Source organism: Arthrobacter sp. J156, assembly GCF_056172865.1.
The window spans coordinates 2155912-2269347 of sequence record NZ_CM149650.1; the positions used below are offsets into that span (position 1 = coordinate 2155912).

At 65.1% G+C, this 113436-nt stretch carries 104 protein-coding genes, 7 pseudogenes and 1 riboswitch (2 of these 112 cut by a window edge); of the genes and pseudogenes, 44 read left to right on the forward strand and 67 right to left on the reverse strand.

What is annotated here, in order from left to right:
• From eutH to fabG, 3 genes are all read left to right on the forward strand, one after another.
• Positions 1-758, forward strand: the 3' portion of a protein-coding gene (gene eutH, locus AC0QR5_RS09820) for an ethanolamine utilization protein EutH (RefSeq protein WP_329864125.1). 538 nt of this gene lie to the left of the window's left edge; the window shows 758 of its 1296 coding nt (coding positions 539-1296); the start codon falls outside the window, past its left edge; the stop codon is at positions 756-758.
• Positions 758-1720, forward strand: a complete 963-nt coding sequence (locus tag AC0QR5_RS09825; RefSeq protein WP_329864127.1) for a choline/ethanolamine kinase family protein — start codon at positions 758-760, stop codon at positions 1718-1720. Before eutH ends, AC0QR5_RS09825 begins: the two co-directional genes overlap by 1 nt.
• Positions 1721-1791: 71 nt before the next feature.
• Positions 1792-2553, forward strand: a complete 762-nt coding sequence (fabG, locus tag AC0QR5_RS09830) for a 3-oxoacyl-ACP reductase FabG (RefSeq protein WP_430970773.1) — start codon at positions 1792-1794, stop codon at positions 2551-2553.
• Positions 2554-2618: 65 nt separating this feature from the next.
• Here the strand turns inward: fabG and AC0QR5_RS09835 are convergent, their stop codons facing one another.
• Both AC0QR5_RS09835 and AC0QR5_RS09840 read right to left on the reverse strand, forming a co-directional pair.
• On the reverse strand, positions 2619-3557 hold the full coding sequence (locus tag AC0QR5_RS09835; RefSeq protein WP_329864131.1) for a LysR family transcriptional regulator: 939 nt from the start codon (positions 3555-3557) through the stop codon (positions 2619-2621).
• A 364-nt stretch (positions 3558-3921) separates the two neighbouring features.
• Positions 3922-4332, reverse strand: coding sequence for a class II fructose-bisphosphate aldolase (locus AC0QR5_RS09840; RefSeq protein ID WP_475372462.1), 411 nt, complete (start codon positions 4330-4332; stop codon positions 3922-3924).
• Positions 4333-4558: 226 nt separating this feature from the next.
• Here AC0QR5_RS09840 and AC0QR5_RS09845 point away from each other — a divergent pair, with 226 nt between their 5' ends.
• Positions 4559-4855, forward strand: coding sequence for a GntR family transcriptional regulator (locus tag AC0QR5_RS09845; protein ID WP_329864134.1), 297 nt, complete (start codon positions 4559-4561; stop codon positions 4853-4855).
• A 61-nt stretch (positions 4856-4916) separates the two neighbouring features.
• Positions 4917-6064, forward strand: a protein-coding gene (locus AC0QR5_RS09850) for an IS3 family transposase (RefSeq protein WP_329863527.1) whose coding sequence is annotated in 2 segments (ribosomal slippage) — positions 4917-5190 and positions 5190-6064 — 1149 coding nt in all. Because the reading frame shifts where the segments join, the coding sequence is not laid out codon by codon here.
• A gap of 683 nt (positions 6065-6747) precedes the next feature.
• Here AC0QR5_RS09850 and AC0QR5_RS09855 read toward each other — a convergent pair.
• Positions 6748-7998: an IS256 family transposase gene (locus AC0QR5_RS09855; RefSeq protein ID WP_329864096.1), complete on the reverse strand. Its 1251-nt coding sequence runs from the start codon at positions 7996-7998 to the stop codon at positions 6748-6750.
• A gap of 329 nt (positions 7999-8327) precedes the next feature.
• Between AC0QR5_RS09855 and AC0QR5_RS09860 the strand changes: the two genes are divergently transcribed.
• The 8 genes and pseudogenes from AC0QR5_RS09860 to AC0QR5_RS09895 all read left to right on the forward strand — a co-directional run bounded on the left by AC0QR5_RS09860 (position 8328) and on the right by AC0QR5_RS09895 (position 15129).
• Entirely contained in the window at positions 8328-9578 is a 1251-nt protein-coding gene (locus AC0QR5_RS09860) for a cytochrome P450 (protein ID WP_329864091.1), read from the forward strand.
• The gene (locus AC0QR5_RS09865; RefSeq protein ID WP_329864090.1) at positions 9575-10573 is read left to right on the forward strand and encodes a PDR/VanB family oxidoreductase; all 999 of its coding nucleotides are present in this window, start codon (positions 9575-9577) and stop codon (positions 10571-10573) included. The genes AC0QR5_RS09860 and AC0QR5_RS09865 overlap by 4 nt, the downstream gene beginning before the upstream one ends.
• A gap of 310 nt (positions 10574-10883) precedes the next feature.
• On the forward strand, positions 10884-12149 hold the full coding sequence (locus AC0QR5_RS09870; RefSeq protein ID WP_329864088.1) for an MFS transporter: 1266 nt from the start codon (positions 10884-10886) through the stop codon (positions 12147-12149).
• Between the two features lie 281 nt (positions 12150-12430).
• Positions 12431-13168 (forward strand): annotated as a pseudogene (locus AC0QR5_RS09875) (hypothetical protein); the annotation flags it as partial.
• Complete coding sequence (locus AC0QR5_RS09880) at positions 13148-13543, forward strand: glycine cleavage T C-terminal barrel domain-containing protein (protein ID WP_475372521.1); 396 nt, start codon at positions 13148-13150, stop codon at positions 13541-13543. The pseudogene AC0QR5_RS09875 and the gene AC0QR5_RS09880, both read left to right, overlap by 21 nt.
• Before the next feature lie 2 nt (positions 13544-13545).
• Positions 13546-14388, forward strand: coding sequence for a formyltetrahydrofolate deformylase (gene purU / locus AC0QR5_RS09885; protein ID WP_329864087.1), 843 nt, complete (start codon positions 13546-13548; stop codon positions 14386-14388).
• Positions 14389-14458: 70 nt separating this feature from the next.
• A complete protein-coding gene (locus AC0QR5_RS09890) occupies positions 14459-14818 on the forward strand; it encodes a DMT family transporter (protein ID WP_329864085.1) in 360 nt (119 codons plus the stop codon).
• Positions 14819-14844: 26 nt separating this feature from the next.
• Entirely contained in the window at positions 14845-15129 is a 285-nt protein-coding gene (locus tag AC0QR5_RS09895; RefSeq protein ID WP_329864084.1) for a DMT family transporter, read from the forward strand.
• 122 nt (positions 15130-15251) lie between these two features.
• Here the strand turns inward: AC0QR5_RS09895 and AC0QR5_RS09900 are convergent.
• From AC0QR5_RS09900 to istA (AC0QR5_RS09915), 4 genes and pseudogenes are all read right to left on the reverse strand, one after another.
• Positions 15252-15521, reverse strand: a pseudogene (locus AC0QR5_RS09900) (IS30 family transposase); the annotation flags it as partial.
• Between the two features lie 82 nt (positions 15522-15603).
• Complete coding sequence (locus AC0QR5_RS09905; protein ID WP_329864093.1) at positions 15604-15960, reverse strand: ATP-binding protein; 357 nt, start codon at positions 15958-15960, stop codon at positions 15604-15606.
• Positions 15842-16336, reverse strand: a complete 495-nt coding sequence (locus AC0QR5_RS09910; RefSeq protein WP_329864083.1) for an ATP-binding protein — start codon at positions 16334-16336, stop codon at positions 15842-15844. The genes AC0QR5_RS09905 and AC0QR5_RS09910 overlap by 119 nt, the downstream gene beginning before the upstream one ends.
• Positions 16333-17641, reverse strand: a pseudogene (gene istA, locus AC0QR5_RS09915) (IS21 family transposase); the annotation flags it as partial. The pseudogene istA (AC0QR5_RS09915) and the gene AC0QR5_RS09910, both read right to left, overlap by 4 nt.
• Before the next feature lie 137 nt (positions 17642-17778).
• On the opposite strand from istA (AC0QR5_RS09915), the gene AC0QR5_RS09920 reads away from it, so the two are divergent.
• Positions 17779-19071 (forward strand): IS256 family transposase, encoded by a 1293-nt coding sequence (locus AC0QR5_RS09920; protein WP_400588025.1) that lies wholly within the window; start codon positions 17779-17781, stop codon positions 19069-19071.
• A gap of 258 nt (positions 19072-19329) precedes the next feature.
• On the opposite strand, the gene AC0QR5_RS09925 is transcribed toward AC0QR5_RS09920, so the two are convergent.
• Positions 19330-19647: a universal stress protein gene (locus tag AC0QR5_RS09925; protein WP_329864137.1), complete on the reverse strand. Its 318-nt coding sequence runs from the start codon at positions 19645-19647 to the stop codon at positions 19330-19332.
• A 151-nt stretch (positions 19648-19798) separates the two neighbouring features.
• The gene (locus AC0QR5_RS09930) at positions 19799-21670 is read right to left on the reverse strand and encodes a hybrid sensor histidine kinase/response regulator (protein ID WP_329864139.1); all 1872 of its coding nucleotides are present in this window, start codon (positions 21668-21670) and stop codon (positions 19799-19801) included.
• Positions 21671-21859: 189 nt separating this feature from the next.
• On the opposite strand from AC0QR5_RS09930, the gene AC0QR5_RS09935 reads away from it, so the two are divergent.
• Positions 21860-22888, forward strand: a complete 1029-nt coding sequence (locus AC0QR5_RS09935) for an ATP-dependent 6-phosphofructokinase (RefSeq protein WP_329864141.1) — start codon at positions 21860-21862, stop codon at positions 22886-22888.
• Between the two features lie 183 nt (positions 22889-23071).
• Here AC0QR5_RS09935 and AC0QR5_RS09940 read toward each other — a convergent pair whose 3' ends face one another.
• On the reverse strand, positions 23072-23278 hold the full coding sequence (locus AC0QR5_RS09940; protein WP_430633904.1) for a heme-binding protein: 207 nt from the start codon (positions 23276-23278) through the stop codon (positions 23072-23074).
• 260 nt (positions 23279-23538) lie between these two features.
• Between AC0QR5_RS09940 and AC0QR5_RS09945 the strand changes: the two genes are divergently transcribed.
• The 4 genes from AC0QR5_RS09945 to dhaK all read left to right on the forward strand — a co-directional run bounded on the left by AC0QR5_RS09945 (position 23539) and on the right by dhaK (position 26911).
• Positions 23539-24402, forward strand: coding sequence for a class II fructose-bisphosphate aldolase (locus AC0QR5_RS09945; RefSeq protein ID WP_329864143.1), 864 nt, complete (start codon positions 23539-23541; stop codon positions 24400-24402).
• 1 nt (position 24403) lies between these two features.
• Entirely contained in the window at positions 24404-25216 is an 813-nt protein-coding gene (locus AC0QR5_RS09950) for an HAD-IA family hydrolase (RefSeq protein ID WP_329864145.1), read from the forward strand.
• Positions 25213-25851, forward strand: a complete 639-nt coding sequence (gene dhaL, locus AC0QR5_RS09955) for a dihydroxyacetone kinase subunit DhaL (protein ID WP_329864147.1) — start codon at positions 25213-25215, stop codon at positions 25849-25851. Before AC0QR5_RS09950 ends, dhaL begins: the two co-directional genes overlap by 4 nt.
• Positions 25852-25915: 64 nt before the next feature.
• Complete coding sequence (dhaK, locus tag AC0QR5_RS09960) at positions 25916-26911, forward strand: dihydroxyacetone kinase subunit DhaK (RefSeq protein ID WP_329864149.1); 996 nt, start codon at positions 25916-25918, stop codon at positions 26909-26911.
• Between the two features lie 994 nt (positions 26912-27905).
• Here the strand turns inward: dhaK and AC0QR5_RS09965 are convergent.
• The 9 genes from AC0QR5_RS09965 to AC0QR5_RS10005 form a co-directional block, all read right to left on the reverse strand.
• Complete coding sequence (locus tag AC0QR5_RS09965) at positions 27906-28652, reverse strand: ATP-binding protein (protein WP_329863576.1); 747 nt, start codon at positions 28650-28652, stop codon at positions 27906-27908.
• Positions 28649-30211 carry an IS21 family transposase gene (gene istA / locus AC0QR5_RS09970; RefSeq protein WP_475372463.1) on the reverse strand — a complete coding sequence of 521 codons (1563 nt, stop codon included), beginning with the start codon at positions 30209-30211 and terminating at the stop codon, positions 28649-28651. The genes AC0QR5_RS09965 and istA (AC0QR5_RS09970) overlap by 4 nt, the downstream gene beginning before the upstream one ends.
• Positions 30212-31049: 838 nt before the next feature.
• The gene (locus AC0QR5_RS09975; protein ID WP_329864277.1) at positions 31050-31835 is read right to left on the reverse strand and encodes an NAD(P)/FAD-dependent oxidoreductase; all 786 of its coding nucleotides are present in this window, start codon (positions 31833-31835) and stop codon (positions 31050-31052) included.
• 109 nt (positions 31836-31944) lie between these two features.
• Positions 31945-32382 carry an FAD-dependent oxidoreductase gene (locus AC0QR5_RS09980; protein ID WP_329864279.1) on the reverse strand — a complete coding sequence of 146 codons (438 nt, stop codon included), beginning with the start codon at positions 32380-32382 and terminating at the stop codon, positions 31945-31947.
• 289 nt (positions 32383-32671) lie between these two features.
• A complete protein-coding gene (locus AC0QR5_RS09985) occupies positions 32672-33766 on the reverse strand; it encodes a YkvI family membrane protein (protein WP_430970782.1) in 1095 nt (364 codons plus the stop codon).
• A 654-nt stretch (positions 33767-34420) separates the two neighbouring features.
• A complete protein-coding gene (istB, locus tag AC0QR5_RS09990) occupies positions 34421-35209 on the reverse strand; it encodes an IS21-like element helper ATPase IstB (RefSeq protein WP_237428195.1) in 789 nt (262 codons plus the stop codon).
• The gene (istA, locus tag AC0QR5_RS09995; RefSeq protein WP_237428196.1) at positions 35206-36735 is read right to left on the reverse strand and encodes an IS21 family transposase; all 1530 of its coding nucleotides are present in this window, start codon (positions 36733-36735) and stop codon (positions 35206-35208) included. Before istA (AC0QR5_RS09995) ends, istB (AC0QR5_RS09990) begins: the two co-directional genes overlap by 4 nt.
• 74 nt (positions 36736-36809) lie before the next feature.
• Positions 36810-38093, reverse strand: coding sequence for an FAD-dependent oxidoreductase (locus AC0QR5_RS10000; protein WP_329863945.1), 1284 nt, complete (start codon positions 38091-38093; stop codon positions 36810-36812).
• Positions 38090-38521: a RidA family protein gene (locus tag AC0QR5_RS10005; protein WP_329863943.1), complete on the reverse strand. Its 432-nt coding sequence runs from the start codon at positions 38519-38521 to the stop codon at positions 38090-38092. Before AC0QR5_RS10005 ends, AC0QR5_RS10000 begins: the two co-directional genes overlap by 4 nt.
• A gap of 232 nt (positions 38522-38753) precedes the next feature.
• Between AC0QR5_RS10005 and AC0QR5_RS10010 the strand changes: the two genes are divergently transcribed.
• Positions 38754-39935: a CdaR family transcriptional regulator gene (locus AC0QR5_RS10010; RefSeq protein ID WP_329863941.1), complete on the forward strand. Its 1182-nt coding sequence runs from the start codon at positions 38754-38756 to the stop codon at positions 39933-39935.
• A 352-nt stretch (positions 39936-40287) separates the two neighbouring features.
• Here AC0QR5_RS10010 and AC0QR5_RS10015 read toward each other — a convergent pair whose 3' ends face one another.
• On the reverse strand, positions 40288-40587 hold the full coding sequence (locus AC0QR5_RS10015) for a hypothetical protein (protein WP_329863939.1): 300 nt from the start codon (positions 40585-40587) through the stop codon (positions 40288-40290).
• Between the two features lie 35 nt (positions 40588-40622).
• Here AC0QR5_RS10015 and AC0QR5_RS10020 point away from each other — a divergent pair, with 35 nt between their 5' ends.
• The gene (locus AC0QR5_RS10020) at positions 40623-41201 is read left to right on the forward strand and encodes a hypothetical protein (RefSeq protein ID WP_329863937.1); all 579 of its coding nucleotides are present in this window, start codon (positions 40623-40625) and stop codon (positions 41199-41201) included.
• Between the two features lie 122 nt (positions 41202-41323).
• Here AC0QR5_RS10020 and AC0QR5_RS10025 read toward each other — a convergent pair whose 3' ends face one another.
• Complete coding sequence (locus AC0QR5_RS10025; protein WP_329863935.1) at positions 41324-41977, reverse strand: cupin domain-containing protein; 654 nt, start codon at positions 41975-41977, stop codon at positions 41324-41326.
• A gap of 192 nt (positions 41978-42169) precedes the next feature.
• Here AC0QR5_RS10025 and solA point away from each other — a divergent pair, with 192 nt between their 5' ends.
• Positions 42170-43435, forward strand: a complete 1266-nt coding sequence (gene solA / locus AC0QR5_RS10030) for an N-methyl-L-tryptophan oxidase (protein ID WP_329863933.1) — start codon at positions 42170-42172, stop codon at positions 43433-43435.
• A gap of 9 nt (positions 43436-43444) precedes the next feature.
• On the opposite strand, the gene AC0QR5_RS10035 is transcribed toward solA, so the two are convergent.
• The 4 genes from AC0QR5_RS10035 to AC0QR5_RS10050 all read right to left on the reverse strand — a co-directional run bounded on the left by AC0QR5_RS10035 (position 43445) and on the right by AC0QR5_RS10050 (position 45988).
• Complete coding sequence (locus tag AC0QR5_RS10035) at positions 43445-44431, reverse strand: IS481 family transposase (RefSeq protein WP_065062263.1); 987 nt, start codon at positions 44429-44431, stop codon at positions 43445-43447.
• Between the two features lie 78 nt (positions 44432-44509).
• Complete coding sequence (locus AC0QR5_RS10040; RefSeq protein WP_154676754.1) at positions 44510-44671, reverse strand: hypothetical protein; 162 nt, start codon at positions 44669-44671, stop codon at positions 44510-44512.
• A 43-nt stretch (positions 44672-44714) separates the two neighbouring features.
• Entirely contained in the window at positions 44715-45566 is an 852-nt protein-coding gene (locus AC0QR5_RS10045; protein ID WP_217905942.1) for a permease, read from the reverse strand.
• 23 nt (positions 45567-45589) lie between these two features.
• Complete coding sequence (locus tag AC0QR5_RS10050) at positions 45590-45988, reverse strand: ArsR/SmtB family transcription factor (protein WP_048896403.1); 399 nt, start codon at positions 45986-45988, stop codon at positions 45590-45592.
• A 666-nt stretch (positions 45989-46654) separates the two neighbouring features.
• Here AC0QR5_RS10050 and AC0QR5_RS10055 point away from each other — a divergent pair.
• The 4 genes and pseudogenes from AC0QR5_RS10055 (at position 46655) to AC0QR5_RS10070 (ending at position 52711) form a co-directional block, all read left to right on the forward strand.
• Positions 46655-47713: pseudogene (locus tag AC0QR5_RS10055) on the forward strand (IS3 family transposase).
• Positions 47714-48486: 773 nt separating this feature from the next.
• A complete protein-coding gene (locus AC0QR5_RS10060) occupies positions 48487-49989 on the forward strand; it encodes an aminobutyraldehyde dehydrogenase (RefSeq protein WP_430633871.1) in 1503 nt (500 codons plus the stop codon).
• A gap of 22 nt (positions 49990-50011) precedes the next feature.
• Entirely contained in the window at positions 50012-51310 is a 1299-nt protein-coding gene (locus AC0QR5_RS10065; protein WP_329863920.1) for a D-arabinono-1,4-lactone oxidase, read from the forward strand.
• A gap of 105 nt (positions 51311-51415) precedes the next feature.
• Positions 51416-52711: an ethanolamine utilization protein EutH gene (locus tag AC0QR5_RS10070; protein WP_475372464.1), complete on the forward strand. Its 1296-nt coding sequence runs from the start codon at positions 51416-51418 to the stop codon at positions 52709-52711.
• 53 nt (positions 52712-52764) lie between these two features.
• On the opposite strand, the gene AC0QR5_RS10075 is transcribed toward AC0QR5_RS10070, so the two are convergent.
• The 8 genes and pseudogenes from AC0QR5_RS10075 to AC0QR5_RS10110 all read right to left on the reverse strand — a co-directional run bounded on the left by AC0QR5_RS10075 (position 52765) and on the right by AC0QR5_RS10110 (position 61198).
• On the reverse strand, positions 52765-53496 hold the full coding sequence (locus AC0QR5_RS10075) for a cache domain-containing protein (protein ID WP_329863916.1): 732 nt from the start codon (positions 53494-53496) through the stop codon (positions 52765-52767).
• Positions 53489-54250, reverse strand: a complete 762-nt coding sequence (locus AC0QR5_RS10080; RefSeq protein ID WP_329863914.1) for a FadR/GntR family transcriptional regulator — start codon at positions 54248-54250, stop codon at positions 53489-53491. Before AC0QR5_RS10080 ends, AC0QR5_RS10075 begins: the two co-directional genes overlap by 8 nt.
• Positions 54251-54829: 579 nt before the next feature.
• Positions 54830-55576 (reverse strand): ATP-binding protein, encoded by a 747-nt coding sequence (locus AC0QR5_RS10085; RefSeq protein ID WP_329863576.1) that lies wholly within the window; start codon positions 55574-55576, stop codon positions 54830-54832.
• On the reverse strand, positions 55573-56211 hold the full coding sequence (locus tag AC0QR5_RS10090) for a Mu transposase domain-containing protein (protein WP_475372465.1): 639 nt from the start codon (positions 56209-56211) through the stop codon (positions 55573-55575). The genes AC0QR5_RS10085 and AC0QR5_RS10090 overlap by 4 nt, the downstream gene beginning before the upstream one ends.
• A gap of 179 nt (positions 56212-56390) precedes the next feature.
• Positions 56391-57653 carry an IS256 family transposase gene (locus AC0QR5_RS10095; protein ID WP_329864319.1) on the reverse strand — a complete coding sequence of 421 codons (1263 nt, stop codon included), beginning with the start codon at positions 57651-57653 and terminating at the stop codon, positions 56391-56393.
• Positions 57654-57724: 71 nt separating this feature from the next.
• Positions 57725-58546 (reverse strand): annotated as a pseudogene (istA, locus tag AC0QR5_RS10100) (IS21 family transposase); the annotation flags it as partial.
• A 911-nt stretch (positions 58547-59457) separates the two neighbouring features.
• A pseudogene (locus AC0QR5_RS10105) lies at positions 59458-60021 on the reverse strand (ketol-acid reductoisomerase); the annotation flags it as partial.
• 29 nt (positions 60022-60050) lie between these two features.
• Positions 60051-61198 (reverse strand): IS3 family transposase gene (locus AC0QR5_RS10110; protein ID WP_329863527.1). Its coding sequence is split into 2 segments (ribosomal slippage): positions 60051-60925 and positions 60925-61198, totalling 1149 coding nucleotides; the frame shifts between segments, so codons are not numbered across the junction.
• Between the two features lie 201 nt (positions 61199-61399).
• Here AC0QR5_RS10110 and AC0QR5_RS10115 point away from each other — a divergent pair.
• A complete protein-coding gene (locus AC0QR5_RS10115; protein WP_400588025.1) occupies positions 61400-62692 on the forward strand; it encodes an IS256 family transposase in 1293 nt (430 codons plus the stop codon).
• Positions 62693-62729: 37 nt separating this feature from the next.
• On the opposite strand, the pseudogene AC0QR5_RS10120 reads toward AC0QR5_RS10115, so the two are convergent.
• From AC0QR5_RS10120 to AC0QR5_RS10140, 5 genes and pseudogenes are all read right to left on the reverse strand, one after another.
• Positions 62730-63152: pseudogene (locus AC0QR5_RS10120) on the reverse strand (NAD(P)-binding domain-containing protein); the annotation flags it as partial.
• Between the two features lie 449 nt (positions 63153-63601).
• On the reverse strand, positions 63602-64396 hold the full coding sequence (locus AC0QR5_RS10125) for an ABC transporter permease (RefSeq protein ID WP_329864286.1): 795 nt from the start codon (positions 64394-64396) through the stop codon (positions 63602-63604).
• Positions 64396-65349 (reverse strand): ABC transporter permease, encoded by a 954-nt coding sequence (locus AC0QR5_RS10130; RefSeq protein WP_329864288.1) that lies wholly within the window; start codon positions 65347-65349, stop codon positions 64396-64398. Before AC0QR5_RS10130 ends, AC0QR5_RS10125 begins: the two co-directional genes overlap by 1 nt.
• On the reverse strand, positions 65303-65704 hold the full coding sequence (locus AC0QR5_RS10135) for an RraA family protein (RefSeq protein WP_329864290.1): 402 nt from the start codon (positions 65702-65704) through the stop codon (positions 65303-65305). The genes AC0QR5_RS10130 and AC0QR5_RS10135 overlap by 47 nt, the downstream gene beginning before the upstream one ends.
• A gap of 29 nt (positions 65705-65733) precedes the next feature.
• On the reverse strand, positions 65734-66177 hold the full coding sequence (locus AC0QR5_RS10140) for a TOBE domain-containing protein (protein ID WP_329864292.1): 444 nt from the start codon (positions 66175-66177) through the stop codon (positions 65734-65736).
• 80 nt (positions 66178-66257) lie between these two features.
• Between AC0QR5_RS10140 and AC0QR5_RS10145 the strand changes: the two genes are divergently transcribed.
• Entirely contained in the window at positions 66258-67550 is a 1293-nt protein-coding gene (locus AC0QR5_RS10145) for an IS256 family transposase (protein ID WP_400588025.1), read from the forward strand.
• Positions 67551-67609: 59 nt separating this feature from the next.
• On the opposite strand, the gene AC0QR5_RS10150 is transcribed toward AC0QR5_RS10145, so the two are convergent.
• The 7 genes from AC0QR5_RS10150 to AC0QR5_RS10180 all read right to left on the reverse strand — a co-directional run bounded on the left by AC0QR5_RS10150 (position 67610) and on the right by AC0QR5_RS10180 (position 75337).
• Complete coding sequence (locus AC0QR5_RS10150; protein ID WP_329863717.1) at positions 67610-69565, reverse strand: NHL domain-containing thioredoxin family protein; 1956 nt, start codon at positions 69563-69565, stop codon at positions 67610-67612.
• Between the two features lie 32 nt (positions 69566-69597).
• On the reverse strand, positions 69598-70626 hold the full coding sequence (locus AC0QR5_RS10155) for an arsenic resistance protein (protein ID WP_329863718.1): 1029 nt from the start codon (positions 70624-70626) through the stop codon (positions 69598-69600).
• Positions 70607-71419, reverse strand: a complete 813-nt coding sequence (locus tag AC0QR5_RS10160; protein ID WP_329863720.1) for a hypothetical protein — start codon at positions 71417-71419, stop codon at positions 70607-70609. The genes AC0QR5_RS10155 and AC0QR5_RS10160 overlap by 20 nt, the downstream gene beginning before the upstream one ends.
• Positions 71394-73523, reverse strand: a complete 2130-nt coding sequence (locus AC0QR5_RS10165; protein ID WP_329863721.1) for a bifunctional copper resistance protein CopD/cytochrome c oxidase assembly protein — start codon at positions 73521-73523, stop codon at positions 71394-71396. Before AC0QR5_RS10165 ends, AC0QR5_RS10160 begins: the two co-directional genes overlap by 26 nt.
• Before the next feature lie 27 nt (positions 73524-73550).
• Positions 73551-74192, reverse strand: coding sequence for a copper resistance CopC family protein (locus AC0QR5_RS10170; protein WP_329863722.1), 642 nt, complete (start codon positions 74190-74192; stop codon positions 73551-73553).
• An 82-nt stretch (positions 74193-74274) separates the two neighbouring features.
• Positions 74275-74916, reverse strand: a complete 642-nt coding sequence (locus AC0QR5_RS10175; protein ID WP_329863724.1) for a hypothetical protein — start codon at positions 74914-74916, stop codon at positions 74275-74277.
• 139 nt (positions 74917-75055) lie between these two features.
• The gene (locus AC0QR5_RS10180) at positions 75056-75337 is read right to left on the reverse strand and encodes an HU family DNA-binding protein (protein ID WP_329863725.1); all 282 of its coding nucleotides are present in this window, start codon (positions 75335-75337) and stop codon (positions 75056-75058) included.
• 263 nt (positions 75338-75600) lie between these two features.
• On the opposite strand from AC0QR5_RS10180, the gene aztD reads away from it, so the two are divergent.
• Positions 75601-76899: a zinc metallochaperone AztD gene (gene aztD / locus AC0QR5_RS10185; protein ID WP_329863727.1), complete on the forward strand. Its 1299-nt coding sequence runs from the start codon at positions 75601-75603 to the stop codon at positions 76897-76899.
• Between the two features lie 55 nt (positions 76900-76954).
• On the forward strand, positions 76955-77590 hold the full coding sequence (locus AC0QR5_RS10190) for a DnaJ family domain-containing protein (RefSeq protein WP_329863729.1): 636 nt from the start codon (positions 76955-76957) through the stop codon (positions 77588-77590).
• Positions 77591-77663: 73 nt separating this feature from the next.
• On the opposite strand, the gene rpsN is transcribed toward AC0QR5_RS10190, so the two are convergent.
• The 8 genes from rpsN to AC0QR5_RS10230 all read right to left on the reverse strand — a co-directional run bounded on the left by rpsN (position 77664) and on the right by AC0QR5_RS10230 (position 83316).
• The gene (gene rpsN / locus AC0QR5_RS10195) at positions 77664-77969 is read right to left on the reverse strand and encodes a 30S ribosomal protein S14 (protein WP_329863730.1); all 306 of its coding nucleotides are present in this window, start codon (positions 77967-77969) and stop codon (positions 77664-77666) included.
• Positions 77970-77973: 4 nt separating this feature from the next.
• Complete coding sequence (rpmG, locus tag AC0QR5_RS10200; RefSeq protein WP_149955989.1) at positions 77974-78141, reverse strand: 50S ribosomal protein L33; 168 nt, start codon at positions 78139-78141, stop codon at positions 77974-77976.
• Position 78142: 1 nt separating this feature from the next.
• Entirely contained in the window at positions 78143-78379 is a 237-nt protein-coding gene (rpmB, locus tag AC0QR5_RS10205) for a 50S ribosomal protein L28 (RefSeq protein WP_329863734.1), read from the reverse strand.
• Positions 78380-78710: 331 nt separating this feature from the next.
• Positions 78711-79202, reverse strand: coding sequence for a MarR family winged helix-turn-helix transcriptional regulator (locus tag AC0QR5_RS10210; RefSeq protein ID WP_329863736.1), 492 nt, complete (start codon positions 79200-79202; stop codon positions 78711-78713).
• Between the two features lie 27 nt (positions 79203-79229).
• The gene (locus AC0QR5_RS10215; protein WP_329863737.1) at positions 79230-80027 is read right to left on the reverse strand and encodes an ABC transporter permease; all 798 of its coding nucleotides are present in this window, start codon (positions 80025-80027) and stop codon (positions 79230-79232) included.
• A gap of 11 nt (positions 80028-80038) precedes the next feature.
• Positions 80039-80944, reverse strand: a complete 906-nt coding sequence (locus tag AC0QR5_RS10220) for an ABC transporter permease (protein WP_329863738.1) — start codon at positions 80942-80944, stop codon at positions 80039-80041.
• Positions 80941-82089, reverse strand: a complete 1149-nt coding sequence (locus AC0QR5_RS10225; RefSeq protein WP_329863740.1) for an ABC transporter ATP-binding protein — start codon at positions 82087-82089, stop codon at positions 80941-80943. The genes AC0QR5_RS10220 and AC0QR5_RS10225 overlap by 4 nt, the downstream gene beginning before the upstream one ends.
• Positions 82090-82092: 3 nt before the next feature.
• Positions 82093-83316 (reverse strand): ABC transporter substrate-binding protein, encoded by a 1224-nt coding sequence (locus AC0QR5_RS10230; RefSeq protein WP_329863742.1) that lies wholly within the window; start codon positions 83314-83316, stop codon positions 82093-82095.
• 218 nt (positions 83317-83534) lie between these two features.
• On the opposite strand from AC0QR5_RS10230, the gene AC0QR5_RS10235 reads away from it, so the two are divergent.
• The 4 genes from AC0QR5_RS10235 (at position 83535) to AC0QR5_RS10250 (ending at position 88871) form a co-directional block, all read left to right on the forward strand.
• Positions 83535-83972, forward strand: coding sequence for an Lrp/AsnC family transcriptional regulator (locus AC0QR5_RS10235; protein ID WP_329863755.1), 438 nt, complete (start codon positions 83535-83537; stop codon positions 83970-83972).
• Positions 83969-85363 (forward strand): aspartate aminotransferase family protein, encoded by a 1395-nt coding sequence (locus AC0QR5_RS10240; protein ID WP_329863744.1) that lies wholly within the window; start codon positions 83969-83971, stop codon positions 85361-85363. The genes AC0QR5_RS10235 and AC0QR5_RS10240 overlap by 4 nt, the downstream gene beginning before the upstream one ends.
• 98 nt (positions 85364-85461) lie before the next feature.
• Entirely contained in the window at positions 85462-87414 is a 1953-nt protein-coding gene (locus AC0QR5_RS10245) for an acyl-CoA dehydrogenase family protein (protein ID WP_329863746.1), read from the forward strand.
• A 2-nt stretch (positions 87415-87416) separates the two neighbouring features.
• On the forward strand, positions 87417-88871 hold the full coding sequence (locus AC0QR5_RS10250) for an NAD(P)/FAD-dependent oxidoreductase (RefSeq protein ID WP_329863748.1): 1455 nt from the start codon (positions 87417-87419) through the stop codon (positions 88869-88871).
• Between the two features lie 21 nt (positions 88872-88892).
• On the opposite strand, the gene AC0QR5_RS10255 is transcribed toward AC0QR5_RS10250, so the two are convergent.
• The 7 genes from AC0QR5_RS10255 to AC0QR5_RS10285 all read right to left on the reverse strand — a co-directional run bounded on the left by AC0QR5_RS10255 (position 88893) and on the right by AC0QR5_RS10285 (position 98526).
• Complete coding sequence (locus AC0QR5_RS10255) at positions 88893-90032, reverse strand: baeRF2 domain-containing protein (RefSeq protein ID WP_329863750.1); 1140 nt, start codon at positions 90030-90032, stop codon at positions 88893-88895.
• Between the two features lie 143 nt (positions 90033-90175).
• Positions 90176-91585 carry an L-serine ammonia-lyase gene (locus AC0QR5_RS10260; RefSeq protein WP_329863752.1) on the reverse strand — a complete coding sequence of 470 codons (1410 nt, stop codon included), beginning with the start codon at positions 91583-91585 and terminating at the stop codon, positions 90176-90178.
• Positions 91586-91664: 79 nt separating this feature from the next.
• Entirely contained in the window at positions 91665-92993 is a 1329-nt protein-coding gene (gene glyA / locus AC0QR5_RS10265; protein ID WP_475372466.1) for a serine hydroxymethyltransferase, read from the reverse strand.
• Positions 92990-93370, reverse strand: coding sequence for a glycine cleavage system protein GcvH (gene gcvH / locus AC0QR5_RS10270; RefSeq protein ID WP_329864067.1), 381 nt, complete (start codon positions 93368-93370; stop codon positions 92990-92992). The genes glyA and gcvH overlap by 4 nt, the downstream gene beginning before the upstream one ends.
• 38 nt (positions 93371-93408) lie before the next feature.
• Positions 93409-94533: a glycine cleavage system aminomethyltransferase GcvT gene (gene gcvT / locus AC0QR5_RS10275; protein ID WP_329864068.1), complete on the reverse strand. Its 1125-nt coding sequence runs from the start codon at positions 94531-94533 to the stop codon at positions 93409-93411.
• A 14-nt stretch (positions 94534-94547) separates the two neighbouring features.
• Positions 94548-97430: an aminomethyl-transferring glycine dehydrogenase gene (gene gcvP / locus AC0QR5_RS10280; RefSeq protein ID WP_329864069.1), complete on the reverse strand. Its 2883-nt coding sequence runs from the start codon at positions 97428-97430 to the stop codon at positions 94548-94550.
• A 157-nt stretch (positions 97431-97587) separates the two neighbouring features.
• Positions 97588-97686, reverse strand: a riboswitch (glycine riboswitch).
• A gap of 72 nt (positions 97687-97758) precedes the next feature.
• Positions 97759-98526 (reverse strand): SGNH/GDSL hydrolase family protein, encoded by a 768-nt coding sequence (locus AC0QR5_RS10285; RefSeq protein ID WP_329864071.1) that lies wholly within the window; start codon positions 98524-98526, stop codon positions 97759-97761.
• A gap of 110 nt (positions 98527-98636) precedes the next feature.
• Between AC0QR5_RS10285 and AC0QR5_RS10290 the strand changes: the two genes are divergently transcribed.
• Positions 98637-98906 carry a hypothetical protein gene (locus AC0QR5_RS10290; RefSeq protein WP_329864072.1) on the forward strand — a complete coding sequence of 90 codons (270 nt, stop codon included), beginning with the start codon at positions 98637-98639 and terminating at the stop codon, positions 98904-98906.
• Positions 98903-99691 (forward strand): hypothetical protein, encoded by a 789-nt coding sequence (locus AC0QR5_RS10295; protein WP_329864073.1) that lies wholly within the window; start codon positions 98903-98905, stop codon positions 99689-99691. The genes AC0QR5_RS10290 and AC0QR5_RS10295 overlap by 4 nt, the downstream gene beginning before the upstream one ends.
• On the opposite strand, the gene AC0QR5_RS10300 is transcribed toward AC0QR5_RS10295, so the two are convergent.
• The 3 genes from AC0QR5_RS10300 to AC0QR5_RS10310 form a co-directional block, all read right to left on the reverse strand.
• Positions 99601-100764 (reverse strand): serine hydrolase domain-containing protein, encoded by a 1164-nt coding sequence (locus tag AC0QR5_RS10300; protein ID WP_329864074.1) that lies wholly within the window; start codon positions 100762-100764, stop codon positions 99601-99603. The two genes, AC0QR5_RS10295 and AC0QR5_RS10300, sit on opposite strands and share 91 nt — an antisense overlap.
• A 47-nt stretch (positions 100765-100811) precedes the next feature.
• Entirely contained in the window at positions 100812-101729 is a 918-nt protein-coding gene (locus tag AC0QR5_RS10305) for a ribonuclease HI family protein (RefSeq protein WP_329864076.1), read from the reverse strand.
• A 69-nt stretch (positions 101730-101798) separates the two neighbouring features.
• Positions 101799-102908, reverse strand: a complete 1110-nt coding sequence (locus AC0QR5_RS10310) for a glutathione S-transferase family protein (protein WP_329864078.1) — start codon at positions 102906-102908, stop codon at positions 101799-101801.
• Positions 102909-103184: 276 nt separating this feature from the next.
• Between AC0QR5_RS10310 and AC0QR5_RS10315 the strand changes: the two genes are divergently transcribed.
• Entirely contained in the window at positions 103185-103859 is a 675-nt protein-coding gene (locus AC0QR5_RS10315) for a hypothetical protein (protein ID WP_329864080.1), read from the forward strand.
• A 24-nt stretch (positions 103860-103883) separates the two neighbouring features.
• On the opposite strand, the gene AC0QR5_RS10320 is transcribed toward AC0QR5_RS10315, so the two are convergent.
• Positions 103884-105122, reverse strand: a complete 1239-nt coding sequence (locus tag AC0QR5_RS10320; RefSeq protein ID WP_475372522.1) for an IS256 family transposase — start codon at positions 105120-105122, stop codon at positions 103884-103886.
• 75 nt (positions 105123-105197) lie between these two features.
• Here AC0QR5_RS10320 and AC0QR5_RS10325 point away from each other — a divergent pair, with 75 nt between their 5' ends.
• The 5 genes from AC0QR5_RS10325 to AC0QR5_RS10345 all read left to right on the forward strand — a co-directional run bounded on the left by AC0QR5_RS10325 (position 105198) and on the right by AC0QR5_RS10345 (position 108798).
• Positions 105198-105587: a hypothetical protein gene (locus AC0QR5_RS10325; protein WP_329864323.1), complete on the forward strand. Its 390-nt coding sequence runs from the start codon at positions 105198-105200 to the stop codon at positions 105585-105587.
• Between the two features lie 74 nt (positions 105588-105661).
• Positions 105662-107191, forward strand: coding sequence for an IS21 family transposase (istA, locus tag AC0QR5_RS10330; RefSeq protein WP_237428196.1), 1530 nt, complete (start codon positions 105662-105664; stop codon positions 107189-107191).
• Positions 107188-107976 (forward strand): IS21-like element helper ATPase IstB, encoded by a 789-nt coding sequence (gene istB, locus AC0QR5_RS10335; protein WP_237428195.1) that lies wholly within the window; start codon positions 107188-107190, stop codon positions 107974-107976. Before istA (AC0QR5_RS10330) ends, istB (AC0QR5_RS10335) begins: the two co-directional genes overlap by 4 nt.
• 355 nt (positions 107977-108331) lie before the next feature.
• Positions 108332-108481, forward strand: coding sequence for a hypothetical protein (locus AC0QR5_RS10340; RefSeq protein WP_329863580.1), 150 nt, complete (start codon positions 108332-108334; stop codon positions 108479-108481).
• Positions 108481-108798, forward strand: a complete 318-nt coding sequence (locus AC0QR5_RS10345; protein ID WP_329863582.1) for a hypothetical protein — start codon at positions 108481-108483, stop codon at positions 108796-108798. The genes AC0QR5_RS10340 and AC0QR5_RS10345 overlap by 1 nt, the downstream gene beginning before the upstream one ends.
• A gap of 36 nt (positions 108799-108834) precedes the next feature.
• Here the strand turns inward: AC0QR5_RS10345 and AC0QR5_RS10350 are convergent, their stop codons facing one another.
• Entirely contained in the window at positions 108835-110724 is a 1890-nt protein-coding gene (locus AC0QR5_RS10350) for an ABC transporter ATP-binding protein (protein WP_329863584.1), read from the reverse strand.
• Positions 110725-110904: 180 nt separating this feature from the next.
• Between AC0QR5_RS10350 and AC0QR5_RS10355 the strand changes: the two genes are divergently transcribed.
• Both AC0QR5_RS10355 and AC0QR5_RS10360 read left to right on the forward strand, forming a co-directional pair.
• Positions 110905-111162, forward strand: a complete 258-nt coding sequence (locus AC0QR5_RS10355; protein ID WP_329863586.1) for a hypothetical protein — start codon at positions 110905-110907, stop codon at positions 111160-111162.
• Positions 111163-111172: 10 nt separating this feature from the next.
• Complete coding sequence (locus AC0QR5_RS10360; protein WP_329863588.1) at positions 111173-111640, forward strand: MarR family winged helix-turn-helix transcriptional regulator; 468 nt, start codon at positions 111173-111175, stop codon at positions 111638-111640.
• Between the two features lie 24 nt (positions 111641-111664).
• On the opposite strand, the gene AC0QR5_RS10365 is transcribed toward AC0QR5_RS10360, so the two are convergent.
• Both AC0QR5_RS10365 and AC0QR5_RS10370 read right to left on the reverse strand, forming a co-directional pair.
• Positions 111665-112960, reverse strand: coding sequence for a glycosyltransferase (locus AC0QR5_RS10365; protein WP_329863589.1), 1296 nt, complete (start codon positions 112958-112960; stop codon positions 111665-111667).
• A gap of 69 nt (positions 112961-113029) precedes the next feature.
• Positions 113030-113436: the 3' portion of a glycoside hydrolase domain-containing protein gene (locus AC0QR5_RS10370; protein ID WP_329863591.1), read on the reverse strand. The gene runs 1834 nt beyond the window's last position; the window shows 407 of its 2241 coding nt (coding positions 1835-2241); its start codon lies off the right edge, out of view; its stop codon occupies positions 113030-113032.

Consider the following 113436-nt stretch of genomic DNA (forward strand, 5'->3'; position numbering starts at 1 on the left):
CAGCAGTTGCTGGCCTCGATGTGGGCTCCCTAATCGGGAACATGGTGCCGCTAGTGATCATCGTGCTCGCGATCGCCTGCGGACTGAAGTTTCTCCCTGACCTCATGATCAAGCTCTTCATGGGGTTCGGCCGGTTCATCGACGCGGCGGTAAAGGTGCTCCTAGCGATCTCTATCGTGGAGTACTTCACTGGGGTCTTCTCGACGGTCTTCGGTTCGTGGGGATTTGGGGCGATCATCGCCACCCCGGAGGACCAGTTCCGGCCCCTCGAGGTCGCGGGTTACGTCGGCATCATGCTCGCAGGGGCATTCCCGATGGTGTACGCAATCCAGAAGTACTTGTCCAAGCCGCTGGCCGCGATCGGCTCACGCTTCGGCATCAGCGAGACCGGCATGGCCGGAATTCTGGGCGGCAGCGCCAACATCCTGGCGCTCTTCCACCTGATCCGGCAGATGCCGGCAAAGGACAAGGTCATGGCCATCGCCTTTGCGACGACAGGTGCCTTCCTGCTCGGTGACCACCTCTCGTTTACAGCGAACTTCCAGCCAACCTTGATCATGCCCGTTCTGGTCGGGAAGCTCATCGCGGCAGTACTAGCCATGATCGTCGCGTACTTCATCGCGGTGCCCACCGCGAAGCGCCTTGAGCAGGCCGAAGCGCGTATGTCGAACGAGACACCCGCGCAGGGGCCTGTCGATGTGGCGCTAGCCGTCCCGTACGCAGAGGGCTTGGCAAAGAGCAGAGAGTCGGTGGAATAGTGTCGATTCAGCAGCGCGTTCACCCGCCAAGCGTCGAATCAGCAATGACGTCGCTGTTCCCCGGAGCGTCGTGGAATGCGGAACCGCTCGACGGCGGGATGACTAACCGCAACTATCGGGTGGACGTACTCCTCGAGGACTCGTCTACGAAGACGTTCGTCGTGCAGGAGCAACTGCCTGGGGAACTGGCAAAGCGGGTCGGAATCAAGCGCGAGAACCAATTCCAAGCACTGAAGCAGGTCGCTGGGCTCGGCCTGGCTCCCGAGGTGGTATTCCATGACCCCGTAGCGGGCACCGTCGTCGTCGAGTACGTCCACGGAAAGTTGATCCGGGAAGTGGATGACCGCAGAACTGCGATTACCCATGTCGCTCGACTGCTTTCAGCGTTCCATGGGGCGACCCGAGGTGCCACCCTTGAAGGATTCGTGTCGGACCCGTACCACGGAACGCTTTGGCTTTATGACCAGGTCCAGCGATCTGCTCCCGGCTTGGCGGCCGAGTTTCGATGGGCGATCGAGGTGGTTGAGCGCATCAGGCGCTCTCGAGGCAGCTATGAACGCTCTCTTTGCCACGCGGACGTGTCAGACGGAAACGTGATCATCACGCCCCAGCGCGCAGTGCTTATTGACTGGGAGTATGTGGGGGCCGGAGACCCGTACTATGACTTGGCCGATTTCGCTGAAAAGGCACAGCTGAGCGAATCAGAAGAACATGCGTTGGTGGCCGAGTACGACGGCGGAGTCGAGAGTGGCAGCATGGCGCTAGTTAGGGTTTATCGCTTCGTCAGCATGCTTAGAGAGGGCCTTTGGTCAGTTCAAGCGGGAAGCACGGGCTTCATCGACTTCGACCACGCCAGTTACGCCGATGAATGCCTGTCGAGGATGACGGCGATCGCTGAGAACCCTACCTTCGGTGACTATGTCGCAGCGATTCACACCAGCACGATTGGAGCTGCAAGATAGCCCCGCGCGGCGGTGGCTTGCGAGCTCCCTAATCCGCAAATAGTTCCCGACTTGCTCGAATGGAGCGCGAAGTGTTCTCACTTGAAAACAAGGTGGCTGTCGTGACGGGAGGGGCGTCCGGTATCGGACGCGGAATCAGTGAAGTGCTCGCCCGTGCCGGTGCAACGGTTGTGATCGCAGACGTGTCTGACGACAAGGGCCGCGCTACAGCCAACGATATCGGGGGCGCTTTCGAGCATCTAGATGTCACGTCCGCACGTGAATGTCGGGAGGCGGTTGAGAACGTTGTGCAGCGATTCGGCAGGCTGGACATTCTATGCTCGAACACAGGCATCTACCCGCAGGCGCGACTCGACGACATTACCGAAGAAGAATGGGACAGGATGCATCAGGTCAACCTCAAGGGGACGTTCCTGATGGTCCAGGCTGTGCTTCCACAAATGCGCACGCGCAAGTCGGGGCGCATAGTCATTACGTCCTCCATCACGGGCTCCGTCACCGGATATCCGGGTTGGTCGCATTATGGAGCGAGCAAGGCGGGGCAGCAAGGATTCATGCGGAGTGCCGCACTGGAATGTGCGACCGACGGCATCACGATCAATGCTGTTCTCCCCGGTAACGTCCTCACCGAAGGCTTGCAGCGACAAGGGGAAGCATACCTGGAGCAGATGGCCCGGAGCGTCCCCATGCGTGAGTTGGGCCGGCCGGCAGACATCGGGCACGCCGTCACTTTCCTCGCGTCGGAGGAGGCTCGTTACATTACGGGTCAGACCCTCGTGGTTGACGGCGGGCAGATCCTTCCGGAATCGCCAGAGGCTCTGCTCGGATCCTGAGTGTCGAGATAACCGGCTCGAGACGTGGCAATGCTTGCCGCACGGCAGCGCCAAGCATTGCCACGCTATCGGGGTGTATCTATCAGCTCGGTGCGTGAAAGGTGTGCGCGGAGGATCGATTCGAAGTACTGCTCAGCGGGACTGACCGTCGACCGCGAAAGGCGGATAAGACTAACCTGCCGAGGGGATTGCGGAACGCCCGCCACTTGGAACGACACAACTTCGCCGCGCCGCCGCTCATCGGCGATCGTGTGCGTGGAGACAAAACCTACGCCGCTGCCTCTTCTCACAGCTCGTTTCAGTGCATCGACGGACCCGAGTTCCCAGACTCTGCGAAACCGATAGTCGCTGCCGTCAAGCAGGTGGAGAGCGTACTCACGTGTGCTTGAACCAGCTTCTTGAACCAAGAGCGTAAGGCCGTCCAGAGCTGACGCCGAGATTCTCGCGGTGGAGGAGAGTTCCAGCAATTGAGGACCAACGATGCCAACGATCTCGTCTGGGCCGACTGGGACGCGTTTGAGTCGATCGTCAGGAATGTCACCGCACGTGACGGCGCACGTCACTCGCCCTGAGAGCAGCCATTGGTGGACCTGGGCAGTTGAGCCCACTGAGACCTCGACGGCAACGTCCGGAGAGTGTCGTTGGAAGCGCTCGAGAACGTCCGGCACGATGTACGTGCCAGGCACGGAAGAAGCCCCCAGTCTTAAGATGCCGGTCCTTAGGCCGGCACGAGCCGCCAGCGCCGACTCGCCCGCCATAAGATTGGCCAGAGCTTGCGCGGCGTAGGCCGCAAGCAGTTGACCGGCGGTCGTCAGCTTGAGTGAGCGACCATGTCTAGCAACAACCGGTTCACCAGCTGCGAGATTGATCCGTCTGATGTGCTCGCTTGCGCTGGGTTGACTCAAGCCTACTGCGGCCGCCGCTTGAGAGAGATTCTCGGAACGCTCAAGCTCCACCAAGAGGCGCAGACGGGTGGAATTCCAGGTATCAAGTAGCGAAGGCACTGAGCGTTCCTCCGTCGGTAGCTGTCGGGCGCCTTCTACACCCGAACGGGCGATGCTCGCAGCTTGCATCGTACTGTGGCTGGAGCGGGCGGCGGTCGCAGTCGGGGCGGCCGTGCTTACTGGGTCTTCGCAATGAATCGAGACCCCACCACGCCCTGATCATCGGCCGAGTGCTTCGCCGTCATTGGATCGTTCGTGGTCGCCGACGCAGACGCGCCGCGGGAGCCTGGAGGCCCTGCGTCGACCGGAGGTGTGCACGTCGTCGTGTCGTAGGTGCGGTCGCCCATTACACCTGAAGCCACAGAGCCGGTCGTTGCCTATGGGGCGATTCCGTAGTCGGGCGCCTCGTCCCACGCGGACGGCCTCAGATTCTTGCAGGAACAAGACGCCAACGGCGTTGCAGAATCGCTCTCAGGAGGCTGTGTTCTTGCAGGAACAGCGCATTCTCGGCATCGACGCCCGCTGCGTGAGCCTCCTTGACGACTTCCGTCGTCTCACGCTCTGCGTCAGCAAGATCACGGTCAGAAGCATCGAAGAGAACCGATGACCACCCGGCGGCAATGACGTCAGAGAGGACAGAACGGTCCGGGCAGTGATCCAAGTGGAGCGCGACCGGCACGGATGTGTGCCGCGTGAGCGCCTGGAAAAGGCTCGTGATGAAAGCGGTCCCCGAGGTGCGAACAGTCTTTGTCGAGATCTGGACAATCAGAGGCGAGTCCTTCTCCTCCGCTGCGGCGATGACCGCGCGCATGCTGATCTCGTCGAAGACGTTCACAGCGGGAACCGCGTATCCGTGCTTCCGCGCTCCCGTCGTGAGACGACGAGTTGATACGGCCATAGTCCGATCTCACTTCCTTGTGTCAGGCTCTGCCTCAGCGAGCTCCGGCCAGAACATCTTTCGTTCCGGTCCTTTTAGTCGAGAGTACATGGCTATACAACTCTATACAAGACGGACTAGGTAAGATCATGTGGAAAGTTTTGGAGGCATAAAGATGACGGACGTGATTGAGCGCGACTCAGCGACACCGATCTATCAGCAGCTCGAGGACATCTTTCACGCGAAGATCGCCAGTGGTGAGTGGGCACCCGAGCACCGCATCCCGTCGGAGAACGAGCTGAACCGGGAGTACAGCCTGAGCCGCATGACGATTCGTCCGAGCACTTCGAGCTGCTCACGGATTCCTTTGTATACAGGAGAGACCGCGTTGATCTTTTGCGGGGCGACGAACGTGCCCTTGCCGGCAACGCGGATGAGCAGACCATCACCCGCCAGTTTGTTTGGTTGGGTCCCCGGGTAGGAGTCCGGTGACTGTGTGAGTTTCGCATCCGATAATGGGTGCAGGAGGAAATTCACAGATTATGGCACGTAGGCATACCCCGGATCAGGTCGTCGCGAAGGTCCGGCAGGGGCAGAAGATGCTCAATGACGGCAAGCCGATGATCGAGGTCATCAAGGAGCTGCAGGTCACCGAGGCAACCTGGTATCGGTGGCTGCAGCAGTACGGTTCCGAGCAGAACGCAGCCCAAACCAAAGCGGTCAAGGACTTGGAGAAGGAAAACGCCCGGCTGAAGCGGTTGCTGGCCGAGAAGGAACTGGCCATCGACATCCTGAACGAGGTGGCTAAGGGAAAATTCTGAGCCCCGAACCTCGCCGCCGGGCAGTGCGCATGGCGGTGGAGAAATTCGGGGCGTCCGAGAGATTCGCGTGCAAGGTGCTGGGGCAGAACCGTTCCGCGCTGCGCAAGTCACGCCCAGCGGTCAGCTTTGAGGAAGCCCGGCTACGCGCGGCGTTGCGGGCCATCGCCGGGGAGCATCCGGCGTGGGGGTGGCGGAAGGCCCGCTGGCGCCTGCTGGCCCAGCCGGAGTGGGCTGGCGTGGTGCTCAACGCTAAGCGGGTGCGCCGGCTCTGGCGGGCCGAGGGACTGACGTGCAAGCCGAAGGCGCGTAAGCGTCGCCGCACCGGGCCCGGCGCCGGGGAGCAGAAGCGGCTGAAGGCCGAATACCCGATGCACGTGATCAGCTTCGACTTCCAATCCGATGTGACCTCCTGTGGGCGGCATGTCCGGTTCTTCAACGTCATTGACGAGTACACCCGCACCGCCCTGGCGATCGTTCCGCGCAGGTCCTTCACCGCCACCGATGTGGTCGCCGTCCTGGAGGACATCATCGCCGAAACCGGTGTCACGCCAACCTATGTGCGCTCCGATAACGGGCCGGAATTCACCGCCGCAGCGCTGGTCAACTGGTGCGCCACTGCCGGGGTAGATACGGCGTTCATCGACCCGGGATCCCCGTGGCAGAACGGGTTCGCCGAATCATTCAACGCCCAATTCAGAAGGGAACAACTCACTGGGGAAATCATCGACACCATGGCCGAAGCGAAGTACTTGGCCGACGAGTGGAAGGACATCTACAATCATGAACGGCCCCACGGATCCCTCGACGGCATGACGCCGAAACAATACTGGGACACCTGGACGCAGAAAAATCAACTAGCTATCGCATAGCCACTGGACTGCTAACCGGGACCCAATCAGGGGGGCCTCCCAGTCCCGCCGACGGCCGTTCGTAGGGGGTGGATGGAGTCGACTGCACAGCGAATAGGAGTGCATTCAGTGGTTGTACTTGGGAGACTGCAACGCGATAAGGCTCTCGATTACCGGACTGCATTGGCAAAAGGGGCGCCAACCGTAAGCTCTCACTTAGAGCGCTGGAGTCACTCCCACTGACTCCCAAGTGACTTTGAGAGCACCCCTGAAACTGACACTCCCCAGGCTTGTCAGTCAGTACATTGGCAATAAGGAGCGCTCCGGACCTCCCCAGGTTTTGGCACACGCAGATATGCCCCGGAGCGCTTCTTACTGCCAATGTTCTAATGGGCATTCCAAGTGAGATTAGTTCGCCCTGACTTTGGCGGCTTCCACTGACCGGCACCGGCAGACGGTTACATCGGGGAGCACTCCTGAGGGAAGTCCAAGAGTTGGAGGTTGATGCTGTCATCTTTGTGCAGCATTCTTCTTTCGCCGATACCGTGAAGTACAACCCATACGATGGACCCGTCTGGCATGCAGTCGTCGACAGTGCCACAGCCTATGTCTGTTCCCTCCTGCAAGACTCTAACGACTTGACCGACCGGGAGATGTTTCCGGGACTGTCCGATAAACGGTGTGTGGAGTCCGGCCGGTTTTCATTATTGAGTGGTTCTTTCGAACCGGCCAGCAAAGGTAATAGCGAACGCGTTCAGCGCCGGCTTCCACCTCATCACCCAGCGTGCCCGACCGCCGCCGGTGGGATCAAGAGATCTGGTGACCAAGTACAGGCATTTCAGGGCCGCGGTCTCGTTCGGAAAGTGCCCGCGGGCCCTTACCGCCCTTCGGTAGCGCGCGTTGATCGACTCGATCGCATTCGTCGTGCAGATCACCCGTCGGATCTCCACGTCATACTCCAGGAACGGCACGAACTCGGCCCAGGAGGATTCCCAGAGCCGCACGATCGCCGGATACCGCTGGCCCCACTCGGCCGTGAACTCGGCGAACCGGTCCTTCGCCGCTTGCTCGGACGGGGCCGTGTAAACGGGCTTGAGCGCCTTGACGATGCCGTCGCGGTGCTGGCGTCCGGCGTAACGGAAGCTGTTGCGGATCAGGTGCACGATGCACTGCTGCACCACCGTTCGCTCCCACGTGGTCGTGATCGCCTCCGGCAGACCCTTGAGCCCATCGCAGACAGCGATCAGCACATCTTCCACGCCCCGGTTCTTCAGCTCGGAGAATACCTGCAGCCAGAACCGTGCACCTTCGCCACCGTCGCCGGCCCAGATGCCCAGGATCTCCCGCTCCCCGCTGGTGGTGACTCCCATGACGACGTAGAACGGGGTGTTGCGCACCTGCCCGTCACGGACCTTGACCACGACGGCGTCAACGAAGAGCACCGGATAGACCGGATCCAAAGGCCGGGCCGACCATTCGGCCAGCTCCCCGGCGACTTTCTCCGTGATGCGGCTGATGGTGTCCTTAGAGACCCTGGCCCCGTAGACCTCCTCGAAGTGCGCGGCGATTTCCCCGGTGGTCAATCCCCGGGCGGATAGCGAGAGCACGATCTGATCGATCCCGTCCAGCCGCCGTTTCCGCTTGGGCACGATCACCGGCTCGAACGACCCTTCACGATCCCGGGGCACCTCAATCTCGACCGGACCGATCTCGGTCAGCACGGTCTTTGACCTGGTGCCGTTGCGCATGTTGGCCGCGATCGGTGTCTGGCCATGCTCGTGCCCGAGGTGCTCGGTCAGCTCCGCTTCCAGCGCGGTCTCCAGCACATTCCTCGTGAGCTGGTTCAGCAGCCCGCCCGGGCCTACCAGGCTCACGCCCTGTTCCTTGGCCTGCGCAAGCAACCGCTCCGCAAGCTCCTTCTGATCGATGATCTCTCCCGTCACAGGATCGATCATCACCCCTGTCATCTCGGTCGTGAACTCTGACACGGCCGTCTCCTTTCGAATCAGGCCGGACCCCACACACCGTTATTCAGACAGTCCCCTAGTCAGCGGTATCCAAGAATTTCTTGAAAAGAGTTCAGCCGGTTGCAAAGTGAATCCCATGCACGCTAACGTTGTGGCCCGTATCACCTACATGTGAAAAGTGGTGGGATTTTAGAGTACAGAGATTGGGCGGCTTCGCGAGAATCAGATAGATCCCGGCGTTAGCGGGGATCCGAATAGTCACCCTATTCCGCGGGCTCGTCAAGGCTTATTAGTTTGCCGAACGAAACGAGGGAGTTATGACTGAAACATTGCGAGAAATATCCGATATTCCACTGCTGCATGAGTTCGATGATCCGGAGTGGGGTACGGATCTAGCGTCGACAGCGAAGGATCTTTTTAGCCGGGACTACCAGGGGCTTTTGCGACTATCAGATGGTTCTGTTTTCGTGTATCGAAACTCCCAGTTGGCCGATCTTTCGCGCCATCCAGCAGTCGGACACCAGCCGATCGGGGTCATGACCAGTGGCCTGCGGCACCCTGATTCCCTTAGCGAAAGTGGTGTAGCCCGGCTCCTCCACGCAAGTATTTTCTCGTGGATGCCGCCACAGCACCGACCGGCGAAGCAGTTATTCAACAAAGTGCTGTCACCAAAGAACGTTGGCAAGTTTCGCGAGGAAATTTCAGCGTTTCTAAATGAACTCATTGATAAGAACCTCGAGGAAGGAATTTTCGACTTTCGGAAGGATTTTGCGCGTATGGCGATGGTTCACTTCTGGGCCACGTCGATCGGAGTGCCGCTAGACGTCGGAGAACAACTGTTTGCTGAAGCAGAAAAGGTTCAGACATCTTTCCTCATCGCGCCGACAATGGAGCAGACGGTCGTCGCAAACAAGTCTGCCCACGTATTTATGGATCTTCTCGAAGAGGCGATCCCACGGGCCGTCATTGAGGAGAGAGCTCCGATGCTTGAAGACATTCAAGAGAGCAACCGTTATCTCGATCGTGGCGACCAAGAAATGGATACGTATAAGGCCTTCGCCGGCGCCTTGATTGATGGATACCACACATCGAGCCCTTTCATCACCAATATGGTTTATTCGATGGTCGAAGCAGGCCTCCAGCCCACAATCCCGGACCGCAGCCCAATGGAATTCGCGACCGCAGTTTACCAGGAGAGTTCACGTCTTCATCCCGTCGTCGCTTCCATGCCGAGGTACTCAAGTGAGGAGTTCGTCTACGACGGCGTACGAATTCCGGCAGGTGTCGACATTCACATGGGCTGGTTCTTCGGAAGCCGAGATCCGGAAGTGTTCGCCGACCCCCATGAGTATCAACTCGATCGGTCGAACCGCGTCAAGCAGTTCACCTACGGCGGCGGGCATTATGTGTGCCCCGGTCGAAATGTCGTTCAGATTATGAGTGAAATGACGGTCCTTGAGTTGACCAAGAGGTCGATCGAGTTCGAGGTGGCCGAGGAGCCCAAATGGGCGGCAGGATCCATGTTCCACGAACTCCACAGCTACAAAGTGAAGATGGCTAGGTCGTGATTCCGGAGAACACCGATTCAGATAGTGAAAAGCTCAAGAAAGTTGATCCATCAATGATAAATGTGATCGTGAGAGACCGTATTGACGAGGCCGAGGGAGTCATTTCCCTCCTTCTCGAACGACCAGATGGGGGTTCCCTGCCAAAGTGGGAACCGGGAGCGCATCTGGAATTGGTGCTGGGTGAATCGCTGATACGGCAGTATTCGCTCTCGTCCGACCCACAGAACAGCTCTCAGTGGCGTCTCGGGGTTCTTAGAGAACCGGAGGGCCGAGGGGGTTCTGAACGTGTGTTCCAGACACTGTTGCCTGGAGTTGAGGTCGTGGTCAGCGAACCGCGCAACAACTTCCTCCTCGAGCCCTCGTCTCAGTACCTGTTCATCGCAGGCGGCATCGGGATCACCCCGATTCTGTCAATGATCACTGTCGCCGAACGAAAAGGTATTCCGTGGAGATTGTTGTATGGCGGTCGTTCCCGTAACTCCATGGCATTCGTGAAAGAGCTCCAGCAGTACGGCGACAGGGTCACCTTTGCGCCGCAGGACGAGGTCGGATTGTTGGATCTCGCCTCCTGGTTGGAACATGTCGAGCCAGGCATGACTGTGTATTCCTGTGGGCCCGAGCCGTTGCTGAATGCAGTGGAAAGGCAGATGGCTCACTGGCCGGCGGGAAGCTTGCGGGTCGAGCGTTTCCGACCGAAGGTGCTTGAATCCGTCGAGGAGGATCACGAGTTCGAGGTCGAGTTCATTGATTCAGACGTGACGCTCAAGATACCTGCCGACCGTTCGATCCTCTCGGTGGCTGAGGATGCCGGCTTGCCCGTCTTCTCCTCGTGCGAGGAAGGTACATGCGGCACATGCCAAACACGTGTCATCGAGGGACTCATCGACCACCGAGACTCGCTCTTGAGCAAGGAAGAACAAGGCAGAAACGACATCATGCTTATCTGTGTATCGCGGGCGGCTAAGGGCTGCAGCAAGTTGCGGCTCCGTGGCTGACCGGTTGGCTGGGGTACCGCATTTAAAGTCACTGGGTGTTTGCAGCATCTGGTAGACGATACACCGATCGAACCCTTCATATACGAATCTCCTTGCCGCCGGCAACCGTAGGTGCAATGGGGCAATCATCTGAAAAATTAGTCTCTTAGTGGCTTACATTCTGGATGGGATAACTGCGGAAGCAATTTCACGCTGCTTCCTCTTGATCAGATCTTATCGTGACGCAACAGGGTTTATGTCCTGGTGTACAAATAGACTGCATGGATAGTGAATCGACACAATTCAATCAAATTACATTGGAGAATAAGAAATGTCAGAAACTACTGGGCCATTACAGGGCCGGTGGAGGGCGCTGTCGGTGTGCTTCTTTGCCGGCGTCGCCGTGTTCATCGCATATATAGGTTATTCCACACAGGTCACCACCATCATGGAAAATCTGGATGTCAACTACACCCAGATTGGTTCGCTCGCGTCGATCACCGCCTTGACCGGTGGCATCACCCTGCTAGTCGTCGGCAACTGGGTTGATAGCAGGGGGCCGAGGGCCGGCACCGTTGCAGGACTTCTGATCGCAGGTCTTGGCCAGATTATCTTCACAATTGCACCGAACTATGAATTTCTGCTCCTGTCCCGCGCCCTGATGGGTATCGGAATCGCGCTCCTGTTCGTTGGCCCTTACACGATGGTGGCTCGGTGGTTCGAGCGGTCAGGAAAAGTGGCCGGGGCTCTCGGCGTCATGGGCGCAACCGAGGGTGTCGGCACCCTTGTTGCGACGTACTTGCTGGCAATTGTCTACACCAGCGCGGGTTACGACGCTGGAAACGTCGTCGCGTCGATCATCATTATCGGCATGGCACTCGTTGCCGCGGTACTTCTGAAGGAGCCACCGCACCTGGAGCGCGGGAAGCTTGCACCGCCTGAGGAGGGCATCTTAAAGCAGTATCTCAAAGTTCTTTCGCACCGGAATATTATTGCCGCATCATTCGTGCTCATCGGGCTGTGGGGCGTCTTCTCGATGGTCGTCTTCTGGGTTCCGACACTGCTCATGGAAGAAGCAGGATGGTCTGCAGAGGGTGCTGGCTTTATGGCCGCTGTGTACCCGTTGGTCGGCACGGTAGCCGCGGTTGTTGCCGGCTTGATTTCCGATCAGCTGCGACGCCGCAAGCCGCTCCTCCTGCTCTCCGGATTGGGACTCGCGCTCAGCTCCATCGGCTTTGCGTTGGCGCTTCTGGCAGGCAACTACACCGTACTTGCAATCCTGCTCCCGATCGCCGGCATTTTCCACTACACGGGACTGCCGATCGCGTTTGCTCTCGCCTTTGATTCAGTTGGAATCCGGCTGACGGCGACAGCGAACGGCTTCCTCCACGGAATTGGGGCCCTCGTCGGCGGCCTTGTCTTCCCGCTCGTAATCGGCGCCGTTCGCGATGCGACCGGATCGTACAATGCAGGCTTCATTACACTCGCGATCACGATGTTCGTATTGAACTTCCTGATTCCCCTTGTTGTGATGAAAGACGTTACCCCCAGCAAGACAGATCGGGCCGAGCTCGCTTCTGAACCAACCTCGGCCTAAGAAGTATCGAACGGCGCCGACCGGGGCGGCGGCACTGAAGAATACAGAAGGTGCCGCCTCTCCTGGTGGTCTTCGAACCACACCACGCGACGCTCCAAGAGCACGTGCACGCCACAGTCTCCCGATTACAGGTGCTCCTACGCGCGCATACGAGCAGATGAGAGCTCCAAGTCAAATGGGAGCTCCAAGTTTTCTCTTGACGAACGTGACGTTCCCCAAGCAGTCAAGTAGCCAACAACCGCATCAAATTTCCGCCATCCATCCTAGGAAAGAGTATTGTCATGGCCCTACCCACCGGACTCGCACACAACCCAACCTCCGAACGCTTCGGACACCTGGTGTCAGACTGGGAAGATACGTACGGACAGGTATGGGCACAAGACTATGGTGACCCAGAGGAGGAGTATCAGGCACTTCGCGAAGCAGTCGTCGTGCTCGAGTATTCTCCGATTCGCAAATGGTTTGTCGATGGTCCCGACGCCATCAAGGTTGTAGATTCAATCTTCTCTCGCGATGTCGCAGCACTCCCACTGGGCCGTCTTGCATACGGAGTCATCGTCGATGACGAGGGCTTCATGTAAGAAGAACTCACAGTCGTGAAATACTCAGATGAGCGCATCTTGCTCATGGGGGGCGAACTAGACACGCAGGCCCAGATCGAGAAGGCGCTCTTGCCAGGGACAACATTAACCGATCGCCGCGACGAGTACGCAGTCGCGTCTATCCAGGGCCCGAACAGCCGTGCATTGTTGCAACGGCTCACTGACGCGGATGTATCCAACGAGGCGCTCCCTTACTACGGGGCACTCTATGAAGTGGACGTCGCCGGCGCACCCGCATCAATCTTCCGTGTAGGTTTTACCGCTGAACTCGGCTATGAAATCATGGTGCCGATTGCCCACACAGCACAGCTCTGGGATGCAATTCTCGCGCAAAAGGATCTTGGAGTCAGGCTGATGGGCCTGCGCGCGCTGATGGTCGCTCGTACCGAGGCTGGCATGCTGGTAAACGGCGTTGAATACGATCGAAAGACCACCCCCTTCGAATGCCGTCTCGGGTGGACCATCGACTTTGACAAAGGAAACTTCCAAGGCCGGAGCGCGCTGCTTGCGAAGAAGGACTCCGTCGATAATCGGCTGGTCAGCATCGAGATCGACGCATCTGCAGAGAATCTTGACAATGCTCCCCTATTCGTCGACGGCGCACAGGCCGGTCGAGTGACTGTGGCTGTGCCTTCGCCGGTCCTTAACGGAAAGACACTGGCCCTCGCCCGAGTCAACGGAGAGCACGCTTCCCTAGGTACAGAGCTCAGAATCGGCGAAGGCACAGGGGCCCACGCGGTCGTCCGCCAAACTCCTGCGTACGACCCGCAGCGTCTCAAAGCGAAGAGTTGAACATGCAGCAGTATGTGCTGAAGTACATTTCCCCCGACCAGGCGGGCATCACGCACGCCCTTACGGGCGTGATCTCAAGGGCTCAGGGCAACATCCTTGAAAGTGCACAGTTCTCCGACTTTGAGAGCGGTAAATTCTGTGTACGGATCAAGTTTGAAAGCCCAGCGCCCCGAGAGCGGCTTCGCACCGCGTTTGCTGACCAGCTCGAGCCGTTCGACCCGATCATCCAATTGCGCGAAGCGAACCAGCACCGTCGCGCACTCGTGATGGTCTCCCAGCTGGATCACTGCCTGGATGACCTGCTATATCGCTACCGCCGGGGTGAACTCTCAGTGGAAATACCGGTAGTGGTTTCGAACCATGAGCTCCTGCGACCGATGGTCGAACGGGAGGGCATCCCCTTCGCTCATATCCCTGTAACCCCTGCCACGAAAGCCGAGGCAGAGGCACGGGTGATACAACTCATCGAGGAATCTGATGTTGATTTCGTCATTCTCGCACGCTACATGCAGATCCTCTCCGATGATTTCAGCCAGCGATTTGCGAGTCGGATTATCAACATCCATCATTCCTTTCTCCCAAGCTTCAAGGGCGCAAAGCCCTATCATCAGGCACGGGAGCGTGGGGTCAAGCTTGTGGGCGCGACCGCACACTACGTCACAGCAGACCTCGATGAAGGCCCGATCATCACACAAGGAGTGTCACCGGTGAGTCATCGAATGAGTGCTGAGCAGATGGTGGTGGTTGGACGTGACATCGAGCGGGCAGTCCTTTCAAAAACCGTACAACTCCACGCTGAAGAACGGGTCTTTCTCACGAACGGCCACACGATCATCCTCGATTGATAGCTGACTCCGAGCTACTCTCGACATCGTTGCCTTGAACCAACCGAAAATCAGCAAAAGGACGTCTGAGATGCATAAGTGGACGTTGCTCGCCGGCGCAATCTCGTCGGAAATAATTGCGACGATGTCTTTGCGCGCAATGGTTAGTCAACCCTCATGGCTGGTGCTCGTAGTTCTCGGATATGCGGGGGCATTTTTCCTGCTTGGGCTGTCCCTCCGAGCAGGAATGCCTCTTGCCCCCGCATACGGAATTTGGGGGGCTATAGCCGTTGCGTGCATCGCCTTGCTCGGAGCGATCATCTTCGGCGAGTACCTTAGCACCACGTCTATCATCGGCATCGGCGTGATTATCGTCGGTGTCATACTGATCGAGACCGGAGGGGCGAAAGACCCGACACCCTACCCGGCAGAAATCGATGCCGGGTCATGAGCTGGTTTTGGCTCACACTAGCCATCATGTTTGAAATCACGGCAACAATGAGTCTGCGCGCGAGTGATGGATTTCGACGAAAGCCTTGGCTCATCGGGGTCGTCTTGGGTTACAGCCTATCCTTTTCGTGCCTCGGTCTGACATTAAAAGCAGGCATGTCGGTCGGAATTGCCTACGGCATTTGGACCGCGGTTGGTGTCCTCTTGCTCGCGATCCTCGCAAATCTAATATGGAAGGAGCCCCTGACAAAGCGAATGCTCGTCGGAATCGCGGTAATTGTCACCGGAGTATTCCTTGTTGAACTGGGCTGAACTGCGGTCTCACGGTTTCCTACCCCACTTCCTTCGACGGGATGTTCAAGAGTCGCCAACCGCACGGCCCACAGGGGACTAGCCCCAATGGCAGATTCTAGGGGTCGATGCAACACCCGTGGTCAGCAGGCTTCAAGTAAACCACGTAGTCGCTCCGCCGGCGTGTCCCAGTCCAGCGTTTTGGGTGGTCGGGCGTTGAGTTCTTGGGCGACGTGCTCCAGATCCTCGGGACCGTAGGCGTTCAGGTCGGTGCCCTTGGGGAAGTATTGGCGCAGAAGTTTGTTGGTGTTCTCGTTGGATCCTCGTTGCCAGGGGCTGGCCGGGTCGCAGAAGTAGACGTCCATGTCGGTGGCGATGCCGAAGGCGCTGTGCAGGGCCATCTCCGCGCCCTGTGTTTCGTCAACTTGAAGTCGGCCGTTTCAGCACTAAGAATCCGGCCACTTGAGCACGGTTTCCTGCCATTTCGGCGATTGGCTATTTCATGAGGGCGTTCTTGACCCGGTAGGACTCGCCGCGGAACTGCAGGAGCCGACCGTGGTGGACGATCCTGTCGATCACGGCGGCGGCCATGTTGTCATCCCCGAACACGGTTCCCCAGCGGGAGAATTCCAAATTGGTCGTCAGGATGAGGCTCTGTTTCTCGTAGCTGTCCGTGATGACCTGAAAGAGCAGGCGTGCGCCCTCTGTATCGATCGGCAAATACCCAAGCTCGTCAATGACCAGGACGCGGTTCCGGGCCAGCGCGGCGAGCTCCTTGTCGAGTCGTTGTTCCTCTTTGGCCCGGCGCAGCTGCATCACCAGGGCCGAGGTAGTGAAGAACCTCGCCGGGATGCCCTGCTGGCAGGCAGCGGCAGCCAGCGCGCTGGCCAGGTGGGGTCTTGCCGGTTCCGACGTCCCCATAGAGGACCAGGTCCTGGGCGCGGTCAATGAAGTCCAGCGACGTCAACGCCTCCCGCCCGTAGTCCGCGGGGAACCGGACGGATGACCAGTCATAGCCTTCCAGGGTTTTCAGCGCCGGCAGCCGGGCCGCACGCAGCAGACGCTGCCGACGGGATTCCTGCCTCGAGGCGTGTTCGGCCTGCAACAGGCCCAACAGATATTCACGCTGCTTCGGGGTGCCTTTTTGCGCCCATTCGGTCAGCACGTCACGGGTCAGGGATGCCGCCCGGCCGGCCTCGATGATCTGTTGGACCTCGACCCCGTTCATGCCAGCTCCCCGGCCGCTGCCACGAGATTGTCATAGACGCCTAGATCCACCTCGGCGGCCGCTGGTTCGGCGCCGTCGGCGATCCGGCGGGCGAGCATCGCCAGGGCTGCGGGATCCGGGGTGCCGTTGTGACGGATCAAGGTCTCGGCGGCCTGGATGGCAGACTCGAACCCGGCCGGTCCCGTCGCGGCGTCCACCGCGTTCAGCAGCCGGCGCCGCTCGGCCGTTCCCGCCGAGTCCAGCCAGTCCCGCACCGGGTCCGGGACCACCTCCCGCAGCGGAGAGTGTGACCACGCCCCGGGTTTGCGCACCAGCAGCGGCAACAACGTCGCCGGCTCGAACACCGTCTGGCTTTGTCTGCCGAAGACCCGCCCGAACGTGAGGACGGGCGCGGCCTGCTCGTCGAGGATCTCGACGACATCGTGGCGCAATCCCACCGTGAGCGTGCGGGAGGCGAACGCCGGACCCGCGGCATACGTGTTGCCCTCGATGAGGATGTTCCCGGTTTTCTCCGCCCTGCGGGATTCGTAGCGCACCGCGTCGAATCCAATCCCGGGCAGGGCCATGGACGCGGCAACATCCTGGGTGAACAGCTCACCGGTCGTAAGGTGCTTGCGCCATGAACTGTGCTGGCCAGCGCGTCGCAGCGGGCCAGCAGGACCTGGTTCAAGCCCGCCAGGGTAGCGGCCTCGGGCTCGGGCACCATCAGGTTCCGGCGCAGGAAACCGACCGCGTTCTCCACGTTGCCTTTCTCGTTGCCTGAATTCGGATTGCAGTACCGTGCCGCGGTCCGGTAATGCAGCTTAAACGCGTTGAACAGCTTGGATTCGATCACTCTCGTCCCGGTGCGCCGGCCCACACCGGTGGCATTGTCGAAGACCAACTGTCTCGGGACGGCTCCGATGTGCTCGAAGATGGTCCGCAACCCGAGGCAAACGCACTCGGCCGTCTCGCCGCGGTAGGCCTGCACGAAACGCATGTTCGAAAACGGGAAGGTGATGACCAGGATATGCAGCAGCTGCCGGATCCGGCGATGATGGCCTCGGCCTGGCCGAAGTCGACCTGCGCGGTGCCGGCGGGCCAAACCAGTTCCGCGTATCCTTCGCCCCGGGCACGGTTGCGTGCTTTGAACCGCTTCACGTACCGCTGCACGGCTGAATAGGAACCGGTGAATCCGTGCTCGGCCACCAGGCGGTCGAAGACGCGTTTGGCGGTATGGCGTTGCTTGCGCGGGCGCCGCTGGTCCTCGGCCAGCCACCCGTCGATGGTCTCCTCGTATCCGGTCATCACCGAGCCGCCGGGCCGGGGCCGCGGATGCATTTGGCGATCGGGTTACCGGGTTGGATTTCCAAGTCTTCACTGCGCCGGGGTGGGGACTGTGGAAATAACGGTGTATCCGGCTCGACACGCCGGGCGGTAAGCCTGGCGGGGAGGAGCCCGATATGGCCGCAACACTTGAGGCTGTGCCGAGTACGAAAACCGCTGAAAAGAAGACAGAAGTATCCGAGGGCGACGCTGCGCGCGAGCTGGTCAGAATGGCGAAGGAACAGGGCCTGTCCCTGACCGGGCCGGACGGTCTGCTCAAGCAGCTGACCAAGACCGTGATCGAGACCGCGCTCGATGAGGAAATGACCGAGCATCTCGGATATGAAAAGCACGATACGGCAGGGAAGCAGACCGCGAATTCCCGCAACGGCGTGCGCCCAAAAACGGTGCTGACGGAGACCACGGGCCCGGTGGAGGTGGACGTGCCGCGGGACCGGGAAGGGACCTTCTCACCGGTCATCGTCAAGAAGCGTCAGCGCCGCCTGACCGGTGTCGATGAGATGGTCCTGTCGCTCTATGCCAAGGGCCTGACCACCGGGGAAATCAGCGCGCACTTCGCCGAGATCTACGGTGCGTCCGTGTCAAAGGAGACCGTCTCGCGGATCACCGACAGGGTGCTCGACGAGATGGCCGCGTGGCAAAACCGGCCGCTGGATGAGGTCTACGCGGCGATCTTCATCGACGCCATCGTCGTCAAGGTCCGCGACGGGCAGGTCGCCAACCGGCCCGTCTACGCCGCGATCGGCGTGACGCTGGAGGGTGAGAAGGACATCCTCGGCCTGTGGGCCGGCACCGGCGGTGAGGGCGCGAAGTTCTGGATGAGCGTGCTCACCGACATCAAGAACCGCGGCGTGAAAGACACCTTCTTCCTGGTCTGCGACGGCCTCAAAGGCCTGCCCGAAGTCGTCACCAACGTCTGGCCGCTGACAACCGTGCAGACCTGCATCATCCACCTGATCCGCAATACCTTCCGCCTGGCCTCGAAGAAGGACTGGGACGCGCTCAAACGGGACGTGAAGCCCATCTACACCGCCGTGAACGCTGCGGCCGCCAGGGCGGCGTTCGAGGAGCTCACCGAGCGCTGGGGCAAGAAATACGGGGCCATCGTGCGGCTGTGGGAGAACGCGTGGGAGGAGTTCATCCCGTTCCTGGACTATGACGTGGAAATCCGGCGCGTGATCTGCTCGACCAATGCGATCGAATCCCTCAACGCCAGGTACCGGCGCGCCGTGAAGGCCCGGGGTCATTTCCCCACCGAGCAGGCTGCGCTAAAGTGCCTGTATCTGGTCACCCGATCCCTCGATCCGACCGGTGCCGGCAAGACCCGATGGGCCGTGCGTTGGAAGCCCGCTTTGAACGCCTTCGCCATCACTTTCAGCGACCGATTCCCGGCCGCTGAAAGCTACTAAAAGAAACCGCCGGATACACCGTTAATGAGATAGTCCCGGTATGGCAACTGGCAGGGACCCGTTTGCGCATCCACCGGCGTTCCGGTAACAGTTGCCGCGTCGAGGACACAGCGTTACCGGTGCAGCCCTCAAAAGGGTCTCACCGTTACGGAAACCAATAGCTACTCCGATGGGCTCCCACATTCAGCCCTGAATAACCCGCTTTGGCCTCAACCGGTGGCTGCCGGGTTTCATGACGGCTCTTGCGGTTTCCCTTCTTCAGGAATGGACAGCCTTGACCGCCAAAACGGGGCAGTCCGCTTCAAGCAGGATGCGCTGCGCAGTGCTGCCGCGGAAAAGCTTGCCTACCGGGCTGCGCCGACGCAGCCCAATGACAATCAAGTCGGCATTGTGCTCCTCAGCCGCGTCCAAAACCTCGGCCGTGGCATCGTGTCCCCTGACCGGGTGCAGGATCAGATGCCGCACCCCTTCACGGTCCAGCCGCTGGTCTATATCGTCCATCTCGGGTTGGCCGGCATACCGGTCATCGACCAGGGCGTCGCCTTTGGAGGAGTTAATATAACTTCGCGGCGTCATCGGACACTGCCCCGGACGCTACACCCTCTTCTTTGTCGGCGATCTTCATCCAGCGGTGAAGGGCAGCGGGTGGGCTCAAAGCTCGGCATTTAGTGATTTCCCCTTTGCAATAGCCGAAGACTCTGGCCCCGTAAAGGCGCCAGGGACGCGGTTAGTGCCAGGGCTGCAACGGGGATGCCTCCTGGGTATTGAAACTCACCAGCATAGTCCGGTTCCTTGCCCCGGTTTTACGGAGAATGGATCCCACATGCTTCTCGACCGTTTTGACCGAGATCTGCAGCTCCCTAGCTATCTGCTTGTCTGCCATGCCGCGGATGACCATGTCGTGCACCTCGCGTTCGCGCGTGGTCAACTGGTCTGTACCGGCGTCAGAAACGGATTCGCCCATGAGATGGTCGAAGATTTCGCCCTCCACAAGCGCTTCACCCTGGCCTGCAGCCACAATAATGCGAGCAATGGTTTCTCCATCGGCCCGCCGATTGATGAAACCACGCACGCCGGCCTGCCTGGCGGAGCGCACCTGGTCAATGGTCGGATTGTCGGTCAGCACCACTACAGCAACACCAGGGTCCATGCCCCGGATGCCGGCCAGAACCCCGGTAGTGTCCCTATGGAGCAGGTCCAGGTCCAACAGGATCACCGCTGGCCGGAGCAGTTCGTGCGCGTCGAGCAGTTGCGCCGCTGACGTAGCCTCTGCCACCACCTGAATCCCCGGCTCCACTGCACTCAACAGCTTCACCAGGCCTGCGCTTATTAGCGGATGCTGGGTAGCGACGACCACTTTCCATTGCGGAGGGCGGGTGGCCTCCCGCTCCGGCGCCCGGACGGGCAGTGTTGCTTTCACCCGGGTCCCCCAACCCCGGGTTGTGTCAATCTGCAGCTCACCGCCGAGGTGGATGGCACGGGAATTCATGCCGTGCAGGCCCAGACAGCCGGAATGCACGGAGGTATGGTCTCCATGCGCGGCCGCGAGATCAAACCCCCGGCCGTTGTCATCCACCACAACGGCGATGGAGCTGCCCTCGTAGATCACCCCGGCCCGCACGGAGGTGGCCCGGGCATGGGTTACGACGTTGTTGAGCGCTTCCTGCACAATTTTGAAGGCCTGGTGGATTATTTCGGGGGCCGGCGGGCGGGGTTCACCGATCACCTTTAACTGGGTGCCTGCGCCGGACATCGATTCCACCCATGCAAGTTCGCCTGCAATTGCCTCCTCCAGAGTCCGGCCGGAGAGCGCAGCAGGACCAATGCCCAAAACAGTTTGCCGGGTCTCGGCCAGTGCGTCATGGGCTATGGTCCGGGCCTTTCGGATGTACGGCGCCACGGGCTCTCCACCGGCATGATTGCTGGCTTTTTCTGCTTCGTCAAGGGTCAGCAGCAGGGTGGCGAGGGATCGGCCCACAGTTTCATGCACCTCACGGACGGCACGCTCGCGTTCGGCGGCAACAGCAGCTTCCCGCTCCCGGTCCGCAGCTTTGGCATGAAGCTCGGCGTTGGCCAGTGCGATGGCGGCGTGGCTTGCAAACAACTCAGCGAGGCGGGCCTCCTCCTGCGTGAACAGCCGGTTCGGGTCGGGGCTGAAGACGATGAAAGCGCCTACAATCTGTTCGCCCCACTGAATAGGTATCCCGATGGCCGCGCAGTTCCAGCGCGGATCTGTGGGTGGAATGTGCCCCCGTTCTATGGTGCGGTAGGAGGTGAGAATGACGGTGGAACGGCTGCCCACGATCTCCCCTGTGAAGCCCTCCGCCAGAGAGAAGGTCTGGCCTTCCTGGCAGCCGACGCCGATGTCTACCTTCTTGGTGTACGTCCCGGCCGCCTCGTTAACCAAGGCGATGGAGCCTGACTGGCAGCCAAGTAGGGACGCTGCGTTGTTTAGGATCCGTGCCAGCAAAGGCTGCAGTTCGAACCGGCCTGCCAGGTCCCGGGCCAGGTCCGCCACGGACTCAAGCTTGTCGGTAATGGGATCAGGTTCGCGTAGGCTGCGAATCAGTGCCTCAAATTCAGGCTCGGCTGCTGTCATATCCGTCCTCCTTGACGCAATGCCGGCCTCAGGGAAGCAGGGGCCGTCTCTACCACGATAGCTTGCGCCCATGCTGGTTTCCCCGTACCGGCGAGGCGGGTTACTCCTCATACCGGCGGTCCTGTTTTCCTGCTTCCCTTGAAGGGATGCCGGAGTCAGGCGTCACCAGCTCAGCGGAGGGAAGCACACATGGCGCGGATCGGAATCCTGACCAGCGGCGGCGACTGCCCGGGACTCAATGCAGTGATCCGCTCGTGCGTGCTGCGCGGCATCAGGATTCACGGGGACCAGTTCGTCGGCTTTACCGATGGGTGGCGGGGCTTGGTGGAGGGCAGCGCACTGGAACTGAACTGGATGAGCGTCCGCGGGATTGGGGGCCTGGGCGGAACAATCCTGGGTACCTCGCGGACTAATCCTCTAGGCGAAAACGGAAGTGTCGAGCGCATCCAGTCGAATCTTCGGCTCCTGAAGGTGGATGCGCTGATCGTGATCGGTGGCGAAGGGACCCTGACCGTGGCCAAAATCCTGAGCGACAGCGGCATCCCGATTATCGGGGTGCCTAAAACCGTGGACAACGACCTCTCGGCCACCGATTTTTCCTTTGGTTTCCACACGGCCGTCGAAATCGCCACCGAAGCGATCGACAGGCTCAAAACTACCGGTGAATCCCACCACCGCTGCATGATCGCAGAGGTAATGGGCCGCCATGCAGGGTGGATCGCACTGTACGCCGGAATGGCTACCAGCGCCCACGCCATCCTAATCCCGGAGCAGAAAGCCAGCATCGAGGAAATCTGCGAATGGGTTGAAGGCCCGGTCCGCCGCGGCCGGACACCCTTGGTGGTAGTGGCCGAAGGGTTTGTCGCCGAGGACATGCTGGAGCCGCACTCGGACCGTGGACTGGATGCTTTCAACCGCCCGCGGCTGGGCGGAATCGGAGAACGCCTTGCTCCAGTGATTGAGGAGCGGACCGGGATTGAAACCCGCTGCACCACGCTGGGCCACATCCAGCGCGGCGGTGCCCCGAGCGCCACGGACCGGGTGCTGGGCACCCGGCTGGGACTGGCCGCCGTCGACGCGGTGCATGAAGGCGCGTGGGGACAAATGGTGGCCACGCGGGGCGACGCCATTGTCCGGGTTAGCCTGGCGGAATCCGTGGGTAGGCTCAAGACGGTTCCGCAGTCGCGTTATGACGAGGCGACGTACTTGTTTGGCTGAGGTATAAACGAAGGACGGCGGCAGGGTCCCCGCCGTCGCCCTCCCGCGTCTGCTGAGATGCCGCTGCGTTCAGTCAGCCGGAACGCCGGCCCCTGCCACGACCTAGTCCTGTTCGATGGTGCCGGTGAGACGCCGATGGCACCCATGGTCTCCCCGTACCTCATCAGCGAAATGCCGCAGAAGCTACCATAAACGCCCCCCAGGGGCGTCATTAAGTCCGTAAATTGGCCCGTCAAGTCGGGTGGCCAACTGTAGGTCACCGGTCTCACAATGGAAGGCGATTGCCGTGTATGCCTTGTTGACGGAGATCAGAATGACGCCGATGTTCGCACAATCAGTGCGGACGTGCGCCTTGAGGTTTACACCGGCATCAACGACGGCGAAATCGATGGCTGCCCACGCTCGCTGACTTTTGCGGCGGTCGCGTCGAAGATGCGGCGGGCCTCGTCGGAGCTGATGTTTTCGAGTGCTTTCCCATTGCCCTGCTGGATCCTGTCAGCCGGGAGTACCGGGCAATCACCTAACCACGCGGAACAGCGCGCCTCCGACAGGTGGTGAATACCCCCAAGAGGCAATGCGGGATATCCCCAATTTCGGCGCGCGAGGCACTCCCCTACCGTGGGATACAGCCTATCTAGGAGGTAACTGTTATGGGCGTTGTGCCCCTGAAAGATATTGTCGATCCGGCCTTCGAAGCGCGCTACGGTGTGCCGGCCGTCAACATCTTCAACGACCTGACTATGGAGGCAGTCCTCGCCGGCGCCGTCGAGGCCAACTCCCCGGTCATCCTGCAAACCTCGGTCAAGACGGTCCGCAGCATCGGTTCCAGGGTGCTGTTCGACATATGGAGTTCCATGACCCGTGGAATCGAAGTTCCGGTCACACTGCACCTTGACCATTGCCCGGATCGCGAAGTGGTTACCGAATGCCTGAAGGCAGGCTGGAGCTCCGTGCTGTTTGATGCTTCCAACCTTCCCGTGGAGGAGAACCAGCGTCAGACCATCGAGGTAGTGGCTGAGGCCCGCAGCTATGGCGCTCAGGTGGAGGGCGAGATCGAGGCGATCACCGGCGTCGAGGATGACCATGGCTCCGACGAGGTGTCCCAGCAACAGAGCCTGGAGACGGCACTGTCGTTCATCGACGCGACCGGAATCGACGTCTTTGCCCCATCCATCGGCAACGCCCACGGCACCTACAAGGCAGCCCCGGTCCTGGACATGGAACGGGTCACAGAGATCGTGCAGGCCAGGAACATTCCCATTGCCCTGCACGGCGGCAGCGGGCTGAGCCGGGAACAGTTCGCTGACCTCATCGCCCGCGGCTGCGCGAAGGTCAACATCTCCACCGCTTTGAAGGAGACGTTCATGCAGTCGAATCTGGCCTTCCTCAAGCAGGCGGAGCAGGACAACAAGTGGGATCCGCCGTCATTGTTCAAGCACACGCGCTCCGACGTCATCACCATGGTCACGGAACTCGCCGAGCAGTTCGGCAGTGCCGGCAAGGCGGGCCGCTGACATGCCGGCCCTCATTTTCGACTGCGATGGTGTTCTGGCCGATACTGAGCAACACGGGCACCTGCCGGCGTTCAACCAGACTTTTGCGGACTTTGGCGTCCCGGTGCAGTGGAGTGTGTCGGATTATGCCGAAAAGGTGAAAATCGGTGGCGGAAAGGAGCGGATGCGCAGCATCGTTACTCCCGATCTCGCCGCATTGCTGAATCTCGTCGGGGACGCGGCGGTGGATGAGGCCGTCCTGGCCTGGCACAAACGTAAGACCGCCATCTACAAGGAGATGGTGGAAAGCGGAGTGATGCCTGCCCGCCACGGCATCGCCCGGATCGTTGCTGAAGCCCACGCCGCCGGCTGGACGCTCGCTGTCGCTTCCACTTCGGCGGAACCGGCCGTGCGCGCTGTCCTGACCCACGCCGTTGGTGAGGACACGGCGTCGCAATTTTCGGTATTCGCCGGCGACGTGGTCCCACACAAAAAGCCCGCCCCAGATATCTACCTGCTGGCGCTGCACGAAATGGGCCTGAACGCTGACGACGCCGTCGTTGTGGAAGACAGCGCTAACGGGTTGCGCGCTGCGCTCGCTGCGGGGCTGCGCACCCTGGTCACCGTCAGCGGGTATACCCGGGAGGAGGTCTTTACTGGCGCGTCACTGGTGGTGTCCTCCTTAGGCGACCCGGAAAGCGGCGAACCAGCGGAAGTCCTGCTCAACCCCCACCAACTGGGAATTCCAGGCATGGTGACCCTCGAAACACTCCAACACATCCTGGACCTTCCAGTCCCAACAGCCGCACCCACGATCAGGACGGAGACACCATGACCGCCATCGGCCTCGCGGACGTCGAATACATTGTCCGCACCATCGCCCTTACCGCAGTCGACAAGGAAAAGGAATTCGGCGACCTTGACGCCGTCGTCGGCGATGGCGACCTGGGCTATTCCCTGGCGCGCGGTTTCGAAAAAGTGCTCGCGGACTGGGACACGTACAAGCGCGACGACGTCTCAACCTTCCTGCAGCAGATCGCCGTAACCATCTCCAGCCGGATCGGCGGTTCCTCCGGACCCTTGTGGGGAACCGCGTTCATCCGCGCGGCCGGGGCGGCGAAGCAGTTGGAGAACATGACGGGCACTGCCGCCGTCGCGATGCTGCGCGCGGCAACAGACGGCATCAAGGCCCGGGGCAATTCGGACCTAGGCGACAAGACCCTCCTTGACGCCTTGGTGCCCGCTACGGATGAACTGGAACGTGTGCTGGCCGCCGGGGCCGACGCTGCGGAGTGCCGCGAAACCTTCGCGAAAACCGCCCGCGAACGTGCCGAGGCAACGAGCGAGCTCGAAGCAAAGCGCGGACGCGCAAGCTACAGCGGGCAACGCAGTATCGGCTCCCCCGATGCCGGAGCCATGGCCGTGGCCATCATCATCGAGCACATCGTGGCCAGGTGGCCCGGGTGTTAGCTCTCTTTCTACCGTGGGGCAGAGCACTGAGTATCGAAACCAACACAACGACGTGGAGCAAAGCATGAAGAAGTTCGTCAACAACCCGCAGCAGTTTGTCCCTGAAATGCTCGAGGGCTTGGCACTGGCCAACCCCGACACGCTGAAGTACGTTCCCGAATACAACCTGATCATGCGCGCCGACGGGCCGGACCAGAACAAGGTTTCCATCGTCCAAGGGTCCGGTTCGGGTCATGAGCCAGCTCACGTGATGATAGTGGGCAAGGGCATGCTGGACGCAGCCTGCCCGGGGGACGTCTTTGCGGCACCGCCGTTCGACTACGTCTATGAGACCACCCGGATGATGGCTTCGCCCAAGGGCGTGCTCCTGCTGGTCAACAACTACACGGGCGACAAAATGGTGTTCGAGATGGCCCAGGAAACGTCCGCCGCTGAGGGGGTCAACGTCAAGACGCTCTTCATCAATGACGACGTTTCCGTGGAGGACTCCACGTACACCATTGGCCGCCGCGGCGTGGCTGGCAACTTTTTCGTGATCAAGGCAGTGGCGGCGGCGGCAGAGCGCGGGGCCGACCTGGACGAGGTAATCCGGGTGGGTGAGAAAGTCAATTCGGTGGCACGGACCATGGGCGTCGCCCTGACTGCCTGCACCCCGCCCGCCAAAGGCAGTCCGCTCTTTGAACTGGGCGAGGACGAAATCGAGATCGGCGTCGGAATCCACGGCGAACCCGGCCGTCGGCGGACCAAGATCATGCCCGCAAACGACATCGTCGAGGAGTTGCTGACCCCAATCGTCAAGGACCTGCCCTTCTCCGACGGCGACCGGGTGGCGCTGATGATCAACGGCCTGGGTGGCACCCCCATCAGCGAGCTGTACCTGCTCTACGGCCAGGCGCACAAGCGCCTTGCCGAACACGGCATCACAGTGGGCCGCAGCTACGTGGGCGAATACTGCACGTCCCTGGACATGGCCGGCGCGTCCATCACGATGGTCAAGCTCGACGACGAGATCGAGTCACTGCTGAACGATCCCGCCGAGATTCCGATCCGGGTGTTCTAGGAATTCCCAAACTAACAGGCGCCCCGGCGCGGTTATTCCGCAGCCGGGGCGTCCTTTTGTCCTCGCGCTATCCGCCTGGTCCCTAACGGCAGCGACGGGAGGCGCAGTAGTCACGGTTGCGTTATCGAAGCAGCGTAGAACAAAGCGTGCGCCTCTGAGGGAACAAATGAGTGTGTGGATCCCAGTCCGTATGTGCGAGCCGGGGTTCGATCCTAAGCCCTGCATGCATCCGAAAAGGGAAAAAATATCTTATCTTGTATGCTCACCGCCCCAGCGGCAGCCGCTCTCCTGTTCGGCGTCGCACTTTCCCGTGAAAGCATGACGAAAAACGTCCGCTACCAGTCATCCATACTTACACCGTTACGGACGAGCAGAAACAGCACACGGTGGCCGCCGTCTCCGAGGCGCGGAAGGCCGGCGCCTTGCGCGCTGGAGAAGAACATGGCCTGCCGCTGACCCGCTTCCCGCTCCAAGCGATCGCCGCGGCACCCGACGTCGTGGAGCAGCGCCATCGGTAAGGTGTTCATCTACGTCCTACCGTCCTGACCTCCCTATGGCCTTCCGACTCGCCGGGCCGGGTTATCGACTCATCCGTAGCCTCGCCGTCTTGGCTCCGACTAGAAATGCATGCGTCAACCGGCGGATCTGAAGTTGAAGAGTCGATACGGCCTGAGCCCCTGGCAACCGAGCGGCGACTGGGGCGGCCCTACGTTTCTCTTCGCACTATCTCGACTGGTTGAAATAAGGTTGGTTAGTTGCATCCTCAACACCGGGGAGGACCTGAAAGCAAAGACAGCACCATTGTTCATGCTTTCGAGTCGGTTTAAACGGTGGCGTCTCAGCGCGCAAACAGCCTGTTGGTTGCGATCTGTGCCCCTCCTGAGTATTCGAAGGCTTGGAGGCCATCCGATATTGCCGTTCGGGGCCAGTGATATTGCCGGTGGGGGCCAGCAGTGGCGTCGGTGGGGGCCACTGGTCCCCACCGACGGTCCTGCTACTGATTCTGCATGGCGTGTTCGCGCATGTTGTGCGTGCCGGTATCGACCCAGATGGTGTTGTGCACGATTCGGTCCATGATCGCGTCGGCGTGCACCCCGGAGCCAAGCCGTTGATGCCAGTCCTTCTTGGCGTACTGGGTGCAGAACACTGTCGAGGAACTGTCGTACCGGCGCTCAAGCAGCTCCAGGAGCATGCTTCGCATCCCTTCGTCCGGGTGGTCAAGCAGCCACTCGTCGATCACCAGCAGGGTGAACGCGGCGTACTTCTTTAGGAACTTCGTAGCTCCCAGCGGCTTGTCCCTGGCCAGGGCCCAGGCTTCCTCGAGATCGGGCATCCGGATGTAGTGGGCCCGGATCCGGTGTTGGCAGGCCTGCTTCGCCAGCGCGCACCCGAGGTAGGACTTCCCCGAGCCGGTGAAGCCCTGGAACACCACGTTCTGCTGCCGCTCGATGAACGAACACGTGCCGAGCTGCGCGATGACGTTGCGGTCCAGGCCGCGTTCGTCCACCCTGTCGAGCCGGCGCAGGTCGGCTGCCGGGTAGCGCAGTCCGGCCCGCCGGACCAGGCCCTCGACCTTGGCGTGGTTGAAGGTGGAGTGGGCCTCGTCGACGACCAGACGCAGCCGGTCCTCGAAACTCATCCCGAGGATCAGGTTCTCGTCCTGCGCCTCCAGCGCCGCCAGCAAAGGGGCGGCTCCCATCTCGCGGAGCTTGCGCTTGGTCTCGGTATCGATCCCGCTCACTTGGCGCCTCCCGCGTAGTAGTCGGCGCCGCGAACGTACCCGCCGAGCTCCGCTGGCTCATCCCGTGGGGGCCTCAGCCTCGGGGCCTGGTCCTGGCCGGTGGCCAGGAGCGGTTGCAGATGCGCATAGCGCGGGGATCTGATCCTGCCACCCAGGGCGATCCGGCAGGCGGCCTCCACCCGCTCCGCGGAATACCGCCGTGCCAGACGCAGCACGGCCAGGGCGGCGTCCAGGCCCTGCTCTTCCACGGGAACGGATTCGAAGATCCGGTTCACCACCACCACGGCGGATGGGCCGATCCGTCCCGCCCATTCCCGGGCCCTCGGCGCGTCCCAGGGCTGATACCGCCCGCCGGCGGGCAGGTCGGCGTCATTGGTGCGGTACTCGTTGGCCGAGCCTGCCGGCAGCAGCAAGTGGCTGCTCAGCCGCTCGACGCCCCGGTAGACCTCGAGCATCCGGTCGGTGATGCGCAGGTCGATCGTGGTGCCGATATGGGCGAAGGGCACCGAGTAGTGGTTCTTCTCCCAGGCGACGTGTCCGTTGCGGGCCACCCTGCGCCCATAGACCCACCGGCTGATCTCGTAGGCCACCTGCGGCAGCGGCGTCAGCAGGGGCCGCTCCTCGGCGGTGAACACGCTGGTCCTGGACCCGGGCCGCTTCTGGAACGGCTCCGCGTTATAGGTCGCCACCCGCTCGGTAACCGCGGCCTTCAGCTGCGGCAACGAGTCGAACCGCTGCTCCCGCAGGTCAGCGATGACGCGCATGGCCACGTGCCAGACCGTGTTTTCCACGCTGGCCTTGTCCTTAGGAGACCTCACCCTCCCCGGCAGCACGGCAGCCGAGTAGTGCGCGGCCATCTCCCGGTAGGCATCATTCAGGACGACCTCGCCCTCACGGGGATGACTGATCACCCCGGTCTTCAGGTTGTCCGGCACGATCCTGGGCACCGAGCCGCCGAACGCCTCGAACATCGACACGTGCGCCCGCAACCAGGTGTCCTGCTTCATATCCAAGGTCGGCTCGACGAAGGCGTAGCGGCTGAACGGCAGGCACCCCACGAACAAGAACACCGTCCGGGTCGCGCCAGTGACCGGACCGTGCAGCTGCATCGTCGGCCCGGACCAGTCCACCTCGACCGTCTGCCCGGCCTTATGCCCGACCCTCGAGGCGGCCCCGGTGACCAGCACGTGGCGCTGGTAGGTCCGGCAGAACCGGTCGTATCCCATCGCCGGCTCGCTGCCGGCCGCGCAGCCATCAGCGTATTCGCCGTGCAGCAGCTTCAACGTCACCCCGACCCGCGCCAGCTCCCGATGAACCCGCTCCCAGTCCGGCTGGGCGAACACGCTCTGATGCTCACCACGACCCGGGAACAACAACTCGTAAACCTCGCCGTGGGCAAGGTCCTTAATCTCGTCCCAGCCGATACCGGCAGCGTCGGCGGCCTCCAGCACCGCCGTGACCGATTTCCGGGACATGCCCTGCGACGCCGCGATCACCCGGCCGGACAAGCCCTCGGCCCGCAACTGCAACACCAGCTTGGCCCTGATCTTCCGTACCATTGATGGTTCTCCTTCCGCCGTGCGCCCTATACGTACGGCGGAAGGAGCCTAAGCGCGCGGTGGCCCCCAAGCACGCCACTGCCGGTCCCCACGCTCAATATCGGGCGATGAGCGCACCGGCCCCCGAACGCACGACCGGTGGACCCCAACGAAGCGAATATTCACCTCCCCCCCAGAGACTCCAGCTGGCGTCTGCGATTTGCGGGTGCAGCCGGCCGCCAAGCCCTCAGTCGGTGGAGGCGATGACATTGTCGCGGCCAACGTGTCCGGTGAAGCGTGGGCCACCAGTTCCGGATACTCGACGTCGTTTGTTGCGTGGGACACGACCCCTGGGACGAGGATCTTACCGGCCGGCAGCGTCGTGTCCTGCCAAAGGGCTCCATTCATGTTCGTGCGGGCGTTGGCACCCTCGAATGAGTAGGAGCCCGCGCTAACACCGAGGACCAGGTCAACAATGAGGCGGAAGTCGATGTCCGTAGTATGTAGGCCGTGCCGGATTCCCAGCAGTCATGGAAGCGCAGAGCATGGTTCAGCGACTCAGTGTGGATTTGGGTGAACCGCTGGTAGTCCTCCACGCACGCTGGGCTCAGGGTTGATTGGGTCCCAGTTTTCCGCGATGGAGGGATTATCAATCTGTGCACGATCAGTCGGGCGTTGACAAGGTTGCAGTATTCTTTCCGCAAAACATGGCCTTGCCGAATTCCCCATCACCGGGAATCGTGATGCCAGATCCTTTTGGTGCTGAACAAGGTCCACAACCGCATTAGTGAGCAGCCCCTTAAACTCGGGAGTTCTGTAATGGTGAGACGTCCTCCGCGAAGGCTCGGGCGGACACTGCTTAGGTGCGCCCGGTAATGATGCCAGCCATCTTTGCAATTGGCGACGTAGTTTTTCTGCCTGCATTCTCGGCCCGGTCAGCGAGATTGTAGGCCTTATAAAGCGAGCTGACGGCAATCCAGCGCAAGGGCTCTTTATCCCATTGCCGCACCCGCCGGTTGACCCAGGGCAAAGTCGTAAGTTCGCTTTGCGGATCGAGAATCAAGTCACGAAGGGTGCGGGCAGCCAAGTTGGTTGCGGTTACGCCGGTGCCGACGTAACCGCCGGCCCAGCCCACTCCGGTTTGTTGGTCGAGTCCTACGCTTGCCTTCCAGTTCCTCGGAACCCCCAAAACACCGGCCCAGGCGTGCTCGATTCGTGCGTTTCTGGCCGCCGGGAACATTCTGCGTAGCATCCTGGTTAGGGCTCGGACTGTTTCTGGCTGCGTGGTTCCCCCTACGTCCGTCCTTGATCCGAAGAGATACGGGATGCCGCGGCCCCCAAGGGCAATGCGGTTGTCTGCTGTTCGTTGAGAGTACACATAGGCGTGCGCCGAGTCTCCTACTGTGTCGCAGTCACTCCAACCGATCTCTGCCCAGACCTCATCGCCAAGGGGCTCGGTGACAATCATAGAAGAATTCATTGGCAGCCACTCGCGGTGCAAACCCTTCAGATTGGCGGTGAATCCTTCGGTGGCACGCAGGATGTAGGTCGCTGTGACATTTCCTCTGTCGGTTCTAGCCGGTCTCGGGCTGATTTCACTTACAGTCGTGTCCTCACATAGTCGTACGCCCATCTTCTCGACCACGTCAGCGAGCCCGCGAACAAGTTTAGCCGGGTGAATCCGTGCGCTGTTGGGTGATATATTCCACCAAGTGCCTTGGCAATTTGTACACGTTCTTGTGACTCGGCTTGGCTCAAAAATCTAGCCTCCGCTTCGGGCCACAGTGCTTCCGCATCCGCCAGCACCTTAACGCGTTCCAGCTGTGCGGGATTTGTGCCACCTTCAGTTCGCCGCCCCTGCGAATGTCAGCGTTGATACCTTCTTTAGCGGCACGGGATACCACCTCATCGACGGCGTCATTCATCAGGAGCTGAAACCGCCCGGCGAGTCGGCGACCATGAGTTGCAGCGTACTGCTCTCGGCCGCCTGTGATGCTGTTGGTCAGCCAACCGCCGTTGCGACCTGAAGCGCCGAGGCCGGCAAACCGGCTTTCTATGACAACTATGTCTAGATTAGGCTGGGCTTTCTTTAAGTAGTATGTGGTCAAAGTCCTGCGTAACCGGCAACGTCTGCGCTGGTATCGCCAGGCAGTGATGGTCTCCTCCGGGGCAGACCGCCTTCGGCGTACCAAAACGAAACATTGCCATTAGCAGCCGATGGTGGTTCGCCTTCAACTCTTTTATCCATGAGGCTTCCTGAGTTGATGCGACGCTGGCGTCTCCCCAAGTCCCTGTAGCACGCGGGTTCTCCTTGTCCACGCTCATCTATGCAGCGGTTCCGCGCAACTCCGGAACCAGGAGTTGGACTCTTCACATGGGGGCAGAGAACAGGTTCCTAGAGGCCCTCTAGGAACCTGTTCCCCAGTCCTTCTGACTACCTTCATGCGCAGTCACGCGCTCGGTCCTGTGTCATCAGTCTTATCAGGCTTTGGCGTCCAAACGTTCAAATGGAACATCGTAGACGTCCAGTCCCCTCTTCCTGTCACGATGATTCCGGATTTGCCTAACAACAATGCAGATCAACAAGATTTGGGTCACGTAGCCGCCAATCGGGTAAAGAATGTTGACAAAGCTCGCGAACGGAATCTGGGCCAGCAGCAAGGCAACAGTGGTGCCGATGACAGCCAGAATCTTAGCCTTCTTGCTCCTGTCCTGCCGTTCGATCCTGTTAATGGCTACCCACAGCAACGGAACCGCGGTGGTGTAAATGCCGGCCAACAGGATGAAAGTGAAAATGATCGCTGAACCTGCGAACATCTGCTGCGCCACTTCCAACATTGGAATTTGCTTATCGTATACATCCCCGATGTTGGCTAGCAATCCGTAGGCGACAACGCCGGTCACTGCCACGAACGTTGCAGCACCAACAAATCCGCTGACCTTCGCCTCGGTGTCGTTCTGGGCCTTGCGGCCTAAGCCCGCCAGGAATGGAACCAGCATTAGGAGGCCCAGGGCGGGGAAAATGAACCCTGAAATCGCCCAGTTTGGAGCTGCTTGCAGGACTTCGATGTTCGGGAGAGTCTCGGCTGATTCCGCGATGCCTTGTGGTTTCATGATAATGCCAGCGGTACCGACTATGAGCGCTAGTGCCACAATGATAGGACCGACTTTCGACACCACGGCAACCAGACCGTCGAGGCCCAACATCACCGTCAGAAGCGCCGCGATAGCCATCGCGAAAATGCCTACCTGATTATTCCACCCCAGTTGCTGATTCAGGACCGCGCCCGCACCCGACAGCATCACTGCATACATGGCGTAGAGGAATGCAGGGGTGGCGACTCCAAAAAAACCTCCAATATATTTTCCGCAGTAGTAGGTAAAAATGTCGTTGGCAGATTTCAGTCGCAAGTTGGAGGCATCACGAAGGACGACCGTGCAGAAATAGACGTAGAAAGCAAGAGTGATTACCAATGCCCCGGCGGCACCTGCTGCTCCATAGGACGAGAAGTACTGCATCGATTCTTGACCGGTTGCGAAACCCGAGCCAATCAAATAGGCGATCATTGCACCCATGAACATCGTAACTGTGCCTGCTCGGACCCTCTTCTTGGTCTTTTGTAAACTCGTCATTTTAACTCCCTTGTTATGTTTGTGGTCTCAGTGCCCTGCATGTTGTGTCCAATTACGTCGTCAACCTCGCCCCACGGACGAATCACGCCTTTTAGCGCCTGGACGGGAGGAGCATGCCGGAACATTGGTTTCTGTGAGCGCCTAGGGTTATGGCCAGCATGACTAGCACCGCGAGGAGGGCCAGGAAGCGCTCCCGTGACTACGGCTGGAACACTGGCCCCGATGCAGATAAGGTCCACTCCGGTGAAGCGCCGCGTCCATGCCACTGGACAGTGGGTCCCAGTGACCAGGAAGCCTACTATCGGCCTCTTCCCCTGCCAATCGGGTGAGGATATCTGTCCTGTCGTACGTGGATCCGCCTCGGTAGTGGTTAACGGCTTAGCGCGTATGTGTCCTGGTGGAGAGCGGATGGTTTGCCTTCGATCACGTCCGCCAGCATCTCTGCAGATCCGCACGCCATGGTCTGTCAATGGCCATTACGTTCTGCCCATGGGCGGCCAGTTGATGTGCCCGCTGGTGGCCAGTAAAACTGCCCGGTTATGGCCAACAGATCTGCCCACTGATTCGTTTCGGCGGGGTCGGCCATCGTTGGGTTGGTCAGTTCAAGCGGGTCACTCCTTTTCCGGCGAGGGCCTGGGTAAGACGGACGGAATCGCCGCTGGTCTGGCAGACGTGGGCGTGGTGCAGCAGTCGGTCAACGGTGGCGGTGGCGAGGGTTTTGGGCATGAGCTCATCGAACCCGGCGGGGTGGAGGTTGGAGCTGATCGCGACGGAGCGTTTTTCGTAGGCTGCGTCCACGACCCGGTAGAGGCCTTCGGCGGCGTCCGTGGCCACGGGCAACAGACCAATATCATCGATGACCACGAGCTCGGCGCGCAGGATCCGGGCAACGGCCCGGGTGACGCTGTCATCGGTTCGGTGGGCGCGGATGAGGACGCCGAGGTCCTCGAGCCTGAACCAAGCGACCCGCATTCCGGCTTCGACGGCCTGCTGGCCGAGGGCTTCGAGGAAGAACGTCTTCCCCGTCCCCGAGGGCCCGCAGACGACCAAGTTTTCCCTGCGGGTGATCCATTCCAGGGTCCGCAGTGCCTGCTGGGTCGGGCCCGGGATGGAGGACGCTGCAGGGTCCCACGCCTCGAAGGTCTTCCCGGTCGGGAACCCGGCTGCTTTGCGGCGGGAAGCGAGCATGGACCGGGCCCGGCCGGCGGCTTCCTCCGTGAAGAGGGCCTTGATGACCTCGGCCGGTTCCCACCGCTGGGCGCGGGCGGTCGCGATCAGGTCCGGGGCCAGCGCCCGGGCGTGGGGCATTTTCAGGGACCGCATCAGGGCCTCCAGGTCCGCCGGTAGCGGCGGAGCCACGGTATTGGTCGTGGTGACGGGGCTCATCGGGCCTCCTCCGGCGTGGTGATGGTTGCGGGGTTGCCGATCGCGGCCCACGCCCCTGTTCCTTGGGTGAGGGAGGTGGCTTCGTTGGCGGCGTGGGTGGTAGTGCGGCGGATGTTGGCGTTCAAGATCGAGGCGAGGTCCGGGTGCGCGAACCGGCCGTGCAGGGCGGCGTCGCCCAGGGCCCGGTCGACCTGATCAGTGCCGGCGATTTTGGCCAGCGTAACGGCTTCGGCCATTTTCACGTTCATCCTTGCGGTCCCGGCCGCGGCGGCCTCGACGAGCCAGGTTCTGGCGCCTTCGCCGATGGCCAGGAACGCGGCCTCGTCCGCGCTGCGGGCCCTCACCTCGTAGTCGCCGGGGAGCTTCGCCCGGGTTCCGGGGAAGTGTTCGTCGTTGATGGCGGGGCTGCCGGGCCGTGCCCGTTCGTGGCGGGCGACTTCGACGGGCCCGGTCGTGCCGTGGTGGACGATGATGACCTGCTCGCCGGGCCCGGTGCCGTGGGTGCGGACGAACACCCGGGCTCCGAGCAGGTGGGCCGGGACGGAGTACTGGGCGTTTTCGAAGGTGACCATTGGGGTGTTCTCCGGAACGCCGCGGGCCAGGCCGAACGCGACCGTGTGGGCGGTGTCCGGGATCCGGTGCAGCCGCGGGGCTTCCTCGGCGAGCATGGCCGCGGGTTTCCGCCGCGTCGTCCGGTGCTCACGGTGATTGACCTCGTCCATGAACGCCGTGCAGGCGGCCTCGAGCTCGGCGAAGGTGCGGTAGTCATCGCGGAGGTTGGTGTCTTTGGGCACGAGGTCGGCCTTGGCGAGTTTCACGGACGCTTCGACTCCGCCTTTGGTGGCCGGGTCCGCCGGTTGGCAGGTCAGCACGGTCACCCCGTAGTGCCGGGCGAAGTCCAGGGTCTGCTGGTTGCGCACCGGGACCCCGGCGACGTGGGCGGTGGTGACGGTCTTCTCGTTGTCCGTGAGGACATAGGTCGGCGCCCCTCCGAGGATCCGGAAGCACCGGTCCAGGGCCGCGAACACGCTCGGCGCGGTCCTGTCCCTGAGCGGGATCACGATGCGGAAGCGTGAGAACGCCAGCCAGGCCACGAAAAGGATGGTCTTCACCCCGCCGATCCGGGGCCCGTCGCCGAAGTCGTACTGCAACCACATCCCCGGTTCTGTGATCCACGGCCGGTGGACGCGGGTGTGGCCCAGCCGCCACGCGGCTTTGACCTGCGCGATCGCCCGGCGGGTAGACCGTTCCGAACCGGTGTAGCCCAGAGCGAGGAGCTTTTCGTGGGCCTTGTCGGCCCGGATCCGGCCCTTGGAGGCTTCGATCCATTCCTCGATCTTGGGCAGGAACGCGTCGGTGACCCGGCCGCGGGCCGCGGGTTCCCCGATCGGCCGGCCCGCGTCACGGGCGGTGACGTGTTTAGCAACGGTGTGGTGCGAGCAGCCCGTGAGCTCCGCGGTGGCGCGCAACGATCCGGTCAGATCGTAGGCAGCAAGAATTTCCATGATTTCTCCGTCAGACTTCATACAGGGCCTCTTCCTGGTTCGCTTTTGGTGCGCTTAGACACCGTCATCAAACCGCAGGGAGAGGCCCCCACCGCTTAAAGACGCGGCAGGAACAAGTAAGGAAGTGGGCAGATCTCATGGCCACCGGCGGGCAGTTCTGCTGGCCGCCAGCGGGCACTTTCGTGGCCGCCTATGGGCAGTTTTTCATGGCCGCTAACAATGGTCCAGCCGAGGTGACCGTGGCCTGTATTGAAGTAAAGGTTCCGCTGCTTCCCCGCCCCGATGATGGGCGGGCCGTCTGGGGTCATGGGTCGAAGCCCAATTTTGTATGTGGCGCGGTCGTAGTCCAATGCGCCGGGGAACAGTTCCTGTCCTGCCTTGACGATATTACTGAAGTCCTTGCGCGAGTGGGCAAGGGAGTAGCCGGAGAATTCCGCCGTGGCTGACATCCTCAATTGGTCCCCAAATCGTGACCAGGCCACGAGGGATTTTTCGTCAATGCCTCCTAGCCTGGGCGCCACAGCCCCTGCATTTACTGGCGCTGTTATGCTGTATCCCTTCGCGGGATAAACGGAAAGGCGCGTTCCAGCTGTTCGGGCCAGTCGAGCGCTGGCCGGACCACCGGCCAAAATATAGCCGTCGGCTAGGAAGTCTGACTCTTTGCTGCTAAGAGCGGTCACCCGGTCACCGTCTTTGCGGATAGCCTTTATAGCCGTGTTGAACGTGAACCTAACGCCCATTTCCTCGCAGCGTTTGCGGATTTCCGAGGCATACAATGTAGGGTCTCCGCTACCGTCAGTGACGGCGTGAACGGCTCCCACAAAGGAGGCCCGGCTGGTGGCCAGTGCCGGTTCCAGGTGCAGCAATTCATCTCTCGACACGACGTTCTGTTCTTGGCCATGATCGCGCATGATGCGCCCGCGCTCGACTGCCCGCCGCAAACCCATTTCGTCACGGTAGAGGTATAGGACGCCGCCGACCGTTGGTTTAAAATCCATCTCCTCCTCTTTGACGATCTCGTTGAAGACCTGCTGGCTGCGCTGAGCGAGCCGCAATTTCGCCAAGGTGTTGGTACTGGCTCGGGAAGAGGTGCATTCCCGCAGGAACTTCAATCCCCAGGATATGAACTCTGGATCGAAACGCGGTTTGACCCTGATTGAGGTATTAGCTGAGAACAAGGACTTGAGGAGTTCCATGGGCGCAGCGGGTGAAGCCCAAGCGAAAGAGTGGCCGGGTGCAATGAGCCCCGCGGTTGCGGCACTGGTCATTCGAGTCTCTCCAGCCTCGCGGTCTATGACCTGAACCTCGTGCCCGCGGCGGGCCAGTTCGTAGGCTGTGGTCACTCCGATGATGCCAGCCCCGACGACGAGGAGCTTCATTTTCCACCCCTAGCGTCCCCAGACGCTCTCTCCTGAAGGTGGGCGATCGCCTGCACCTCCACCAGGAGGCGCGGGTCCAGCAATTCTGTAACTACTGTGGCCCGAGAAGGCCGATGACCACCGAAACCGGCCGACCAGGCGGCGTTGAAAGCGCCCCCCAAGCTTGCTTCCTTCAAATAGACAGTGCAGGAAACGACGTCGTCAAGGGTCGCCCCATAGGCGTCGAGGACGCGGGCGAGCCGTGACAAGGAGTGCAGGGTTTGGGCTGTGACATCCCCTTCGCCGTGGACGGTGCCATCATCCGTAAAGGACACCTGCCCTGAAACGTAGACGATGTCACCTGCACGTGTCGCTGAGGGATAGGGCATGTCAGTTGTGGTGATGCCGTCTACATCAACCGTAGGGGCGGAGCTGGAAATTGAAGTCATGGATCTCTTCCTGATGCGAAAAAGGGCAAAGGGGAACTGAACATCCTTCGGAGGTCGATTACCCTGCTGAACGCCGTATGCAGTTCCGGCTTGGCGCCGCTTACCACCAACCGTAAGGTTGGGTGTGATTTAAGTCATTGGATTATTCGCTCCACTTTTGACTAATTTCTAGCTGTCGAATGTACGAAACAACCAGCGGAGAGTGATGGCGGTGGAAAGTGGCACCAGGAACGTGACCGGAAACCTGACTCAGGCTCTAGCGCAACAGATTGCGAGTGAAACCACCGCCATTGTCGGCTTCAACATTGTCATTACAGACGCCAACGGCATCGTGCTCGGCAGTGGCGACATGAGCCGCGTTGGCACCCTCCACGAGGCTTCCCTGGATGTTGTTCGCACCCGGTTACCAGCCACACACTCAGCGGCGGAAGCCAGTGCTCTGCACGGTGTGAAGCCTGGAGTCACCCTGCCCATCCTGCTCAACGGGCACTTGATTGGCACTGTTGGAATTACCGGCTCACCAGCGAAAGTTACCCGTTTCGGCCTTTTGGTGGAACGCCAGACGGAAATTCTGCTCCATCAGGCATCGCTCCTGCGCACGGGCCTCCAACATCAACGCGATCTTGAAGACCTCGTCCACGAAATTCTTGCCTTCGATCCTGAAATAACTGAAGCCGTAGCCCTCCTGAATCAAGCTCGAGAGCAAGCGGTTGATCTAACGGTGAGCAGAGTGGGGATCGCCGTCCAAATTAACGGCCGGAGCTCCATCCCAACCATAACCACTGAGTTGCTGCCCCGTGCCCTGGTGCTGCTCCGCGAGAGCTTCCCGCACAAGCACACCATTGCCGTTTCGATCGCGGCCAACCGGTATGTCGTTTTTGCGCACCCAGACGGAGATGGAATCCCGGGCATTGCGCAGCAGGCCCGGCACTGCCTTGAGCAGTTTCACGCCCATCTAGCTACCGATGTCGAGATCGGAATCGGAACTGAGGGCGTAGATCCGGCCGGGCTACGAAGCTCCTACGAAGACGCCGTCGATTCCCTCCGGCTGGGTCGGCGCCTGATGCATGGATTTGAGCGTGTTACCACCATCGATCAAGTCCGCATTGAGCAGCTGCTCTCCAGTGTAAGCCTGCGCGTGAGGCGCCGTTACGCGACTGCCGTCGCCGCAGGGCTCCTAACTCGGGGCGACTGGCCAACAATGCGGTCCACCGTGGTGGCCTGGTGTGAAAGCGGATTTTCCCTGGTAGGAGCAGCACGGCGCCTGCACGTCCACCGGAACACTCTGATTCACCGCCTGGAAAAAATTGAGGAGCTCCAAGGTTGGAGCGAACGGTCGGGTCAGGCGTACCTAGCCCTGTATCTCGCTTGCAAGGCCAGTGAATTCGAAGTCGACAAGTCACAGGCTGAGTAAAGCTTCAGCGTAGGAAGACCGCGAGCGCGACTACCTCATCAAGCGCATAGACAGCACCTACCGGTGGAATTGGCCGGGCGCCGGGTACTCGGCGATCACCATAAACGGGAATCGCGATACTCGGCGCCCAACGCCCTGGCGGTGCTCAGCGACGAACGACCGCTCACGCTAATCAATCAGAGGCTATCCGCGCCCACGTGCGAGACGACAACCCGGCCGAGTACGTTCCCCGTCCCGAAGGGGATGGGGCTGTACTCGTTCACGTGACCAATAAAAGGGGGTTGTGTGATTAGTAATGCTGCCCAAAGACGGGTCCTCAAAGGCTCCGGTCTGTGAACCAGCGCATGGGCCGCTAAGGCGCCCGCTGTGTGTCCACCTGCGACAATGGCACCGCAAAAGAGACCGTGGCAGCGATCATCGTGCTGGCGGCCATGAGAACCACCTTCTGCCGATTGCACTGGGCCGCAGAGCCCGATACATCACCGTCCAGCAGATTATCGAGGCGGAAGCCGACGACGCGGCAACTAGTCGGAACAGTCGCTGCCGGCCGGGGATACTGCACCATGGTGGAAGCCCGGAACACATTGCCGGCCAGATTTAATCTGTAGTTTCGCTGCGGTGCTGCAGAGATTTTCACGAGCACGAAGAGCATCGCCACTGCTTTTCCCGGCATTTTAACCAAGGGGCATGAGCTGCAGCGGGCAGCGTGAGGCAGAGGCCTGGCTCCTTGAGCAATCATCGCTTTGGCCGATTCTTCCGCAGTGGTCTCACGACTGCACCAAGATCAGCTGGCCGAGAAAAATTCGAAGTACGGGTGTCTACGATGGCGGGACCGAGGTGCGGCACGAGCCCGACGTTCTCCAGCAATCCTGGTGCGTTATCGTCGAGCTGGGCATTAGTGAGGGCGGCCTTCACGCTGAGTTCGCCGGCACCAAATCGACCGTGACGAACGCCCCTGGCTCACAACCCCTGAAAGCACTGAACTGGCCAAAATCAAGCAGACGAATCCGCGAGCCGGAACGGAAGGAGATCCTCAAACGCGTGCCCAAGTTGCTGGAAAAGGACCGCCTCTCGCGTGTTCCCAGAACTGTGCCTATCGATTTCTCCGTCACGCCTGCGGCGCCGTCGATGTGGCGTTTCAAATATGCCGTGCTCAGTCCCAGTCGGGACGCGACGGACGTTTTGCTTTCGCCTGCCTCGAGCATCTGTCGCACCTTAGCGTCGCGTCCGGGATGCCGCTTCGGCGTCTTGCTCAGCTTTCGCTAGGATCGCGTCAGCCCGCTCCCCTGCCCGTTTGCTAGCACCGGCAACGGCCCTCACGACAGGTGGTAATTCGAAGCTTCCGATACGCCTGGCTTGATTTGACGTGATGAACCGCATCATTTTCATCAGCTGCTCGGCAGGGTTGGCTCCTCCACACCTAGCTGGCCGGGAATCAAGTGCCGGTGAGGAGAGGACAGGCCAGGACGAGAGCCGCGCAGATTGCCCATAACCGCCAAGAATCGAGTGCTTCTATTAGTCGGATTGCGGAACTTGTGCGGAAAGAGCCCGTCGAAGTACTGACTTTCTCCAGCTTTTAGAAGTCGGGCGCGTGATCCATAGTGCAACTGCATCTGTCCCTGCAGGACGAATACGCATTCATCACCCTCGTGGAAGGACATTTCACTCCGGGTTGCGCCGGGCTCCAGGGTGACTTCCAAGACTGTAAATTGTCCATCAGGTGGCTGAGGAACAAATCGGTACGTCACACCCTCCGAGGGGGACGTCAGTATTCTTTCCGCTTCATATTCGTGAATATTCTCGGGCTCGGGCGCGAGCAGCTCGGCTTCATCTTCTCTCAAGAAGTCTGTGAGGTTGACTGAGAAGTACTCGAGCACACGAGTCAACCGCCCGATGGTCAGATCTGACTTACCGTTTTCCACGAGCGAGATGAACCCGACTGAAAGTCCTGCGCCAGCAGCCAAATCTGAGATGGTCACACCCTTAGCGAGACGATACTTCCGCAGACGCGCGCCGATCTCTGCCGGAGTAAAGACATGCATGGCGCTCCTTTAGGGGGTAGAGGAACGAGCTCTACCCGAGGGCAGGTCGTTTGTTTCCAATCCTAACGAACGAAAAGTCGGCAACTTGTGCAAGTACGAGAACCCCATCTAAAACAGTGCTATGTAACAACTCCGTAACGAAAGCACCAATCGATTGACCTGACTCCATCGCTTCCGAAGGATTGAACGAGCATGAACATTCAATTTTTTGAAACTCGGCAGCGGTGCCGACAATCCATTTTAAGAGAGACCAGGAACAAGATGACACGAATAAAGTCCTTCGATACCGATGTAATTGTCATCGGGCTGGGAGCGTGGGGATCCTCGACTCTCTGGCGGTTGGCAGAACGTGGGGTGAGGTGTATTGGTTTCGAACGCTACGGCAACTCTCACGCCCTTGGTTCCTCTCATGGCTACACGCGGCTTTTCAGGGTTGCCTGCCAGGAACATTCCGGCCTTGTCGATATGGCGCGAAAGTCCCGGGACCTGTGGAAGGAGCTCGAGACAGTCTCTGGGAATCCGCTGCTCTTTGAAACGGGGGCTTTAAATGTTGGGGATCCGACCAGTGACATGGTCGCCGGAACGATTAGGGCTGGGGCGAGCTCCAACGTGGCGGTCGAGCAGCTCACTCGCGATGAGATTCAAGATCGCTTCCCCGCCTACGTGACCATGAGTCCTGCAGAGGTTGGGGTTTGGGATCCGGAAGCAGGCATCGTCGACCCTGACCTGGGCGTTAAGGCAGCCAATGATGCTGCGATCAAGGCTGGGGCCCAAGCCTTCTTCGACGCGCGAGTCACGAACATCGAACTGGTCGACAACGGGGTCGTGGTCACCGTAGCCGATCGCACCTGGACGGCCCGTCAGGTCATCGTCACCGCCGGGGCTTGGCTCGGCAAGTTGGTACCGGGACTGCCACTGGAGGCATTGCGCACACCTATGCAGTGGTTTGAGTCCAAGAAGGGGCCCGATGACCCAGAGTTTGCACTGGAGAAGTTTCCTGCCTTTATGCGCCGGGTGAAACCCGGCGTCGGCATCTGGGGGCATGGCAGCGCCCTCGGAGAACCCGTCAAAGTCGGACTCTGGCTGGATGAAGGCGCATTCGACCCTACCGATCCCGACGAGTGCGACCGCGGGATCAACCCCGTCCGGGACTGGAGCGTTCTCTCGGATGCCATCTCGACCCTGTTCCCCGGACTAAACCCAACCCCGGTCCAATCGCGGCCCTGCATGGTGACCATGTCCCCAGACGGTCAGTTCCTCATTGGTCGGCCTGATAACGACCCTCGCCTTATCGTCGGTGGCGGCTGCAGCGGTCACGGCTTCAAGCACGCCACCGGTATCGGTGAGCTGCTTGCTCAACTCGCTACTGGGGAATCCCTCTATCTCGATGCGGCCTTCGTCGACCCCAACCGATTTGACAACGTGTCTAACAGTATCGACAACCTCACTAAGGAGTAGGCGTAAGAGCTAGGTGTACTGACCGGACACGTTGGTCAATCGTGAGAAGGGCGGCTGGTTGCTGCAGGCTGTGTGGGGCCGGTGATGGTTGTAGTAGTGCAGCCAGCCGTCGAGTTCGCCGCGACGCTCCGTCTCGGAGGTGTAGCAGCGGGCGTAGGCCCAGCCGTCGGCCAGGGTGCGGTGGAAGCGCTCGATCTTGCCGTTGGTCTGCGGGCGATACGGCCTGGTCCGTTTGTGCCTGATTCCCAGCTCGGCGCAGGTGTCGCGCCACAGGTGTGAGCGATAGGCGCCACCGTTGTCCGACAGGACCCGCTCGACGGTCACCCCGCGGGCGTTGAACCACTTGACGGCCCTGGCCAGGACCGCTGTGGCGGTGTGGGCTGTTTCGTCGTCGTGGATCTCGGCGTAGGCGACGCGGGAGTGGTCGTCGATGACGGTGTGGACGTAGGCCTTGCCCATCAACGGGTCGTAGTGCTTGTTCTTGGGCTTGTCGGGTGTGGCTGCGCGGTTCTTCTCGCCTTGTCGTCGGCCGACGTAGCGCCAGCCTCCGCCGTCTGGGATGTTGCCGAGCTTCTTCACGTCGACGTGCAGCATCGCCCCGGGGTGGTCGTGCTCGTAGCGACGAACAGGCTCTCCAGTGGCACGGTCGACGTGCGACAGGCGGTTCAAGTGGACGTCGACCAAGATCCGGTGGACTGTCGACGGAGCAACGCCAATCCGGTATGCCAACTGAACCGGACCTTCCCGCAGACGCAGCCGGAGCTGGATACAGCGCTTCGCAGTCGTGGGGCTGGTCTTGTTCGGGGAGCGGTGAGGCCGTGAGCTGCGGTCCTGCATGGACTGACCGGCCCGGTAGCGGTCAGCCCAGCGCTTCACGGTGGGCCAGGAGACCTGGAACCGGGCAGCGACCTCGCTGATCGGCCATCCGTGGTCAACAACCAGCTGGGCAACCTTGAGGCGGTGACGCGGAGTGAGGGCGGCATTGGCGTGGGACATGGTGGTCTTCCTGGTGACGAGCGGGTGGAGACAGTGATGGGGCTGCACCCTGTGGTGCAGCCCCATCGATTCGGTATGTCAGTTGCCGTCCGTGTCCTCGCTGTTCGGCGCTGAAGAGGCAGCCGTCTCGGTGGGTGTTCCCTGCTCGCTCTGGGGCTGGTCGTCATCGTCGGGCACGATCTGGGCCCCGCAGCAACTGCTGTCCTGCTTGCGTGCGGTGAAGAGGTCCTTGAGTCCCATGGTTGCTTGTTCTCCTCGTGTGGTTGGGAATGTGGTGGTTGGGTCAGGCGATCAGTGGGATGAGGTAGCCGGCGGCGATGGCCGTGCCGATGACAGTGACCACGAAAGTGACGACCAGTCGGGGCTTGAACAAGGTGGTGAGCATCGAGATCTCGGGGATCGAGGCTCCGGCGCCGCCGATCATCAGCGCGAACACTGCACCTAGCCCCATGCCGGTCGAGCTGAGGGCCAAGCCGATGGGCAGCATCGTCTCGATACGCACGTAAAGCGGAACGCCAAGCACGGCGGCCAACGGCACGGCCCACGGTTTGTCGTCGCCAGCGACCGCGGCGAGTTGGTCCTGAGGCACGAAACCGTAGATAAATGCACCGACCGAGACACCCAGCACCATCGGGACGAGCAGCGGTCTCAGATCGGCCCAGGCCTCGCCGAGTGCGGGCCGGATCTCGTTGCGCAGGCCTGCCCAGGGGTGGGGGGTGCTGTCGTCGCCGACGACCTTGACTCGCTTGAGCTGGCTGGCCATGCCGAGTCGTTCCCATACTAGGGGGGCGAGCAGGGACCATGCGGCGGTGACCACCGTGTAGACCAACGCGATACGCCAGTCGAACAGCAGCACCACCCCGGCCACGATGATGGGATCCAGCAGCGGTGACGAGATCAGGAAGGTCATCGACGTCCGGAACGCCACCCCCGACTTCAACATCCCAGCCAGCACCGGCAGCGTCGAACAGGAACAGAACGGCGTGATCGCCCCCAGCAGTAGCCCCTTGAGCGGGCCGGGAAGGCGCCCATCGGCCATCCAGCTCTGGATCCGATCCGGCCCGAACCGCCGGTTCACCAGCGCAACGAGCACCGAGATCAGCGAGAACAGGACGAGCAACTCGACCAGGATCAACCCGAAGGTCTGTACCGCATGAATCACCGCGCAGCACCCTCAGTCGATGCCTGACCCTCCCCTGCTGGGGCAGTGCAGCACGCCTTCTGTCCCTCTGGAGTGAGAGTCGCCAAGTGAGCGAGCCACTGCACCGGCGCCGCCAACTGCTCACAACACAGCGCGTAGATGTTGGACCGGCCCTCGGCCCGCACACTGATCAGCTGCGCTTGCCGCAAGGCTGCCACATGGTGACTCACCAGCGCCTGGCTCAACCCGGTGGCCTCCTGCAACTTCTTGTTCGAGCACGCCCCCGCCGCAAGCGTCAGCACGATCATCAGTCTGTTCTCGTCTGACAAAGGCTTCAACAACGGAGCAAGCATCCGCGCGTGATCCCGCGCCGACAGGTCCGTGCGCGGCAGGGCAACATCCAGTGAAACTGTCATACCCACACTATAGACAAGCGTGGCCTTCTGTCACAAGTGGCGACTTGTCTATCGATCAACGTGTCCGGTCAGTACAGCTAGGTCGAGACTCGCTCATCTAAGACTGCCCCGGTTTTGTTATTTCCTTTTACTTCCAGCGGAGGATCGTTTACAACTTCCGGTTCAGTACTTAGATCTATTTGCATGTGCGACCCGAACGAGTCCATCATGACCAGGCCCTCGGTGCGATTATGCCAGCGCGGGGGACGAAGTTGCGCCGATGGTCAACGGCTTGGGTAGGACATCGGTAACTCTCGTGAAGGTCGGCGCCATGATCAAGTCATCACTAGCGGCACCCGCAGAGATCGCAGCGCGCATCTTTCAAAACGGCAAGGGCTTAGGTCTACTGAACCAGGGCGTTTGTTTACAGGGTTAGTGGGTAGAGACCCTTAAAGATGGTCCTCCCGCCAACCCTAAGAGGTTTTCACATGCCCCACCGTAGCGTTCGCCTCACCCTACCTGCAGGTCGAAACTACCGTTGCTGCCCGAGAATCAGGCTGAACGCCGAGGACTGGTAAATACGCCCACATCGCTGCTTAAGGAACTTTTCGTGAATGAAGGCGGAAAGCGGCACGTTGAACCGTACCCGGTTTGATGCCGCTTCCTTTTTTGGGAAGGATAGCGATTGTGCCCAAGCGATACCCCCAGGATCAGCGTGAGCGTGCCGTGCGGATGGTCCTGGACCACCTCAGTGAGTACGACTCCGTTTCTGCCGCTGTTCCGCCATCGGACCGAAGCTGAATATCGGCAGGGAGTCACTGCGCCGGTGGGTTCTTCAGGCCCAGATCGACGCTGACGATCGTCCCGGCGTTAAGTGCCGAGCAGACCCGGATCAGGGAGCTGGAGAGTGAGAACCGGGAGTTGCGGGAGGCAAACGAGATCCTGAAGAAAGCCTCGATTTTCTTCGCGAGGGAGCTCGACCCTCGCCGCCGCAGATAGCCGGGTTCATCACGAACTGCGTGCCGATGGCCACGGGGTCGAGCCGGATGTACCGTGGACAGGCTCATGCGGGATGAAGCCATGAACGGCCTCGTCCGGGGCCGCAAACCCAAAGCCGGTGCAGCAGCGAAGGATTCCCGGCGCGCCCCGGACCTGCTGAACAGGAACTTCACCGCCGCCCGGCCGAATGCCGTGTGGGTCACCGACTTCACCTATGTCAGAACGTGGGCCGGCTTTGCGTATGTGGCCTTCGCGATTGATGTGTTCTCCCGGGCGATCGTGGGCTGGCACAGTGCCACGATCAAGGACACGGACATGGTGCTCACCACCTTGAAAATGGCGCTCTGGCGCCGGGACCAGGCCGGAACGCCGGTCCTTGCAGGCATGGTCCATCACAGCGACGCCGGATCCCAATACACCTCGATCCGATTCGGAGAGGCACTGCTGCTCGAAGGCCTGGCAGCTTCCGTCGGCAGCGTCGGCGACGCGTACGACAACGCCCTCGCGGAATCCACGATCGGTCTGTACAAGAACGAATGCGTCCGCAAAGGCAGCCCCTTCATGACAGGTCCGCTCAAGCAGGTGGCGGATGTGGAGAAGGCGACCATGAACTGGGTCCACTGGTACAACACAGAACGGCTGCACAGCACCTTGGCCATGGTCCCGCCCGAGGAGTTCGAGGAGAATTACTATGCTCAAACAGACGCCTCATCAGGCGACGAGGCCACCAGCAAGAAGACGGCCTAAAACCCGGTACGGTTCACGCAGCGCTCACCACAGCTCATTCAGAACGACTAGCGCGGGGGCGACTCTGACCGTCGAACCCGGAGGGCCAGCGCCCGAGCACGACCTTGACTTTGGATGTCGGTCTGTGTTTCATCGATGCCGGATACGTCGCAACCGTTCCCGCATCCCCAAGTGCAGCGTCATGACCTCCTTCCCCCTCGAGGGATGCTGATTCAATCAAATCGAGATGTCGTATCCGTCACCTCGCTCGCCGCCCCGCCTTGGCCCTGCGATACCCATGGCGCCGGAATCATCAATAATCAGGAGGTGTTCGGGGCCGAACGCGCTCCTCACCGTTCAAAGTGGTGAGCTTCTCGCAGGTGACGGCGCGCATGCCGCTAATAGTCCCTCAGCTTTTCCTGGTCGTAAAACGCAGCGGCGGACCAACTCCGGCATCCCGATCCTGCAAATGTCCACTGGCAGGGGGACGGAGCGAAGGCCGGATAACCGTAACCGCGAGGGCCGGCCAAGCGTAGGCAGAGTAGCATCCAAAAGTAACCGTGCGGCCAAGAAAGCGACCGCCAGGTTAGGCGGTAGATCGGCGCCGGTAATGTCTGCACCGGAGGCCGGGGGGCGGGACAAGATCCGTCGATTTTCTGCTGTAGTTCAGGCTTGAACTATAAAATATGAACATACTTTTTATTGCAAATGGTCCACGCGGCGCCTACTATCAAGTGAAAGATCTCACATTGATTGGCATTCGCCGATCGGCCAACAGAAAGTGTCGACACCTCATGACTCGAGTGGTAACCGCCCAGTTCTCTGTTCAACGCTCTTCCTCCACCGCTTGCATTGCTGATGATTTGCCTCCCGCGGGCCATTTCATCAACGGTAAATTCGTCCCTAGTTCCTCGTCGGAGGTGATGAAAATTGAAGATCCTGCCATGGGCTCCGTCATCGCTGCAGTAGCGAATGGGACGGTTGAAGATGCTGATGCAGCCGTCGCCGCCGCCGTAGCTGCCAAGCGCGCATGGGCGGCCACTACGCCGAAGCATCGCTCTGATATTTTGCACCGGATCGCTGGGATAATAGAGGAAAACCGGCAGCTGTTGGAACGTCTCGAAGCGGCCAATACCGGCAAGCCTGACGTGGTGGCAGAAGATGATATCAGCAGTGCCATCGACACTTTTCGCTTCACCGCGGGTGCGGCACGGACGCTGATGTCCCTGGCTGCAGGAGACTACGCGGAGGGGCATACCTCGGTGATCCTGCGGGAACCGGTAGGAGTGGTCTCAGTTATCACGCCGTGGAACTACCCTTTGCTCATGGCGGCATGGAAGATCGCTCCCGTCTTGGCTGCCGGTAACACGGTCGTGCTCAAACCGTCGGAGCAGACGCCCTTGACTACGTTGAAGCTTGCTGAACTGATTGCGAAGGAGCTTCCCGCCGGAGTTTTGAACATCGTGACCGGATCCGGCAAAGTCGTCGGTCAAAGACTGGCAGAGCATCCGAATGTAGATTTGGTCGCTATCACGGGCAGTGTTGGCAGCGGGCAGCAGGTGGCTGGCAGCGCCGCCAGAACGGTAAAGCGTGTGCACCTGGAGCTAGGAGGCAAGGCTCCAGTCGTTGTATTTGACGACGCGGACTTGCAGGCGGCGGCTTCCGGTATCCGATCGGCAGGATTCTGGAACGCTGGTCAGGAATGCGGTGCGGCGTGCCGTGTCCTCGTGCACGAATCCGTTGCCGACGATTTTGTAAAACTACTGGTCCGCGAAGTGTCTTCCATCATCGTCGGCACCCCTGGGACCGGATCCGACACCGAAGTTGGGCCTATGATTTCCCGAGCCCACTTCGAACGAGTGCAGGAAGCTCTGTGGAACGCCAAGGCGGACGGCCTAGACATCGCTGTCGGCGGATCGGCAATTGAGGGATCCGGCTACTTCATAGAACCAACAGTCATCACCGGTATACCGGCTGGCGCTGCAATCACCCGAAACGAAATTTTTGGTCCTGTCGTGTCTGTTGAGACATTCCGCAGTGACGAGGAAGCGGTCACCCGGGCCAACGAAACCCCTTACGGCTTGGCTGCCTCGGTCTGGACAGCTAGCGCTGCCCGATCTCTGAATATTCCCCGGCAGCTGGACTTTGGCACGGTATGGGTCAACTCGCACCTCGTTGTGGCATGTGAGGTCCCGTGGGGTGGTTTCAAAGGATCGGGTTACGGCCGGGACCTGTCCCTCTACGCGATCGAAGACTTTTCTCGCACCAAGCATGTCATGACCAATCACGGCGTCTAACGTTCAATACCAGGAGCAAGAAATGAAAATTACCCCAGCCGCCCCCGTGAATCCTATAAGTAATTTCTTTACGCCACCGATTCCTTCAGATACCCAGAAACCGTGGATCAATTGGGGTGGGAACCAGACATCGACCCCTGCTTTCACTGTCCATCCCCGCAACGAACAGGAAGCTCTGGATACGGTCCGTTATGCCATCCGCGAAGGACTGCCCGTGAGGGCGGTTGGTGCCGGTCATTCCTTCACTCCACTGGTGCACACCGGCGGAGTACTGATGGACCTGTCTGAATTGACCGGGATCACCGACACCGACAGCTCTCGACTTCGTGCTAGGGCCAAGGGCGGCACCGTCATCAGCGCGTTCGGAGACGCCTTATGGAAAAAAGGCCTGGGGCTTGCCAACCAGGGCGATATCGACAAACAGTCCATTTCCGGTGCCATCGCCACGGGAACCCATGGCTCCGGCATCGATCTTGGCTGCTTTTCCTCATCCTTACGCTGGGTTCGGTTAATTAACGGTCAAGGAGAGATTGTGGAAATCGGAGAGGAGCAGCTACGCGAACTGAATGCAGCGCAGGTCGCATTGGGCACGCTCGGCATCTTCCTGGAGGTTGAGCTGCAGGTTACCGAACGCTACCACTTGCAGGAACAGATTACCTACCCCACTTGGGACGAAACTGTTTCCACCTGGGATCAGGATATAGCCAACAACCGCCATTATTCCTTCTTTTGGTGCCAAGCTGAGGAATCCGCGGGGCTCTACGATCTGCCCACCCCTGCCGGGGAAACTATGGTGAATCGCAGCTACACCAAGCGCTACAACTCAGTGGTCCTAGACGCGAGTGAGAGCACCATTGACCTCACCGAAGGTGCTCGCCGGGATCGCTCTTACCGGATCTACGCAGGTGGTTGCATGCTCCCATTCCACGAGCTGGAGTACTACGTGCCCGCCGAACACGGCCGCGCAGCCGTCGAAACCGTTCAGGACCTGATTCGCGCCGTGCACCCGGACCAGAAATACCCGATCGAAGTGCGATGGGTGAAGCAGGACGACGCTTACCTCTCCCCCTTCTACAAACGAGACACCACCGTTATCTCTGTCTCAGGAGCACCTGGCACGAACTATTGGCCGTACCTGCGTGATGTCGACTCGGTTCTGCAACCATTCGAAGCTCGAGCCCATTGGGGCAAGATCCACTTCATGACTAGGGAACGGCTGGAACGCCTTTATCCCGACTTCGGCACATTCCTAGACGTTCGCCGGGAATTTGATCCGAATGGAGTCTTCCTTAACGATCACACCCGAGCTCTGCTCGGCTAATCCCTTCTCCGAACTACGGCCGGCGCTGCCTTATGCAGACCGCCAGCCCCGCGTGAAAGCAGCGGTACCGTCATGGACGTAATAGGTAAGGTCATTATCTTCATCATGATGGGGTTTCTCCTCATCGGCGCAGTCAGCGCACTCTTTAACGACGAAAAGGGATTTGGCAAGGAATTCAAGGAAGGGATCTACGCGATCGGGCCCATCTTCTTGCCTGTCGCCGGCATCATGACCATCATCCCAATCCTCAGCCAGCTTGTAACAACGTATATCGCGCCTGTCTACGCCTGGATCCAAGCCGATCCCTCCCTAGCGGCAACCACGCTCATCGCCGGAGACGTGGGAGGCTACCAACTGGCCTACGAGACAGCCGGCAGTCACGGTGCTTGGATCATGGCCTTCGCCGTCAGCCTGACCGCCGGCTCGACCATCATTTTCTCGATTCCAGTGGGACTCGCCCTGGTGGACAAGCGCGACCACAAGTACATGGCACTGGGGGTTATGTCAGGGCTTCTGGCGATCCCGTTCGCCGTCTTCATCATCACCCTGATTTTGCAGACAGGATCTGTCCCACTACGGAGCGACATCTCCACTACTTCCCCCTCGTCCACTCCGTTTAATCTGCCTCTTAGCGATATCCTCCTCAACCTTGTCCCTCTGATCATTTTCGTCACAGTCCTGGCCGTCGGCCTTCGCTTCTTTTCCCGCGCAATGGTCCGCCTCTTCACAACCTTCGGAAAGGTCTTGGACATTGTTATCAAACTCGCCCTCGCCCTCTCGATCGTTCAGTACTTCACCGGCATCTTCGACGTCTTTGGAAAATGGCCGCTAGCACCCTTCATCGCCGATGCCGAAGACCAGTTCCGGGCTCTGGAAGTGGCAGGGTACGTCGGCGTCATGCTCGCTGGCGCCTTCCCCATGGTCTACGCAATTCGCATATGGTTCGCGGGTCCCCTCGAAAGCATAGGCCGACGCCTAGGCTTCAGTGAAGTAGGTGCAGCAGGAGTCCTCGCTGCGGCGGCAAACATTCTCGCCCTGTTCCGTGTCGTCAAATTCATGCCTCCCCGCGACAAAGTTTTGTCCATCGCGTTCGCGGTTTGCGCTGCCTTCTCATTCGGCGATCACTTGGCCTTCAGCGCCAACTTCCAGCCGAACATGGTGGCACCTCTCATCATCGGCAAACTTGCGGGTGGCGTTATCGCCATTCTCTTGGCACTCTGGCTAGCGCTACCGTATACCGCGGTTCTGGAAGCCAAAGACAGGGCTGACGGCACCATAGCCCGGGACGAGTACGCACCTCAACCAATTAACAACCACCAGGAGAATGTGGTGGATCAGCAAGAGGAATCCTCCGACAATTCCCGCCGCCCGATCCCGATTGCCACAGATACAGCCCACTAGCAAAAAATAGTTACGGCTTTCGGCGCAGGGCCGGGAGCCGTAACCTTTTCCCGTCACCTCTTCTCGATCGGCAGCATCAGAAGCCACGGCGCCTGGCCGTGAAGCCCCCTCCCAGCTACGGAAAGGACCGTCCAAGGCTCCACCAAGGCGGAACTAAGCAAACTCCCCGGCAAGTAATCGGAACTGCTGGAAGCGATAACCCGCAGAGCAGCATTGGTCAGCACCACCGGTCGCAAGCGCCCCGGCCTAATCAAAAAGGGTTCGAAAGCGGCCGCGGGGATATCAGCACTGGCAACGCCAGCAAAACCGGCTTCCGTCAACAGCGGAAGGGAAAGCGTCACCGTATAAGTGTTTGTTCCCCCGATGTCGACATAGGGACCCGTGATCGTAGTCCGACCGGAAGCTGCGGGAGCCGAAAACCAAGGCCGCGAAGAATAATCATAAAAGGCATCCCGATTAGGGTTCAGACTGTGAGCAACGAACTCGAGCTCGCCACGTCTGCCAAATCGCCACCATTCCAACCAGTATGGGCTGTCATGCAGGTAGTCGACGCCCACTGCTATTCCTATACCGGCAGTAGCAGAATCAGGCCCCCGCAGTTGCGTCTGCAGATGCTCCCTGATCTTGGCAAGATCGGCCCTCCCCGGCCGCCGTCCTGATTGCTCAGCGATAGCCAACAAAGTACGTGCCACAGTACCAAAGGTGGAAAGCTCAGCTAAGGCAGCATCAATAGGCCCCTGAACTCCCTTAGCGATGTCATGCAGCAATTCACTGTCATTAGACACGGTATCCACCCCTTTGCTCTGCCGTTGCTAGCCTCAAATGGTGTTCGATGAGGACCTTAGCCTCGCGCTCACAGTGCTCAACTGAAAGCATCTGCGCCCGCTGCTCGTCCCGGTTTTTGATTGCCTCTACGATCAGGGCATGCTCTTGGGCGCTCTGATCGGTTAGCAAAGTTCCAGGTGCCCACAGTAACGGGGAAGATTCACCCTGCAACTGCAGAATCGACAAAGTCAGGCGCGGCGATTGTGCAGCCACACCGATCTCAATATGAAAACGACTGTCAGCCCTACGGCAGACGTTCGACTGCGTAGCCACCGAGAACTCGTGGGCAAATCTCGTTAGTCGTTCCACGTCCTCAGGCAACGCACGGAGTGCAGCCAGACGAGCGGCCGAGCCAGCTGCTGCTGCGGCCGCGTCGCCTAGGTCCCGTAGTAAACCAATGCTATTAGTCCGCAAATGCTCTTCCACGCGCTCCCGGCTAAAAGCACTGGAATCGCGTACATAGCTGCCGCCTCCTCGACCGCGGCGCGTCTCGATAATACCCTTGTTCCGGAGCATCGACAGAGCCTGACGAAGCGTAACAGTCGAAACGCCCATCTCTGCTGCGAGCTCGATCTCCGGAGGAAGCTTGTCTCCGTCATTTATGAGGCCCACGGTCAGCGCCGTCTCAAGTTGATTGACAACGCTATCCGCTAGTGCGGAAGCATCGTCGGTACTAGGCCGTCCCAGCCCAAAGGGGAAGACGGTTTTATCCAAGCCATTCACTCATCAAGCTAAACACTAAAAATAAACTTCAGGTTAATAGCCACTGAAGAGACTCTGAGAATCCTAAAAGATATTTGGAAGAGTGACTCATGAGGCTGGAGACGCGGCGGTTTGAGTCGTGGTGGAGCCAATTGGGCCGTTGTCCTTCCTTAGGTGGACCGGTGAGGCTGCTGTAGCCCAGGGGACGAACGAGGTGTCACTGGAGAACGGGCTCACGACGTCAGATCAAAACCGAGCCGACGTGATGCGTATCAGCAAGAGGCCGATACTGTTGGCCGATCGCAGCAAAATCGGCACGGTGTCGCTGAGGCGGTACGGATCCGTCAACGTTCTCATCACGAGTGCCAGGCAAAACCCGGCGATGTGGGAGGCTGGTGTAGTCGTTGAGCTCGCAGGAAAGACAGATGTCCGCGGAGGGGGATGAGAGTTCATGCGTAGCCCCATCACGAAACAGTGTGAGTATTCGAAGGCTTGGAGGCCATCCGATATTGCCGTTCGGGGCCAGTGATATTGCCGGTGGGGGCCAGCAGTGGCGTCGGTGGGGGCCACTGGTCCCCACCGACGGTCCTGCTACTGATTCTGCATGGCGTGTTCGCGCATGTTGTGCGTGCCGGTATCGACCCAGATGGTGTTGTGCACGATTCGGTCCATGATCGCGTCGGCGTGCACCCCGGAGCCAAGCCGTTGATGCCAGTCCTTCTTGGCGTACTGGGTGCAGAACACTGTCGAGGAACTGTCGTACCGGCGCTCAAGCAGCTCCAGGAGCATGCTTCGCATCCCTTCGTCCGGGTGGTCAAGCAGCCACTCGTCGATCACCAGCAGGGTGAACGCGGCGTACTTCTTTAGGAACTTCGTAGCTCCCAGCGGCTTGTCCCTGGCCAGGGCCCAGGCTTCCTCGAGATCGGGCATCCGGATGTAGTGGGCCCGGATCCGGTGTTGGCAGGCCTGCTTCGCCAGCGCGCACCCGAGGTAGGACTTCCCCGAGCCGGTGAAGCCCTGGAACACCACGTTCTGCTGCCGCTCGATGAACGAACACGTGCCGAGCTGCGCGATGACGTTGCGGTCCAGGCCGCGTTCGTCCACCCTGTCGAGCCGGCGCAGGTCGGCTGCCGGGTAGCGCAGTCCGGCCCGCCGGACCAGGCCCTCGACCTTGGCGTGGTTGAAGGTGGAGTGGGCCTCGTCGACGACCAGACGCAGCCGGTCCTCGAAACTCATCCCGAGGATCAGGTTCTCGTCCTGCGCCTCCAGCGCCGCCAGCAAAGGGGCGGCTCCCATCTCGCGGAGCTTGCGCTTGGTCTCGGTATCGATCCCGCTCACTTGGCGCCTCCCGCGTAGTAGTCGGCGCCGCGAACGTACCCGCCGAGCTCCGCTGGCTCATCCCGTGGGGGCCTCAGCCTCGGGGCCTGGTCCTGGCCGGTGGCCAGGAGCGGTTGCAGATGCGCATAGCGCGGGGATCTGATCCTGCCACCCAGGGCGATCCGGCAGGCGGCCTCCACCCGCTCCGCGGAATACCGCCGTGCCAGACGCAGCACGGCCAGGGCGGCGTCCAGGCCCTGCTCTTCCACGGGAACGGATTCGAAGATCCGGTTCACCACCACCACGGCGGATGGGCCGATCCGTCCCGCCCATTCCCGGGCCCTCGGCGCGTCCCAGGGCTGATACCGCCCGCCGGCGGGCAGGTCGGCGTCATTGGTGCGGTACTCGTTGGCCGAGCCTGCCGGCAGCAGCAAGTGGCTGCTCAGCCGCTCGACGCCCCGGTAGACCTCGAGCATCCGGTCGGTGATGCGCAGGTCGATCGTGGTGCCGATATGGGCGAAGGGCACCGAGTAGTGGTTCTTCTCCCAGGCGACGTGTCCGTTGCGGGCCACCCTGCGCCCATAGACCCACCGGCTGATCTCGTAGGCCACCTGCGGCAGCGGCGTCAGCAGGGGCCGCTCCTCGGCGGTGAACACGCTGGTCCTGGACCCGGGCCGCTTCTGGAACGGCTCCGCGTTATAGGTCGCCACCCGCTCGGTAACCGCGGCCTTCAGCTGCGGCAACGAGTCGAACCGCTGCTCCCGCAGGTCAGCGATGACGGGGGTGTCAAGTTTTCCGTGTAAGGGACCGGTCGGTGATCCGCTCTGCCGGGTGGTCAGATCGGGAGTCGGTTGGGGAATTGGACGGCGAAGGCGTTCAGGGCCTGGTGCCATCCCTGGGTGCCGGTTCCGAGCTCGCCTCCGCGGGTGGTCTCGATGTTCCGGATCCCCAGGTAGACCAGCTTGAGCGCCGCGTCGTCGGAGGGGAACGAGCCCCTGGTCTTGGTGATCTTCCGGAGCTGGTAGTTGATCGATTCGATCTGGTTCGTGGTGTAGATGACCTTGCGTATCTCGGGTGTGAACGCCAGGAACGGGGTGAAGTCCTCCCACGCGTTCCTCCACGCCAGCACCGCCCCGGGGGCCTTGGCCTGCCAGGCCTCGGCGAAGGCCTCCATGGCCAGCTCCGCGGCCTGCACGGTCGGAGCCGTGTAGATCGGACGCATGTCCTTGGCCATCGCCTTGCGGTCCCCGTAGGAGGCGTAGCGCATCGCCGAGCGCAGCAGGTGCACCACGCACGTCTGGACCACGGTCTGCGGGTAGATGCTGTTCACCGCCGCCGGCAGGCCGCTCAGCCCGTCGCAACACAGGACCAGGATGTCCGTGGCGCCGCGATTGCGGATCTCGGTGAGCACGTTGGCCCAGAACTTCGCCCCCTCCGAAGCGCCCAGCCACAGGCCCAGGACCTGCTTGCGGCCCTCGACGTCCACGCCCACGGCGATGTGGCAGGCCCTGTTCGCCACGACCCCGCCGTCACGGATCTTCAGCCAGATCGCGTCGATGTAGACGATCGGATACACCGCTTCCAGCGGCCGGTTCTGCCATTGGGCGACCTCGTCGGCGATGACGTCGGTGACCCGGGAGATCGTCGCGGCGGAGACCTTGGCCCCGTAGATCTCCTCGAGGTGGGCCCCGATGTCGCGGGTGCTCATCCCACGGGCGTAGAGCGAGAGGATCATGTCCTCGACCTTGCCCAGCCGGCGGGACCGCTTGGGCACAATGACCGGCGCGAAGGAGCCGTTCCGATCCCGTGGCACGGTGATCTGCACCGGCCCCTGCAGGGTCTGCACGTTCTTGGTGGTCTTGCCGTTGCGCGAGTTTCCCGTCCCGGCCCCGGCGGGGTCCCCGGACTCGTAGCCGAGGTGGTCGCTCATCTCGGTCTCCAGGCTCCGTTCCAGGACCGCGCGGGTCATTCGCGCCAGCAGCTCCTCGACGCCGTGGCGCCCCTGCCCGAGATCCTCCGCGGCGGTGACGAGGGCGTCGATCTGATCGGCGCTGAGAACGCCTTCAAGAGGGTTCGGAATGGTGTTGGTATCTGCCATGAGGCCCGTCCTTTCAAAGGGGTGAAACCACAGGTCACACCCCAGTTAGAGACCGGACCCTTACACACTCTATGAAACACCCTCGCGATGACGCGCATGGCCACGTGCCAGACCGTGTTTTCCACGCTGGCCTTGTCCTTAGGAGACCTCACCCTCCCCGGCAGCACGGCAGCCGAGTAGTGCGCGGCCATCTCCCGGTAGGCATCATTCAGGACGACCTCGCCCTCACGGGGATGACTGATCACCCCGGTCTTCAGGTTGTCCGGCACGATCCTGGGCACCGAGCCGCCGAACGCCTCGAACATCGACACGTGCGCCCGCAACCAGGTGTCCTGCTTCATATCCAAGGTCGGCTCGACGAAGGCGTAGCGGCTGAACGGCAGGCACCCCACGAACAAGAACACCGTCCGGGTCGCGCCAGTGACCGGACCGTGCAGCTGCATCGTCGGCCCGGACCAGTCCACCTCGACCGTCTGCCCGGCCTTATGCCCGACCCTCGAGGCGGCCCCGGTGACCAGCACGTGGCGCTGGTAGGTCCGGCAGAACCGGTCGTATCCCATCGCCGGCTCGCTGCCGGCCGCGCAGCCATCAGCGTATTCGCCGTGCAGCAGCTTCAACGTCACCCCGACCCGCGCCAGCTCCCGATGAACCCGCTCCCAGTCCGGCTGGGCGAACACGCTCTGATGCTCACCACGACCCGGGAACAACAACTCGTAAACCTCGCCGTGGGCAAGGTCCTTAATCTCGTCCCAGCCGATACCGGCAGCGTCGGCGGCCTCCAGCACCGCCGTGACCGATTTCCGGGACATGCCCTGCGACGCCGCGATCACCCGGCCGGACAAGCCCTCGGCCCGCAACTGCAACACCAGCTTGGCCCTGATCTTCCGTACCATTGATGGTTCTCCTTCCGCCGTGCGCCCTATACGTACGGCGGAAGGAGCCTAAGCGCGCGGTGGCCCCCAAGCACGCCACTGCCGGTCCCCACGCTCAATATCGGGCGATGAGCGCACCGGCCCCCGAACGCACGACCGGTGGACCCCAACGAAGCGAATATTCAAACAGTGTTGTGTATCCCGACCCTAACCGAGGGTGGGGACGACCCAGACCTCATATATCTGACCAGCGCCGAGACCAGTACTTTCCTTCAGTTACCCATACGCAAACTCGGAGTAAGACTAAGGTTTACTCGGGTTGCGGCAGAACACCTTGATTGCGGAGAGATAGCAACTCTGAGTTCACGAAGGGCTCTCCCCAGAGAGGAGAAGGATATGGTCCTCCAGGCTCTGCTACTGCAGCAGAAACTGCCAACTGGCGCGGGAGCGCTAGAGGAATACAGGAGCACTGCGGCTGGCGGACTGCAGTGACAGCCTTGCCTCAGATCGTTACCGGATACCCAAGCAGTCTCCGGGAGAGGTGGGAAAGAGTACGGCACTTGCATGAGAAAATTTTTTTGGGCCTAGACAGGCACGAGCCCCCTCTGCACCGTGGTGCATCTTACCCCTATCCCAACCTCCACAAGCACTGTTACCCATTTGCAACAAAACTGGTGCGGTGTCATCTGGACAGTAAGGCTCGCCCCCGTAGCGCGCCTTCCGGCAACCTGCTGGTTATCCGGTCCATTTAGGTACGTACGAATGCAGTTGCGTAGAGGTACGCCCTGACGTCAACGATTGCCTAACAAAGCAAGTCAAGGATCTGATCCAACTTAGTGAATACCTCGCTGACGAGTGAGGTATTCACTAAGCTTGAATCGCGCAGGTACCTGCATGGTACGGGGATGCTTACACGCGACTAGGGCCCAGTCCTACCTAGCAGCGGTGCCTTCTTCGTAATCGTCATCGGAGTGGACCCAGGAAAAGAGGCTGCGCAGGTCGCGACCCGTAGCCTCAATTGGATGTCCCTCTTCCTTCTTGCGCAACGCTTGAAATTCGGGACCTCCGGCGTCCTGATCATCGATAAAGCGTCGGGCAAAGGTACCATCTTGGATGTCGGCAAGGACTGCCTTCATGTTTTCCTTCACCTGAGGGGTAATGATCCGGGGGCCGGACACGTAGTCACCATATTCAGCAGTGTCGGAGACGCTCCAACGCTGCTTAGCGATACCGCCTTCAACCATTAGGTCAACAATGAGCTTCACTTCGTGGAGTGTTTCGAAGTAAGCCACTTCAGGCTTGTAACCGGCTTCCGTCAGCGTCTCGAACCCATACTGAATGAGGTGCGAGACCCCGCCGCAGAGTACGACCTGTTCGCCGAAAAGGTCTGTTTCCGTCTCTTCTGTGAAGGTGGTTTCGATGATACCGGCCCGGGCGGCTCCAATAGCCTTGGCGTAGGAAAGCGCCAGTTCTTTTGCCTTACCGGAAGCATCCTGTGATTGGGTCCCGGTTAGCAGTCCAGTGGCTATGCGATAGCTAGTTGATTTTTCTGCGTCCAGGTGTCCCAGTATTGTTTCGGCGTCATGCCGTCGAGGGATCCGTGGGGCCGTTCATGATTGTAGATGTCCTTCCACTCGTCGGCCAAGTACTTCGCTTCGGCCATGGTGTCGATGATTTCCCCAGTGAGTTGTTCCCTTCTGAATTGGGCGTTGAATGATTCGGCGAACCCGTTCTGCCACGGGGATCCCGGGTCGATGAACGCCGTATCTACCCCGGCAGTGGCGCACCAGTTGACCAGCGCTGCGGCGGTGAATTCCGGCCCGTTATCGGAGCGCACATAGGTTGGCGTGACACCGGTTTCGGCGATGATGTCCTCCAGGACGGCGACCACATCGGTGGCGGTGAAGGACCTGCGCGGAACGATCGCCAGGGCGGTGCGGGTGTACTCGTCAATGACGTTGAAGAACCGGACATGCCGCCCACAGGAGGTCACATCGGATTGGAAGTCGAAGCTGATCACGTGCATCGGGTATTCGGCCTTCAGCCGCTTCTGCTCCCCGGCGCCGGGCCCGGTGCGGCGACGCTTACGCGCCTTCGGCTTGCACGTCAGTCCCTCGGCCCGCCAGAGCCGGCGCACCCGCTTAGCGTTGAGCACCACGCCAGCCCACTCCGGCTGGGCCAGCAGGCGCCAGCGGGCCTTCCGCCACCCCCACGCCGGATGCTCCCCGGCGATGGCCCGCAACGCCGCGCGTAGCCGGGCTTCCTCAAAGCTGACCGCTGGGCGTGACTTGCGCAGCGCGGAACGGTTCTGCCCCAGCACCTTGCACGCGAATCTCTCGGACGCCCCGAATTTCTCCACCGCCATGCGCACTGCCCGGCGGCGAGGTTCGGGGCTCAGAATTTTCCCTTAGCCACCTCGTTCAGGATGTCGATGGCCAGTTCCTTCTCGGCCAGCAACCGCTTCAGCCGGGCGTTTTCCTTCTCCAAGTCCTTGACCGCTTTGGTTTGGGCTGCGTTCTGCTCGGAACCGTACTGCTGCAGCCACCGATACCAGGTTGCCTCGGTGACCTGCAGCTCCTTGATGACCTCGATCATCGGCTTGCCGTCATTGAGCATCTTCTGCCCCTGCCGGACCTTCGCGACGACCTGATCCGGGGTATGCCTACGTGCCATAATCTGTGAATTTCCTCCTGCACCCATTATCGGATGCGAAACTCACACAGTCACCGGACTCCTACCCGGGGACCCAACCACCTGTTCAACGGCTATTAGGGCAGGCACGCCGCGGCCGGCTTCAAATTCCCGGGACTGTGGAAATAACGGTGTATCCGGCTCGACACGCCGGGCGGTAAGCCTGGCGGGGAGGAGCCCGATATGGCCGCAACACTTGAGGCTGTGCCGAGTACGAAAACCGCTGAAAAGAAGACAGAAGTATCCGAGGGCGACGCTGCGCGCGAGCTGGTCAGAATGGCGAAGGAACAGGGCCTGTCCCTGACCGGGCCGGACGGTCTGCTCAAGCAGCTGACCAAGACCGTGATCGAGACCGCGCTCGATGAGGAAATGACCGAGCATCTCGGATATGAAAAGCACGATACGGCAGGGAAGCAGACCGCGAATTCCCGCAACGGCGTGCGCCCAAAAACGGTGCTGACGGAGACCACGGGCCCGGTGGAGGTGGACGTGCCGCGGGACCGGGAAGGGACCTTCTCACCGGTCATCGTCAAGAAGCGTCAGCGCCGCCTGACCGGTGTCGATGAGATGGTCCTGTCGCTCTATGCCAAGGGCCTGACCACCGGGGAAATCAGCGCGCACTTCGCCGAGATCTACGGTGCGTCCGTGTCAAAGGAGACCGTCTCGCGGATCACCGACAGGGTGCTCGACGAGATGGCCGCGTGGCAAAACCGGCCGCTGGATGAGGTCTACGCGGCGATCTTCATCGACGCCATCGTCGTCAAGGTCCGCGACGGGCAGGTCGCCAACCGGCCCGTCTACGCCGCGATCGGCGTGACGCTGGAGGGTGAGAAGGACATCCTCGGCCTGTGGGCCGGCACCGGCGGTGAGGGCGCGAAGTTCTGGATGAGCGTGCTCACCGACATCAAGAACCGCGGCGTGAAAGACACCTTCTTCCTGGTCTGCGACGGCCTCAAAGGCCTGCCCGAAGTCGTCACCAACGTCTGGCCGCTGACAACCGTGCAGACCTGCATCATCCACCTGATCCGCAATACCTTCCGCCTGGCCTCGAAGAAGGACTGGGACGCGCTCAAACGGGACGTGAAGCCCATCTACACCGCCGTGAACGCTGCGGCCGCCAGGGCGGCGTTCGAGGAGCTCACCGAGCGCTGGGGCAAGAAATACGGGGCCATCGTGCGGCTGTGGGAGAACGCGTGGGAGGAGTTCATCCCGTTCCTGGACTATGACGTGGAAATCCGGCGCGTGATCTGCTCGACCAATGCGATCGAATCCCTCAACGCCAGGTACCGGCGCGCCGTGAAGGCCCGGGGTCATTTCCCCACCGAGCAGGCTGCGCTAAAGTGCCTGTATCTGGTCACCCGATCCCTCGATCCGACCGGTGCCGGCAAGACCCGATGGGCCGTGCGTTGGAAGCCCGCTTTGAACGCCTTCGCCATCACTTTCAGCGACCGATTCCCGGCCGCTGAAAGCTACTAAAAGAAACCGCCGGATACACCGTTAATGAGATAGTCCCAAATTCCCTGCGGACGATGTGGCCAGGGCCTTTGGGTGCGACCAGAGCTACGTCCACTTCCGCCGGAGCCTTGATGTAGTCATAGCGGACGTTGAATCCGTGAGCGAAGAACAATGCGTCGCCGGCCTGGAGATTGGGCGCGATGTGCTCGGCGTAGACGTGGCGCTGGACCTGATCGGGGGCCAGGAGCATGATGAGATCGGCTTCAGATACCGCTTCGGCGACGCTGAGGACGCGAAGGCCGTCGGCCTCGGCCTTTGCCCGGGATTTGGAACCTTCTTTGAGTCCGATGCGTACGTCAACGCCGGAATCACGCAAGCTCAGAGCGTGGGCGTGCCCCTGGGATCCGTAACCAATGACGGCTACCTTGCGGCGCTGGATGATCGACAGGTCGGCGTCGTCCTCGTAATACATTTCAGTCATTATGGGTTGATCTCTTTCTTAAGCACTAGTCAATCAAGGTTGAAGGACTCGTTATGTGGGGTGCAAATTCTCTTCGTCACACTCGTTGGGGCCGCGTCCGCGGCCCGGTCAGTAATTGGCGGGCAGGTGCAGCTGAACCAGCGACACGTTCGGTCCTCATGCCCTGGCAGGACGTCGGGGACAATTGATGAGCATTGGAAGTCCGTCGAGCACATCTGGAAGCTTGGATACAGCTGGCAGGAGTCGGGCTCCGGTACCTGGTAAGTCCAGAGCTGTGCCACTTTTCCATGTATGTCTTGAACATGAAATTAAGCAACCAGTTAAGGTCCTACGCCGTGGTCGTAGATCCGGTCGGAATCTACATGCAACTCAGCGTTAGCTGCTCCAAGACGTTAAGGATATATCCGTGCTTCAGGAATGCCGAATCGATGCTCTTTGATTTTGAAGAGTCAGCGGAGGACTCGACGGAGCCCCATTATGCGTTCGATGATGACGACGATGACGAGGCTAAGCACGATTAGTAGTGTTGATACAGCTGCAAGTTGAGGGTCGGTTCGAGTCTGAACGTAATCGAACATTGCAATCGGCAGTGTCCGGACCCGGCTTGAAACCAGGAACAGGCTGACGACCGCTTCATCGAAAGTGAGCAGGAAGGCCAGAACTACGCCAGACAAGACTCCGGGGATGATTAGCGGCAGCGTGACTGTTCTGAATACTGTCAAGGGGCGTGCGCCCAGCGTTTGTGCAGCTTCTTCACAACGTGCGTCCATGGTGGTCAGGCTAAGCAGAGTGGTGCGAATTATGTACGGGATCACCAAACCTGCGTTTGCGAGAATGAGACCTTGGTAGGTTCCCTTGAGGCCGAGGGGACTGAACACCAAGAGGAGACCAAGACCAACTACGATGGCTGGAACCAGAAGCGGTGCCAGGAAAAAGCTTTCCACTGCAGCCTTTCCGCGGAAGTTGCCGCGGGCGATGGCCATAGCGGCGGGAATGGAAACGGCTGCAGCCAGCAGCGATGCACCGCTGGCAACCACCAGGCTGACCCGGAAGGCTCCCGCGAAGTCTCGGTTTGCGAACACTTCTCCGTACCACTTCAGGCTCCAACCGCTCGGGGGAAATCGGAGAATGTTATCTGCCGAGAAGGAAATGATCACCGTGATGATGATCGGTGCCAAGAGGAAGATAAAGAGGAGGAACACTCCGGCGAGGATCAACCAACGCTTCAGTACTTTGGTTTTCATCAGCTGCGGTTCCAGTCCAGGCGGGCCATTAGTCGCTGGTAGCCCACGAGGACACCGGCGAAAAGGGCGATGAGTATGAACGAGATGGCCGATGCCAGTGGCCAGTTGAGTGACTGTACGGCCTGGTCGTAAATTTCGGTGGCCAGCAGGAAAACCCGTCCGCCGCCCACGAGGGCTGGCGTTACGAACGAACTGATGGTGAGCACGAAGACCAGGAGGCACCCGGTAAGTATCCCCGGCAGGGTAAGCGGGAGGATGACCCGGAAGAAGGTTTGGACGGTGTTACCGCCGAGGGTGGCGGATGCTTCCAGAACGGCGTCATTGAGTCGGGAAGAGCCTGTTGCAACAGTGAGGATCATGTAGGGCATGAGGATTTCGGTAAGGGCGATGGCGACGCCCAGCTCGTTGTTTGCCAGGCTGAGGGGTGTTGAAATAATGCCCATCCCCATCAGGGCTTCGTTGATGATTCCCCGGTCACCTAGGATCACTATCCATCCGAAGGTTCTGACTACTGCGCTGGTCAGTAGCGGAGCCAGTGCGAGGACTAGAAGCAGGCTCTTCCATTTCGATTGCGTTCGCAGCAAAAATAGCGCCAGCGGATAGCCGAGAAGGAAGGCGCCGGCTGTGACGACGATGCCCAATCCAAGGGTGCGCCAGATCAATTCAAGATTGAAGGATGCTTCGAAGAATGTCGAGTAGGAGTTGAGGCTCAATCCCTCCTCGATCCCTCCACCGGGAAGACCGGTGTTGAACGACATCCGCAGCAGCCAGGCTAAGGGGACCCCGAAGATAATGCCGAGCAGAATGAGCCCGGGAGCTAGTTTGAGAAAGGACGGCCAGTCCTTGCCTTTGGGCTTGCCACCACTTGGAGTCAGGACAGCCTTAGGCGCCTCCCCTAGTATCACCTCATTTGCCATTGCTGCCCACCAACCCGGAGGCATCTGCTTGGACACTGTTGGCCCTTACGTCCGGCAGCGCGAACCCATCGGCAAGCTCTTTTAGGAACTTGTCTTCAGCGTTCACTTCACCTTCGGGAGCGTTCTGGCGGTCACCGCCTGTGATGGTTACCGGAACGTCCCGTATTTCGGAAACAGCAACAGCATGGTGCAACAACGATGAATCTTGGACAGGCACCGGCCCGGTGACTGCTCGGTCAGCTATATTGCTACCCGGGAGGTGGGACCGGATCCTCGAATCCGTGAAGCTTTGCTCAGCAGAGTGCTTCAAGGTGGAATGAGTTCCCTGAGGAAGCTTCTCCATCAGGTTAGGAGGAATTGGGTGCCCGTTCAGAGTTTCGGTTATGAACATGTGGAAATCCTTTATGAAGGTAGTGCAGCTCAAGCGGCGATGAAATGCACGCAGTCGGTGGATGTGCCGATTGCGGCGTCGGAACCAGCCGGCAGTGCCGGAGCTCCATCAGCGAACATCTGCACTTTCAGGAGGTTTGCTCCAGCTTCAACCTCATACTGGACGGTGTCGCCGAAGTAGACGGACGACCGGACCTTGGCCGGGATGTCTCCGGGTCGGGCCACGGGCCGCACTTCAAGCTGGTGCGGCCGGATCATCGCCATAGAACCGTTTCCGTAGTCGCCTGAAACGCGGGGAACTGCGAGCCGGCCAGCGCCGGGCAGCTCGATCATTTTCGCGCGGCCGCCGTCCAGGATCACGTTAACGTTCTCCACCAGATTGGCCTGCCCCACGAACTCGGCAACAAATCGCGTCGCCGGACGCTCGTAGATGTCTGTTGGTGAGCCAAACTGCTCAAGCTTCCCCTCGGACATGACGGCAATCGGGACTGTGGAAATAACGGTGTATCCGGCTCGACACGCCGGGCGGTAAGCCTGGCGGGGAGGAGCCCGATATGGCCGCAACACTTGAGGCTGTGCCGAGTACGAAAACCGCTGAAAAGAAGACAGAAGTATCCGAGGGCGACGCTGCGCGCGAGCTGGTCAGAATGGCGAAGGAACAGGGCCTGTCCCTGACCGGGCCGGACGGTCTGCTCAAGCAGCTGACCAAGACCGTGATCGAGACCGCGCTCGATGAGGAAATGACCGAGCATCTCGGATATGAAAAGCACGATACGGCAGGGAAGCAGACCGCGAATTCCCGCAACGGCGTGCGCCCAAAAACGGTGCTGACGGAGACCACGGGCCCGGTGGAGGTGGACGTGCCGCGGGACCGGGAAGGGACCTTCTCACCGGTCATCGTCAAGAAGCGTCAGCGCCGCCTGACCGGTGTCGATGAGATGGTCCTGTCGCTCTATGCCAAGGGCCTGACCACCGGGGAAATCAGCGCGCACTTCGCCGAGATCTACGGTGCGTCCGTGTCAAAGGAGACCGTCTCGCGGATCACCGACAGGGTGCTCGACGAGATGGCCGCGTGGCAAAACCGGCCGCTGGATGAGGTCTACGCGGCGATCTTCATCGACGCCATCGTCGTCAAGGTCCGCGACGGGCAGGTCGCCAACCGGCCCGTCTACGCCGCGATCGGCGTGACGCTGGAGGGTGAGAAGGACATCCTCGGCCTGTGGGCCGGCACCGGCGGTGAGGGCGCGAAGTTCTGGATGAGCGTGCTCACCGACATCAAGAACCGCGGCGTGAAAGACACCTTCTTCCTGGTCTGCGACGGCCTCAAAGGCCTGCCCGAAGTCGTCACCAACGTCTGGCCGCTGACAACCGTGCAGACCTGCATCATCCACCTGATCCGCAATACCTTCCGCCTGGCCTCGAAGAAGGACTGGGACGCGCTCAAACGGGACGTGAAGCCCATCTACACCGCCGTGAACGCTGCGGCCGCCAGGGCGGCGTTCGAGGAGCTCACCGAGCGCTGGGGCAAGAAATACGGGGCCATCGTGCGGCTGTGGGAGAACGCGTGGGAGGAGTTCATCCCGTTCCTGGACTATGACGTGGAAATCCGGCGCGTGATCTGCTCGACCAATGCGATCGAATCCCTCAACGCCAGGTACCGGCGCGCCGTGAAGGCCCGGGGTCATTTCCCCACCGAGCAGGCTGCGCTAAAGTGCCTGTATCTGGTCACCCGATCCCTCGATCCGACCGGTGCCGGCAAGACCCGATGGGCCGTGCGTTGGAAGCCCGCTTTGAACGCCTTCGCCATCACTTTCAGCGACCGATTCCCGGCCGCTGAAAGCTACTAAAAGAAACCGCCGGATACACCGTTAATGAGATAGTCCCCCAGCGGAAGGACGCCGTCGGGCTAGTCGAGGCCGCGGAGGTCCAGGGTCAGCGCGGAGTCGCCGTCGGCGTCGAGGAGGACGGGGATGCCCCAGTCCTGCTGGTACAGGTGGCATGCGGCGTGGTCGGGGATCTCGCCGCCGGGTTCGCCGTCGCACGCCGCCGCGCGGGCGGTGATGTGCAGGACGCCGTCCGCGACGTCCGGGTTCAGGGTCAGCGTCCGCGTCAGGCCAAGCGAGGTCCCGGCTCCCTCGAGGATGAGCTCCTCGGGCGAGGAGGAGATCTTCAGTTGCGTCGGGTCACCCCAGCGGTCGTCGAGCTTCTGCCCCTTCGGGGCGGAGAAGCGCACCACGATCTCGTGGGCACCCGGAGCCACGGGGGTCTTGGGACGCTGGGTCTGCGAGGCCCCCTCGTCCACCGTGAGCGCCTCCTTCGGCAGCGGCAGGCGGACCAGCTGGTGCTGGTTCGTCTCGACCACGAGCAGCACCGGCTCGCCCTCGACGGAGGTGTCCAGGAGGACGTCCGACGGCTCGGCCAGCCCGCGGGCCAGCGTCGAGACCGTACCGTTGGAGGGGTCGTAGCGGCGGACGGCCCCGTTGTAGGTATCGGCCACGGCGACGGAGCCGTCCGGCAGCACGGTCACGCCGAGCGGATGCTGCAGGCGGGCCTCGGACGCCTCACCATCCCGGAACCCGAAGTCAAACAGCCCCGCGCCGACGGCCGTCTCGACGGAGGCCACGAGTCCGTCCTCGCCGAGGCGCAGCACGCGCAGGGAGGAGGTCTCCGAGTCGGCAACCCAGAGGTCGCCGTTCGCGTCGTCGGCCAGTCCCGAGCTCTGCGCGAACCACGCCTGACCGGGGTGGCCGTCCTGCAGCCCCTCGAGCCCGGTGCCTGCGAAGACCGCCAGGGCGCCCGAGCGCGGCTCGAAGGAGAAAATCTGGTGCGTGCCGGCCATCGCCACCACGAGCTTTCCGGCCTTCGCCGACCACAGCACGTCCCACGGCGAGGACAACGATGTGCCCAGCGGATCGGAACCCAGCTCGGGAACCCAGGCCCCGGCGTCGTTCGCGGCGTCCCCCGCCGACCGGGCCTGCTCCGCGTCCAGCAGGCGCTGCACGCCGTTGCCGGCGATCGTGCGGACCTCGCCCGTCGCGAGCACGACGCCCCGCAGGCGGTGGTTGACCGTGTCGGCGACGACGACGTCGTAGCCGACCTCGGCCGCGACGTCGGCCGGCAGCGCGGCCAGGCCCTGCGGTTCGTTGAAGCGGGCGGTCTCCGGCCCGCCGTCGGCGTGGCCCTTGACGCCCTCGCCGATCGTGCGGACCACGGTGGACAGGTCGCCCGCGAGCTCGACGAGCCGGTGGTGGCCGGAGTCGCCGACCAGGAAGTTGCCGTTGGGCAGGGCCAGCACCTTGCCGGGGAAACGCAGGTCGCCCTCGCGTGCGGGCGGGGCCACGTACGGTCCGTCGCCGCGGTGCAGCGTGCCCTTCGCCTCGTGCTCGGCGACGAGCTCCTCGACGAGCACCTCGAGCCCGTTCGCGTGCCCCTCGCCGGAGAGGTGTGCGGCAATGTAGCCCTCGGGGTCGACGACGACGAGGGTCGGCCAGGCCCGCGCCGAGTACGCCTGCCAGGTCTCGAGCTCCGGATCGTCGAGCACCGGGTGGTGGATCTCGTAGCGCTCGACGGCGGCGGCGAGCGCCACCGGATCGGCCTCGTGCTCGAACTTGGGCGAGTGGACGCCGACGATGACGAGCAGGTCGCGGTACTTCTCCTCGAGCGGGCGCAGCTCGTCGAGGACGTGGAGGCAGTTGATGCAGCAGAAGGTCCAGAAGTCGAGGACCACGATCTTGCCCCGCAGGTCCTCGAGCGACACCTGCTTCCCGCCCGTGTTCAGCCAGTTCCGGCCGACCAGTTCCGAGGCGCGCACGCGGTAGGCGGAGCGGACGGAAGCGGTGGTGGTCGGGGTGTCGGCGCTCATGCAGGACTCCTCGGGTTGCGGATCGGGGTGCTTCAGGGGTCAACCCCATTATCGCCGGGCTTGTTCCCGGAGGCCGCCGCCGGTGACGGCGTGCTACGGACGAGCCGCGGTACGACGCCGGTCATCACCACCATCGCGAGCAGTTCCACGAGCGTCTGGGTCACGACGACGAGCGGGACGAGCTCGAAGCCCGCGGGCAGGGCGAGGGCGAGGGGCAGCACGACGAGGGAGTTCCGGGTGGCCCCGGTGAAGGACGCGGCACGGATGCCGGGCTCCTCGAGCCGGGCGAGGCGCCCGGCCGCGATCCCGGCGGCGGCCATGAGGGCCGCGAACCCGGCATAGAGGGGCACGAGCGGCAGCAGCTCCGACCAGCGGTGCGCCACGGCGGCGGATTGGGAGGCAACGACGACGGCGAGCACGGCCGCCATGAGGGGGACCATGCACGCCGCAGCGGAGGACCCGGCGGCCCGGGCCACACCGGCGCCGGTCCGGCCGCGCGCCCCGAGGGCCTGGAGCGCGGCGGCCGCGCCGAGCGGGAGCAGGATCAGCAGGACGAACGCCTCGAGGAAGGGCCGCGGGTCGATGCCGGCAAGCACTCCCGGGCCGGCCATGAGCGGCAGGTAGACCGGGAGCAGGAGCATCTGCAGGAGCATGAGCAGCGGCGTCGCGGCCAGGAGCTTCGAGGCCGCCCCGCCGGCCAGCCGGGTGAAGGCCACGACGTAGTCGATGCACGGCGTCAGGAGCACCAGCAGGACGCCGACGAGCAGTTGCCGCTCCCCCGCCACGAAGCGCGACAAGCCCCACGCCAGCAGGGGCGCGACGGCGAAGTTCAGGACCAGGACGACGGCCAGGAAGCGGCGGTCGACGACGCCGGCCCGCCACCGGGTCAGCGGCACCCCGAGGAACGTGGCGAACATCAGCAGACCCAACAGCGGCAGGACCACGGCGTCGAGGGCGGCGAGCCCGGGCCAGACGGCTCCTGCGGCCGCGGCGAAGGCGATCGCCGCGAGGTAGACGGGGACTTGGCGGCGTTCGAGCAGCTCAGTCCCCGGGAAGGGCATCCAGCGTCTCCTCGAGGATCGCCTCGGCCATCGCGGTGAAGTTCGCGTCCTCGACCCCCGCGGGTCCGATGAAGGACACCATGGCCACGTGCCCGCCCCGTTCGCCGACGAGCACGAGCGCCTGCTGCGCGAGGCTCGCGTGGCCCGGCGCGCGGCTCCAGAAGAGGGCGGAGGCCACGTCCGCGTCCGTCTCCGGCCGGCTCGAGCTCAGCGGGACCGTCGCGGGGACCACCCCGCCGCCGGCGCCCTCCTCCTGGATGTTCAGGGTCGTGGAGGAGCACTCCTGGACGAGCGTGTCGACGGTGCCGTAGTACGCGTCCAGCGCGCCGCGGTCGCCGATCCGGGCAACCTCCACCGAGCCGGTGACGTCGACGCCCTCGGCCGCGAAGTCGGTCCGGGCCGCCTCGGCGCCGAGCACGGCCGGGGAGAAGTTCAACTTCTCGAGCGGCTCCCGGCACGCCGCCGGGAGCACGACGACGCCGTCGAGCGCGTCCCCGGGATCGGAGCGCAGGGCCTCCAGTTCCGCCTCGCCCGCGACCGCCGAAAGGGTGAAGTTGTAGCCGGCGGCGCGGGCGATGCCCGCCTGGACGGCGGTCGCCGCCTCCGTCCCGGGCGCCTCGCCCCCGGGGTCCGCCGGAGCGCCCGTCGCCTGCCCGGACCCGTGCGGATCCGACGAGGCCCCGGCGTCCGGGGCCCCGGCGTCGTTCCCGGAACAGGCGCCGAGCGTGAGGGCGAGCGCGAGGGCGCCCGCGGCCAGGAGGGGTCTTCTAGCGTCCACGTCGCTCCGTTTCATCGTCGTGCTGCTTCAATTGCGCGAACATGGCGTTGTAGGCGGCCAGTTCCGCATCGTCGTCCCGGTCCGCCGCGCGGTCCTTGCGCTTGGACTCGCGGGCGTCGTCCCGGCTCCACGCCACCATCACGCCGAGGGCCAGCAGGAGGGTGGGCACCTCGCCGATCCCCCACATCGCGCCGGCGCCGAAGCGCTGGTCCTCGAGCGGGGTGGCGCCCCAGTCGCGCCCCATGTTCCCGAACCAGCCGGCCTGCATGAGCGACTCGCTGCCCATGATGGACACCCCGTAGAAGGCGTGGAAGCTCATCGTGGCCAGCAGGATCAACAGCCGCAGCGGGTAGGCGGCGCGGCGCGGGAGCGGATCGGAGCCGATCATGTTCAGGGCGAAGATGTAGCCCGTGAGCAGGAAATGCAGGTTCATCAGCTCGTGCCCGATGTGCTCGCGCAGGGCGAAGCCGAAGAGCTCGGTGTTGTAGAAGATGATGATCGAGCCCGCGAAGTTCGCCGCCGCGAAGAGCGGATGCGTGACGATCTTCGAGAAGCCCGAGTGCACGAGCACCAGGATCCACTCGCGCGGACCCCGCGTGCCGTCGGTCCGGCTGGGCAGGGCCTTGAGCGCGAGCGTCACGGGCGAGCCGATGACCAGGAAGAACGGGGCCACCATGGTCAGTGCCATGTGGCCGACCATGTGCATCGAGAACAGCACCATTCCGTACACCGCGGGGGCCCCGGAGGTGATGTAGAACAGCGCGGCCAGGCCCACGAACCAGGACGCGAGGCGCCACGCCGGCCAGGCGTCGCCGCGCCGCTTCAGCCGCACGTAGGCCACGAGGTAGGCGGCGCCGAGGAAGAGGACGACGGCGACCCAGAGCCAGTCGAAGCGCCATTCGCTCAGCCAGGAGGACGGCACGAGCTCGGGCGGGAGCTCGTAGCCGGTGAGGATGCGGGCGGGCGTGGCGGCGGGAGGCAGCTCCTCCGGAACGGGCGGCGCGGTGCGCGCGAGCGCCGTCGCGATGCCCATGACGGCGGCCATGATGGCGGCCTCGACGGCGACGATCCGCCACGCGGCCCGCACCGCGGTGGTCCGGCCCGCGAGGAGGGACGGGATGGTGCGGGTGCGGTGGAGCAGGCCGAGCGCGCCGAGCGCCACGGTCAGGAGCGCCTTGGCGGCGACGAGGCCGCCGTAGGGGGTGGCCAGGTCGGCCCACGAATCCATCCGGATCACGGCGCTGACGACGCCGGACGCGGCCACGAGAGCGATCGAGATCCCGGCGAGGGCCGAGAAGCGGGACAGGACGACGCCGGCCAGGAGGGGCGGCGTCGCGGCCCGCCGGCGGTCGGGGGCCGGGCCGCCGAGGGTGTCGGCGAGGACGGCGAGCGTCGCGATGCCTCCCACCCACAGGCAGACGCCGACGAGGTGCAGGAGGATGGCGTTGGTGGCGCCCCAGTGGTCGTCGCCGCCGGCCGCGTGGCCGATGAGCGAGATCGGGACGACGCCGAGCAGCGCCGCGACGGCCGCGACGGCGACGCCGCCCGGGGAGCGCAGGCCGAACGCGAGCGAGGCCGTGACGGCCGCGATGAGGACCATCCACGCCCACGCCTGGCCGACGGAGATCCCCAGGACGTAGTCCATCATGGCGGCCGTGTAGCTCGGTTCGGCGCTCAGCGGGAGCCCGGAGAGGTCGGAGAACGTCAGGACCAGGACGGCGGCCGCGGCGAGGGTCCAGACCACCGCGGCGCCGGCGGCGAGGTTCATGGCGCGGGTGAAGGCGGGGTGCTCCCCGCCCGTGTCTCCTCCGGCGTCGCGGTCCTCGTCGCCTCCGCGCCCGGCGCGCCCGGCCCGCTCCGGGCGGCGGCTGCGGGGCAGGATCGCCGCCGCGAAGACGAGCGCGCCGATGGCCAGGGCCATCGAGGCGTGGTGGACGGTCTTAGCGACGGGCAGTCCCCACCGGGTGAGGGCGCCCGGATCGGAGAGCAGGCCCGCGGCCGCCGAGCCGGAGTACAGCAGTGCGGCGACGAGCCCCACGGCGCCCGCGGCGAGCGCGGGCAGCGCGAGGACCGGCCAGAGCCGGCCGTCGGCGGTGCGGTGTCCGGTGGTGGCGTCCACGGTGCCTGCCTCCTTCTCCGGGGTGTCCTACCGGCCCTGGCGGCGGGTCTTGGCCAGGACGACGGCGGCCGCGGCCACCGCGGCGACGGCCAGGACGATCCAGATCAGCACGGGCGGCAGTCCCGCCTCGGCGGCCTGGTCCGGCGCGTCGGTGGCGGGCGCCTCGGTAGCCGGCGCGTCGGTTCCGGCGGCCTCGGCGCTGGAGGACGGGGCACTGGAGGGCGCGGCGCTCGAGGAGGGCGCCGCCGCGGGGGCGTCGACCGTGAACTCGAGGGCCTCGCCCTGGGCGCCGCCGCTCTCGATGGGGTGTCCGTCGCTCGAGACGACCCGCCAGGCGACGGTGTAGGCGCCGTTGTCCAGCGGGGCCGCGAAGGCGACGGTCAGCGTGCGCCCCGAGACGGAGGCCTCGGCCTCGACCGCGCCGTCGGGGCCGGAGACCTCGACCTCGGCGCCGATGGGCTTGAGCTCGCCCGTGTAGGACAGGCTCACGGAGGCGGGGGCCTCGGTCAGGGTCTCGCCGGAGGCCGGCACGCTGTCGGCGAGGGCGTCGTGTGCCCGGGCCGCCGGAGCAGCGGCGAGGACGGCCCAGGCCATCAGGAGGGCGGTGGCGAGCGCGGCGGCGAGACGGACGGCTGCTGCCGGTGCGGGGCGGTGGAGCGTGGTGTTCATGGTGTTGTCCTGTTCCTCCCCGGTACCGCGTCGAGCACGGGCGGGGAAAGCTGTTCCTGGGGTGCGGCAGGCGGCCGCGGGGTCAGAAGGCAGCTCGAACGGGTGGGCCGCGCCGGGTCAGGGCGCGGAGGGGGACGCCGAGGTCGGGCAGGCCCGGGACCTGGACGGACGGCAGCGGCGCCGGGGCCGTATCGACGGGCACGGGACGCGGGCGCAGGACGGCGCGCGGCGCGGCGAGGAGGACGACGTCGGCGAGCCCCTGGGCGGCGAGCCCGCCACGGCGCAGGACCAGGATGGTCGCGAGGGCGGCCGCCGCGTGGGCCGCGGGCATCCAGGCGCCGCCGGCCGGACCGGCCACGAGGGATGCCGCGGCGGCCGGGGAGGCGACGAGTTCCACGTGGGCGGCATGCCCGAGGCCGGTCTCGCGCAGGAGGGGGACGGTCCCGGAGCCTGAAGCCCCGGATCCGGCACCGTGGGCGTGGCCCGCCGCGAAGGCGAAGTGGTAGAGCGCTTGGCTGACGACGACGGCCAGGGAGGTCCTGGCGAGCGAGAGCCCGCGTCCCGCGAGCGCCGTGCACACGGCGGCGGAGGCGGCCACGACGACGGCGAGCAGCAGCGGATGCGGCAGGGGCGCGCCGGCCAGGGCATGGGATGCGGCGGCCAGCCCGGTCGCGGCGACGGCTCCCGACCATCCCCGCAGCAGGCGCAGGCTGCGGTGCTCCACGGTGGCGCGCTCCTCGGGTCGACGGGGTCCAGGGACGGACCCCACGATTCTACTCCAGGTAGAACGCCGCTCCCCGCGGGAACGGCGAGGCCCGCCCCACCTCGACGGTGGGACGGGCCTCGCGCTGCTGCGGCGGAGCCTACTTGGCGACGGCGGCCTTCAGCTTGGAGCCGGCGGTCAGCTTCACGGAGTGGCCGGCCGGGATCTGGATGGTCTCGCCGGTCTGCGGGTTGCGGCCCGTGCGGGCGGCGCGGTCGGTGCGCTCGACGGCGAGCCAGCCCGGGATCGAAACCTTCTCGCCCTTCGAGACCTGCTCGACGAACGTCTCGAAGACGGCATCCAGCACGCCGTTCACGGCGACCTGGGAGTTGCCGGTCTTCTCGGCGACGGCTGCAACAAGCTCGCTACGGTTCAAAGCCAATGTCATTCCTCCTGGACTGATTCGCACCCGGCCTGACGCCCGGGCTGCCCCGCGGTTACGGGGACTTCTGAGAAGGAAACTACCAGCCGTGGGGCCGGGACACGCCCAGTTTTGGCCCTTTGGCCCAAGTTTTTTCAGGTTTTCCGCGGATTTTCGGGGTTTTCCGGGGTGTGGGCGCCTCTTCAGGGCCCGCGCGGGCTGGTCAGCACTCAAGTCGTCGCATGCTTTGAGAATGATTCTTATTTAGATTAGTGTCTCGAACCATGACTTCACTCACGCATCCACCCGCCCACCGTCCCCTGCTCGCGGCCGCCGTCCTGGCCGGCGCCCTGGCCCTGTCATCGTGCGGCGGGCCGACGACGTCCGGCGCCGCCCCGGCGTCGTCCTCCCCCGCCGGAACGCACCACGACGACCACGACCACGAGGACGCGCACGAAACCCATGAATCCGGCCGCGCCAACCCGCGCCTCGCCGTGACCTACGAGGGCGGCCTCCTGGTCCTCGACGCCAACAGCGGCGAGGTCCTCGCCGACGAACCACTCGAGGGCTTCAATCGGGTCAACCCCGCCGGCGACGGCCGACACGTCCTCGTCAGCACCTCCGCAGGCTTCCGCGCGCTCGATACGGGCGCCTGGTCCGAGCCCCACGGCGACCACGACCACCACTACACCTCCGCGCCGCGGCTCACGGAGCACGTCTTCCCGGCCACGACGCCCGGGCACGTCGTCCTGCACGCGGACAAGACCGTGCTGTTCGACGACGGCACCGGTGAGGTGGCCGTGTTCGACCCGCACGGCCTCGCGGACGGCTTCCCGGACGCGGACCGCTTCCAGACGCCCGTGGCGCACCACGGCGTCGCGGTCCAGCTCGGGGACGGGGCGCTCCTGACCACGCACGGGCCGGCCGGGGAGCGCAACGGCATCACGGCATACGGCCCGGCGGGCTCCGACGGCACGCGCCCCGAGCTGGCCGTGAACACCGACTGCCCCGGCATCCACGGCGAGGCGGTCGCCGCCGATGAAGCCGTCGTGTTCGGCTGCGAGGACGGCCTGCTGGTCTACCGGAACGGGAAGATCGCCAAGGTCGCGGCGCCCGACGCCTACGGGCGGATCGGCAACCAGGCCGGCAGCGAGGCCTCGACCGTGGTCCTCGGCGACTACAAGAGCGACCCCGACGCGGAGCTGGAACGCCCGACCCGGGTCAGCCTGACCGACACGGAGAGCGGGGAGCTCAGCCTCGTGGAGACGGGCGCCGCGTACTCCTTCCGCTCCCTGGCCCGCGGCCCCGAGGGCGAGGCGCTCGTGCTCGGCGCCGACGGGGCCCTGCGGGTGATCGACCCGGACACGGCCGAGGTCGTCGACGAGATCCCCGTGACCGACGCGTGGGAGGAACCGCTCGAATGGCAGCAGCCGCGGCCCGGCATCTTCGTCCAGGGCACCACGGCCTACGTGACGGAGCCGGCCACCCGGACGCTGCACCTCGTGGACCTCGTGGGCCGCTCGGTGCTCAAGGGCGTCGAGCTGCCGCAGGTGCCGAACGAGATCACGGGCATCCCCGGCTGACCCCGGCCCCGTCCTCGCCTACCCTTGAACCACCACGTCGGACACGGGAGGCGGCATGAGGGAACACGACGACGATGCCCTGGTCCGCGCGGCGCGCTACCGTGACGCGCAGGACCCGGCGGCGGAGTTCACGGACGAGGCCCTGCGGGTCGACGTCGGCCGCGACGGGGCGGAGCAGGACATCCGTCCCGTCATCCGCCCGTCCGACGAGGTCTACGAGGTGGCCAACACCGCCATCGAGCAGGCCATGGCCCGCGGCGACTTCGACGAGCTGAAGTACGCGGGCCGGCCCATCCCCGGCCTCGGCGGGACCCACGACCCCGACTGGTGGCTCAAGGGCCTCATCGAGCGGGAAGGCATCAGCGGCCTCGGGCCGCCCGCGATCGCCTTGCGCCGCGAGGACGCCGACATGGAGGCCACCCTCGACGCGCTCTTCACCGAACGCGCCGTCCGGGAGGCCGTCGAGGACTTCAACGGCCGGATCATCGAGACCCGGCGCCAGCTCCTCGGCGGACCGCCCGTCACGACGCCGACGCGCGACGTCGACGCCGAGCTCGACGCCTGGAGGCGGCGCCGCGCCGAACGCGCCGCGGCCTCCGAGGCCGCCGAGGCCGCGGCGCGGGCCGCCGCCGAGGAGGAGAAGACGGCGAGACGCGGACGGTGGCGCCGCTGGCTCCGGGGCCAGGGCTAAGACAGCCAGTGCCTTAACAGGGAAAGGCCCCTCCCGAAGGAGGGGCCTTTCCGCGACCAGTGGGCTGTTGGGCCTACCAGGAGGACTTGGTGATGCCCGGCAGCTCGCCCTTGTGGGCCATGTCGCGGAAGCGGACACGGGAGATGCCGAACTTCTGGAACGTGCCGCGCGGGCGGCCGTCGATGGCGTCGCGGTTGCGGACGCGCACCGGCGAGGCGTTGCGGGGCAGCTTCTGCAGGCCCAGGCGGGCCTCTTCGCGGGCCTCCTCGGTGGCGTTCGGGTCGACGAGGGTCTTCTTCAGCTCGGCGCGCTTCGCGGCGTAGCGCTCGACAACGACCTTGCGCTGCTCGTTGCGGGCGATCTTGGACTTCTTAGCCATGTGTTTAGCGCTCCTCTCGGAATTCGACGTGCTTGCGGATGACCGGGTCGTACTTCTTCAGGACCATGCGGTCCGGATCGTTACGACGGTTCTTCCGCGTCACGTAGGTGAAGCCCGTTCCGGCGGTGGACTTGAGCTTGATGATGGGACGTACGTCCTTGTCCTTGGCCATGTTAGAGCTTCACTCCCTTCGCGAGCAGGTCGGCGACGACTGCGTCGATGCCGCGCACGTCGATGGTCTTGATGCCCTTCACCGACAGCGTCAGCGTGACGTTGCGGCGCAGGGACGGAACCCAGTAGCGCTTCTTCTGGATGTTCGGGTCGAACCGGCGCTTCGTGCGGCGGTGCGAGTGGGAGATGCTGTGCCCGAAGTTCGGGACGGCACCGGTCACCTGGCAAACAGCTGCCATGATCACTCCTCGGTAGTAGTAAATATCGGCGGTACTCCCTCACAGATACAGCGGGGTACTGCTGCCTCTGGATCTGCGTTGAAGGTCCCGCCACCAGTTGTGACACCGTTTTTACTGCGACGTTCGAAGGTAACCAGGCTGGGTGAGAACCAACCGAAGCGCCTTACTTGCGCGAAACTTACGGTGAATTCAGCGTCCCGGTTGAGCATTTTTCCCTACTCGGTCGGGTCGCGTTATTCGGTTCACGGGCAACCGCGCCCCTTTCAGGGCACGACTTAACGCCTTACCATCCTAGACCGGGCGGCGGTGGAGCGCAAAACGGGCGGTGATCCTAGCAGTCCGCCGTCTGATCGAGGAAGATCCAGTGCGCCGGGTTGATCCGGCCGACGATCTTGCGGCCGATCCGGGCGAGGTCCTGAACGTCGTCGGGCTCGAGCGCGTCGAAGACGATGCTGCGCACGGACTCCACGTGCTGCGGGGCCAGCGCCACGAGCATCTCCCAACCGGCGTCGTTGAGCCGGGCCATCGTGACGCGGGCGTCCGTGGGGCTCTGCGAGCGCTCGACCCAACCGCGGCCCTGCAGCTTCTTCACGACATGGCTCAAGCGGGACAGGGAGGAATTGGTGACCGAGGCGAGCTCGCTCATCGGCAGCATGCGCCCCTCGGATTCGGAGAGCATCGCGAGCACGTTGTAGTCGAAGAGGGTGATCTGCGCCTGCTTCTGCAGTTCGCTGTCCAGCCGGCTCGGGAGCTGCATCGATACGGCGTTCAGGGCGAGCCACGCCTCGCGTTCCTGGCTCGTGAGCCAGCGGGGTTCCGTCATGGAAACCATCTTGGCACAGCCCGGCGGCTAGCGGGCCGCCTGCGCCTTGGCCCTGCGGTAGGAGACGAGTTGCGCGACGAGCACGACGGCGAGCGCGAGCAGGAACATCGACGAGCCGATGACGTTGGCCTGCGCCGGGATGCCCCGCGTCGCGGCGACGTAGATGAATTTCGGGAAGGTATCGAAGTTGCCGGAGTTGAAGTTGGTGATGATGAAGTCGTCGAAGCTCATCGCGAAGGACAGCAGCGCGGCCGCGACGATGCCGGGCAGCAGGAGCGGGAAGGTGACCTTCCAGAACACGGACTGCGGCGAGGCGTAGAGGTCCGCCGCGGCCTCCTCGAGCTTCGGATCGAGGGAGGCCACACGCGCCCGGACGGTCACGACGACGAACGCCATGCAGAACACGGTGTGGGCGATGACGACCGTCCAGAAGCCGAGGTTCCAGCCCAGGTTCAGGAACTGCGCCAGGAGCGAGGCACCGAGGACGACTTCCGGCGTCGCGAGCGGCAGGATGATCAGCAGGTCCGCGGCCTTGCGGAAGCGGAAGCTGTAGCGGACCAGTCCGAGCGCGATGCACGTGCCCAGGACGGTCGCGATGAGCGTCGCCGTGAGGCCGATCCGCAGCGAGTTCCCCAGTGCGTCGCAGACCTGCGGGGCCCCGCAGGGATTCGCCCAGTTCGCCCACGTGAAGCCGCGCCAGTTCAGGTTCGTGCGTCCGGCGTCGTTGAAGGAGAACGCGAAGATGTACGCGATGGGGACCAGGAGGTAGACGAAGGCGAGTCCTCCGAAGACCGGGATGATCCAGCGCCCGAACCGTTGCCGCATCGCCGCCCCCCCTAGAACAGTTCCCGGGTGCCGAAGCGCCGGATGTAGATCATGACCAGGATCAGGATCGCGACCATGAGGATGAAGCTCAGCGCCGAGGCCCCCGGGTAGTCCACGACCCGGAAGAAGCGCGAGTCGATCACCTGCCCGATCATCGTGGTGTCGCGGTTGTTGCCGAGCAGGGACGCATTGACGAAGTCGCCGGAGGCGGGGATGAACGTCAGGAGGGTGCCGGCGAAGACGCCGGGCGCCGAGAGCGGCAGCGTCACCTTGCGGAACGTCGTGAACGGGGTCGCGTACAGGTCCCCCGAGGCCTCGAGCAGGCGGGTATCCAGGCTCGCGAGGCTCGCGTAGATCGGCAGCGTCATAAAGGGCAGGAAGTTGTAGGTCAGGCCGCAGACGACGGCGAACGCGGTCGCGGTCAGGCGGCCGTCCGGCGGCAGGATCGCCACGGCCCGGAGCACTTCCACGACGGGGCCCTCGTCGGCGAGGATCTGCTTCCAGGCCTGCGTGCGCAGGATGAAGCTGGAGAAGAACGGCGCGATCAGCAGCACCAGCAGGATGCCCGCGAGCAGCTTGCGGTGGCGCAGCCGCACGGCCACGAGGTAGGCCATCGGGTAGCCGATCAGCAAGGCGGCAACGGTGGCGATGAACGCGAACCAGAAGGAGCGCAGGAGCGCCTCCCAGTAGGCGGAGAGGACGACGGCGTAGTTGCGGAACTCGAGCGCGGGGACGAACTCCCCGACCTCGGCCCCCGGCGGCTTCGCGTAGAGCGACATGGCCAGCAGCACCACGACGGGCGCCGCGAAGAACAGCAGGAGGAAGATGAATCCCGGCAGCACGAGGTACAGCCCCGTGCGGCCCCGCCGCTTGGCAGCCGCGAGCTCCTCGGGGCTCGCCACCGCCGTCGTGCTCATACCGCGTCCACCCCCTCCGCCGCGTCCTCGTCCCCGGCCAGGCCGAAGGTGTACTCCGGGTCCCACACGAGCCGGACCTTGTCGCCCGGCGCGGCGGGCTTCTGCCCGAGGTTCTGGGAGAACGTCCCGACGAGGCCCACGCCGGGCGCGTCGACGAGGTACTCGGTGCTGATGCCCGTGAAGGAGGCGTCGACGACGTCGCCGAGCAGCTGGTTCACGCCGTCGGGGACGGGATCGGAGGCCTCGAGGATGCGCATCTTCTCCGGCCGCACCCCGGCGACGACGCGGCCCGAATGCGTCGTGGCCCGGTCCTTCGGGACCAGGACGCGCACTCCGGCCACGTCGACGCCGATCATGCCCCCCAGGTCTTCCTGGACACTGCCCTGCATCAGGTTGGACTTCCCGAGGAAGTTCGCGACGAAGGCCGTCTTCGGCAGCTCGTAGAGCTCGCGCGGCGGCCCGAGCTGCTCGACGCGTCCCTTGTTCATCACCGCGACCGTGTCGGCCATGGTCATGGCCTCCTCCTGGTCGTGGGTGACGTGGATGAACGTCAGCCCGACGTCCGTCTGGATCGCCTTGAGCTCGACCTGCATCTGGCGGCGCAGCTTCATGTCGAGGGCGCCGAGCGGCTCGTCGAGCAGGAGCACGGCCGGCCGGTTCACGAGGGCCCGGGCGAGCGCGACGCGCTGCTGCTGCCCTCCCGAGAGCTGGAACGGACGCCGGGCGCCGAGGTGGCCGAGCTCCACCATGTCCAGGGCCGCCTTGGCCTTCTCCTGCGTGCCGGAGACGCGGCGGCGGCGCAGCCCGAACGCGACGTTGTCCAGGACGCTCATGTGCGGGAAGAGCGCGTAGGACTGGAAGACGGTGTTGACCTGGCGCTGATGCGGGGCGAGGCGCGTGACGTCCTCGCCGCCGATGGAGATGGTGCCAGACGTCGGCTGTTCGAGGCCGGCGATCATCCGCAGCGTCGTCGTCTTGCCGCAGCCGGAGGGACCGAGCAGCGCGAAGAACGATCCGGCCGGGATCGTCAGGGAGACGTCGTCGACCGCCGTGAAGTCGGTGAAGCGCTTGACCACCGAGTCCAGGACCAGGTCCCGGCCCGACGTCGCCGTCCCCCGGGGGCGCTCCGAGGCCTCCTGCGCCATGGCCTAGACCCCGATGGCGGACTGGAAGCGGGAGCCGAAGTCGGATTCCTCCTCCGGGGAGAGGGAGCGGAAGACGTGGGCCTGGGCGAGGTCCTCCTCGGTGGGGAAGATCAGCGGGTTGTCCACGAGCTCCGGGTCGATCTGCTCCATGGCCTCGCGCGCGCCCTCGACGGGCGAGATGAAGTTGACGTAGGCGGCCACGATCGCGGCGATCTCGGGCTCGTAGTAGAAATCCATGAGCTTCTCCGCGTTGGTCTTGCGCGGCGAGGCGATGGGGACGAGCATGTTGTCGCTCCAGAGCGTGCAGCCTGCCTCGGGGATCGCGAACTCCCAGCGGTCGTCGTTCTCGAAGTTCAGCTGCGTGATGTCGCCGGACCAGCCGATCACGGCGAGCGCGTCACCGGAGACGAGATCCTCCTTGTAGGAGTTGCCGCGGACCTGCCGGATCTGGCCCGAGGCGATCTGCTCCTCGAGGACCTCCAGGCCGGCGTCGAACTCGTCGCCGCCCCAGTCGCCGGAGATGTCCACGCCGTTGTCCAGCATGATCAGGCCCATCGTGTCGCGCATCTCGTCGAGGACCTCGACGCGGCCGCGCAGCTCGGGCTTCCAGAGGTCGGACACGGTGCGCAGCCCGCCCGGGACGGCCTCCTTGTTCCAGGCGATGCCGGCGTAGCCGGACTGCCAGGTCAGGGACCTGTTGCGTCCCGGATCGAAGTCGACCTCGCGCAGGGCCGGCAGGAGGTTGGAGATGTTCGGGATGTTCGCGTGGTCGAGCTCCTGCACGTAGCCCTGGCGGATCACGCGGGCCGCCATCCAGTCCGTGAGCGTGATGATGTCCTGCCCGATGTCCTGCCCAGCCGAGAGCTGGCTCTGCACCTTGCCGTAGTAGGTGTCGTTGCCGTCGATGTCCTCCGAGTAGTTGACCCGGATGCCGGTCTCCTCGAAGAAGGTCTCGAGGCTCGGGTAGGTGCGGGTCGAGTCGTCGTAGTCGAGGTAGAGCGTCCAGTTCGCCCAGTTCACCGTCGGGTCGTCGGCGGAGATGTCCGCGACGGCGGACGGGGCGGCGGAGGTCTGCTGCGTGCCTCCGCGGGTTCCGCACGCGGCGAGCGCGCCGGCCAGCCCGAGTCCGCCGGCCCCATAGAGGAACCTCCGGCGGGTCAGCTGCGCGCGGATCAGGGACCGGACGGCGGGGTCGTTGAGGAGTTCGTGCCGGGGTCGTCTCGTCATGCTTGGATGATGGCAGCCGTCCGCGGCCGAGTCCATAGGCCGCGTTGTAAATTTTTGATTTCAGCACGAATTCCGTTGCGGACTGCTCCCTTTCGCAACCGATTCTTTGGGGATACCCTCATGCTGAGACGGGTCGACCGCCCCGTCCGCCGGCGAGCTCCAGGAGGTCCAGGCCAGTGGCCCCATCATCCGCCACCCCCAACGGGAACGGCTTCGCCATGGACGCGACGTCCAAGGCGATCATCGAGCAGCTGCAGGAGGACGGCCGGCGTTCCTACCCGGCCATCGGGCGCGCCGTGGGCCTGAGCGAGGCCGCGGTGCGCCAGCGCGTGCAGAAGCTCATCGACGCGAAGGTCATGCAGGTCGTGGCCGTGACCGACCCCCTGCAGCTCGGCTTCACGCGCCAGGCGATGATCGGCATCAAGTCCGACGGCGACATGGTCGCCACCGCGGACCGCGTCGCGGAACTGGCCGCCGTCGACTACTGCCTCGTCGTCGCCGGCTCCGTGGACATCCTCGCGGAGGTCGTCTGCGAGGACGACGACGACCTCCTGTCCACCATCAACGAGATCCGCGGCATCGACGGCGTCCGCGAGACCGAGACCTTCCTCTACCTCTCCCTCCGCAAGCAGGAATACGACTGGGGCACACGATGAACACCCTTCCCGGCACCACCCCCCGCGGCACCGACCGCCAGCAGGCTGCCCGCGACCACCTCTGGATGCACATGGCGCGGCACGCGCCGCTCGTGAACGGGGGCACGGTCCCCGTGATCACGCGCGGCGAGGGCCACATGATCTACGACGACCACGGCAAGGGCTACATCGACGGGCTCTCCGGCCTGTTCGTGGTCCAGGCGGGCCACGGCCGCGCCGAGCTGGCCGAGACGGCCGCGCGGCAGGCCGAGAAGCTCGCGTTCATGCCGCTGTGGTCCTACGGCCACGAGCCCGCGATCGACCTCGCCGAGCGGCTCGCCTCCTACACGCCCGGCGACCTGAACCGCGTCTTCTTCACGACGGGCGGCGGCGAGGCCGTCGAGTCCGCGTGGAAGCTCGCGAAGCAGTTCTTCAAGCTCACGGGCAAGCCGGGCAAGACGAAGGTCATCTCGCGTGCCGTGGCCTACCACGGCACGCCGCAGGGTGCCCTCTCGATCACCTCGATCCCCGGCATGAAGACGCCGTTCGAGCCGCTCGTGCCGGGCAGCTTCCGGGTGCCGAACACCAACTTCTACCGGGCTCCCGAGCAGTTCGGGGACAACGAGAAGGACTTCGGCCTGTGGGCGGCGGACCGGATCGCCGAGGCGATCGAGTTCGAGGGCCCCGACTCCGTCGCGGCCGTCTTCCTCGAGCCCGTGCAGAACTCGGGCGGCTGCTTTCCGCCGCCTCCCGGCTACTTCCAGCGCGTGCGGGAGATCTGCGACGAATACGACGTCCTGCTCGTCTCGGACGAGGTCATCTGCGCATTCGGCCGGATCGGCTCGATGTTCGCGTGCCAGGACTTCGGCTACACGCCCGACATCATCACGTGCGCCAAGGGCATGACGAGCGGCTACTCACCCATCGGGGCGATGATCGCCTCCGACCGCCTGTTCGAGCCGTTCACGCACGGCGACACGACGTTCTACCACGGCTACACCTTCGGCGGGCACCCCGTCTCGGCGGCCGTGGCCATGGCGAACCTGGACCTCTTCGAGCGGGAAGGGCTGAACCAGAACGTCAAGGACAACGCCCCGGCCTTCCGCGCGACGCTCGAGAGGCTCCTGGACCTGCCGATCGTCGGCGACGTGCGCGGCGAGGGCTACTTCTACGGGATCGAGCTCGTCAAGGACAAGGCCACCAAGGAGACCTTCACGGACGAGGAGTCGGAGCACCTGCTCCGCGGATTCCTCTCCACGGCCCTCTTCGAGGCCGGGTTGTACTGCCGGGCGGACGACCGCGGCGACCCCGTGGTGCAGCTCGCGCCACCGCTGACGATCGGCCAGGCGGAGTTCGACGAGATCGAGTCCATCCTGCGCTCCGTCCTCGTGGAGGGCCTGAACCACCTCTGAACCGCCCCTACCGCGGCCCGGGGGCCCGGGCTACGCTGGGCGGACAGCCCCGGGAGGCCGGCTGGTCCCCGGGGACCGGCCGGACAAGGGGGTCCACCATGAGCACGACGCCGCAGGGCGCCACCATCGACGAACGTCAGGCCCGCGCCGTGGCCGAGGCCGCGCGGGAGTCGGGCTGGTCACGTCCCAGCTTCGCCAAGGGCCTGTTCCTGGGCTCCTTCGACTTCTCGCTCGTCCACCCCCACCCCGCGCCGCCGCCCGGGGACGCCGCGCGGGGAGCCGCCTTCCTTCTGAGGCTGAGGTCCGCGCTCGAGGAGTTCGACGCCGGGCTCATCGAACGCGAGGCGCGCGTCCCCGACGCCTACATCGACACCCTGCGGGGACTCGGCGTGTTCGGGATGAAGGTCCCTCCCGAGTACGGCGGGCTCGGGCTCACGCTCGCCGACTACGGCCGCGCGCTCATGCTCATCGGCTCGATCAGCCCCGCGATGGGGGCGCTGGTCTCGGCCCACCAGTCCATCGGCGTCCCGGAGCCCGTGAAGATGTTCGGCACCGAGGAGCAGAAGCGCGCGTTCCTGCCGCGCTGCGCCGCGGGGGCCGTCACCGCGTTCCTGCTGACGGAGAACGACGTCGGATCCGACCCCGCGCGGCTCGGCACCACCGCGGCGCCGACCCCGGACGGGGACGCGTACGTGCTCGACGGGGCGAAGCTCTGGACCACCAACGGGACGGTCGCCGAGCTCGTCGTCGTCATGGCCCGCGTCGACCCCTACCGCGCCGCGGACGGCACGGAGCGCCGCGGCGGGATCACGGCGTTCGTCGTCGAGGCGGACAGCCCCGGCATCACGGTCGAGAACCGCAACGCGTTCATGGGGTTGCGCGGCATCGAGAACGGCGTGACGCGCTTCCGCGGCGTCCGGGTCCCGGCCGCGAACCGGCTCGGCGCGGAGGGGCAGGGGCTCAAGATCGCCCTGAGCACCCTGAACACCGGCCGGCTCTCGATCCCGGCCCTGTGCGCGGGCGCCGGGAAGTGGAGCCTGAAGATCGCCCGCGAGTGGTCGGGCGAACGCGTGCAGTGGGGCCGTCCGGTGGGCCGGCACGAGGCGGTGGGCCGCCAGCTCGCCGACCTCGCCGCGACGACGTTCGCCCTCGAGTCCGTGTTCGAGCTCTCGGCCGCGCTCGCCGACGCGGGCATGAAGGACGTGAGGATCGAGGCGGCCATCGCCAAGCTCTATTCCTCGGAGGCCGCGTGCCGGCTCGCCGACGAGCTCGTCCAGATCCGCGGCGGCCGCGGCTACGAGACCGCCGACTCGCAGCGGGCCCGCGGCGAGCGCGCCGTTCCCGCAGAGCAGCTGCTGCGCGACCTGCGGATCAACCGGATCTTCGAGGGATCCACGGAGATCATGCACTTGCTGATCGCCCGGGAGGCCGTCGACGCGCACCTCAAGGTCGCGGGCAAGCTCGCCGAGGCGGACGCGGCCCTCGGCGAGAAGGCGCGCGCCGCCGCCGGGGCCTCGCGGTTCTACGCCCGGTGGCTCCCGGGCCTCGCGGCGGGACCGGGGCTCGTGCCGACGTCGTACCGGGAGCACGGCCGGCTCGCGCGGCACGTGCGCTTCGCCGAGCGCGCCTCGCGCCGGCTCGCCCGCCACACCTTTGCCGGGATGGCCCGCTGGCAGGCCGGCCTCGAGGGGCGGCAGGCCTTCCTGGGCCGCATCGTGGACATCGGCGCGGAACTGTTCGCGATGTCGGCGTGCGTGAGCCGCGCCGCGCTGATCGCCCGCTCCGATCCGGCCCGCGCCCGCGCCGCCGCCGAGCTCGCCGACGCCGCCTGCCGGCAGGCCCGGCACCGCGTCGGGGAACTGTTCCGCGCCCTCTGGTCCAACACGGACGACGCCGACCGCCGGCTCGCGCGGAAGGTCCTCGCCGGGGACTACGCCTGGCTCGAGGACGGCGTGATCGACCCCTCCGAGGGCACCGGACCGTGGATCGCGCCCTGGTCCGGGGACGACGACGAGCGCCCCGACGTGCGCCGGCCCTACGGCGGGGGCTGAGCATGGGGATGCCCACGGCGTTCGACCGCGCCGAGGCCCGGATCCCGGCAGCCGCCGTCGACGCCGCGCTCGCCGGTGCCGCGACGCGCCCCTACTGGCTGGACTCCCCCGCGCGCCCGGCCGCGAGCGCACCGCTGTCCGGCCGGCACACCGCGGACCTCGCCGTTCTCGGCGCCGGCTACACGGGGCTCTGGACCGCCCTGCTGGCGAAGCGCGCCGACCCCGCCCGGCGCGTCGTGGTGCTCGAGGGCGGGCGGATCGGATGGGCGGCGTCGGGACGCAACGGGGGCTTCTGCGAGGACAGCCTCACGCACGGCGACGCGAACGGCCAGCGCCACCTGCCCCGGGAGAACGGGCGGCTGATCGAGCTCGGGCGGGAGAACCTCGCCGCGCTCCTCGCGGACCTGGACCGCCACGGGATCGACGCCGACGTGGCCCGCTCGGGATCGATCACGGCCGCGACCGAGGAGCACCAGGTGGCGTGGCTGCGCGAGGAGGCGGACGGGGGCGCGGGGTCCGGCCCCCTGTTCCTGGACCGCGCCGCGATGCTGGAGCGCATCGGTTCCCCGCTCCTGCTCGCCGGGCTGCGCGAGGAGGGCCGGACCGTGCTCGTCCACCCCGCGAAGCTCGCCTGGGGACTCGCCCGGTCGTGCGCCGAGGCCGGGGTCGAGATCATCGAGCAGTCCCCCGTGAGGTCCCTCGAGCGCGGCGGGCGCGGCCCCGGCGTCGTCCTGCGCACCGACGCCGGACGCGTCGCCGCGGACCAGGTGGCGCTCGCCGGCAACGCGTTCCCGCCGCTCCTGCGCCGGCTCCGCCTCCACACCGTGCCGGTCTACGACTACGTGCTCATGACGGAACCGCTCGACGCGGCGCAGTGGTCCTCGATCGGCTGGGACGGCGGGGAGGGCCTGGCCGACGCGGGGAACCGCTTCCACTACCTGCGGCCCGTGCGCGATGCGGACGGAGGGCGCCGGATCCTCATCGGCGGCTACGACGCGATCTACCGCTACGGGCGCTCGCTCGACCCCGCGCACCTGCAGCATCCGGCCTCGTTCCGCCGCCTCGCGGCCCACTTCCTGGCGTTCTTCCCGCAGCTCGAGGGCGTGCGGTTCAGCCACCAGTGGGGCGGGGCGATCGACACGTGCAGCCGCTTCTTCCCGTTCTTCGAGACGGCCCACGGCGGGCGAACGGCCTACGCCGCCGGGTTCACGGGCCTCGGCGTCGGGGCGAGCCGCTTCGCCGCCCGCGTCATGCTCGACCTGCTCGGGGGCGCCCCGACCGAGCTGACCGGGCTCGAACTGGTCCGCCGCAAGCCGCTGCCGTTCCCGCCCGAACCCGGCGCCTGGCTCGGCGTCCAGGCGATGACGGCGGCCCTGGTCGCCTCCGACCGCAACGGCGGCCGGAGGGGACCGTTCCTGCAGGCGATGGACGCGATCGGGATGGGCTTCGATTCCTAGGAATCCCCGGCCGCCGCCGGGTCAGCCGGCGTGGCCGTTGGGCCATCGCAGCAGGGCCGCGATACCGGCCCCGTTCGGCAGCACGCCCGGCGGGACGTAGCGGATCGCGGCGTCCGTCAGGGCGGCGGCCCGCAGGAGGACCTCCGGGGCCGGCCACTCGCCGATCACGCCCGCGCCGGGCGTGCCGGAGGCGTCCGTCGCGAGCCACGGCTCCGCGTCGAGGGCGAGCAGCGTGTGCTCGTCCTGGAACTCCGAGACCAGCACGGTGTCCGCCTGGGCCTGCTGCAGGGCGGAGACCACCTCCTCGAAGCCGAACACCGCCGCCGGGTGCTCGCCCGAGGCCCGGTTGCCGATCTTCTCCGTGAGCGCCTCGAGGTCCAGGGCCTGCACCTCGGCGACCTTCGCCTCGACGGCCTGCGCGGCGTGCGACTGGTCCGTCCCGCCGGCACGCGTGTTCTGGCCGATCTCGACGGCGAGGGCGCGCGTGGCCTCCGCGAGCTGGCCCAGGACGAGCTCCCGGGCCTTCACGTCGCCGGCGAGGACCACAAGCCGGGCACTGCTGCCGCGGACCACCTCGTCGATGTGCCCGGCGATCTCGTCCGCGTTGCGGCGCCAGATCTCCTCCGTCTGGGAGCGGTTCTGCGGCTCGGCGTAGCGGCCCGGGACCCGGCGCGCGTGGTGCGCCTCCTCGGGATCGCCCTCCACGCTGCGGCTCTCCGCGACGCCCGGCAGCGCCGAGTGCCGGAGCGTGACCTCGCCTCCGTCGCGCCCGACCTCGGCCAGGACGTAGGGGAACTGTCCGCCGCGGGCCCGGGCGAGGGGAACGAGGTTCGGGAACGGCCCGCACTCCACGTGCGGGGCACCCGCCTGGACGCCGGGGACGAGCTCGTCCAGCACCACTTCGCCGCCCGTCACGGCCACGAACCGCGCGACGGGTGCGGGGCGCCCCTCGGCCGGCACGAGCACTGCGCGGATGGCCTCGATGTCCCCGGGAGCGGCCTGCTGGCTCTGCAGCAGGCGGGCCACCGTATCGGGGAGCGTGTCGGCGGCCTCCTGCGCCGCGGTGGTTCCCAACGACGCGTCGACGAAGGCCGTGCACCACGGGCCTTCCTTCCTGTACAGGGTGGCGTCGATTCCAGTGGAACCTGCCCGGTGTGCCATGGGGAAACTCCTTCCCACGCGGCGTCGGCGCCGCGTGCTGCTCGGTCCGTCCGCCCACCGTAGCACCGCCCGCACGCCGCCGGTAGGGGCTTGACCGGGCTCCCCGCGGTGTGCCGAAACCGCTGGTCAGGCGGCGGTTGGAATCAGCACTCGACGACGTTCACGGCGAGTCCGCCGAGCGCGGTTTCCTTGTACTTGTGGCTCATGTCCTTGCCCGTCTCCCGCATGGTCACGATCACCTCGTCCAGGCTCACGCGGTGTTCGCCGTCCCCCATGAGCGCCATCTTGGCGGCGTTGATGGCCTTGGAGGCGGCGATCGCGTTGCGTTCGATGCACGGGATCTGCACGAGTCCGCCGATCGGATCGCACGTCAGGCCCAGGTTGTGCTCCATGGCGATCTCGGCGGCGTTCTCCACCTGGGCCGGGGAGCCGCCGAGGATCTCGGCGAGGCCGGCGGCGGCCATGGACGACGCCGAGCCGACCTCGCCCTGGCAGCCGACCTCGGCCCCGGAGATCGACGCCTGCTCCTTGTAGAGCACGCCGACCGCGGCCGACGCCAGCAGGAAGCGGACGACGACGTCCTCCTTGTCCGCCTGCGTGGCCCAGCCGATCCCGGGCGAGTAGTGCGTCGCGTAGAACATCACGGCCGGGATGATGCCGGCGGCGCCGTTCGTCGGGGCCGTGACGACGCGGCCGCCCGAGGCGTTCTCCTCGTTCACGGCCAGCGCCACGAGATTGACCCATTCCTGCCAGTACTTCGGGTCGCGGTCCTTGTCCTCCTTGGACAGGCGTTCGTGCCAGTCGGGGGCGCGGCGGCGGACCTTGAGCCCTCCGGGCAGGAGGCCCTCCCGTGCCAGGGCGCTGTTCTTCGACTCCTCCATGACGGACCAGATGTGCAGGAGCCCTTCCCGGACCTCCTCGCGGGAGCGGGTCGCGCACTCGTTGGCCATCATGACCTCGCTGATGCCCATGCCCGTGTCGCGGCAGTGCCCCAGGAGCTGGGCCGCCGTGCGGAAGGGGTAGGGCACGGCCGCGAGGTCCTGCTCGATCTCCTCGACGACGGCGTCCTCCTCGCCCTCGCGGACGATGAACCCGCCGCCGATCGAGAAGTAGGTCTCGTCGGCCAGGGCGGCCCCGTCGGCCCCCAGGGCCTGGAAGCGCATCCCGTTGGTGTGTCGGGGCAGGACGGTGAGCGGGTGCTGGACCATGTCCGGCACCCCGTAGGCGAGGTCCTTGCGCGCCCCGAGCTCGGCGGCGAGGCGCAGGACGCCGCTCGCCTCCTGGTCCGCGATCCGCTGGTCGACCTGCTCGGGGAGGATCAGCTCGGGCTGGAAGCCCTCGAGGCCGAGCATGACCGCGGTGAACGTGCCGTGGCCGCGCCCCGTGGCGGCGAGCGAGCCGTAGAGGTCGATCCGCAGGCCCTCGGTGGGCGCGACGAGGCCCCGTTCGGCGAGCCCCTCGACGAAGCGGAAGGCGGCGCGCATGGGCCCCACGGTGTGGGACGACGACGGTCCGATGCCGACGCTGAAGAGGTCGAAGACGCTGATGGCCATGGGTGGGGATTCCTTTGCGTGGATGCACTACGGGCCCGGAACCGGTCCGGTCCCGGGCCCGTGGTGCACGGTCCGGGGCTCAGCCGAGGTTCGGCAGGTCCGGGTAGAGGGGGTGGGCGGTGGCGAGGGCCTCGACGCGTTCCTTCAGGCCGGCCAGGGTCTCCGGATCGGCACCGTTTTCGTCGGTCCCGGCGATCAGGGCCTCGGCGATCACGTCCGCGACCTCGGCGAACGCTGCCTCGGAGAAGCCACGTGTGGCCAGGGCCGGGGTCCCGATCCGCAGCCCCGAGGTCACCATCGGCGGGCGCGGATCGAACGGGACCGCGTTGCGGTTCACCGTGATCTCCACGGACGCGAGCAGATCCTCCGCCTGCTGCCCGTCGAGCACCGAATCCCGCAGGTCCACCAGCACCAGGTGCACGTCCGTGCCCCCGGTCAAGACGCTGATCCCCCGCGAGGCCACGTCCGGGCGGGTGAGGCGTTCGGCCAGGATCCGCGCCCCGGCCAGGGTCCGCGCCTGGCGCTCGGCGAACTCCTCGCCCGCGGCGATCTTGAACGCGACCGCCTTGCCCGCGATCACGTGCTCCAACGGCCCGCCCTGCTGCCCCGGGAACACCGCGGAGTTGACCTTCTTGGCGATCTCCGGATCGTTGGAGAGGATGATTCCGCCGCGCGGGCCCGCCAGCGTCTTGTGCGTCGTGGAGGTCACCACGTGCGCGTGCGGGACCGGGGAGGGATGCAGCCCCGCCGCGACCAGGCCCGCGAAATGCGCCATGTCCACCATCAGGTACGCCCCGACCGCATCCGCGATCGCCCGGAAGCGGGCGAAGTCCAGCTGCCGCGGATACGCCGACCAACCGGCCACGATCAGCTTCGGCCGGTGCTCCAACGCCAGGGCCTCGACCTCGTCCATGTCCACCTCGTAGCTGGACTCGTCCACCCCGTACGGGACGATCGTGTACAAGCGGCCGGAGAAGTTGATCTTCATCCCGTGCGTCAAGTGCCCGCCATGGGCCAGATTCAACCCCAGCACCGTGTCGCCGGGACGGATCAGCGCGTGCATCACCGACGCGTTGGCCTGGGCCCCCGAATGAGGCTGCACGTTCGCGAAACCCGCCCCGAAGAGCGCCTTGACCCGCTCGATCGCCAGCGACTCGATCACGTCCACGTGCTCGCACCCACCGTAGTACCGGCGCCCCGGGTACCCTTCGGCATACTTGTTCGTCAACACCGAACCCTGCGCCGCCATCACCGCCTGCGCCGTGTGGTTCTCCGAAGCGATCATCTCCAGACCGCCCCGCTGCCGCGACAGCTCCGCGTCGATCCCCGCAGCGACCTCCGGATCCAACGCGGCCAACGACGCCGTCAACGACCCCGCGACCACCGGCTCATACGTGGTGGTGCTCACTCGACGTCTCCGCCGTTGGCGGAGGCGTAGTCCTGCGCCGAGAGCAGCGGGCCCTCCTCGGAGACCTCGACGGTGAAAAGCCAGCCGGCGCCGTAGGGGTCCTCGTTGAGCAGGGCCGGGTTGTCGATGGCCTCCTGGTTGACCTCGACGATCGTCCCCGTCACGGGGGCGTAGAGGTCGGAGACGGACTTGGTGGACTCGACCTCGCCGCAGGACTCGCCGGCGGTGATGGAGGCGCCGACCTCGGGCAGGTCGACGTAGACGACGTCGCCCAGGGCGTCGGCGGCGATCTGGGAGATGCCGACCTTGGCCGGGGTGGATCCGTCGATCCATTCGTGCTCGGCGGAGTAGCGGAGGGTGGAGAGGACCTTGCTCATGGTGGTGTTCCTTTCGGGAAGGCGGTGCCTGGTGGGTGCTACTTCTGGCGCTGGTAGAAGGGCAGGGTGACGACCTCGAAGGGCTCCGCCTTGCCGCGCAGGTCGACGTCGAGGCGGGTGCCGGTCTCGGCCAGGGCGGCGTCGACGTAGGCGAGGGCCACCGGGTAGCCGAGCGTGGGGCTGGGCTGTCCGGAGGTGACCTCGCCGACCGTCTTGCCGTCCTTCATCACAGGGTAGTGCGAACGCCCGGCGCGGCGGCCGAGGCCCTTGAGGCCGACGAGGACGCGGCGCGGCCCGGCGGCCTTCGCGGCCTCGAGGGCCGCGCGTCCCACGAAGTCGTCCTCCTTCTTGAAGGAGACCACCGGGCCCAGGCCCGCCTCGAACGGCGTCGTGTCCAGGCCGAGCTCGTTGCCGTAGAGCGGCATGCCGGCCTCGAGGCGCAGCGAGTCGCGGCAGGCCAGGCCCGCCGGGATCAGGCCGGCGTCCGCGCCCGCGGCGAGCAGGGCCCGCCACAGCCCGGCGGCCCGCGCGTTGGGAACGTAGAGCTCGAAGCCGTCCTCGCCGGTGTATCCCGTGCGGGCCAGGAGCACGTCGATGCCGGCCACGGCGACCTCGTCGGCGGCGTAGTACTTCATGCCCGTGACGATCCCGGCCGATGCGGCGGGGACGAGTCCGAGCAGGATCGCCTCGGCCGCCGGGCCCTGCACGGCGACGAGCGAGGTCTCGGCGGAGGCGTCGACGACCTCGACGTCGAAGCCGGCGGCCCGCTCGGCCAGCGCCGCGGCGACGGTGGCCGCGTTGCCGGCGTTGGGGACCACGAGGAAGCGGTCCTCGGCCCGGCGGTAGGTGATCAGGTCGTCAATGATCCCGCCGTCGGCGTTGCAGATCAGCGAGTACTTGGCCTTGCCCACGGCCATCACGGCGAGGTTGCCGACGAGGGCGTGGTTCAGGAACGCGGCGGCCTGCGGGCCCTGCACCCAGACCTCGCCCATGTGGGAGAGGTCGAAGAGGCCGGCCGCGCTGCGCACGGCCTTGTGCTCGGCGAGCTCGGAGCCGTACTTGAGCGGCATGTCCCAGCCGCCGAAGTCGGTGAAGGACGCGCCGAGGGCGGCGTGCTCGTCGTGGAGCGCCGTGCGGCGCGAGGTGGTGGTCTGTTCGGTCATGGCGGGTGCCTTTCTTAGTCCTCGAACGCCTCGGGCGCGGGGCAGGAGCAGATCAGGTTGCGGTCTCCGGCGGCGCCGTCGATGCGCCCGACGGGCGGGAAGTACTTGTCCTGGCGCAGGCGGGCCACCGGGAAGGCGGCCTGCTCGCGCGGGTACTTGCGGTCCCAGTCGCTGGAGACGACGGCGGAGGCGGTGTGCGGGGCGTGGCGCAGCGGGGACTCCTCCACGCTGAAGTCCCCGGCCAGGACCTGGTCCATCTCGGCGCGGATGGCGGTCATCGCCTCGATGAAGCGCTCGATCTCACCGAGGTCCTCCGACTCGGTCGGCTCCACCATGAGCGTGCCGGCCACGGGGAAGGACAGGGTCGGCGCGTGGAAGCCGTAGTCGATGAGGCGCTTGGCGACGTCCTCGGCGGTGACCCCGGTCTTCGCGGTGAGCTCGCGCAGGTCCAGGATGCACTCGTGGGCCACGAGCCCGCGGTTGCCCGTGTAGAGCACCGGGAAGTGCTCGTTGAGCCGCGCGGCGATGTAGTTCGCGGCGAGCAGGGCGTTCTTGGTGGCGGCGGTCAGGCCCTCGCCGCCCATCATGGCGACGTACGCCCAGGAGATCGGCAGGACGCCCGCGGAGCCGTACGGCGTGGCCGTGACGGGGGTGCCGTCGTTGCCGTTGGAGGCGCCGGCCGGGGAGCCGGGGAGGAACGGCACGAGGTGCTCGGCGACCGCGACGGGGCCGACGCCGGGGCCGCCGCCGCCGTGCGGGATGCAGAAGGTCTTGTGCAGGTTCAGGTGGGAGACGTCGCCGCCGAAGTGTCCGGGCCGGGCCAGCCCGACGAGGGCGTTCATGTTGGCGCCGTCGATGTAGACCTGGCCGCCCGCGGCGTGGACCTTGTCGCAGACCTCGCGCACGTCGGCGTCGTAGACGCCGTGCGTGGACGGGTAGGTGATCATGATCGCGGCGAGCGCGTCGCGGTGGGCGTCGATCTTCGCGTCGAGGTCGGCGGCGTCGATCGTGCCGTCGGAGGCGGTCTTGACGACGACGACCTTGAGCCCGGCGAGGACGGCGGAGGCCGCGTTGGTGCCGTGCGCGGAAGCCGGGATGAGGCAGATGGTGCGGGAGTCGTCGCCGTTGGCGAGGTGGTACTGGCGGATCGCGAGCAGGCCCGCGTACTCGCCCTGGGACCCGGCGTTGGGCTGGATGGAGACGCCCGCGTAGCCCGTGATGGTGCTCAGGCGCGCCTCGAGGTCGGCGATCAGCTCGCGCCAGCCGGCTGTCTGGTGCTCGGGGGCGTAGGGGTGGATGGAGGCGAACTCCGGCCAGGAGATGGACTCCATCTCGGCGGTCGCGTTGAGCTTCATGGTGCAGGAGCCCAGCGGGATCATGGTGCGGTCGAGCGCCAGGTCGCGGTCGGAGAGCCGGCGCAGGTAGCGCAGCATCTGGGTCTCGGAGCGCACGGAGTGGAAGATCGGGTGGGTCATGAACTCCGAGGAGCGTTCGACGCCGGACGGCAGTCCCGTCCCGGCCGCCGCCTGGGCCTCGGCGACCCGGGCGTCGGCGTCGGCCACGCCGAAGGCCGCGGCCACGGCGGCGAGGTGCGCCGCCGTCGTCGTCTCGTCCGTCGAGACGCCCACGGTGTCGGCGTCGACGAGGCGCAGATTGACCCCGGCCTCCTCGGCCGCGGCGACGACCGCGGCGGCGCGACCCGGAACGGAGGCGCGCAGGGTGTCGAAGTACTCGGTCCCGGCCAGCTCGATCCCGGCGCCGGCGAGGACGTCCCCGAGCGCGCGGGCGGCGAGGTGGGTGCGGCGCGCGATCGCCTTGAGTCCGTCGGGTCCGTGGTAGACGCCGTACATCGACGCCGTGATGGCCAGGAGGGCCTGCGCCGTGCAGATGTTGGACGTGGCCTTCTCGCGGCGGATGTGCTGCTCGCGGGTCTGCAGGGCGAGACGGTAGGCGGGGGCACCGGCGTCGTCCTTTGACACGCCCACGAGGCGGCCCGGGAGGGAGCGCTCGAGGCCCGCGCGGACGGCCATGTACGCGGCATGCGGGCCGCCGAAGAAGAGGGGGACGCCGAAGCGCTGCGTGTTGCCGACGGCGATGTCGGCGCCCTGCTCGCCCGGGGGGACGATGAGGGTCAGGGAGAGGATGTCGGCGGCAACGGTGACCATGGCGCCGCGCTCCTTGGCGGCGGCGATGATGCCCGCGTGGTCCACGACCCGGCCGGAGTCGCCCGGCTGCTGCAGCACGATCCCTGAGATGTCGCCCTCGGGCAGGCCCGCGGCGAGGTCGACGACCTCGACCTCGAAGCCGAGCGCCTCGGCGCGGCCGCGGACGACGTTGATGGTCTGCGGGAACAGGTCGGCGTCGAGCACGGTCTTCGCCTCGCCCTTGGCCTTGTTGGCCCGGCGCATGAGCAGCACGGCCTCGGCGACGGCGGAGGCCTCGTCGAGCAGGGAGGCGTTGGCGATCGGGAGCGCGGTCAGGTCGCCGACCATGGTCTGGAAGTTCAGCAGCGCCTCGAGGCGGCCCTGGGAGATCTCCGGCTGGTAGGGGGTGTACGCGGTGTACCAGGCCGGATCCTCGAGGACGTTGCGGAGGATGACGGGCGGGGTGCTGGTGCCGTAGAAGCCCTGGCCGATCATCTGGGTCTTGACGGTGTTCTTCGCGGCGAGGGCGCGGAGGGCGGCGAGGGCCTCCTCCTCGCTCAGGGCGGCGGGGAGCTCGAGCGGGGCGTCCTGGCGGATGCCGGCGGGGACGGCGGTGTCGACGAGCTCGTCGAGGTCCGCGTAGCCGAGGGCCTCGAGCATGGTCCGGGCGGCGTCGGAGGCGAGGCCGATGTGGCGGTCGGCGAAGACCGGCGCGGCGGAAGCGGTGGAGGTGGTGGCCGTGGTCGCTGTCATAAAAGGGAACTCCCGTGGTGGTCGGTGTGCACGCACGCCGAATGAGCTTCGGTTCCCTCCCCGACTCTGTATTGGACCTGAGAGATTCCGCGGTTCCCGGTCTCCCGGGTCCCGCTTGCACCGTCGGTGAGTCTGCGCGACTTCTTTCCAGAGTGGCCTCTGCGCGGCGGTACGGGGGCCTGAGAGATTCCCGGGGAGGAAATTGCTCCTACGGCGCCCGCCCATGGCTTGAGCGGGTCTCTCCCGCCGCATGTCGATGGCCGTGCCCCTGCGGGCACCCGTTCATTGTATTCCGAGACGCGCGCCACATCCAAGTGGCCCGGCCGTGCTACGGGGCGAGCCGGACGTAGCCGGGGTACTTGGCCGTGAGCGCATCGCCCGAGGACGTCCCGGTCAGGCGGCGCTTGACCCACGGCAGCACGTGCTCCCGGCCCCACGCGGCGTCCGCCTTGAGCTTCGCGAGCCGGCCGAGGGCGGGCGCGGCCTCCAGCTCCGGGGTCCGGATGGCGTCGGAGGCGCGGAGCACCTCGAGGACCTTCTTGGCCATGAGGGTGTGCCCGGGCGTGCCCATGTGGAGCCGGTCGCGGGCCCAGTAGCGCCAGTCCTGGAACTCACGCCAGCGCCAGTAGTCGGCGATCACGGCGCCGTGCCGCTCGGCGATCTCGCGCACCCACTCGTTGTAGATCGCGGTCCGGCCGCGGGTCTTGCCGAAGACGGCGGAGCCGGCGGAGTCGAAGCCCGTGAACAGGAGCACCTCGGCGCCGGAGGCACGCAGCGCGGCGACGGCGCCGGCGTAGCCCTCCATGAGCTCGTCGATGTCCACGCTGGGCCGCAGGATGTCGTTGCCGCCCGCGTACAGGCTCGCGAGGGTGGGCTTGAGCTCGAGCGCGGCGGGCAGCTGCTCGTCGACGACCTGGCGGATCTTCTTGCCGCGGATGGCGAGGTTGGCGTAGCCCCAGCCGGGGTCGGCCGCGCACAACTGCTCCGCGACGCGGTCCGCCCAGCCGCGCGCGCCGTTGGGGCGCGACGGGTCGTCGTCGCCGACGCCCTCGGTGAAGGAGTCTCCCAGTGCCACGAAGCGCTTGCCGTATTCCACGATCCCCAGCCTACGACGCGCCCCCGCACAGTCCACACCCAGCCGGCCGCGGGAGGCTGGAGGCACAGAGGGCGGCCCGCCGGGGCGGCCCCCGTCGAAGGGAATCCACCGTGCAGATCCGCCACGCCGTCTTCGCTTCCGTCGCCTCCGTCGGCCTCGTGGCCGCGGGCTGGCTGGGAGGAACCGCCCTCCAGCCCGCGGGAACGACGCCGGGGCCCGGCCCCTCTTCATCCGTCGCCGTGGGCGCCCCCTCGGAGTGGTCCCCGCTGCGGCCCGTCGAGCCCGGTGCCCTGCGCAGCGGCACCGCGGTGCAGTTGCTCAGCAGCGCGCCGCCGCGCGTCCCCGGGGAGCGGGAGCCGGTCGAGGGGAACGCGGCGTGAACGCGGCGGACGGCGGCATACCGGGCCTTGAACTGCACGTTCCCGGCGACCGGGCGGAGCTGCACGCCGCGCGGGAGGCGGTCGGGCGCGGAGCGGCGGGCCTGACGGGGCACGCGGCCGTGGCGGCGGCCGGGGACGTGTTGGCGGCCCTGCGGCTGCCGCATTGGGCTCTCTGTTGCGGCGGCTACGTGTATTGCGCCGGATCGCCGTTCCCGGCCCCGCCGGACACCGCGGATCCCTGCTATGGCGATCCGTTCTACGGCCGCCCGTGGCGGGCCGGGATCACGGCGCCGCGCACGGCCTCGTCGTCGCCGGGGGAAGCGGAGCTGCTGGCCGACGTACCGCTCGCGGGCACCCCCGGCTTCACGGCGGCGATCGCGACCGAGGCCGGCGACCGGGCGGACGCGTTCGCGCAGGTCAGCGTGCTGGCCGAGGACCTCGGCACGGCACGTTCACTGGCCCTCGCGGTCCTGCGCGCCGGGCAGGGGGCGCTGCGCCGCGGCGGCCTGGCCAGTGGCACGGCGGGTGGCACGGCGGCCGGCGGACGCCTTGCCGAGGTGCTCGCCGTCCCCTGGGCCTCGCCGGGCCGGCCCGGAACGCCGCTCGCGACTCACGGCTGGCCGCGGCACCCCGCGCCGACGGCCCACGGGTGGCCCCTCCTGGGGCTCGAGGCGGTCCGGCCAGGATCGGGCCCTCAGCCGGCGAGCAGCGCCTGGCGCAACGCCACGGTGAGCCGGCCGCCGCGGGAACCCGTGCCGGATTCCTCGGCGCGGGCCGGCACGTAGCCGAAGGCGGTCCCGTAGGCGGGATCGCAGAACGCGAGCGAGGCGTTGGCGCCGTCATGTCCGAACGCCTGCCAGGAGCCGAAGTCGTTGCGCGGCTGGGACTTCATGAACACGATCCCGAAGGCGCCCATGAGCCCGTGCGAGCGATCCGGGCCGAAGACCTGTTCCTCGGCGAACGCGGTGCGCACGCCCTCCGACAACAGGGGCTCGGAGACGGCACCCGTGCCGTCGTCGATCCCGGTGCCCGCGGCGGCGTAGAGCCGTGCGAGCCCGCGCGCGTTCGCGACGCCGCCGGCCGCCGCGATGCCCGCGGCCCGGACGGCCTTGACGTTGGGCAGGTCGAGGATGTCCGTGCTGGGGCCGTCCGGCCCGTCGAAGCCGGACGTCGAGTTCACGGCGAGCCCGAAGTGGCCGTAGGGGTCGATGAATCCCGGATCGGGTCGCTGGGCCGGCTTGAGCACGTCGCGGTAGCGCGGCTCGAGCTCCTCGGGCAGGCCCAGGTGGAAATCGATGCCGTAGGGGGCGCGGACGCGGCGCTCGTAGATGTCCTGCAGGCGTTCCTCGGCCGTGCGGCGGGCGAGCTCCTCCATGAACACGCCGATACTCAAGGCGTGGTAGGCGTGGGCCGTGCCGGGCCGCCAGCGCGGGGCGGCGGCTCCGAGGATCCGGGCGCCGAGGCGCGAATCGAGGTACTCCTCCTGCGTGAGCCCGCCGTCGACCCCCTGCAGCCCGGCCTGGTGGCTCAACAGCAGCCGCACCGTGACGGCCTCCTTGCCGTTCGCGGCGAACTCCGGCCAGTAGGCGGCGACGGGCGCGTCGAGGTCCAGGACGCCTTCCTGGACGAGCAGCGCCATGACGATCGCGGCGGCTCCCTTGGAACAGGAGAAGACCCCGGTCAGCGCCGCGGGATCGGCGTCCGGGCCGACGGCGAGGTCCAGCACGGGCCGTCCCTCGTGGTAGACGGCGAGCTGCGCCGTATAGCCGGGATCCTCTTCCGCGTAGCTGCGCAGCAGCTCGGCGACCGACTCGAAACGCGGATCGACGGTGGCCTGGGGCCGGGTGGTATCACTCACGCCCCTAGTCTAGGGACACGGGCAAGCCGCGCCGCCGGCGTCCGGTGTCAGGTTTCCGGCGTCTCCTGCCGCAGGCGCAGGCGCCAGCGGCCCGCGTCGCGCTGCCAGAGGGATCCGACGGCGGTGGCCGCCCCCGGGCCCACGAGCCGGTAGGCGACGTGCACGGCGTCGGGGCCGATCGGTGCGGCCTCGAGGAGCTCGAACCGCCAGGGCGCGTGCCGTCCGGCCCCGGCCTCCTGCCCGGCCTGTTCCACGAGGAGCGCGATCACGGCGTCGCGCTCGCGCCACGCGCCGCCCGATCCGATCTCGCGGAACGCGGGGTGCAGGAGGTAGCTGAGTTCGCCGACCTCGGCGCGGACCTGCGGGTCCAGCAGCGCGCGCTCGAGTGCGACGACGGCGTCGACGTCGGCCGATCCCGTCCCCGTCTCGGCGGGGTCCTCGAAGGCGGCGAAGAGCGTGTCCTGGCCGGTGGAGGCAGCAGGGGCGGCGGACCGTTCCGCGCCGGGGAAGCCGGGGCCGGCGTCGACCCTGGATCCGCGCTGGTAGGCCGTGGCCGCGGCCCGGGCGCGCACGTCGGCGGCCTCGTTGAGTCCGTGGCCGGCGTGGCCCTTGACCCACTCGAAGCTGTAGTCGCGGCCGGCGATGGCCGCGTCGATGTCCTTGAGCAGCTCGACGTTGAGGACGGGCTTGCCGTCAGCCTTGCGCCAGCCCTTGCGCTTCCAGCCCGGCATCCACTTGGTCACGGCGTTGATGACGTACTGCGAATCGCACAGCACCCGCAAGTGCTCGTCCTTGACGTGCTCCGTCGCGCGGAAGAGGTCCAGAACGGCCATGAGCTCGCCCATGTTGTTGGTTCCGTGCGGCCACCCTCCGGCGGCCCAGCAGGAATCGTCGACATACCAGGCCCATCCGGCGGGGCCGGGGTTGCCCAGGGCGGAACCGTCTGCGGCAGCGGTGATCGTCATGGATTCCATCCTGCCACCGCCCGCCGACGGTTCGGCAACCGGCGCGGTCCGTGCGGGTGGCTTGCAGCCCTAGGCGGGGTAGAGCGGATTGTGTCCCGCGGCCACGCGCTCCTCCGCGCGGACCGGGCCGGGGGCGGTTCCCGCGCCGAACGGCGAGCCGCCGAGCGCCTCGCGCCCGTGGGGTTCGAGCCAGCCGGACAGGTCCGGCCCGGCGGGGACGATCTGCGTGGGGTTCACGTCCTCGTGGACCACGTAGTAGTGGCGCTTGATCTGCTCGAAGTCGACCGTGTCGCCGAAGCCCGGCGTCTGGAACAGGTCCCGCGCGTAGGCCCAGAGGACGGGCATCTCGCTGAGCTTGTTCCGGTTGCACTTGAAGTGGCCGTGGTAGACCGGGTCGAAGCGGACGAGCGTCGTGAAGAGCCGCACATCGGCCTCGGTGATCGCCTCCCCCATGAGGTAGCGCTGCCCGGCGAGCCGGTCCTCGAGCCAGTCGAGGGCGTTGAAGAGCCGGGCGAAGGCGTCGTCGTAGGCCTCCTGGCTGCCGGCGAAGCCGCAACGGTAGACGCCGTTGTTCACCTCGGTGAAGATCCGTTTGACGACGGGCTCCATGTGCTCGAGCTGCTCGGCCGGCAGGAGGTCCGGCGCGCCCTCACGGTGGTGGGCCCGCCATTCGGTGGAGAAGTCCAGGGTCATCTGCGGGTAGTTGTTGGTCACGACGCGACCCGTGGGGATGTCCACGAGGGCGGGGACCGTGATGCCGCGCGGATAGTCCGGGAATCGGGCGAGGTAGTTCTCCTGGAGGCGCTCGGTGCCGAGCACGGGGTCCCGGCCGCCCGGGTCGAGGTCGAACGTCCAGGAGCGGGAGTCGTGGACGGGACCCGGCGTGCCGAGCGAGATCGCGTCCTCGAGCCCGAGCAGCCGGCGCACGATGATGGCCCGGTTCGCCCAGGGGCAGGCCCGCGCGGCGATCAGCCGGTAGCGTCCGGCTTCCACGGGCCAGGACTCGGCACCCTCGGACAGCCCGCCGTACGGGTTCCCGATCGGGTCGCCCGTCGCGCCGTCCGAGGCGGCGACGGCCTCCGGATCGGCGACGACGCGGTCCTCGATGTAGTTCGTGTCCCGCGTGAACTCGCCCCCGGTGATGTAGGAGCCCTTCGTGGTGTACTCGTTCTCGCCCATGAGCACACCTTAGACCGGTGGCGTGCGCTTAGGCTCCCTGCCGGCGGTCGTCAGAGGCCTTGTGAAAAAAGTGCTTGACGGGGTGGGTTGCTGGGGTGTGTGATGTCGCTGAGTCATTCGCTTGGTTTTCTCGGCCCGCTGTTCTGGCGGGCCGTTCCGGTACTCGTGGGGGGTTCTGCCGTGGTCTCTTTCCCTGTTCGCGCGCGCGGTTTCTCGACGTTGGCCGTGGCTTCGCTTGCCGTGTGGTCGTTGCTGGGGGCGGGTTTGGTTCCCGCGGTGGCGGCGCCGCTCGTGTCGGATCCGCCCGCGGAGCAGGGTGCGGCCGTGGAGCAGGTGTCCTCGAGGCCTGATGCGGTCTCGGCGCAGGTGACGGCCCGGGCGACGGGGCAGCGGGTGGAGGATGTTTCCCAGCGTACGGAGACCTCGCAGGTCTTCGCCCTGCCCGAGGGCGGGTGGGCTTTGGAGGCCCATTCGGCGCCGGTGTTCCGGGAGGCGGAGGACGGGTCGATGGTCCCGATCCCTGACACTGCGGGCTTCACCTCCTCGGGTGCGGCGTTCACGGGTGCGGGGGCGCGGTTGAGGGTCTCGGAGGGCGCGGAGCCGGGCGTGGACGGTTCGGTGGCGTTGGTGGAGTTGGAGGGCACCGGGGAGCGGGCCGGGCAGTCGATGACCCTGGGCTGGGAGGGGCCGCTGCCGGAGCCGGTGTTCGAGGACGGGCAGGCGGTCTTCGACGAGGGCGTGGAGGTCCCGGTCGAGGCCCCGGCCGACGCCGTAGCGGACGAGGCCGCGCCGGACGGGGCCGGGCCGGAGGGCGCCGTGGACGGTGCTCCGGCCGCGGAGTCGTCGGATGATCCGGCCACCGTTACGGAGGCCTCTCCGGGTGCCGCCACGGGTGTGGAGGCGCCGGCGGGGGTCGAGGCCGCTGTTCCGGGGACGGGTCTGTCAGATTAACGGTGGATCTGGCCTGGCGCATTGTCAGTTGATTCGGCCTTCGAAGGTGATAGCGAAGGCGTTGAGCGCGGGCTTCCACCTCGTGACCCACCGTGCCCGACCTTGCCCCGTCGGGTCAAGCGACCGGGTCACGAGATACAGGCATTTCAGCGCGGCAGCGTCGTTGGGGAAGTGCCCGCGGGCACGGACGGCGCGCCGGTAGCGGGCGTTGAGCGACTCGATCGCGTTCGTGGAGCAGATGATGCGGCGGATCTCGACGTCGTAGTCCAGAAACGGGATGAATTCCGCCCATGCGTTCTCCCAGAGCTGCCGGATCGCGGGATACATGGTGCACCACTTCTCGGCGAACTCCTCGAACCTGGCCCTCGCGACAGCTTCGTTGACGGCGGTATAGACCGGCTTGAGGTCGCGGGCGATCTGGTCCCAGTACTTCCGCGACGCGTATTTGAACGTGTTGCGGATCAGGTGGATGATGCATGTCTGCACCGCCGTCAGCTCCCACGTCGTGTTGATCGCGTCCGGGAGGCCTTTCAGCCCGTCGCAGACGACGATGCAGACGCCCTCGACGCCGCGGTTCTTGATCTCGGTGAGCACGCCGAGCCAGAACTTCGCGCCCTCACCACCGTCGCCGGCCCAGATCCCGAGGATGTCGCGTTCCCCGCCCGTGGTGACGCCGACGGCGACGTAGAACGGTTTGTTGCGCACCTGCCCGTCCCGCACCTTCACGACGATCGCGTCGATGAACACCACCGGGTAGACGCGGTCCAACGGACGGTTCTGCCACTCGGTCATCTCCTCGATCACCTTGTCGGTGATCTTCGAGATCGTGTCCTTCGAGACGCTGGCTCCGTAGACATCGTCGAAGTGCGCCGCGACCTCACCGGTCGTGAGCCCGCGCGCGGTCAATGACAGCACGATCTCGTCGATCCCGTCCAGCCGACGCTGCCGCTTGCGCACGATCCTCGGCTGGAACGACCCCTCACGATCCCGGGGAACGTCGATCTGCACTGCACCGACCTCGGTCATCACGGTCTTCGCCCGCGTCCCGTTACGGGCATTCTCGCCGGTGCTGGGCTGGTGCTTGTCATAACCGAGGTGCTCGGTCATCTCGACCTCGAGCGCAGTCTCCAGCACCCGCTTCGTTAGCCCGGCGAGCAGCCCGTCCGGGCCGACCAGGCTGACGCCCTTCTCCTTCGCTTCCGCGAGCAGCTGCTCCGCGATCTGCTGCTGATCGATGATCTCTCCCGTCACAGGATCAATCATCTCGATGACATCGGTCATCGCCTTTCCTTTCGGTCAGGCCAGGACCAGATACACCGTTCGTCTGACACTCCCGGCTTGGCAGCCGCTGCAGCAGTATTCATCCCAGGGATCGGATGGGTTATCGGAGGATTGGTAGCCGCAGCGGGCATCACTTCTTGGATTCTCAACTACCACCAAAGAACAGGTTGGTGGCCTGGTCAACGAGGGGTGATGAATCGCTTCGCGAAGATCACCGCCGTAACTGCCAGCGCGTACATCTGGCTGGCCAAGGCCAAAAAGACAACCAAACCGTCCGGTAAAGAGACGGCAAATAACGTCCCGAGCTGGGCTGTTGGCAAGAGTGTTAGCGGCCATGAAAAACTGCCCATAGGCGGCCACGAAAGTGCCCGCTGGCGGCCAGCAGAACTGCCCGCCGGTGGCCATGAGATCTGCCCACTTCCTTACTTGTTCCTGCCGCGTCTTTAAGCGGTGGGGGCCTCTCCCTGCGGTTTGATGACGGTGTCTAAGCGCACCAAAAGCGAACCAGGAAGAGGCCCTGTATGAAGTCTGACGGAGAAATCATGGAAATTCTTGCTGCCTACGATCTGACCGGATCGTTGCGCGCCACCGCGGAGCTCACGGGCTGCTCGCACCACACCGTTGCTAAACACGTCACCGCCCGTGACGCGGGCCGGCCGATCGGGGAACCCGCGGCCCGCGGCCGGGTCACCGACGCGTTCCTGCCCAAGATCGAGGAATGGATCGAAGCCTCCAAGGGCCGGATCCGGGCCGACAAGGCCCACGAAAAGCTCCTCGCTCTGGGCTACACCGGTTCGGAACGGTCTACCCGCCGGGCGATCGCGCAGGTCAAAGCCGCGTGGCGGCTGGGCCACACCCGCGTCCACCGGCCGTGGATCACAGAACCGGGGATGTGGTTGCAGTACGACTTCGGCGACGGGCCCCGGATCGGCGGGGTGAAGACCATCCTTTTCGTGGCCTGGCTGGCGTTCTCACGCTTCCGCATCGTGATCCCGCTCAGGGACAGGACCGCGCCGAGCGTGTTCGCGGCCCTGGACCGGTGCTTCCGGATCCTCGGAGGGGCGCCGACCTATGTCCTCACGGACAACGAGAAGACCGTCACCACCGCCCACGTCGCCGGGGTCCCGGTGCGCAACCAGCAGACCCTGGACTTCGCCCGGCACTACGGGGTGACCGTGCTGACCTGCCAACCGGCGGACCCGGCCACCAAAGGCGGAGTCGAAGCGTCCGTGAAACTCGCCAAGGCCGACCTCGTGCCCAAAGACACCAACCTCCGCGATGACTACCGCACCTTCGCCGAGCTCGAGGCCGCCTGCACGGCGTTCATGGACGAGGTCAATCACCGTGAGCACCGGACGACGCGGCGGAAACCCGCGGCCATGCTCGCCGAGGAAGCCCCGCGGCTGCACCGGATCCCGGACACCGCCCACACGGTCGCGTTCGGCCTGGCCCGCGGCGTTCCGGAGAACACCCCAATGGTCACCTTCGAAAACGCCCAGTACTCCGTCCCGGCCCACCTGCTCGGAGCCCGGGTGTTCGTCCGCACCCACGGCACCGGGCCCGGCGAGCAGGTCATCATCGTCCACCACGGCACGACCGGGCCCGTCGAAGTCGCCCGCCACGAACGGGCACGGCCCGGCAGCCCCGCCATCAACGACGAACACTTCCCCGGAACCCGGGCGAAGCTCCCCGGCGACTACGAGGTGAGGGCCCGCAGCGCGGACGAGGCCGCGTTCCTGGCCATCGGCGAAGGCGCCAGAACCTGGCTCGTCGAGGCCGCCGCGGCCGGGACCGCAAGGATGAACGTGAAAATGGCCGAAGCCGTTACGCTGGCCAAAATCGCCGGCACTGATCAGGTCGACCGGGCCCTGGGCGACGCCGCCCTGCACGGCCGGTTCGCGCACCCGGACCTCGCCTCGATCTTGAACGCCAACATCCGCCGCACTACCACCCACGCCGCCAACGAAGCCACCTCCCTCACCCAAGGAACAGGGGCGTGGGCCGCGATCGGCAACCCCGCAACCATCACCACGCCGGAGGAGGCCCGATGAGCCCCGTCACCACGACCAATACCGTGGCTCCGCCGCTACCGGCGGACCTGGAGGCCCTGATGCGGTCCCTGAAAATGCCCCACGCCCGGGCGCTGGCCCCGGACCTGATCGCGACCGCCCGCGCCCAGCGGTGGGAACCGGCCGAGGTCATCAAGGCCCTCTTCACGGAGGAAGCCGCCGGCCGGGCCCGGTCCATGCTCGCTTCCCGCCGCAAAGCAGCCGGGTTCCCGACCGGGAAGACCTTCGAGGCGTGGGACCCTGCAGCGTCCTCCATCCCGGGCCCGACCCAGCAGGCACTGCGGACCCTGGAATGGATCACCCGCAGGGAAAACTTGGTCGTCTGCGGGCCCTCGGGGACGGGGAAGACGTTCTTCCTCGAAGCCCTCGGCCAGCAGGCCGTCGAAGCCGGAATGCGGGTCGCTTGGTTCAGGCTCGAGGACCTCGGCGTCCTCATCCGCGCCCACCGAACCGATGACAGCGTCACCCGGGCCGTTGCCCGGATCCTGCGCGCCGAGCTCGTGGTCATCGATGATATTGGTCTGTTGCCCGTGGCCACGGACGCCGCCGAAGGCCTCTACCGGGTCGTGGACGCAGCCTACGAAAAACGCTCCGTCGCGATCAGCTCCAACCTCCACCCCGCCGGGTTCGATGAGCTCATGCCCAAAACCCTCGCCACCGCCACCGTTGACCGACTGCTGCACCACGCCCACGTCTGCCAGACCAGCGGCGATTCCGTCCGTCTTACCCAGGCCCTCGCCGGAAAAGGAGTGACCCGCTTGAACTGACCAACCCAACGATGGCCGACCCCGCCGAAACGAATCAGTGGGCAGATCTGTTGGCCATAACCGGGCAGTTTTACTGGCCACCAGCGGGCACATCAACTGGCCGCCCATGGGCAGAACGTAATGGCCATTGACACAAGAGGCGACTTCCGGGAGAGACACCTAGCCAAGCGGCCTCACGTATCGTCAAGCAGTATGGACCCAAGCACGCGACATCGGCGGCTACGAAGTCCTACATTCAGCAAATCAAGAAGCATCTCTCACGGACCGGAAAGTAGGTGGCACCTTGCAGATGTGGATTGCCGTGCACAGATACTTGAGCAGGTACACGTACGGGAGCGATGCGAGGAACACGCACATGCTGGGCTACTTCACCAGCCGGGAGCTCGCCGAGCGTGCCGTGGCCAACCGCCGAACTGAGCCCGGCTTTCGAGACTATCCGGACGACTTCGAGATCGTACAGGTCACACTGGACTCGATCATCGACCCACCGATCAGGATGAGCTGATGCCCGGGAAGACTTTCGAATCCACTGAGACCGGTCAGCGGTCTGAGCGTGTGTGGTGTCTCAAGCTCGTGCAGAAGGAACACAACCGGTTGAACGGCCACCCGGAAGCGCTCTACGGAGTCTTCTCCACACGCGAGAAGGCCGTGGAGGCGCGAGACATCCTGATCCGAAAGAAGGGGCGCAGACCGGGCAAGTTCCGAATCGTCATGGAGGATGTCGACTCCGAATACGACGAAGGCGGCTTCTTCGAGTACGTCATGACGCCGCCACCCGGCCGGCGGGGCAGGAAGCTGTTCGCAGAAATCAAATGGGACTAGAGCCGGGTTCCACCGTCACCTCCGCACGAGGGCCTCCTACGCGGAGACGGGCTCGCGCCGCCCCGCCAGCCGGGCGTAGCGTCCGCCCGCCGCGAGGAGCTCCTGCGGCGTGCCGCGCTCGGCGATCCGCCCGTCCTCGAGGACCACGAGCTGGTCCGCGTCCTCGATGGTGGAGAGCCGGTGGGCGATCGTCAGGGTCGTGCGGCCCTCTGCGAGCCGGTCCAGCGCCGCCTGCACCTCCGCCTCGGTCGAGTTGTCCAGGGCCGAGGTGGCCTCGTCGAGGACGAGGACCTTCGGGTTGCGCAGCAGGGTGCGGGCGATGGCCAGGCGCTGCTGCTCGCCGCCGGAGAAGCGGTGGCCGCGGGCGCCGACCACGGTGTCCAGCCCTTCGGGCAGCGAAGCCACGAGGGAGGCGATGCGCGCCGCCGCGAGGGCGTTCCACAGCTGCGCCTCCGTGGCGCCGGGCGCGGCGAGCAACAGGTTCTCGCGGATCGAGGCGTGCTGCAGGTAGGACTCCTGGGAGACGACGCCGACGATTCCCGCGAGGTCGTCCGGGTGCAGCTCCCGCACCTCCACCCCGTCGATCGACAGACGGCCCGCGCTCGGGTCGAAGAGCCGCGGCAGGAGGGCGCCGAGCGTGGACTTGCCGGATCCCGTCGGCCCGACGACGGCCGTCGTGGTCCCGGCCCCGAGGACCAGGTCGATGCCGCGCAGGACCGGGGCCCCGTCGTCGTACGCGAAATCCACGCCCTCGAAGCGGACCTCGCCCCGCACGGCGCGCGGATCCAGCCGCACGGGGCGCACGGGAGGGGCGACGTCCGGGACCAGGTCGAGGTACTCGAAGATGCGGCTGAAGAGCGCCATCGCGGTGACCCACTGCACGCCGACGTTGAGCAGTCCCATGATGGGACGGAAGATCGCGCCCTGCAGGGCCGTGAACGCCACGAGCGTGCCGATCGTCATGCCGCCGGAAACGGCCGGGAATCCCGCCGCGAGGTAGATGACCGCGGGGATCGCCGCGAAGACGATCCCCATGGTGGCCATGCGCCAGCGGCCGGCCAGCTGCGAGCGCAGCTCCAGGCCGATGAGCCGCTCGGAGGACTCCGCGAAGCGCGCGGCGTCCCGGCCCGTGGTGCCGAGCGTCTTGGCCAGGCGGACGCCGGAGACGGAGAGCCCCTCCTCGACGAAGGTGTGCAGGCCGGCCAGCTCGCGCTGGCGCTCCGCGGTGATGTCGCGGCGCAGCAGGGCCACGCGGCGGCTCAGGTAGATGGCCGGGGGCAGGACCAGGAGGGACAGCAGGCTCAGCTGCGGGGAGAGGGCGATCATCGCGACGGCGGTCGCGACGGCGGTGGTCAGGTTCGAGGCCACCGACGTCGCGGTGCTCGTCACGACGGACTGCATGCCCGAGATGTCGTGGGTGAGCCGGGATTGGACCTCGCCCCCGCGGGTCCGGGTGAAGAAGCCGAGCGATTGGCGCTGGACGTGGGTGAAGAGCGCGGTGCGCAGGGCGTGCATGACGCGCTGGCCCATGCGCGTGGCCATCCAGGTCTGGACGACGCCGATCACGGCGGTCGCGGCGGCGACGGCCACGAGCCCGCCGGCGAGCCAGGCCAGGAGCGCGGTGTCCTGGTGCGGCAGCGCGTCGTCGATGATGGCCCGGACCAGGAAGGGCTGGGCGAGGCCGATCACCGAGGACGCGCTGATGAGCAGGACGACGACGGCGAGGGTGCCGCGGTGGGGGGAGAAGAGCGCCGCGATGCGGCGCAGGCTGACCGGGTGGCTCGTGAGCTGGCTGCGGTCGGCGGGGTCGACGCGTGCGGGGCCGCGGCCGCCGGACGCGCCGGGAAGTTCGGGACCGTCCTGGCTGCGACCGCCGGATCGGCGGGAGCGGGACGGGGTGGCAGCGGAATGAAGGGTCGCTGTCATGGGACACCACCTCCAGTGGGTGACGGGTGCGGGTTCCGCACCGGGTAATACCGAGGTTACCTCACAATGTGGTTGCAGGTCAAATGTTCAACCTCCGCGCGGGGTCCCTCCCGGCACCCGGAACCTAGAATGGAGGTGACGGGAAACCCCCGCCCACGGCAGGAAAGCCAGGTGGTCGCCATGGCCCGCGCAATCGAACACCCCTCCGAGAACCCGATCGGCCCCATGCAGCGCCACGGCCCCTTCACGGCGCACGCCGCGGCGGACAGTCCCGGTCAGCCGCACCTCGCCGGAGCGCAGATCCCCGGCCCGGGAGCGGGCCGGCTGCTCGCCGGCCAGGACGGACGTTTGCCGGACGACGCCGCCGATCCGCTCGAGCGCGAAGGCCACCTCCCCGGCGCCCGCGGCTTCCTGAGCCGGCTGACGCGGCGCCGATAGACTGGGGCGCATGTCCGCCTCGCCGTCCGACTCCCCAGACCTGGGCGAGCTGTTCCACACCGCCTTCCGCGGCCTGCGCCGGCTCTGGGCCGAGCAGCTGGCCCCCTACGGGCTCACGCCGCACCAGTGGCGGGCCCTGCATGCGGTCGTCGGGCACGCCGACGACGCCGGGGCCGCGCCCGGAGTGCGCCTCAAGGACCTCGCCGCCGCCCTCCGGATCGCCCCGCGCTCGGCCACCGAGGTCGTGGACCTCCTCGAGGCCCAGGACCTGGTCCGGCGCCGCCCCGACCCCGTGGACCGCCGGGCCGTCCTCGTCGACGTGACGCAGAAGGGCGCGCGCCTCCACGCGGCCGTGAGGGAGTCGCGGCGCACGAGCAGCGACGAGTACTTCTCCCGGCTCGACGCCGCCGACCGCCGCGAGCTCGCCCGCCTGCTGGCCGGCCTGCGCTCGGCCTCCGACGACCAGGCGCCCGCCTGACCGCCGGGGGCCGGCCGCTCGCGGCTAGGCGCTCATGGCCCGCACCGCGAGCCCTGCCCGCGTCATGAGCGCGTCGAAGACCCGCATCCGCCCGAAGCGCAGGGCGTAGCCGCGCGCCCGCGCCGCGCGTTCCGCCCGTTCCCGCCCCGTGAGCGTCAGCGCGGCGTCAAGGGCCCGGGCGATCGCCGCCGGATCGCCCGGGGGCACCACGAGCGCGGTGTCGCCGACGGCTTCGAGCGTGCCGCCGACGTCCGTCGTGATCACGGGGCCGCCACCGGCCAGCATGGACTCGGCGAGCGTGATGCCGAAGGTCTCCACGAACTCCGGCAGCGGCTTGGTCGCCAGCACGTAGGCCGCGCTGCCCGCCATGATGTGGGGCTTCTCGGCGTCGTCGACGTCGGTCAGGAACGTGATCCGCTCCGCGGCCGGGGAGGCGGCGGCGACGGCGCGCAGCTGTTCCTCCCCCGGGCCGCATCCGACGACGACGAGCCGCGTCCCGGCCGCGGCGCGGCTCGCGGCGAATCCCGCGATGAGGTCGTCGATGCCCTTGGCCGGCATGAGCCGGGACAGGGACAGCACGTAGCCGCCGGGTTCGAGCCCGCGCGCGTCCAGGACCCGGGCGGTCTCGGCCGGGTCCAGGGTGGTCCACGCCGCGGTGTCGATGGCCGGGTAGGAGACGCCGACGCGCTGCCGGCAGGCCGCGGCGAAGCGCGTGCCGTGGCGGATATCGAGCTCCGCCGCGGCCTCCACGATCGCCTCGATCGTGTACCGGGAGACGGCCACGCACTGGTCCTGGGAGAGGTAGGCGGACAGCAGGCGCGCGGCCGCGCCGAAGTCGTCGGCCGCCACGGCGGCCCGCACCACGTTGGTGATGTCGCTCCCGACGGCCTCGGCGATCGTCGTGACGTTGACGGGCAGTCCCGTGGCCCGCGCCGTCGTGAGCGCATCCGCGACGGCGAGTGTGTGCGGCATGAGGTACAGGCTCATGGCCACGGTCGGCACGCCGTCGGTGAACAGCTCGACGAGCCGGCCCGTGAGCGCCGTGAGGTGGCGCCCGTCGGGGATCTTGTAGTCGCCGACGGGCTCCGGCCGCTCGACCGTGATCCCGTGCGAATACTCCAGGATGCGGTCCGCCGGCTTGAGCGGCAGGCCCGTGGCCTCGAGCAGCCCGATCGGCCACGTGAGGATCCGCACGTCGTCGAAGCCGCGCAGCAGGGCGGCCTCGGCGAGGTTGCGGGCCTCGACCGAGTGGCCGCAGATCACGGGGTCGGCGCGGACCACGATGACGAGGCGCCGCGTGGGGAGGGTGCTGCTGACCATGGCGGTCTCCTTCTCTTCCGATGCCGGCGGCGCCTCGTGGCGCCGCCGTGTGGTGCCGTGGCGGGGGGTCTAGCCGGGCGGGACGGGGAATGCGGATCCGGAGGGCGGGCGCTCCCGCACGCCCCAGGACCCGGGGCGGTCGCCGAGGCGCAGTTGAAGGCTCCGCGCCGCGGCCAGCTCGGTGGTCGTGGTCCAGCTGCGTTCGAGGGGCCGGCCGTCGAGCCGGGCCTCCTGGACGTACTGCACGGGCCCGCCCGGCTCCGGGGCGCGGAAGCCCCGCGTCTCGATCGACAGCCCGCCGCCGGGGACCTCGAGCCGCGCGGAGCGGAACGACGGCGGGCCCAGCAGCACGATCCCCTGCCCGGCGACGGGGAACAGGCCCAGCGCCGCCCAGACGTACCAGGAGCTCAGTCCCCCGGAGTCGTCATTGCCGGGCAGCCCGCCGGGGCCGGTGCCGAACTGGTTCATCACGGCGG

What these genes read in the sequence shown, in the direction of transcription:
- AC0QR5_RS09855 (WP_329864096.1), bottom strand. Translation starts at nt 7,998, where the DNA reads ATGATCGATCCTGTGACGGGAGAGATCATCGATCAGAAGGAGCTTGCG.
- AC0QR5_RS09860 (WP_329864091.1), top strand. Translation starts at nt 8,328, where the DNA reads ATGACTGAAACATTGCGAGAAATATCCGATATTCCACTGCTGCATGAG.
- AC0QR5_RS09870 (WP_329864088.1), top strand. Translation starts at nt 10,884, where the DNA reads ATGTCAGAAACTACTGGGCCATTACAGGGCCGGTGGAGGGCGCTGTCG.
- AC0QR5_RS09880 (WP_475372521.1), top strand. Translation starts at nt 13,148, where the DNA reads ATGCTGGTAAACGGCGTTGAATACGATCGAAAGACCACCCCCTTCGAA.
- purU (WP_329864087.1), top strand. Translation starts at nt 13,546, where the DNA reads ATGCAGCAGTATGTGCTGAAGTACATTTCCCCCGACCAGGCGGGCATC.
- AC0QR5_RS09890 (WP_329864085.1), top strand. Translation starts at nt 14,459, where the DNA reads ATGCATAAGTGGACGTTGCTCGCCGGCGCAATCTCGTCGGAAATAATT.
- AC0QR5_RS09895 (WP_329864084.1), top strand. Translation starts at nt 14,845, where the DNA reads ATGTTTGAAATCACGGCAACAATGAGTCTGCGCGCGAGTGATGGATTT.
- AC0QR5_RS09910 (WP_329864083.1), bottom strand. Translation starts at nt 16,336, where the DNA reads ATGAACGGGGTCGAGGTCCAACAGATCATCGAGGCCGGCCGGGCGGCA.
- AC0QR5_RS09920 (WP_400588025.1), top strand. Translation starts at nt 17,779, where the DNA reads ATGGCCGCAACACTTGAGGCTGTGCCGAGTACGAAAACCGCTGAAAAG.
- AC0QR5_RS09925 (WP_329864137.1), bottom strand. Translation starts at nt 19,647, where the DNA reads ATGACGCCGCGAAGTTATATTAACTCCTCCAAAGGCGACGCCCTGGTC.
- AC0QR5_RS09930 (WP_329864139.1), bottom strand. Translation starts at nt 21,670, where the DNA reads ATGACAGCAGCCGAGCCTGAATTTGAGGCACTGATTCGCAGCCTACGC.
- AC0QR5_RS09935 (WP_329864141.1), top strand. Translation starts at nt 21,860, where the DNA reads ATGGCGCGGATCGGAATCCTGACCAGCGGCGGCGACTGCCCGGGACTC.
- AC0QR5_RS09945 (WP_329864143.1), top strand. Translation starts at nt 23,539, where the DNA reads ATGGGCGTTGTGCCCCTGAAAGATATTGTCGATCCGGCCTTCGAAGCG.
- AC0QR5_RS09950 (WP_329864145.1), top strand. Translation starts at nt 24,404, where the DNA reads ATGCCGGCCCTCATTTTCGACTGCGATGGTGTTCTGGCCGATACTGAG.
- dhaL (WP_329864147.1), top strand. Translation starts at nt 25,213, where the DNA reads ATGACCGCCATCGGCCTCGCGGACGTCGAATACATTGTCCGCACCATC.
- dhaK (WP_329864149.1), top strand. Translation starts at nt 25,916, where the DNA reads ATGAAGAAGTTCGTCAACAACCCGCAGCAGTTTGTCCCTGAAATGCTC.
- istA (WP_475372463.1), bottom strand. Translation starts at nt 30,211, where the DNA reads ATGGTACGGAAGATCAGGGCCAAGCTGGTGTTGCAGTTGCGGGCCGAG.
- AC0QR5_RS09985 (WP_430970782.1), bottom strand. Translation starts at nt 33,766, where the DNA reads ATGGGTGCAATGATCGCCTATTTGATTGGCTCGGGTTTCGCAACCGGT.
- istB (WP_237428195.1), bottom strand. Translation starts at nt 35,209, where the DNA reads ATGAGCCCCGTCACCACGACCAATACCGTGGCTCCGCCGCTACCGGCG.
- istA (WP_237428196.1), bottom strand. Translation starts at nt 36,735, where the DNA reads ATGAAGTCTGACGGAGAAATCATGGAAATTCTTGCTGCCTACGATCTG.
- AC0QR5_RS10000 (WP_329863945.1), bottom strand. Translation starts at nt 38,093, where the DNA reads ATGAAGCTCCTCGTCGTCGGGGCTGGCATCATCGGAGTGACCACAGCC.
- AC0QR5_RS10005 (WP_329863943.1), bottom strand. Translation starts at nt 38,521, where the DNA reads ATGACTTCAATTTCCAGCTCCGCCCCTACGGTTGATGTAGACGGCATC.
- AC0QR5_RS10015 (WP_329863939.1), bottom strand. Translation starts at nt 40,587, where the DNA reads ATGCTCTTCGTGCTCGTGAAAATCTCTGCAGCACCGCAGCGAAACTAC.
- AC0QR5_RS10020 (WP_329863937.1), top strand. Translation starts at nt 40,623, where the DNA reads ATGAGCTGCAGCGGGCAGCGTGAGGCAGAGGCCTGGCTCCTTGAGCAA.
- AC0QR5_RS10025 (WP_329863935.1), bottom strand. Translation starts at nt 41,977, where the DNA reads ATGCATGTCTTTACTCCGGCAGAGATCGGCGCGCGTCTGCGGAAGTAT.
- solA (WP_329863933.1), top strand. Translation starts at nt 42,170, where the DNA reads ATGAACATTCAATTTTTTGAAACTCGGCAGCGGTGCCGACAATCCATT.
- AC0QR5_RS10035 (WP_065062263.1), bottom strand. Translation starts at nt 44,431, where the DNA reads ATGTCCCACGCCAATGCCGCCCTCACTCCGCGTCACCGCCTCAAGGTT.
- AC0QR5_RS10040 (WP_154676754.1), bottom strand. Translation starts at nt 44,671, where the DNA reads ATGGGACTCAAGGACCTCTTCACCGCACGCAAGCAGGACAGCAGTTGC.
- AC0QR5_RS10050 (WP_048896403.1), bottom strand. Translation starts at nt 45,988, where the DNA reads ATGACAGTTTCACTGGATGTTGCCCTGCCGCGCACGGACCTGTCGGCG.
- AC0QR5_RS10060 (WP_430633871.1), top strand. Translation starts at nt 48,487, where the DNA reads ATGACTCGAGTGGTAACCGCCCAGTTCTCTGTTCAACGCTCTTCCTCC.
- AC0QR5_RS10065 (WP_329863920.1), top strand. Translation starts at nt 50,012, where the DNA reads ATGAAAATTACCCCAGCCGCCCCCGTGAATCCTATAAGTAATTTCTTT.
- AC0QR5_RS10070 (WP_475372464.1), top strand. Translation starts at nt 51,416, where the DNA reads ATGATGGGGTTTCTCCTCATCGGCGCAGTCAGCGCACTCTTTAACGAC.
- AC0QR5_RS10095 (WP_329864319.1), bottom strand. Translation starts at nt 57,653, where the DNA reads ATGGCAGATACCAACACCATTCCGAACCCTCTTGAAGGCGTTCTCAGC.
- AC0QR5_RS10115 (WP_400588025.1), top strand. Translation starts at nt 61,400, where the DNA reads ATGGCCGCAACACTTGAGGCTGTGCCGAGTACGAAAACCGCTGAAAAG.
- AC0QR5_RS10125 (WP_329864286.1), bottom strand. Translation starts at nt 64,396, where the DNA reads ATGAAAACCAAAGTACTGAAGCGTTGGTTGATCCTCGCCGGAGTGTTC.
- AC0QR5_RS10135 (WP_329864290.1), bottom strand. Translation starts at nt 65,704, where the DNA reads ATGTTCATAACCGAAACTCTGAACGGGCACCCAATTCCTCCTAACCTG.
- AC0QR5_RS10140 (WP_329864292.1), bottom strand. Translation starts at nt 66,177, where the DNA reads ATGTCCGAGGGGAAGCTTGAGCAGTTTGGCTCACCAACAGACATCTAC.
- AC0QR5_RS10145 (WP_400588025.1), top strand. Translation starts at nt 66,258, where the DNA reads ATGGCCGCAACACTTGAGGCTGTGCCGAGTACGAAAACCGCTGAAAAG.
- AC0QR5_RS10150 (WP_329863717.1), bottom strand. Translation starts at nt 69,565, where the DNA reads ATGAGCGCCGACACCCCGACCACCACCGCTTCCGTCCGCTCCGCCTAC.
- AC0QR5_RS10155 (WP_329863718.1), bottom strand. Translation starts at nt 70,626, where the DNA reads ATGCCCTTCCCGGGGACTGAGCTGCTCGAACGCCGCCAAGTCCCCGTC.
- AC0QR5_RS10160 (WP_329863720.1), bottom strand. Translation starts at nt 71,419, where the DNA reads ATGAAACGGAGCGACGTGGACGCTAGAAGACCCCTCCTGGCCGCGGGC.
- AC0QR5_RS10170 (WP_329863722.1), bottom strand. Translation starts at nt 74,192, where the DNA reads ATGAACACCACGCTCCACCGCCCCGCACCGGCAGCAGCCGTCCGTCTC.
- aztD (WP_329863727.1), top strand. Translation starts at nt 75,601, where the DNA reads ATGACTTCACTCACGCATCCACCCGCCCACCGTCCCCTGCTCGCGGCC.
- AC0QR5_RS10190 (WP_329863729.1), top strand. Translation starts at nt 76,955, where the DNA reads ATGAGGGAACACGACGACGATGCCCTGGTCCGCGCGGCGCGCTACCGT.
- rpsN (WP_329863730.1), bottom strand. Translation starts at nt 77,969, where the DNA reads ATGGCTAAGAAGTCCAAGATCGCCCGCAACGAGCAGCGCAAGGTCGTT.
- rpmG (WP_149955989.1), bottom strand. Translation starts at nt 78,141, where the DNA reads ATGGCCAAGGACAAGGACGTACGTCCCATCATCAAGCTCAAGTCCACC.
- rpmB (WP_329863734.1), bottom strand. Translation starts at nt 78,379, where the DNA reads ATGGCAGCTGTTTGCCAGGTGACCGGTGCCGTCCCGAACTTCGGGCAC.
- AC0QR5_RS10210 (WP_329863736.1), bottom strand. Translation starts at nt 79,202, where the DNA reads ATGACGGAACCCCGCTGGCTCACGAGCCAGGAACGCGAGGCGTGGCTC.
- AC0QR5_RS10215 (WP_329863737.1), bottom strand. Translation starts at nt 80,027, where the DNA reads ATGCGGCAACGGTTCGGGCGCTGGATCATCCCGGTCTTCGGAGGACTC.
- AC0QR5_RS10220 (WP_329863738.1), bottom strand. Translation starts at nt 80,944, where the DNA reads ATGAGCACGACGGCGGTGGCGAGCCCCGAGGAGCTCGCGGCTGCCAAG.
- AC0QR5_RS10225 (WP_329863740.1), bottom strand. Translation starts at nt 82,089, where the DNA reads ATGGCGCAGGAGGCCTCGGAGCGCCCCCGGGGGACGGCGACGTCGGGC.
- AC0QR5_RS10230 (WP_329863742.1), bottom strand. Translation starts at nt 83,316, where the DNA reads ATGACGAGACGACCCCGGCACGAACTCCTCAACGACCCCGCCGTCCGG.
- AC0QR5_RS10235 (WP_329863755.1), top strand. Translation starts at nt 83,535, where the DNA reads ATGGACGCGACGTCCAAGGCGATCATCGAGCAGCTGCAGGAGGACGGC.
- AC0QR5_RS10240 (WP_329863744.1), top strand. Translation starts at nt 83,969, where the DNA reads ATGAACACCCTTCCCGGCACCACCCCCCGCGGCACCGACCGCCAGCAG.
- AC0QR5_RS10245 (WP_329863746.1), top strand. Translation starts at nt 85,462, where the DNA reads ATGAGCACGACGCCGCAGGGCGCCACCATCGACGAACGTCAGGCCCGC.
- AC0QR5_RS10250 (WP_329863748.1), top strand. Translation starts at nt 87,417, where the DNA reads ATGGGGATGCCCACGGCGTTCGACCGCGCCGAGGCCCGGATCCCGGCA.
- AC0QR5_RS10255 (WP_329863750.1), bottom strand. Translation starts at nt 90,032, where the DNA reads ATGGCACACCGGGCAGGTTCCACTGGAATCGACGCCACCCTGTACAGG.
- AC0QR5_RS10260 (WP_329863752.1), bottom strand. Translation starts at nt 91,585, where the DNA reads ATGGCCATCAGCGTCTTCGACCTCTTCAGCGTCGGCATCGGACCGTCG.
- gcvH (WP_329864067.1), bottom strand. Translation starts at nt 93,370, where the DNA reads ATGAGCAAGGTCCTCTCCACCCTCCGCTACTCCGCCGAGCACGAATGG.
- gcvT (WP_329864068.1), bottom strand. Translation starts at nt 94,533, where the DNA reads ATGACCGAACAGACCACCACCTCGCGCCGCACGGCGCTCCACGACGAG.
- gcvP (WP_329864069.1), bottom strand. Translation starts at nt 97,430, where the DNA reads ATGACAGCGACCACGGCCACCACCTCCACCGCTTCCGCCGCGCCGGTC.
- AC0QR5_RS10305 (WP_329864076.1), bottom strand. Translation starts at nt 101,729, where the DNA reads ATGACGATCACCGCTGCCGCAGACGGTTCCGCCCTGGGCAACCCCGGC.
- AC0QR5_RS10310 (WP_329864078.1), bottom strand. Translation starts at nt 102,908, where the DNA reads ATGGGCGAGAACGAGTACACCACGAAGGGCTCCTACATCACCGGGGGC.
- AC0QR5_RS10320 (WP_475372522.1), bottom strand. Translation starts at nt 105,122, where the DNA reads ATGATTGATCCTGTGACGGGAGAGATCATCGATCAGCAGCAGATCGCG.
- istA (WP_237428196.1), top strand. Translation starts at nt 105,662, where the DNA reads ATGAAGTCTGACGGAGAAATCATGGAAATTCTTGCTGCCTACGATCTG.
- istB (WP_237428195.1), top strand. Translation starts at nt 107,188, where the DNA reads ATGAGCCCCGTCACCACGACCAATACCGTGGCTCCGCCGCTACCGGCG.
- AC0QR5_RS10340 (WP_329863580.1), top strand. Translation starts at nt 108,332, where the DNA reads ATGCTGGGCTACTTCACCAGCCGGGAGCTCGCCGAGCGTGCCGTGGCC.
- AC0QR5_RS10345 (WP_329863582.1), top strand. Translation starts at nt 108,481, where the DNA reads ATGCCCGGGAAGACTTTCGAATCCACTGAGACCGGTCAGCGGTCTGAG.
- AC0QR5_RS10350 (WP_329863584.1), bottom strand. Translation starts at nt 110,724, where the DNA reads ATGACAGCGACCCTTCATTCCGCTGCCACCCCGTCCCGCTCCCGCCGA.
- AC0QR5_RS10355 (WP_329863586.1), top strand. Translation starts at nt 110,905, where the DNA reads ATGGCCCGCGCAATCGAACACCCCTCCGAGAACCCGATCGGCCCCATG.
- AC0QR5_RS10360 (WP_329863588.1), top strand. Translation starts at nt 111,173, where the DNA reads ATGTCCGCCTCGCCGTCCGACTCCCCAGACCTGGGCGAGCTGTTCCAC.
- AC0QR5_RS10365 (WP_329863589.1), bottom strand. Translation starts at nt 112,960, where the DNA reads ATGGTCAGCAGCACCCTCCCCACGCGGCGCCTCGTCATCGTGGTCCGC.